Origin of the sequence: Streptomyces cadmiisoli, assembly GCF_003261055.1 — a bacterium.
Classification (GTDB): Bacteria; Actinomycetota; Actinomycetes; order Streptomycetales; family Streptomycetaceae; genus Streptomyces; species Streptomyces cadmiisoli.
On record NZ_CP030073.1, the window covers coordinates 4,247,357 to 4,361,468 of the forward strand.

102 protein-coding genes, 2 tRNA genes and 2 pseudogenes (2 of these 106 cut by a window edge) are annotated in these 114,112 nt (G+C 71.4%); 43 read left to right on the top strand and 63 right to left on the bottom strand.

What is annotated here, in order from left to right; all coding sequences use genetic code 11:
- The 11 genes from DN051_RS18205 to DN051_RS18255 form a co-directional block, all read right to left on the bottom strand.
- A protein-coding gene (locus DN051_RS18205; protein WP_112438359.1) for an IS630 family transposase crosses the window boundary here: on the bottom strand, nt 1–574 show its 5' portion. The gene continues 485 nt to the left of window position 1, outside the view; only the first 574 of its 1,059 coding nucleotides appear in the window; its start codon is at nt 572–574; the stop codon falls past the left edge of the window.
- 124 nt (nt 575–698) lie between these two features.
- Entirely contained in the window at nt 699–1,832 is a 1,134-nt protein-coding gene (locus tag DN051_RS18210; RefSeq protein WP_112439083.1) for a DedA family protein, read from the bottom strand.
- A gap of 222 nt (nt 1,833–2,054) precedes the next feature.
- The gene (locus DN051_RS18215) at nt 2,055–2,801 is read right to left on the bottom strand and encodes a YoaK family protein (protein WP_112439084.1); all 747 of its coding nucleotides are present in this window, start codon (nt 2,799–2,801) and stop codon (nt 2,055–2,057) included.
- Between the two features lie 101 nt (nt 2,802–2,902).
- Complete coding sequence (locus DN051_RS18220) at nt 2,903–3,664, bottom strand: MerR family transcriptional regulator (protein ID WP_053756476.1); 762 nt, start codon at nt 3,662–3,664, stop codon at nt 2,903–2,905.
- Between the two features lie 101 nt (nt 3,665–3,765).
- Entirely contained in the window at nt 3,766–4,998 is a 1,233-nt protein-coding gene (locus DN051_RS18225; RefSeq protein WP_053756477.1) for a WD40/YVTN/BNR-like repeat-containing protein, read from the bottom strand.
- A gap of 341 nt (nt 4,999–5,339) precedes the next feature.
- Nucleotides 5,340–6,101, bottom strand: coding sequence for an ABC transporter permease (locus DN051_RS18230; RefSeq protein WP_053756478.1), 762 nt, complete (start codon nt 6,099–6,101; stop codon nt 5,340–5,342).
- A complete protein-coding gene (locus DN051_RS18235; RefSeq protein WP_112439085.1) occupies nt 6,098–7,048 on the bottom strand; it encodes an ATP-binding cassette domain-containing protein in 951 nt (316 codons plus the stop codon). The genes DN051_RS18230 and DN051_RS18235 overlap by 4 nt, the downstream gene beginning before the upstream one ends.
- A 73-nt stretch (nt 7,049–7,121) precedes the next feature.
- Nucleotides 7,122–7,763: a PadR family transcriptional regulator gene (locus DN051_RS18240; protein ID WP_112439086.1), complete on the bottom strand. Its 642-nt coding sequence runs from the start codon at nt 7,761–7,763 to the stop codon at nt 7,122–7,124.
- Between the two features lie 18 nt (nt 7,764–7,781).
- A complete protein-coding gene (locus DN051_RS18245) occupies nt 7,782–8,315 on the bottom strand; it encodes a DinB family protein (RefSeq protein WP_053756481.1) in 534 nt (177 codons plus the stop codon).
- Between the two features lie 118 nt (nt 8,316–8,433).
- On the bottom strand, nt 8,434–9,894 hold the full coding sequence (locus DN051_RS18250) for an aldehyde dehydrogenase family protein (RefSeq protein WP_112439087.1): 1,461 nt from the start codon (nt 9,892–9,894) through the stop codon (nt 8,434–8,436).
- A 112-nt stretch (nt 9,895–10,006) separates the two neighbouring features.
- Nucleotides 10,007–10,831, bottom strand: coding sequence for a helix-turn-helix domain-containing protein (locus DN051_RS18255; RefSeq protein WP_053756663.1), 825 nt, complete (start codon nt 10,829–10,831; stop codon nt 10,007–10,009).
- A gap of 342 nt (nt 10,832–11,173) precedes the next feature.
- On the opposite strand from DN051_RS18255, the gene DN051_RS18265 reads away from it, so the two are divergent.
- Nucleotides 11,174–11,668: an ATP-binding protein gene (locus DN051_RS18265; protein ID WP_079000297.1), complete on the top strand. Its 495-nt coding sequence runs from the start codon at nt 11,174–11,176 to the stop codon at nt 11,666–11,668.
- A gap of 90 nt (nt 11,669–11,758) precedes the next feature.
- Here the strand turns inward: DN051_RS18265 and DN051_RS18270 are convergent, their stop codons facing one another.
- The 5 genes from DN051_RS18270 to rpmG all read right to left on the bottom strand — a co-directional run bounded on the left by DN051_RS18270 (nt 11,759) and on the right by rpmG (nt 14,475).
- Nucleotides 11,759–12,073, bottom strand: coding sequence for a DUF397 domain-containing protein (locus DN051_RS18270; protein WP_425471778.1), 315 nt, complete (start codon nt 12,071–12,073; stop codon nt 11,759–11,761).
- A 552-nt stretch (nt 12,074–12,625) separates the two neighbouring features.
- The gene (gene rpsR / locus DN051_RS18275; RefSeq protein WP_053756485.1) at nt 12,626–12,859 is read right to left on the bottom strand and encodes a 30S ribosomal protein S18; all 234 of its coding nucleotides are present in this window, start codon (nt 12,857–12,859) and stop codon (nt 12,626–12,628) included.
- Between the two features lie 6 nt (nt 12,860–12,865).
- Nucleotides 12,866–14,050: a CobW family GTP-binding protein gene (locus DN051_RS18280; protein WP_112439089.1), complete on the bottom strand. Its 1,185-nt coding sequence runs from the start codon at nt 14,048–14,050 to the stop codon at nt 12,866–12,868.
- 3 nt (nt 14,051–14,053) lie between these two features.
- Entirely contained in the window at nt 14,054–14,302 is a 249-nt protein-coding gene (locus DN051_RS18285) for a type B 50S ribosomal protein L31 (protein WP_053756487.1), read from the bottom strand.
- A gap of 8 nt (nt 14,303–14,310) precedes the next feature.
- The gene (gene rpmG, locus DN051_RS18290) at nt 14,311–14,475 is read right to left on the bottom strand and encodes a 50S ribosomal protein L33 (RefSeq protein WP_053756488.1); all 165 of its coding nucleotides are present in this window, start codon (nt 14,473–14,475) and stop codon (nt 14,311–14,313) included.
- 62 nt (nt 14,476–14,537) lie between these two features.
- Here rpmG and rpmB point away from each other — a divergent pair, with 62 nt between their 5' ends.
- The 4 genes from rpmB to DN051_RS18310 all read left to right on the top strand — a co-directional run bounded on the left by rpmB (nt 14,538) and on the right by DN051_RS18310 (nt 16,635).
- Nucleotides 14,538–14,774: a 50S ribosomal protein L28 gene (gene rpmB / locus DN051_RS18295; protein ID WP_053756489.1), complete on the top strand. Its 237-nt coding sequence runs from the start codon at nt 14,538–14,540 to the stop codon at nt 14,772–14,774.
- Nucleotides 14,774–15,076 carry a 30S ribosomal protein S14 gene (rpsN, locus tag DN051_RS18300; protein WP_112439090.1) on the top strand — a complete coding sequence of 101 codons (303 nt, stop codon included), beginning with the start codon at nt 14,774–14,776 and terminating at the stop codon, nt 15,074–15,076. The genes rpmB and rpsN overlap by 1 nt, the downstream gene beginning before the upstream one ends.
- Before the next feature lie 99 nt (nt 15,077–15,175).
- Nucleotides 15,176–15,673, top strand: coding sequence for a hypothetical protein (locus DN051_RS18305; RefSeq protein ID WP_234388610.1), 498 nt, complete (start codon nt 15,176–15,178; stop codon nt 15,671–15,673).
- 419 nt (nt 15,674–16,092) lie between these two features.
- Nucleotides 16,093–16,635, top strand: coding sequence for a DUF4232 domain-containing protein (locus DN051_RS18310; RefSeq protein ID WP_053756492.1), 543 nt, complete (start codon nt 16,093–16,095; stop codon nt 16,633–16,635).
- Nucleotides 16,636–16,726: 91 nt separating this feature from the next.
- On the opposite strand, the gene DN051_RS18315 is transcribed toward DN051_RS18310, so the two are convergent.
- Nucleotides 16,727–17,854 (bottom strand): DUF2786 domain-containing protein, encoded by a 1,128-nt coding sequence (locus DN051_RS18315; RefSeq protein ID WP_112439091.1) that lies wholly within the window; start codon nt 17,852–17,854, stop codon nt 16,727–16,729.
- 104 nt (nt 17,855–17,958) lie between these two features.
- On the opposite strand from DN051_RS18315, the gene DN051_RS18320 reads away from it, so the two are divergent.
- Nucleotides 17,959–18,702, top strand: coding sequence for a Clp protease N-terminal domain-containing protein (locus tag DN051_RS18320; protein WP_053756494.1), 744 nt, complete (start codon nt 17,959–17,961; stop codon nt 18,700–18,702).
- Nucleotides 18,703–18,886: 184 nt separating this feature from the next.
- The gene (locus DN051_RS18325; protein ID WP_112439092.1) at nt 18,887–20,578 is read left to right on the top strand and encodes a bifunctional 3'-5' exonuclease/DNA polymerase; all 1,692 of its coding nucleotides are present in this window, start codon (nt 18,887–18,889) and stop codon (nt 20,576–20,578) included.
- 41 nt (nt 20,579–20,619) lie between these two features.
- On the opposite strand, the gene DN051_RS18330 is transcribed toward DN051_RS18325, so the two are convergent.
- Nucleotides 20,620–24,270, bottom strand: a complete 3,651-nt coding sequence (locus DN051_RS18330; RefSeq protein WP_484420469.1) for an AfsR/SARP family transcriptional regulator — start codon at nt 24,268–24,270, stop codon at nt 20,620–20,622.
- 480 nt (nt 24,271–24,750) lie between these two features.
- Between DN051_RS18330 and DN051_RS18335 the strand changes: the two genes are divergently transcribed.
- From DN051_RS18335 to DN051_RS18370, 8 genes are all read left to right on the top strand, one after another.
- The gene (locus DN051_RS18335) at nt 24,751–25,710 is read left to right on the top strand and encodes a D-2-hydroxyacid dehydrogenase family protein (RefSeq protein WP_112439093.1); all 960 of its coding nucleotides are present in this window, start codon (nt 24,751–24,753) and stop codon (nt 25,708–25,710) included.
- A 393-nt stretch (nt 25,711–26,103) separates the two neighbouring features.
- A complete protein-coding gene (locus DN051_RS18340; RefSeq protein ID WP_162624950.1) occupies nt 26,104–27,015 on the top strand; it encodes a hypothetical protein in 912 nt (303 codons plus the stop codon).
- Nucleotides 27,012–28,469 (top strand): peptidoglycan-binding protein, encoded by a 1,458-nt coding sequence (locus DN051_RS18345; RefSeq protein WP_112439095.1) that lies wholly within the window; start codon nt 27,012–27,014, stop codon nt 28,467–28,469. The genes DN051_RS18340 and DN051_RS18345 overlap by 4 nt, the downstream gene beginning before the upstream one ends.
- Nucleotides 28,466–29,203 carry an ABC transporter ATP-binding protein gene (locus DN051_RS18350; protein WP_053756499.1) on the top strand — a complete coding sequence of 246 codons (738 nt, stop codon included), beginning with the start codon at nt 28,466–28,468 and terminating at the stop codon, nt 29,201–29,203. Before DN051_RS18345 ends, DN051_RS18350 begins: the two co-directional genes overlap by 4 nt.
- A gap of 10 nt (nt 29,204–29,213) precedes the next feature.
- On the top strand, nt 29,214–30,728 hold the full coding sequence (locus tag DN051_RS18355) for an ABC transporter permease (RefSeq protein ID WP_246041061.1): 1,515 nt from the start codon (nt 29,214–29,216) through the stop codon (nt 30,726–30,728).
- 207 nt (nt 30,729–30,935) lie between these two features.
- On the top strand, nt 30,936–31,436 hold the full coding sequence (locus DN051_RS18360) for a SigE family RNA polymerase sigma factor (protein ID WP_112439096.1): 501 nt from the start codon (nt 30,936–30,938) through the stop codon (nt 31,434–31,436).
- 4 nt (nt 31,437–31,440) lie between these two features.
- The gene (locus DN051_RS18365; RefSeq protein WP_053756501.1) at nt 31,441–32,166 is read left to right on the top strand and encodes a hypothetical protein; all 726 of its coding nucleotides are present in this window, start codon (nt 31,441–31,443) and stop codon (nt 32,164–32,166) included.
- Nucleotides 32,167–32,577: 411 nt separating this feature from the next.
- Entirely contained in the window at nt 32,578–33,441 is an 864-nt protein-coding gene (locus tag DN051_RS18370; RefSeq protein WP_053756502.1) for a DUF3152 domain-containing protein, read from the top strand.
- A 42-nt stretch (nt 33,442–33,483) separates the two neighbouring features.
- Here the strand turns inward: DN051_RS18370 and DN051_RS18375 are convergent, their stop codons facing one another.
- From DN051_RS18375 to bldG, 13 genes are all read right to left on the bottom strand, one after another.
- On the bottom strand, nt 33,484–33,834 hold the full coding sequence (locus tag DN051_RS18375) for a hypothetical protein (protein ID WP_053756503.1): 351 nt from the start codon (nt 33,832–33,834) through the stop codon (nt 33,484–33,486).
- Nucleotides 33,835–34,081: 247 nt separating this feature from the next.
- A tRNA-Thr gene (locus DN051_RS18380) sits at nt 34,082–34,155 on the bottom strand.
- 108 nt (nt 34,156–34,263) lie between these two features.
- Nucleotides 34,264–35,868 carry an alpha/beta hydrolase gene (locus tag DN051_RS18385; protein WP_112439097.1) on the bottom strand — a complete coding sequence of 535 codons (1,605 nt, stop codon included), beginning with the start codon at nt 35,866–35,868 and terminating at the stop codon, nt 34,264–34,266.
- Nucleotides 35,869–36,034: 166 nt separating this feature from the next.
- Nucleotides 36,035–37,240 carry a DNA polymerase III subunit delta' gene (locus tag DN051_RS18390; RefSeq protein WP_053756505.1) on the bottom strand — a complete coding sequence of 402 codons (1,206 nt, stop codon included), beginning with the start codon at nt 37,238–37,240 and terminating at the stop codon, nt 36,035–36,037.
- Between the two features lie 107 nt (nt 37,241–37,347).
- Nucleotides 37,348–40,674 carry a dTMP kinase gene (gene tmk / locus DN051_RS18395; RefSeq protein WP_112439098.1) on the bottom strand — a complete coding sequence of 1,109 codons (3,327 nt, stop codon included), beginning with the start codon at nt 40,672–40,674 and terminating at the stop codon, nt 37,348–37,350.
- Nucleotides 40,675–40,897: 223 nt separating this feature from the next.
- Nucleotides 40,898–43,729 (bottom strand): type I DNA topoisomerase, encoded by a 2,832-nt coding sequence (topA, locus tag DN051_RS18400; protein WP_112439099.1) that lies wholly within the window; start codon nt 43,727–43,729, stop codon nt 40,898–40,900.
- 245 nt (nt 43,730–43,974) lie between these two features.
- A complete protein-coding gene (locus DN051_RS18405) occupies nt 43,975–44,172 on the bottom strand; it encodes a hypothetical protein (protein WP_112439100.1) in 198 nt (65 codons plus the stop codon).
- 155 nt (nt 44,173–44,327) lie between these two features.
- Nucleotides 44,328–46,649: a serine/threonine-protein kinase gene (locus DN051_RS18410; RefSeq protein WP_112439101.1), complete on the bottom strand. Its 2,322-nt coding sequence runs from the start codon at nt 46,647–46,649 to the stop codon at nt 44,328–44,330.
- A 254-nt stretch (nt 46,650–46,903) separates the two neighbouring features.
- Nucleotides 46,904–48,445, bottom strand: a complete 1,542-nt coding sequence (locus tag DN051_RS18415; protein ID WP_234388612.1) for a DUF7059 domain-containing protein — start codon at nt 48,443–48,445, stop codon at nt 46,904–46,906.
- A gap of 65 nt (nt 48,446–48,510) precedes the next feature.
- Entirely contained in the window at nt 48,511–49,101 is a 591-nt protein-coding gene (locus DN051_RS18420) for a hypothetical protein (protein ID WP_053756510.1), read from the bottom strand.
- Nucleotides 49,102–49,294: 193 nt separating this feature from the next.
- Nucleotides 49,295–51,700 carry a sodium-translocating pyrophosphatase gene (locus tag DN051_RS18425; RefSeq protein ID WP_053756511.1) on the bottom strand — a complete coding sequence of 802 codons (2,406 nt, stop codon included), beginning with the start codon at nt 51,698–51,700 and terminating at the stop codon, nt 49,295–49,297.
- A 315-nt stretch (nt 51,701–52,015) separates the two neighbouring features.
- Entirely contained in the window at nt 52,016–52,456 is a 441-nt protein-coding gene (locus DN051_RS18430; RefSeq protein ID WP_053756512.1) for an ATP-binding protein, read from the bottom strand.
- A 105-nt stretch (nt 52,457–52,561) separates the two neighbouring features.
- Complete coding sequence (bldG, locus tag DN051_RS18435; protein ID WP_053756513.1) at nt 52,562–52,903, bottom strand: anti-sigma factor antagonist BldG; 342 nt, start codon at nt 52,901–52,903, stop codon at nt 52,562–52,564.
- Between the two features lie 81 nt (nt 52,904–52,984).
- Between bldG and DN051_RS18440 the strand changes: the two genes are divergently transcribed.
- Nucleotides 52,985–55,480 carry a DEAD/DEAH box helicase gene (locus DN051_RS18440; protein ID WP_162624951.1) on the top strand — a complete coding sequence of 832 codons (2,496 nt, stop codon included), beginning with the start codon at nt 52,985–52,987 and terminating at the stop codon, nt 55,478–55,480.
- Here the strand turns inward: DN051_RS18440 and DN051_RS18445 are convergent.
- The 6 genes and pseudogenes from DN051_RS18445 to DN051_RS18470 form a co-directional block, all read right to left on the bottom strand.
- The gene (locus DN051_RS18445; RefSeq protein ID WP_112439103.1) at nt 55,404–55,838 is read right to left on the bottom strand and encodes an Rv3654c family TadE-like protein; all 435 of its coding nucleotides are present in this window, start codon (nt 55,836–55,838) and stop codon (nt 55,404–55,406) included. The two genes, DN051_RS18440 and DN051_RS18445, sit on opposite strands and share 77 nt — an antisense overlap.
- Nucleotides 55,835–56,200, bottom strand: coding sequence for a TadE family type IV pilus minor pilin (locus tag DN051_RS18450; RefSeq protein ID WP_053756515.1), 366 nt, complete (start codon nt 56,198–56,200; stop codon nt 55,835–55,837). The genes DN051_RS18445 and DN051_RS18450 overlap by 4 nt, the downstream gene beginning before the upstream one ends.
- Complete coding sequence (locus DN051_RS18455; protein WP_053756516.1) at nt 56,187–56,441, bottom strand: DUF4244 domain-containing protein; 255 nt, start codon at nt 56,439–56,441, stop codon at nt 56,187–56,189. The genes DN051_RS18450 and DN051_RS18455 overlap by 14 nt, the downstream gene beginning before the upstream one ends.
- Before the next feature lie 71 nt (nt 56,442–56,512).
- Complete coding sequence (locus DN051_RS18460) at nt 56,513–57,301, bottom strand: type II secretion system F family protein (RefSeq protein ID WP_053756517.1); 789 nt, start codon at nt 57,299–57,301, stop codon at nt 56,513–56,515.
- Entirely contained in the window at nt 57,298–58,194 is an 897-nt protein-coding gene (locus DN051_RS18465) for a type II secretion system F family protein (RefSeq protein ID WP_425471784.1), read from the bottom strand. Before DN051_RS18465 ends, DN051_RS18460 begins: the two co-directional genes overlap by 4 nt.
- A gap of 210 nt (nt 58,195–58,404) precedes the next feature.
- A pseudogene (locus DN051_RS18470) lies at nt 58,405–58,788 on the bottom strand (TadA family conjugal transfer-associated ATPase); the annotation flags it as partial.
- A gap of 35 nt (nt 58,789–58,823) precedes the next feature.
- Here DN051_RS18470 and DN051_RS18475 point away from each other — a divergent pair.
- The 5 genes from DN051_RS18475 to DN051_RS45820 all read left to right on the top strand — a co-directional run bounded on the left by DN051_RS18475 (nt 58,824) and on the right by DN051_RS45820 (nt 65,885).
- On the top strand, nt 58,824–60,386 hold the full coding sequence (locus DN051_RS18475) for a recombinase family protein (protein WP_112439104.1): 1,563 nt from the start codon (nt 58,824–58,826) through the stop codon (nt 60,384–60,386).
- 846 nt (nt 60,387–61,232) lie between these two features.
- Nucleotides 61,233–62,873, top strand: a complete 1,641-nt coding sequence (locus tag DN051_RS18480) for a DNA primase family protein (protein ID WP_112439105.1) — start codon at nt 61,233–61,235, stop codon at nt 62,871–62,873.
- A 315-nt stretch (nt 62,874–63,188) separates the two neighbouring features.
- A complete protein-coding gene (locus tag DN051_RS18485; protein WP_162624952.1) occupies nt 63,189–63,917 on the top strand; it encodes a hypothetical protein in 729 nt (242 codons plus the stop codon).
- Nucleotides 63,918–64,736: 819 nt separating this feature from the next.
- A complete protein-coding gene (locus DN051_RS45095) occupies nt 64,737–65,090 on the top strand; it encodes a hypothetical protein (protein WP_162624953.1) in 354 nt (117 codons plus the stop codon).
- Nucleotides 65,091–65,327: 237 nt separating this feature from the next.
- A complete protein-coding gene (locus DN051_RS45820) occupies nt 65,328–65,885 on the top strand; it encodes a hypothetical protein (protein WP_199314950.1) in 558 nt (185 codons plus the stop codon).
- A gap of 78 nt (nt 65,886–65,963) precedes the next feature.
- Here the strand turns inward: DN051_RS45820 and DN051_RS18500 are convergent, their stop codons facing one another.
- Entirely contained in the window at nt 65,964–66,209 is a 246-nt protein-coding gene (locus DN051_RS18500; RefSeq protein ID WP_112439107.1) for a hypothetical protein, read from the bottom strand.
- Nucleotides 66,206–66,547 (bottom strand): hypothetical protein, encoded by a 342-nt coding sequence (locus tag DN051_RS18505; RefSeq protein ID WP_199314951.1) that lies wholly within the window; start codon nt 66,545–66,547, stop codon nt 66,206–66,208. Before DN051_RS18505 ends, DN051_RS18500 begins: the two co-directional genes overlap by 4 nt.
- 139 nt (nt 66,548–66,686) lie before the next feature.
- Between DN051_RS18505 and DN051_RS18510 the strand changes: the two genes are divergently transcribed.
- Entirely contained in the window at nt 66,687–66,908 is a 222-nt protein-coding gene (locus DN051_RS18510; RefSeq protein WP_112439108.1) for a helix-turn-helix domain-containing protein, read from the top strand.
- 25 nt (nt 66,909–66,933) lie between these two features.
- Here the strand turns inward: DN051_RS18510 and DN051_RS18515 are convergent.
- Nucleotides 66,934–67,776, bottom strand: a pseudogene (locus tag DN051_RS18515) (TadA family conjugal transfer-associated ATPase); the annotation flags it as partial.
- Nucleotides 67,777–67,793: 17 nt separating this feature from the next.
- The gene (gene ssd, locus DN051_RS18520; RefSeq protein ID WP_053756519.1) at nt 67,794–68,891 is read right to left on the bottom strand and encodes a septum site-determining protein Ssd; all 1,098 of its coding nucleotides are present in this window, start codon (nt 68,889–68,891) and stop codon (nt 67,794–67,796) included.
- A gap of 600 nt (nt 68,892–69,491) precedes the next feature.
- Between ssd and DN051_RS18525 the strand changes: the two genes are divergently transcribed.
- Nucleotides 69,492–70,325: an HAD family hydrolase gene (locus DN051_RS18525; protein WP_053756520.1), complete on the top strand. Its 834-nt coding sequence runs from the start codon at nt 69,492–69,494 to the stop codon at nt 70,323–70,325.
- 356 nt (nt 70,326–70,681) lie between these two features.
- Here the strand turns inward: DN051_RS18525 and DN051_RS18530 are convergent, their stop codons facing one another.
- Nucleotides 70,682–71,506 (bottom strand): Fic family protein, encoded by an 825-nt coding sequence (locus DN051_RS18530; protein WP_112439109.1) that lies wholly within the window; start codon nt 71,504–71,506, stop codon nt 70,682–70,684.
- Nucleotides 71,507–71,606: 100 nt separating this feature from the next.
- On the opposite strand from DN051_RS18530, the gene DN051_RS18535 reads away from it, so the two are divergent.
- The gene (locus DN051_RS18535) at nt 71,607–72,596 is read left to right on the top strand and encodes an ATP-binding protein (protein ID WP_162624954.1); all 990 of its coding nucleotides are present in this window, start codon (nt 71,607–71,609) and stop codon (nt 72,594–72,596) included.
- Between the two features lie 6 nt (nt 72,597–72,602).
- Here the strand turns inward: DN051_RS18535 and DN051_RS18540 are convergent, their stop codons facing one another.
- Entirely contained in the window at nt 72,603–73,868 is a 1,266-nt protein-coding gene (locus DN051_RS18540; protein ID WP_112439111.1) for a polysaccharide deacetylase family protein, read from the bottom strand.
- A 297-nt stretch (nt 73,869–74,165) separates the two neighbouring features.
- Here DN051_RS18540 and DN051_RS18545 point away from each other — a divergent pair, with 297 nt between their 5' ends.
- The 6 genes from DN051_RS18545 (at nt 74,166) to DN051_RS46535 (ending at nt 82,325) form a co-directional block, all read left to right on the top strand.
- Complete coding sequence (locus DN051_RS18545) at nt 74,166–76,628, top strand: bifunctional SulP family inorganic anion transporter/carbonic anhydrase (protein WP_053756523.1); 2,463 nt, start codon at nt 74,166–74,168, stop codon at nt 76,626–76,628.
- 266 nt (nt 76,629–76,894) lie between these two features.
- Complete coding sequence (acs, locus tag DN051_RS18550) at nt 76,895–78,850, top strand: acetate--CoA ligase (RefSeq protein WP_112439112.1); 1,956 nt, start codon at nt 76,895–76,897, stop codon at nt 78,848–78,850.
- 205 nt (nt 78,851–79,055) lie between these two features.
- Nucleotides 79,056–80,486: a Na+/H+ antiporter NhaA gene (gene nhaA / locus DN051_RS18555; protein ID WP_053756525.1), complete on the top strand. Its 1,431-nt coding sequence runs from the start codon at nt 79,056–79,058 to the stop codon at nt 80,484–80,486.
- Between the two features lie 78 nt (nt 80,487–80,564).
- Nucleotides 80,565–81,071, top strand: coding sequence for a phage holin family protein (locus DN051_RS18560; RefSeq protein WP_053756526.1), 507 nt, complete (start codon nt 80,565–80,567; stop codon nt 81,069–81,071).
- The gene (locus DN051_RS18565) at nt 81,068–82,018 is read left to right on the top strand and encodes an alpha/beta fold hydrolase (protein WP_053756527.1); all 951 of its coding nucleotides are present in this window, start codon (nt 81,068–81,070) and stop codon (nt 82,016–82,018) included. The genes DN051_RS18560 and DN051_RS18565 overlap by 4 nt, the downstream gene beginning before the upstream one ends.
- 127 nt (nt 82,019–82,145) lie before the next feature.
- Nucleotides 82,146–82,325, top strand: a complete 180-nt coding sequence (locus tag DN051_RS46535; RefSeq protein ID WP_079000301.1) for a hypothetical protein — start codon at nt 82,146–82,148, stop codon at nt 82,323–82,325.
- Between the two features lie 18 nt (nt 82,326–82,343).
- Here the strand turns inward: DN051_RS46535 and DN051_RS18575 are convergent, their stop codons facing one another.
- The 3 genes from DN051_RS18575 to nth form a co-directional block, all read right to left on the bottom strand.
- Nucleotides 82,344–83,543 (bottom strand): MarP family serine protease, encoded by a 1,200-nt coding sequence (locus tag DN051_RS18575; protein WP_053756528.1) that lies wholly within the window; start codon nt 83,541–83,543, stop codon nt 82,344–82,346.
- An 80-nt stretch (nt 83,544–83,623) separates the two neighbouring features.
- Nucleotides 83,624–84,319 carry an NUDIX hydrolase gene (locus tag DN051_RS18580; RefSeq protein WP_053756669.1) on the bottom strand — a complete coding sequence of 232 codons (696 nt, stop codon included), beginning with the start codon at nt 84,317–84,319 and terminating at the stop codon, nt 83,624–83,626.
- A 94-nt stretch (nt 84,320–84,413) separates the two neighbouring features.
- Nucleotides 84,414–85,487 (bottom strand): endonuclease III, encoded by a 1,074-nt coding sequence (gene nth, locus DN051_RS18585; RefSeq protein WP_246041063.1) that lies wholly within the window; start codon nt 85,485–85,487, stop codon nt 84,414–84,416.
- Between the two features lie 346 nt (nt 85,488–85,833).
- Here nth and DN051_RS18590 point away from each other — a divergent pair, with 346 nt between their 5' ends.
- On the top strand, nt 85,834–86,508 hold the full coding sequence (locus DN051_RS18590; RefSeq protein ID WP_053756529.1) for a Crp/Fnr family transcriptional regulator: 675 nt from the start codon (nt 85,834–85,836) through the stop codon (nt 86,506–86,508).
- Nucleotides 86,509–86,758: 250 nt separating this feature from the next.
- Nucleotides 86,759–87,589: a nucleotidyltransferase domain-containing protein gene (locus DN051_RS18595; RefSeq protein WP_112439113.1), complete on the top strand. Its 831-nt coding sequence runs from the start codon at nt 86,759–86,761 to the stop codon at nt 87,587–87,589.
- Between the two features lie 33 nt (nt 87,590–87,622).
- Here the strand turns inward: DN051_RS18595 and DN051_RS18600 are convergent, their stop codons facing one another.
- Genes DN051_RS18600 through sp36 form a run of 4 tightly spaced genes read right to left on the bottom strand, consistent with a single transcriptional unit; the run spans nt 87,623 to nt 90,004 of the window.
- The gene (locus tag DN051_RS18600; protein WP_053756531.1) at nt 87,623–88,453 is read right to left on the bottom strand and encodes an MBL fold metallo-hydrolase; all 831 of its coding nucleotides are present in this window, start codon (nt 88,451–88,453) and stop codon (nt 87,623–87,625) included.
- Nucleotides 88,450–89,319 (bottom strand): NUDIX hydrolase, encoded by an 870-nt coding sequence (locus tag DN051_RS18605; RefSeq protein WP_053756532.1) that lies wholly within the window; start codon nt 89,317–89,319, stop codon nt 88,450–88,452. Before DN051_RS18605 ends, DN051_RS18600 begins: the two co-directional genes overlap by 4 nt.
- 59 nt (nt 89,320–89,378) lie before the next feature.
- On the bottom strand, nt 89,379–89,846 hold the full coding sequence (locus DN051_RS18610) for a RidA family protein (protein WP_053756533.1): 468 nt from the start codon (nt 89,844–89,846) through the stop codon (nt 89,379–89,381).
- Nucleotides 89,843–90,004 (bottom strand): Sp36 family protein, encoded by a 162-nt coding sequence (sp36, locus tag DN051_RS18615; protein ID WP_003975360.1) that lies wholly within the window; start codon nt 90,002–90,004, stop codon nt 89,843–89,845. Before sp36 ends, DN051_RS18610 begins: the two co-directional genes overlap by 4 nt.
- Before the next feature lie 106 nt (nt 90,005–90,110).
- Here sp36 and bagA point away from each other — a divergent pair, with 106 nt between their 5' ends.
- Nucleotides 90,111–91,088, top strand: a complete 978-nt coding sequence (gene bagA / locus DN051_RS18620; protein WP_053756534.1) for an ATPase BagA — start codon at nt 90,111–90,113, stop codon at nt 91,086–91,088.
- Nucleotides 91,085–92,443, top strand: coding sequence for an ATPase BagB (gene bagB / locus DN051_RS18625; protein ID WP_112439114.1), 1,359 nt, complete (start codon nt 91,085–91,087; stop codon nt 92,441–92,443). Before bagA ends, bagB begins: the two co-directional genes overlap by 4 nt.
- A gap of 88 nt (nt 92,444–92,531) precedes the next feature.
- Here bagB and wblA read toward each other — a convergent pair whose 3' ends face one another.
- The gene (gene wblA, locus DN051_RS18630) at nt 92,532–92,870 is read right to left on the bottom strand and encodes a transcriptional regulator WblA (RefSeq protein WP_053756536.1); all 339 of its coding nucleotides are present in this window, start codon (nt 92,868–92,870) and stop codon (nt 92,532–92,534) included.
- A 418-nt stretch (nt 92,871–93,288) separates the two neighbouring features.
- Here wblA and DN051_RS18640 point away from each other — a divergent pair, with 418 nt between their 5' ends.
- Nucleotides 93,289–95,607: a transglycosylase domain-containing protein gene (locus DN051_RS18640; RefSeq protein WP_112439115.1), complete on the top strand. Its 2,319-nt coding sequence runs from the start codon at nt 93,289–93,291 to the stop codon at nt 95,605–95,607.
- A 124-nt stretch (nt 95,608–95,731) separates the two neighbouring features.
- On the opposite strand, the gene DN051_RS18645 is transcribed toward DN051_RS18640, so the two are convergent.
- Nucleotides 95,732–96,196: a GatB/YqeY domain-containing protein gene (locus DN051_RS18645; RefSeq protein ID WP_053756538.1), complete on the bottom strand. Its 465-nt coding sequence runs from the start codon at nt 96,194–96,196 to the stop codon at nt 95,732–95,734.
- A 94-nt stretch (nt 96,197–96,290) separates the two neighbouring features.
- Here DN051_RS18645 and DN051_RS18650 point away from each other — a divergent pair, with 94 nt between their 5' ends.
- The 3 genes from DN051_RS18650 (at nt 96,291) to DN051_RS18660 (ending at nt 98,337) form a co-directional block, all read left to right on the top strand.
- Nucleotides 96,291–97,217 carry a metallophosphoesterase gene (locus DN051_RS18650; RefSeq protein WP_053756539.1) on the top strand — a complete coding sequence of 309 codons (927 nt, stop codon included), beginning with the start codon at nt 96,291–96,293 and terminating at the stop codon, nt 97,215–97,217.
- Nucleotides 97,218–97,423: 206 nt separating this feature from the next.
- Nucleotides 97,424–98,230, top strand: a complete 807-nt coding sequence (locus DN051_RS18655) for a Pr6Pr family membrane protein (protein ID WP_053756540.1) — start codon at nt 97,424–97,426, stop codon at nt 98,228–98,230.
- Between the two features lie 33 nt (nt 98,231–98,263).
- Nucleotides 98,264–98,337 (top strand) — tRNA-Pro (locus DN051_RS18660).
- 225 nt (nt 98,338–98,562) lie between these two features.
- Here the strand turns inward: DN051_RS18660 and DN051_RS18665 are convergent.
- Both DN051_RS18665 and DN051_RS18670 read right to left on the bottom strand, forming a co-directional pair.
- Nucleotides 98,563–99,012 carry a peptidoglycan-binding domain-containing protein gene (locus tag DN051_RS18665; protein WP_053756541.1) on the bottom strand — a complete coding sequence of 150 codons (450 nt, stop codon included), beginning with the start codon at nt 99,010–99,012 and terminating at the stop codon, nt 98,563–98,565.
- Nucleotides 99,013–99,070: 58 nt separating this feature from the next.
- Nucleotides 99,071–99,538 (bottom strand): ATP-binding protein, encoded by a 468-nt coding sequence (locus DN051_RS18670; protein ID WP_324612305.1) that lies wholly within the window; start codon nt 99,536–99,538, stop codon nt 99,071–99,073.
- Between the two features lie 265 nt (nt 99,539–99,803).
- On the opposite strand from DN051_RS18670, the gene DN051_RS18675 reads away from it, so the two are divergent.
- The 3 genes from DN051_RS18675 (at nt 99,804) to DN051_RS18685 (ending at nt 102,299) form a co-directional block, all read left to right on the top strand.
- Nucleotides 99,804–100,718, top strand: coding sequence for a helix-turn-helix domain-containing protein (locus DN051_RS18675; RefSeq protein WP_053756543.1), 915 nt, complete (start codon nt 99,804–99,806; stop codon nt 100,716–100,718).
- Entirely contained in the window at nt 100,681–100,812 is a 132-nt protein-coding gene (locus DN051_RS46540; RefSeq protein ID WP_234388614.1) for a DUF397 domain-containing protein, read from the top strand. The genes DN051_RS18675 and DN051_RS46540 overlap by 38 nt, the downstream gene beginning before the upstream one ends.
- Before the next feature lie 206 nt (nt 100,813–101,018).
- On the top strand, nt 101,019–102,299 hold the full coding sequence (locus tag DN051_RS18685; RefSeq protein WP_112439116.1) for an FAD-dependent oxidoreductase: 1,281 nt from the start codon (nt 101,019–101,021) through the stop codon (nt 102,297–102,299).
- Nucleotides 102,300–102,377: 78 nt separating this feature from the next.
- Here DN051_RS18685 and DN051_RS18690 read toward each other — a convergent pair whose 3' ends face one another.
- The 5 genes from DN051_RS18690 to DN051_RS18710 form a co-directional block, all read right to left on the bottom strand.
- Nucleotides 102,378–103,652, bottom strand: a complete 1,275-nt coding sequence (locus DN051_RS18690; protein WP_053756545.1) for an APC family permease — start codon at nt 103,650–103,652, stop codon at nt 102,378–102,380.
- Between the two features lie 173 nt (nt 103,653–103,825).
- Entirely contained in the window at nt 103,826–104,845 is a 1,020-nt protein-coding gene (locus tag DN051_RS18695; protein ID WP_053756546.1) for a hemolysin family protein, read from the bottom strand.
- The gene (locus DN051_RS18700) at nt 104,842–106,179 is read right to left on the bottom strand and encodes a hemolysin family protein (RefSeq protein ID WP_112439117.1); all 1,338 of its coding nucleotides are present in this window, start codon (nt 106,177–106,179) and stop codon (nt 104,842–104,844) included. Before DN051_RS18700 ends, DN051_RS18695 begins: the two co-directional genes overlap by 4 nt.
- Before the next feature lie 230 nt (nt 106,180–106,409).
- Nucleotides 106,410–107,441, bottom strand: a complete 1,032-nt coding sequence (locus DN051_RS18705) for a hemolysin family protein (protein ID WP_053756548.1) — start codon at nt 107,439–107,441, stop codon at nt 106,410–106,412.
- The gene (locus tag DN051_RS18710; RefSeq protein ID WP_053756549.1) at nt 107,438–108,790 is read right to left on the bottom strand and encodes a hemolysin family protein; all 1,353 of its coding nucleotides are present in this window, start codon (nt 108,788–108,790) and stop codon (nt 107,438–107,440) included. The genes DN051_RS18705 and DN051_RS18710 overlap by 4 nt, the downstream gene beginning before the upstream one ends.
- 356 nt (nt 108,791–109,146) lie before the next feature.
- On the opposite strand from DN051_RS18710, the gene DN051_RS18715 reads away from it, so the two are divergent.
- Nucleotides 109,147–110,112, top strand: coding sequence for a sporulation protein (locus DN051_RS18715; protein WP_053756550.1), 966 nt, complete (start codon nt 109,147–109,149; stop codon nt 110,110–110,112).
- A gap of 119 nt (nt 110,113–110,231) precedes the next feature.
- Here DN051_RS18715 and DN051_RS18720 read toward each other — a convergent pair whose 3' ends face one another.
- The 4 genes from DN051_RS18720 to DN051_RS18735 all read right to left on the bottom strand — a co-directional run bounded on the left by DN051_RS18720 (nt 110,232) and on the right by DN051_RS18735 (nt 113,552).
- Nucleotides 110,232–111,164: a M56 family metallopeptidase gene (locus DN051_RS18720; protein ID WP_053756551.1), complete on the bottom strand. Its 933-nt coding sequence runs from the start codon at nt 111,162–111,164 to the stop codon at nt 110,232–110,234.
- Nucleotides 111,165–111,170: 6 nt separating this feature from the next.
- Nucleotides 111,171–111,557 carry a BlaI/MecI/CopY family transcriptional regulator gene (locus DN051_RS18725; protein WP_053756552.1) on the bottom strand — a complete coding sequence of 129 codons (387 nt, stop codon included), beginning with the start codon at nt 111,555–111,557 and terminating at the stop codon, nt 111,171–111,173.
- 178 nt (nt 111,558–111,735) lie between these two features.
- Entirely contained in the window at nt 111,736–112,539 is an 804-nt protein-coding gene (locus tag DN051_RS18730; RefSeq protein WP_112439118.1) for a TIGR03943 family putative permease subunit, read from the bottom strand.
- A complete protein-coding gene (locus tag DN051_RS18735) occupies nt 112,536–113,552 on the bottom strand; it encodes a permease (RefSeq protein ID WP_425471779.1) in 1,017 nt (338 codons plus the stop codon). The genes DN051_RS18730 and DN051_RS18735 overlap by 4 nt, the downstream gene beginning before the upstream one ends.
- 159 nt (nt 113,553–113,711) lie before the next feature.
- Here DN051_RS18735 and DN051_RS18740 point away from each other — a divergent pair, with 159 nt between their 5' ends.
- Nucleotides 113,712–114,112: the start of an NAD-binding protein gene (locus DN051_RS18740; RefSeq protein WP_053756672.1), read on the top strand. It continues 1,522 nt past the right edge of the window; only the first 401 of its 1,923 coding nucleotides appear in the window; it begins with the start codon at nt 113,712–113,714; the stop codon falls past the right edge of the window.

A 114,112-nucleotide genomic window follows, 5' to 3' on the forward strand; every position in this document is an offset into this window, starting at 1 on the left:
GGATTGGGGCGGTGCGGTCCAGTGCCTGGATCTGGGTCTTCTCGTCGACGCACACCACGACCGCCTTCTCCGGCGGGGCCAAGTACAGGCCGACCACGTCGCGGATCTTCGGCTCCAGCTCCGGATCGGTGGAGAACTTGAAGGTCTCCACCCGGTGCGGCTGGATGCCCCACTTCCGCCAGATCTTCGCGATCACGGAGAACGAAAGCCCGAGCTCCTTGCCCAGCAGTCGCGACGACCAGTGCGTCACCCCCAGCCTCGCCGGCGGCCTGCCGTCCTCGGCCAGCGTCGCGACCAGCACAGCCACCTCGTCCACCGTCCCCGGCCGACCCGGGCGCGGCAAATCCCCCAGCGACTCGATTCCCGAAGCCCCGTACCGGTCACGCCACTTCAAAACGGTCGGCCGGGACGTCCCCAACCGGGAAGCGATCTGCGCATTGGACACACCGTCGGCGGCCAGCAACACGATCCGCGCACGCTGAACCAGGCCCGCCGGCGCCGTCGACATGCGCGTCAGCGCCTCCAGACGAGACCGGTCACCCTCGCGGAGCTGCAGCGCAGCGGCCGTATGCATGACGCCATTGTCCCGAACCGACGACCGTAAAGCTACTTCAAACACACGACACTAGCGCCTGCCGCGGCACTGGCGCCGGACCGGCGGGCGGGTGGTCTCCGCGCCGCGCCGGCCGGTCGGCCGCTCAGCCCTGTCGGTAGGGGTCGTACGGGTACTGCTGCTCGTCCTGCGGCTGCCCCTGCTGCGCTCCGTACGGCTGCTGGGGCCGGCCCTGCGGGTGCTGCCCGCCGTAGGGCTGCTGGGGGTGACCCTGGGCGTAGGGCTGCTGGGGCTGCTGCGGGGCGTAGGGCTGCTGCGGGTGGCCCTGCGGGTGCTGTTGCGGGTGCTGCTGCGGGTGGCCCTGCGGGTACTGCTGCGGGTGCTGGGGCTGCTGCCCGCCGTACGGCTGCTGGGGCCGGCCCTGCGGGTGCTGCCCGCCGTACGGCTGCTGCGGGTTCTGGTGCTGTCCGTATCCGTACTGCTGCTGTCCCTGCGGGCCCTGCTGCCCCGGCCGGCCCTGCTGCGGGTGGTGGTGGTCGCCGTAGGGCTCGTCACGGTGGTCCGGCCGGATGGGGCGCAGCCGGGTCGTCGCGTCGTCCATCGGCGCCTGCTGCTGGGCGGCGGGCTCGTGCGACTGCGGCTCCTGGCCCGCGTTCTTCTTCTTGCTGGAACGGGCCCGCCAGAACTCGATGATGATCGGGAGCACGGAGACGAGGACGATCAGGATGAGGATCGCCTCGATGTTCTTCTTGACGAAGGCGACGTTGCCCAGCCACGCGCCGAGCGCGGTGACTCCCGCGCCCCACAGGATGCCGCCGAGGACGTTGAAGATCACGAAGGAGCGGTACCGCATGCCGCTGACGCCGGCGATGATCGGCGTGAACGTGCGCACGATCGGCACGAACCGGGCCAGGACCAGGGACTTGGGACCGTACTTCTCGAAGAACTCGTGCGCCTTGGTGACGTTCTCCTGCTTGAACAAGCGGGAGTCCGGGCGCGTGAACAGCGACGGACCGACCTTCTTGCCGAACATGTAGCCCGCTTGGTCGCCGAGGATCGCGGAGAGGCAGATCAGGGCGATGGCGGCCCACAGCGGGAAGTCCAGCTGGTCCGACGCGATCAGCAGACCGGCCGTGAACAGCAGCGAGTCGCCCGGCAGGAAGAACCCGATCAGCAGGCCCGACTCGGCGAACACGATGAGGAGCAGACCCCAGATACCGAAGGTGTCCAACAAATAGTTCGGATCCAGCCAGCTCGGTCCGAGGGCAAGCGTCGTCACGGTTCCGGGCTCCTGAGAGGTGAGGGAAGTACGGCGTTGGGTGCGGCCGGACAAAGCTATCAACGCAATGTGTCCGCCCCAGGTTCCACCTGGGTCCCGCGATGCACTGCCCAACGGCCCGGACGAGGTTGTGCGTCATGGGTATCGCCGACATCGGCACCGGGGTGCGCGCGCACGGAACGGCCGTCGTACCCGCCGGGGCCGGGGTGTCCTGGCTCGCCGTCAGCCGCCCGCCGGCTGGGTCCGGGGCGGGCGGGTGGGAGGCGGGCCGGGCCGAGGTGGGCGGGCCACGATGCCGTACACCGCCGTGGCCGCCAACTCCACCGCGGCCACCGCCAGCAGCATCGGTCCCGGTCCCACTTCCATATGGAGCAGCCACGCACCGAGCAGCCCGCCGGCGAACAGCAGGCAGACGCCCGCCACGCGCCGCACCTGGGCCCGGCCCCCGGCCGTGATCCTCGGGTCCGGCGAGACCATCGAACCGCTCAGGAACGCCGTCAGGGACCGGGTCGCCACGGTGGTCGACAGGTCCGGCACGGGCGCACGCAGCGTCGTGACGTTCCGCATGCCCATGGCCACGGCGAGGATCGCGACCGTCCCCTGCTGCTGCGCGTTCCGCGTTCCGGAACCGGCGTCGATGCCCCAGGCCACGCCCCCGGCGGCCGCCAGCAGCACGGCCTCGGCGAGCAGCCCGGCGACGAACCAGCGGTGACCACCCGTTTCCATACGTGACTCGAACCTGGACCCGACCACCGCGCCGACGGCGAACCCCGCCAGCGACACCGTCGGCGCCACCGCCGACAGCTCTCCCTCCCCGGCCAGCGCGAAGCCGAGGAGGAGGACGCTGCCGGTCTGTATCGCCGTGAACACCGGACCGAGCGCGAGGAAGCTGACCGCGTCGATCACCCCGGTCACCGCCGTCAGGGTCAGCATCAGCCCCGTGAGGGGCCGCCCCGGATCCGGTCTCACCGCACGGCTCCGCACCGCGTCGGGCACGACCGGGACGTATGGATCACACTCGGACCATACGATCACCGGGCCGCGGCGACCAGCGGAGCGTGACCTCCGCGCTACCCGGCGTGCCGGGCGGCGTTGGCGAGGATCGCGTCGCGCAGGTACACCGCGAGACCGGGGCGGATCTTCTCGTACGTCGCCGTGAACCGGGCGTCGGCCACGTACATCTCGCCGAGACCGCTGTGCATCTCGTGGGAGCAGTCGTAGTACGAGTCCGAGATGAAGCGGCGGTGTTCCTCCGCCGTGTCCATGGCCGCCTCCGAGTCGGCCGCGGTGCCGGCTGCCATCAGGTCGGCCATGCGCTGGTGGATGGCGCCGAACTCCTCCGCGCAGCGCTTCCAGTCCTCCTTGGTGTAGGCGGCGGTCCGCCGCTGCGACTCCCGGTAGGCGTCGGTCCCGCCCCACCGCTCCCGCACCTCGTCCTCGTGCTGGTCGGGGTCGAACTCCCCGAACACCTCGAACTTCTCCTCTGGCGTGAGGTTGATGCCCATCTTGCGTGCCTCCATGGCGTGTTCCACGGCCGCCGCCATCTTCTGGAGCTGGTCGATCCGGGCGGTCAGCAGTTCGTGCTGGCGGCGCAGATGTGCGCGCGGGTCCACGTCCGGGTCGTCGAGGAGGGCGGCGATCTCTTCGAGCGGGAAGCCGAGCTCGCGGTAGAAGAGGATCTGCTGCAACCGGTCGAGGTCGGCGTCGGTGTAGCGCCGGTGGCCCGCGTGGCTGCGCTCGCTGGGGACCAGCAGTCCGATGCCGTCGTAGTGGTGCAGGGTGCGCACCGTGACTCCGGCGAACCCGGAGACCTGTCCCACGGAGTAGCTCACTTCCGCTCCCTTCTCGGTACGCCCACCACCGTCCGCCCTCACGCCGCGTGAGGTGCAAGTCCTGGGTCCCGGACGGGCCCCGACCGGCCGAGGTCCCGGTGTCAATCCTCGCCGAGGTCGAACGGGTGCCAGGTGATGCCGTCCGCGGATATCCGGCAGGTGCCGTCGCCGAAGCTGCCGGTCCACAGCCAGCCGATCGGGGTCGTACGGACCGAGCCCGCGGGTCCGCGCGCGGCGCTCCCGGGCCGAAAGGTCCGCGCCCGGTCGGTGCTGCGCCACGCGCCCGTCTCGCCGTGGACCAGGACACTGCCGTCGTCGGCAGCCAGCAGGTCGCCTGTGATGGAGAGGGGCTCGGCTCCGGGCCGGTAGCGCCAGGTCCGGGTCCAGGTGGCGCCGCCGTCCGTACTGACGTGGATGGTCCGCAGACCGTTCTTCACTCCCTCCTCATCGGGCAGTTGGCCCGGCTGGACCGCGTACAGCGCGCCCCCGCCCCCGGACACGCGGATGCTCCACCCCTGCTCGGCGACACCGGCCAGGGGGGTGAGGTGCCAGGTGCGGCCCCGGTCCTTGCTGAGGGCCAGCGCGGGCAGGCCGGACCCCGGGTCCAGACCGGTCGCGAACAGCGCGTTCGCCGCTATGTCGCCGGAGGGCGCCAGGGGTCCCTTCAGCGGCGGCTGACGGGCCAGGACCCGGTGCTCTCCGCTGTCCGGCATCACCACGAGCAGTCTGTTGCGGGCGCACTCGTTGCCGTCCGGCGCCAGGTCCAGGCATTCGGTGACGAGCAAGGCGCCCTCGGGCACCGTCGCCGTACTGCCCGTGGGCTCGGTGGTGCCGGCCTTCCACGTCTCGCCGTTGTCATGGGTGAACCAGGTGCGGCCGGGCACATCGGCCCGCTCGGAGCCATCGGTGATCAGGGCGCGCCCCGGACCGAGCACCGTGATCCCGACGGTGAGGCCCCGGTCACCGGTGACGTCGGGCAGGGGGGATTCGGCGAGGCGCCAGAGGCCGGCGCCCGCCTCCAGCACGGCGACGTACTGACGGCAGCGGTCCTCACCGCAGTCGGCGCGGAGGGTGAAGCCGCTGCCGTCCGCGGCGAACGCGACGTCGAAGGACGCGCCCGGCAGATCGGTCGCCGACGGAATGGCCGGCGGAGCGCGGAAGCCGGAGCCCGACGGGGCGGGCGCGGGTGCGGGCGCGCTCCCGCCCGTTGATGCCGCCGCGCCTCTGTCGTCCGTGCCTCTGTCGTCCGCACTTCTGTCGTCCGCACTTCCGTCGTCCGCGCCCCATGGACCGGCGCCGCACGCGGCCAGAGCGAACAGACAGAGGCAAACCATCAACGCTCCCACCAGCGGCCCCCGACCCGGCGGCCTCCGCCCCACCAGCCACTGCCCCAGTCGCTCCCGCCCCAGCGGCCCCCGCCGACACACATCCATGAACCCCGCGATCACGGACCCAGTGATCACCCTCCCGCCGGTCACCGCCCTTCCGGTCTCACCCCCTCCGTCACGGACGGCGTCGGCCATAGCCCTTCTGCTCGCGGCCCTTCCACTCGTAGCCCCTCTGCTCTTGCCCCTATCAGCCATGCACCCTCCGATCCGCGGTGACCGTTTTTCTGCTTCTGGTACACCGCGGACCGGCCCGGGGTTCCACTCCCGGCGGATTTTTCCGCGCCGCCCTACTTGCTCAGTCGCGCGAACCGGCGCAGGGCCAGCGGGAAGAACACCGCGAGCAGGACGAGCGGCCAGACGACCGCGGGCCAGATGTGGCCCGTCTCCCCGCCCTGGTTGCCGAACAGGTCACGCACGGCCGTCGCCGTCTGCGACATCGGGTTCCACTGGACGACCGTGCCGAGCCAGCCCGGCATGGCCTCGGGGGTGGCGAAGGCGTTGGAGAGGAAGCCGACCGGCCAGACCAGGATCTGCACGGCCTGCACCAGCTCCGGCTTCCCGGCCACGAGAGCCAGCTGGATGCCGATCCACAGCATGGCGAAGCGGAACAGCAGCAGCAGACCGATGGCGCCCAGGAAGGCCGCTATTCCGCCGTGCGCGCGCCAGCCGAGTGCGAGGCCGACCATCACGAGAACGGCCAGCGCCAGCGCCGACTGGAGCATGTCGGCCACCGAACGGCCCACCAGGATGGCGCCGTTGGCCATGGGCATCGACCGGAAGCGGTCGATCACGCCCTTGTTCAGGTCCTGGGTGACGGCGATCATCGTGCCCTCCAGGCCGAAGGCCATGGTGAGCGCGAGCATGCCGGGGACCAGGTAGTCGACGTAGTCGCCGGCGACGCCGCGACCCCCGCCGACCAGGTAGCCGAACATCAGCATCAGCATCACGGGGAACACCAGGTTGACGGCGACCTGGACCGGTTGGCGCGCCCAGTGGGCGAGTTCGCGGCGGGTCATGGTCCAGGAGTCGGTCAGTGCGTACGTGCTCATGCGGCCTCCTTCGCACGGTCCGCGGTGAGGTGCAGGAACACCTCGTCCAGCGTGGGCCGGCGCAGGGCGATGTCCTCCGCGTCGATGCCGGCCTCCTCCAGGGCTCGTACGACGCCGGAGAGCGCCGCCATCCGGTCGGTGACCGGCGCGCTGAGCAGCCGCCGGTCGGTGTCGACGGTGATGTCGTCCTTGGCGACCGGGAGCACGGCCACGGCGGCGCCCAGGTGGCCGGCGTCGCGCAGGACGACGTCGATGCGGTCGCCGCCGGTCAGCGCCTTCAGGTCGTCGGCCGTGCCGTCGGCGACGACCCGGCCCCGGTCGACCACCGAGATGCGGTCGGCGAGTTGGTCGGCCTCCTCCAGGTACTGGGTGGTGAGCAGGACCGTCGTCCCGAGGCCGACCAGGGTGCGGACGGAGTTCCACACCTCGGTCCGGCCGCGCGGATCGAGGCCGGTCGTCGGTTCGTCCAGGAATAGCACCTCCGGTTCGGTGATCAGTGAGGCGGCGAGGTCGAGGCGGCGCCGCATCCCGCCGCTGTACTGCTTGACCGCCTTGCGGCCGGTGTCCGCGAGCCCGAACCGCTCCAGCAGCTCGCCGGCCCGCACACGCGCGTGGCGGGTCCCCAGGTGGTACAGGCGGCCGAACATCTCCAGGTTCTGCCAGCCGCTCAGCTCCTCGTCGACGGCGGCGTGCTGGCCGAGCAGACCGATGCGCAGCCGTACCTCGTAGGCCTCCCGTACGACGTCGTGGCCGGCGACCCGGACGTGGCCCGCGTCGGGACGCAGCAGCGTGGACAGAATGCGGACCAGGGTCGTCTTGCCCGCGCCGTTCGGGCCGAGCACTCCGTGCACCGCGCCGCGCGCGACCGTGAGGTCGAGCCCGTCGAGCGCGGGTTTGTCGCCGTACTTCTTGTGTGCCCCTTCGACGGTGATCGCCGTGTCGGCCAATGGAACTCCCTCGCTAGTCAAACTTGACTACCCGGCAGAGGGTAATACCCGCTCCACTCGTAGTCAAACTTGATTAGCGACTGTCCCCGGGATGCCGCTCCCCCGTCGCGTAGGGGTTCTCCTGACCCTCCTCCAGGACGCCGACGAAGGGCGCGCCCTCCCCGGCGAAGGTGTAGGAGCCGCCCTCGATGCGGCCGATCAGCCCGAGGGTCCACTCGGACTCGGCGTCCGCCGTACGGAGCCAGAAGTTCATGATCTCGCCGATGTGGCCGTACTGCCCGGGACCCTCCTCGGGCACGTAGTGCTCGGTGACGGCCCCGCGCCACTCCTCGATCCGCCGGATCCGCTCCTTCAGCAGCGCGACCGCTTCCGGCCTGGGCAGGTCGACGATGAAGCCGATGGCCGCCGACTTCACGTCCATCTTCTGGTCGTACGAGGTCAGCGCCTCACGCAGCAGCCGGAAGAACTCCTCGGTGCCACGGTCGGTGATCTCGTACTCGGTGCGCGGGGGCCCGCCCGCGGTGGACGGGGCGATCTCGTGCGCGTGCAGCAGGCCTTGCTTGGCCATCTGTTTGAGCGCGTGGTAGATCGAGCCCGGTTTGGCGTTGGACCACTCGTGCGCGCCCCAGTACTCCAGGTCGTTGCGCACCTGATAGCCGTGGGCCCGCCCGTGCTGGCGGACGGCGCCCAGCACGAGAAGACGGATCGCTGACATGCCGTCCAGGTTATGACCTCAGTTTTCCGCGAGGGCAACCAGTTCGAAGGCCGTCCTGCCGTCCAGCGACTCGCGGATGATGTCGGCATGGCCGGCGTGCCGGGCGGTCTCGCGGATCAGATGGAGCACCAGCCACCGCATCGACACCGACTCCGCCGGGAACCAGGGCTCGTCCGGGAGCGGGAAGGTGTCGTCGAGGCTGGGCACCGAACGGATGAACGCCTCCGTCTCGTCGGCGACCTTCTCCCAGTACGCCAGTCGGTCGTCTACGGTCTCGCCGTCGACCAGGACGAAGCACTCGTGCCAGTTCGACGCGTTCCGCTCGACCGCGGGCGCCTCGCGCCTGGCCCGCGCGATCCAACCCTGCTCGACCTCGGCGACGTGCTTCAGCAGCCCGGCCAGGGACAGTTCGCTGGCGCTGGGCCGGGACGCGGCCTGCTCCTCGGTCAGCCCGAGCAGGGCCCGCCGGATGCCGCCACGCTGTTCCGCCAGGAAGGAGAGCAGCGCTCCGCGTTCGTCGCCCTGCGCCTCGGGTCGCACGTGCGTGACCATGTCCGGCCGCCTTTCATCGGGTCCGCTTGCCTGACACCGATGACGCTACGGTCCCTTGCGGTCAGGTTCTGTCCGCAAGGGCCTGTGTCCCCACCGAAGGATCACCCGGCCCTCGGCCTCAGAAGGGGAACTCGCTCCGCCCGTGCTGCACCGAGATCCACTTGAGCGTGGTGAAGGCGTCCAGCGTCGTCTCGCCGTTCAGCCGGCCCACACCCGAGTTCTTCTCACCGCCGAAGGGGACGACCGGCTCGTCGTGGACGGTGCCGTCGTTGACGTGGAACATGCCGGTGTCGACGCGCTGGGCGAAGCGGACGCCGCGCCCGACGTCACCCGTGTGGACGGCGCCGCTGAGCCCGTAGGGAGTGTCGTTGACCAGGCGTACGGCCTCTTCCTCGCCGTCGAACGGGATGAGGAAGGCGACCGGGCCGAAGACCTCCTGGCGCAGCAGGTCGGAGTCGGCGGGTACGCCCGTGAGCACCGACGGCTCGACCAGGTTGCCGGTGGTCCTGCCGCGCAGCAGGGCCGTGGCACCCTGCGCCAGCGCCTGGTCGACGGTGCCGGAGATGGCCTCGGCCTGCGAGGAGTTGATCACCGGGCCGATGAGTGTCCGCGGGTCGCGCGGGTCGCCCGCCTTGAGGGACCGCACCTTGGCGACGAACTTCTCGGTGAACTCGTCGGCCACCGAACGGTCCACCAGTACACGATTGGCCGCCATGCAGACCTGGCCCTGGTGGACGTACCGGCTGAAGACGGCCGCGTCGACGGCGTAGTCGATGTCGGCGTCGTCGAGGACCACCAGGGCGCTGTTGCCGCCCAGTTCCAGCACCGTCCGCTTGAACTGCTGGGCGCAGATCGTGGCCACGTGGCGGCCGATCTTGTCCGAGCCGGTGAAGGAGATGACCTTGGGGACGGGGTGCTCCAGGAACGCGTCGCCGATCTCCGCGATGTCCGTGATGACGACGTTGAGCACACCGGCCGGCAGACCCGCGTCCTCGAACAGCTTCGCGATCGCTGAGCCGCCGGCGACGGGGGTGTCCTGGTGCGGCTTGAGGACCACGGCGTTGCCCAGGGCCAGGGCCGGGGCGGCCGACTTCAGCGACAGCAGGAAGGGGAAGTTGAAGGGGCTGATGACACCGACGACACCGACCGGGACGCGGTAGACGCGGTTCTCCTTGCCGGGGATCGGGGACGCCAGGATGCGGTCCTCGGCGCGCAGCGTCAGCGCGACGGCCTCCCGCAGGAACTCCTTGGCGAGGTGCAGCTCGAAGGCGGCCTTCAGATGGGTGCCGCCGAGTTCCGCGATGATCAGCTCGGTGAGCTCCTGCTCACGCTCCTCGACCAGGCGCAGCACCTTCTCCAGCACGGCGCGGCGGGCGAAGGGACCTGCCGCGGCCCACTCCTTCTGGGCACGGGCGGCGGCGCGGTAGGCCTGATCGATCTCGTCGACCGTGGCTATGGTGATCGCGGCCAGCTTCTCGCCGTCGTACGGGTTGAAGTCGATGATGTCCCAGGAACCGGTGCCCGGACGCCACTCGCCGTCGATGTACTGCTGTGCCAGGTCAGTGAAGTAGGACGACATGTGATCCCTCAATTCCCTGCCGCAGGAGCAGTCGAAGGCGGCCCGGAACGGTACGGCCGGCACGGACACCTGATCGACTCGTGATCTGATCTCACGTCATCGTACTGTCGTATTACGACAGTTGTAGGAGACCTCGGAGAAGATCCCGGCTCTCCGCCGGACCGGGGCTGTCCCGCTGCAACTCCTTGAGCGCCTTCTCGTACTGGGCGACGTCCTCGGCCTTGTCGAGGTACAGGGCGCTGGTGAGCTGCTCCAGATAGACGACGTCCGACAGATCGGACTCCGGGAAGCTGAGGATCGTGAAGGCGCCGGACTCGCCCGCGTGGCCGCCGAAGCTGAACGGCATGATCTGAAGCCGTACGTTCGGCCGCTCGGAGAACTCGATGAGGTGCTGGAGCTGTCCGCGCATCACCTCGCGGTCGCCGTAGGGGCGGCGCAGGGCGGCCTCGTCCAGGACGATGTGGAAGTCGGGGGCGCTCTCGGAGACGAGGTGCTTCTGCCGCTCCAGGCGCAGTGCCACGCGCTTCTCGACGTCCGCCTCGCTCGCGCCCTGCATACCGCGCCGCACCACCGCACGCGCGTACGCCTCGGTCTGCAGCAGTCCGTGCACGAACTGCACCTCGTACGCGCGGATCAGCGAGGCCGCGCCCTCCAGGCCCACATAGGTGGGGAACCAGCTCGGCAGGACGTCCGAGTAACTGTGCCACCAGCCCGCGACGTTGGCCTCCCGGGCCAGCGAGACCAGCGAGGTGCGCTCCGTCTCGTCCATGATCCCGTACAGCGTCAGCAGGTCCTCGACGTCCCTCGTCTTGAAGCTCACCCGGCCCAGCTCCATCCGGCTGATCTTCGACTCGGAGGCGCGGATGTGGTAACCCGCCGCCTCGCGCGTGATGCCGCGCGCCTCTCGCAGTCGCCTGAGTTGCGAGCCGAGCAGCATGCGCCGCACCACCGATCCGGGCTCTCCCGCGCTCACGTTCCAGCCTCCCCAACCGTCTTCAGGGCCCGCAGTCTGCCACTAAAACACTCCGAGCAGTACTCGTCCGATTACACAGACGGAAAGAAGCCAAAGATTCCGGCGATCGTTCGGCGAACGAGTGGGCAGGGTGGCGACAAAGGGGCGTATGAAGACGGCGGAAAAAATGACCACCAAGTGGTACGGGAGGGTCTAATTCGGTCACGTGCACGTGCATCTGCCCTTGCATCTGCTGTACGCATCCGAAACCATGGTCCCGCGCCACCGCTGCATCGCAACGACCGCGAATTCCCGGGAGTGCCTCGCATGGGGACGAATGGATCGACCATGCTCGAGCCGTTACGGCAGGGCCTTCCGCCGCTTGATCCCGCGGCAGTGTCCAGCGCCGCCTCCTGCGCTCTGCCCGCCCGCTACGAAGCGGTGCGCGAGGCACGGCAGTTCACCCGGCGAACGCTCGACCAGTGGGACGTCGGCGACCGTTTCGACGACATCTGCCTGGTGGTCTCCGAACTCGTCACCAACGCGCTGCGGCACGCCGTGCCGACCGCCGGCCCTCGCGTGCCCGAGGAGCCACCCGTGCGGCTGCACCTGATGCGGTGGACCGAGCGACTGGTGTGCGCGGTGCGCGACCCCAGCAACGACAGTCCGGTCACGCGCGAGGCGGACGACTTCTCCGCGGAGTCCGGGCGCGGACTGTTCCTCGTCGACTCCTTCTGCGACAGCTGGGGCTGGCACCCGCTCGCGGGCACGCTCAGCGGCAAGGTCGTCTGGGCGCTGTTCCGCCTCCCGCGCGACGCGTGACGAACCGCGGCACTTCCTGGTGCCGCGGTTCTACGCGCGTTACGCGGTACTTGGACACGATGCGTCCGAGTTATCCCGGAATACGGCACCTCACCCCGCGATCAGGTGGTCGAACTCCCCGTCCTTGATCCCGAGAAGCATCGCCTCGATCTCCGCTCGCGTGTAGACGAGGGCGGGCCCGTCCGGGAAGTTCGAGTTGCGCACGGCCACCCGCCCGCCCGGCAGCCGGGCGAACTCCACGCAGGAACCCTGCGAGTTGCTGTGCCGACTCTTCTGCCAGGCCACCCCGTTCAGCTGTGTGGCGGCCATGCCGTTGTACACGCCGGGCGCCGCGGCTCCTCGGCGCCCGTCACCGTCGTACACGTCACCGTCGTACACGTCACCGTCGTACACGTCGTGATCCACAGGTCGCTCCCCGGTGGTGCACTGGCTGGTGTGGCCATGGATGCAGTGGTCAACTGTGCCGGATCATAACCCTGTTCATGTGCAGATGCTTGAGCAGATGCACGTGCACGGGGGGTGTTCCTGTGGTTACAGCTCTGACGACCACATCACCGAAGCCGTTCCAACGCCTGCCCCCGGGATCGCATGCCATGCGACCGCCGGCCCTCGTCCATGATCTTCCGCGCCGTGGCCGCGCCGGATCGAACCCCTCGTGTATTAGGAACAGACGCGTGGCGCGCCCTTCCTGTTCCAGGATCCGGGTGCGGTGTTCCGAGAGGCCCGTGCGCCGCATGCCGAAGTCGGCGTCCCGAGAGCCTCTGGCGCCGCATGCCGAAGTGGCCGGCTTCCAGGGCTCGGACGGGCCGCGACCCCCGTCACGTGGGAGATTCCCCGCGCGGCGAACGCAGGGAATCTCCTACCCGCCCGGCCGTGTGGACGCCCAGCGGCTGGGACCGGGGATGTGCTCAGCGGCTGGGACCGGGGATGTGCTCAGCGGCTGGGACCGGGGATGGCTCAGCGGCTGGAGTACGGCAGCAGCGCCATCTCCCGGGCGTTCCTGATCGCGCGGGCCAGCAGTCGCTGCTGCTGGGCCGACACGCGCGTGACGCGACGGCTGCGGATCTTGCCCCGGTCGGAGACGAACTTCCGGAGCAGGTCGGTGTCCTTGTAGTCGATGTAGGCGATCCCGGCCTGGTCCAGCGGGTTGGGCCGGTTCCTGGCGGGCTTGCGGTCGGGCTTGCGGGGCATCGGGGATCAGACCTCCAGGAAGGTGTCGAAGGCGGAGGGCAGCCGCTGCCAGGCGTCCGGCCCGGCGGCGTACTCGGCATCGGTCAGCAGACAGGACTCCAGCAGCCGTTCCAGCCCGTCGCGGTCGAGGCCGGGCGAGGTGAAGACGAGGTGCTGGCAGCGGTCGCCGTGCTCGGGGTGCCAGTCGAGGGCCGCGGCGGCACGGCGCACCGGCGGCACCATTTCCCAGGCCGCGTCGGGCAGCGAGGACAGCCACGGACCGGCGCTCTCCACACACAGGGCGCCGCCGGCCGCGTCCCAGTGCAGCAGCGCGTCCGGCCGGTCGGCCAACCAGAAGCGGCCCCGGCTGCGGGCGGCGGCACAGGTCAGGTCCTCCAGCGCCGCGTAGAGCCGCTCCGGGTGGAAGGGGCGGCGGCGGTGCCAGACGAGCGTGGCCACGCCGTGCGCGTCCGCCTCTGCGGGCAGCCTGGCGCACGCCGGGTGCTGGGCCGCGGCGGCGGCCTCGACGTCGAAACCGGCGAGCGCCGCCTGCGCCAGCGTGGGCCGCGGCGGCCCCGCGCCGTGATCACCGGGATCACCGGGATCACCGGGATCACCGGGATCGATCGTGACCCGACGGGCGGTCGGGTGCAGTTGGTCGAGCAGCGCGTGGTCCTCGTCGTCGGCCTCCGGGGAGTCCAGGACGGCGAGCACGGGCGCGTACTCCAACTGCCGCGCGAAGGTGTCGGCGACGGTGCGCTGATCGGTGGCGGCCGCGGCGAGGCCGCGTTCGGCGAGGTCGTCGCCGTCGGCCAGACACGGCAGCAGCAGCGCCGGGTCGACAGCGGTGATCACACCGGTCACCGTCAGCCCGCCGGCCGTGACCACCTCCGCCATCGCCTTCGGCTCGACGGAGTCCCACAGCTCGACGACCGCGAGCGGGGTGCCGCCGCGGTCCGCGAGCCGCCGCAGCTCGGGCACCAGGTCCTCGCGCAGCGCGCAGCACGCGCAGTCGTTGACCAGGGGCGCCTCGCCGACGTCACGGACTCCGGTGGCGTCGCGAACGGTCCGGACGACCGTGCCGGCCGGCGCGGTCGCCAGGTCGTGATGGAGCACGACACTGCCGGGGACCTCGGTCAGCAGCCGCCGCACGGCCGCCCTGCGGGCGTCGGCGTGCAGCCCGCCGACGAGCACGACGGGGAGCTCGGGCATGGACTAGCCCTGCTTCCCGTACCGGCGCTCGAATCGCTCGACGCGTCCGGCGGTGTCGAGAACCCGGGCGGTACCCGTGCAGAAGGGGTGGCTGACGTTCGAGATCTCGACGTCGACGACCGGGTGGGTGCGGCCGTCCTCCCACTCGATCGTCCTCCCGCTCGTCATGGTCGAGCGGGTCAGGAAGGCGTGGCCCGCGGCGCGGTCGCGGAAGACGACCGGGCCGTAGTCCGGGTGGATTCCCTTGCGCATGGCGGTGGTCAGCGCTCCTCTCGGAAGTCGACGTGCCGGCCGGCGACCGGGTCGTACTTGCGCAGGGTCATGCGGTCGGGGTCGTTGCGGCGGTTCTTGCGGGTGACGTACGTGTAGCCCGTGCCGGCCAGGGACCGGAGCTTGACGACCGGGCGGAGTTCGTTGCGTGCCATGCTGCTATCTTACTGAAAATGAATTCCATTTACACAACCTGCCCCGAGAGGTACGTCACCCCATGTCCGCCCATTGCATGCTGACCGGCACCCGCCCGGGTTTCGGCAACCGCATCTCCCACTCCCACCGGCGCACCTCACGCCGCTTCGACCCCAACATCCAGACCAAGCGCTACTGGCTGCCGAGCGAGGGCCGGTACGTGCGCCTGCGGCTGAGCGCCAAGGGGATCAAGACGGTCGACGCGATCGGTGTCGAGGCGGCCGTCGCCCGTATCCGCGCCCGGGGAGTGAGGGTCTGATGGCGAAGAAGAGCAAGATCGCCAAGAACGAGCGGCGCCAGGAGACGGTCGCGCGGTACGCAGCGCGCCGCGCCGAACTGAAGGAGATCCTCCGGCGCCCGTCCTCGACGCCGGCCGAACGGCTCGCCGCGCAGCGCGAGTTGCGCAGGCAGCCGCGGGACGCCTCCGCCACGCGCGTGCGCAACCGGGACCAGGCGGACGGCCGTCCGCGCGGCTACTTCCGGGCCTTCGGACTGTCCCGGGTGGGTCTGCGGGAGCAGGCGCACGCCGGGTTCCTGCCGGGCGTGCGCAAGTCGTCCTGATAGGGACCGATCCCGTTACGGGCTGGTAGCTTGCTGCGATCGTACGGCGGACCCACTCACCCCTGGGGGCATGCAGTGAATTCGGCGACCTACGCGCGCGTGCCGGCTCGCCCACGGGTGCGGTTCGCGGCCGCGGCGGCGGCCCTGACGGGCCTGCTCGTGCTGACGGCATGCAGCGACGGGGACGGCGGTACGGACGACTCCGCGCCCAGTCCCCGCCCCAGCGCGTCGTCGGCCGGGACCGGCGGTGGCACCGGGGGCGGCGGTTCGTCGCCGACGGCCGGTGACCTGGAGGGCAGTTGGCTCGCCACGAGCGACGGGCAGGCGGTGGCGCTGGTCGTCACCGGCACCGACGCCGGGCTGTTCGCCACCGGCGGGACCGTGTGCAGCGGGCGCGTGGGCGAGGCGTCGGGAACACCGACGATCCGACTCGTCTGCGGCGACGGCAAGGACGAGCGCGGCACGGGGCGGGTCGTCTCCGTCGACGCGAAGACCCTCAAGGTCACCTGGGACGGCGGCCTCGGCGAGGAGATCTACACCAAGGCGGAGGGCGGCAGGCTGCCGTCGGGTCTGCCGTCGGCGGGGTTGGGGTCCTGACCGAGTCGTGACGGGGCGGAACGTGACGTGACGCCGGGCGCGCTTCAGCGGGATGTGGCGTCCGGCGCGTTTCGGCCGGTGGATTCCGGTTCGTTCTCGGATTACGTGAGGAAGCGGGCTTAGGTGAGGCCCGGGGTGCAGGCGAGGTCAGGGCCTGGTGCGGGCGCCGGTCAGGGCTTGGTGCGCGCGTACCGGATGGTCCAGGTGCGGCCGAAGCGTGCGAGATGATCGGAGGGCACCGCCACGACCGCGGCGGCAGCGCACGACCCCGGCCTCGTCAAGGCCGGGGCACGGCACGCTCCCGCGCCGTCACGGCCGGTGCAACCGCACGACCCCGGCGCCGCCACGACCGCGGCACGACCACTGCTCCAGCGCCTACCCAGCGCTGCCGCTCCAGCACTACTCCAGGGGATCCACTCATGCGCGCCTTTCCACTCACCGCCGGCACCGTCCTGGCCGCCGCCCTGCTTCTGACCTCCTGCGGCGGCGGCGCTGACGACGACGGGGCCGGCACCGGCGCCGGTCAGGACCGTGGCGGTGACACGTCCGCCTGCGCGAGCGAGAACGTCGCCGTCGAGATCGGTCCGGCCAACGCCGCGCCCGTCGCGGGCGACACGGGCAACATCCCCGTCACGCTCACCAACCAGGGCGCCGGGTGCACCCTGAAGGGCTTCCCCGCGGTCGGCCTGGCCGCCGGCGACACCTCCGTGACCGTGCCGTCGGACGAGGCCGCCCGGGCGCAGCCCCTGACGCTGGCGAAGGACACGGCCGCGTCCTTCACGATCACCTACGTACGCGGCGAGGCGGGCGGCGCCGACGCCATCGACGCGAAGTCCGTGACGATCGGCCTGCCCGGCGCGTCGGAGAGCGAGTCGTTCGACTGGACCTACGGGCCTGTCGCCCTCACCGGCGAGGACACGCCGGACGCCTCGGTCAGCCCCTTCCAGCAGGCGGGTGACTGAGCGAGCGGCGACTGCGGGGCGCGCTGGCGGTGACCGAGGCACGCGGCCGGTGGCTCACGCGCGCGGGTGACGCCTGAGGCGAGCGGGCGCCTCAGGCCAGGCGGTGGCGCGAGCGGACCTCGGCGCGGTCCGCGGCGCGCGCCCCCTCCGTCCAGCCCGCCGCGTCGCTGACGCCGCGCACGCGCGTGGTGGTCGTCTCCGGGAACAGACTCTCCGTGCGGTCGGTGACCGCGACCTCGCGGGAGGCGAGGACCGGAAGCAGATCGTCGGTCACCTGGGTCTCTGCGGCGGCCGCGAGGCGGGTTCCGATGCGGTGGGAGTAGGCGGCCAGGAACGACTGCCGGAACGTCTTCGTACGTCGGCGGCCGCCCGCCCGCTGCGCGGCCTCCGCCTTCGTCATCGCCGTGGTGGCCTGCACGAGCAGCGAGGTGTAGAGGAGTTCGACGACCTCCAGGTCCGGCTCGAAGCCGACGACGGTGGAGAAGCCGAACGGTTCGTTCCACACCGCGCGGCAGTGGTTGGCCGCCGCGACCGCGTCCAGCAGGACGGCCTTGGCCTGCTCGTACGGCGGGTCGACACCGATGCGGCACGCGCCGGGCCCCTCGGTGGCCGGCGCGCCCGCGGCGAGCAGCGCCTCGTCGATGCTGTGCCGCGCCATCAGCTCCTGCGCCTTGGCGCTGAGCGCCTCCGCCTCGTCCGGGTAGCCGGTGGCCTCGGCCTTGGCGAGCAGGGCGCGGATCCGGGTCAGCATGCGCGACTCGGGCCTGGCCCGCCGAGGCTCGTCGAGCACCTCCAGCGCGGGCAGCCGGAGCAGCAGCCGGTACAGCTCCAGGACGACGGTGGCGAACGTGAAGCGGTCCGGGCGCGATGGCGCGGCCGCGTCGGCGCCCCGGGCCTCCGGGTCGGTCAGCGCGGCCAGCTGGGCGGCCCAACGGGGTCCGCGCGGACGGTCGTGCGGCACCTGCTCGGTGATCAGTTCCGACACCAGACGCGCGTGTACGTCGTCCAGTTCGCGGCCCACGATCCGTACGACGTCGGCGGGCTGCCAGCCGCGCCGCCATGCCGACGCGACGAACTCCACCCCGCGCCGCCGCAGCTCGGGGTCCGCCGCAGGGTCGGCGGCGAGCAGTGACGCGCCCGTGTCGATCGCTGCGTGGTCGTCGGTACGCGCGTACAGGGCGGCCTCGAAAGCGCGGTCGACGGTGCTGGTCCTCTCCACGTGCCGATCGTGTCATGGGCTCCCGGCCGCCCGGTTCCGTCCCCCGTACCACCCATCGTCAACCCGCGGTTGACACCTCTGGACCGTCAACCTACGGTTGACGCATGGCGACGAACCCGAACATCACGTCATCCATCCGTCTCGACGACCTGATCGCGGCCATCAAGAAGGTCCACGACCAGCCCCTCGACCAGCTCCAGGACGCGGTCCTCGCCGGGGAGCACCTGGGCGACGTGGCCGATCACCTGATCGGCCACTTCGTCGACCAGGCCCGGCGTTCGGGCGCCTCCTGGACCGACATCGGCAGGAGCATGGGTGTCACCCGGCAGGCCGCGCAGAAGCGCTTCGTACCGAGGGAGTCCGCCGATCTGGACCCCAGCCAGGGCTTCAGCCGGTACACCCCACGCGCGCGGAAGGTGGTCCTGGAGTCGCACAACGCGGCCAGGACCGCGCGCAACGCCGAGGGTCTGCCCGCGCATCTGATTCTCGGCCTGCTCGCCGAGCCGGAAGGGCTGGGCGCGCTGGCCGTGACCGCGCAGGGCGTCTCCCTGGACGCCGTCCGCGAGGCGGCCACGGCGGTGCTCCCTCCGGCCGCCGACGAGGCCCCGGAGCTGGTCCCGTACGCCTCGGACTCCAAAAAGGTCCTGGAGCTCACCTTCCGCGAGGCCCTCCGCCTGGGCCACAACTACGTCGGCACCGAACACCTCCTGCTGGCCCTCCTGGAATTCGAGAACGGCGAGGGCGTCCTCTCCGGCCTCGGCATCACCAAGCCGGCCGCCGAGGAGTACGTCACCGAGAAGCTCGCGGCCCTGGTGAGCGAGCGGAAGGCGGACGCGGAAGGGGAGTAGCGCCGGACGGCTCCCTCGGGGGGCGTCACCGGCCCGCACCCGCCACCGGGCGCCCGCCGCCTCCGGTCCCGCGCCCTCCTCCCAGGCGGTGCGCGTCGGTGGTCCCGCGGTCCTCGCCGGGCCGGCGCCCGCCTCCGGTCCGGTCGGCCCGGCGTTGTCAGACCCGGCTGCGACACTCGCAGACATGACCGATCGCTGGGCGCTCGCTCCGGCCGAGGACGGCGGCGTGGAGCTCGCCCCCCTCGGTCCGGACGGGCTGCCCGCCGGACCGGTGCTGCGGGAGCCGGACCTGGTGGCGGCCGTGCGTGCCCGGCCGGACGTCACGCGGTGGGTGTGGCGGTCCACCGCCGAGGCCTATCCGCCCCTGCTCGCCGCCGGAGTACGGGTGGAGCGGTGCTACGACGTGGAGGACGCCGAGACCCTCCTCCTCGGCCACGAGGGGAGGTACGGCGAACCCCGCTCGGCCGCCGCGGCCCTGGCCCGTCTGCGCGGCGGCCCGGTACCGCCCGATCCGCCCCAGCGTGCCGCCGAACCGGGCGCGCAGTCCCCGTTGTTCGAACCGCAGAGCGTCCGGCTGCCGCTCGGAGAACTCCTCGCCGTGTACGCCGAGCAGCAGCGCCGGCACGAGCGGACCGCGCACCCCGACCGGATGCGCCTTCTGACGGCCGCCGAGTCGGCGGGCATGCTCGTGGCCGCCGAGATGAACCGTTCGGGGGTGCCCTGGAGCGCCCAGGTGCACCGAGAGGTCCTGCACGAACTGCTCGGCGAGCGGTACGCGGGCGGTGGCGAGCCCCGCCGGCTGGCCGAGCTGGCCGACGAGGTCTCCGCCGCCTTCGGCCGCCGGGTGCGCCCCGATCTGCCCGCCGATGTGATCAAGGCCTTCGCGCAGGCCGGGATCAAGGTCGCCTCCACCCGCCGCTGGGAGATCGAGTCCGTCGACCACCCGGCGGTGAAACCGCTGGTGGAGTACAAGAAGCTGTACCGCGTCTGGGTCGCCCACGGCTGGTCCTGGCTCCAGGACTGGGTGCGGGACGGCCGCTTCCGACCGGAGTTCCTCGCGGGCGGCACCGTCACCGGCCGCTGGGTCACCAACGGCGGCGGCGGACTCCAGATCCCCAAGATCATCCGGCGTGCCGTCGTCGCCGACCCGGGCTGGCGACTCGTGGTCGCGGACGCCGACCAGATGGAGCCCCGCGTCCTGGCGGCGATCTCGCGCGACCCGGGCCTGATGGAGGTGGCCGGCCGCGAGACCGACCTGTACCAGTCCGTCTCGGACCGCGCCTTCTCCGGCGACCGCGCCCAGGCCAAGCTCGCCGTGCTCGGCGCTATCTACGGCCAGACCTCCGGCGACGGCCTCAAGAACCTCGCCGCCCTCAGACGCCGCTTCCCCAAGGCGGTCGCCTACGTCGACGACGCGGCCCGCGCGGGCGAGGAGGGCCGGCTGGTGCGGACGTGGCTGGGCCGGACCTGCCCACCGGCCGCCGGGACCGCGGACGCGGCGGACGAAGCGGGCATCCCCCAGGACGATCCGGCCGAGACCGGTACCGGCGGCCAGGAGTGGGTGCCCGGCTACGCCTCGACCAACGCCCGCGCCCGCGGCCGGTTCGCCCGTAACTTCGTCGTCCAGGGCAGCGCCGCCGACTGGACCCTGCTGCTGCTCGCCGCGCTGCGCCGGACCTGTGCGGACCTCGCTGCCGAGCTGGTGTTCTTCCAGCACGACGAGGTGATCGTGCACTGTCCGCTGGAGGAGGCCGAGACGGTCGTGGCGGCGATCCGGGAGGCGGCGGAGCTGGCCGCGCGGCTCACCTTCGGCGAGACACCGGTGCGGTTCCCGTTCACCACGGCGGTGGTCGAGTGCTACGCGGACGCGAAATGACCCGCGCCGCCGGGGCCCGTCCCGCCGTGCGGGCGGCCGGGTCAGGTGCCGGGGCACGCCGGCCGGTCGGAGATCAGCTCCCGCAGCTCCGCGACCACCGCCCGCTCGTCCGTCCCGTCCAGGGCGGCGAGAGCGGAACGCCACTCCTCGTACGCGTCCTCGGGCCGCCCCTGATCACGCAGCAGCAGACCGTACTGGTGGCGCACGAGACCGCCGGTGTAGCGATCGGCGCGGGCGTCGGCGCGGCGCAGCAGCTCCACGCACTCCCGACCGGCGCGCTCGGTGCGGCCGAGGAGCCGCAGGGCCCGGACCAGTCCGAGCCGCGTCTGGGACTCGCCGTGCCAGTCGCCGTGGCCGCCGAGGATGCGCAGGCTCTCCTCGAAGTGCTCGGCGGCGGCGGCCGGTTCACCGAGCGTGAGGTGGGCGTACCCGATGTTGCAGTGCGCCGAGTGCTGCACGATCACGGCGCCGATCTCGACGCCGATCGCGAGCGAGCGCCGGTGCTGCTCGATGGCGGCACGGGGATCCGTGTGCTCGTACAGGTTGCTGAGATGGCTGTAGGTGACGGCCTCGCCGTGCGCGTCGCCCAGTTGCCGGGAGTACTCCAGGCTCTGCCGCAGCGCGTCCTCGGACTCGGCGTACCGGCCGAGCCCCTCCAGCAGCAGCCCGCGGTTGTTGAGGCAGCGCCGGATCCAGGAGACCTCGTCCAATCGCCGCCAGACCGCCAACGCCCGGTCGGTCAGCGCCAGCGCCTCGCTCTGGCGTCCGGTCAGGAAGTGCAGCCCGGCGAGGTCGCCCAGCGCGTACGCCTCGGCGGGCGCGTCCCTCAGCCGCCGCGCCAGCTCCAGCGCGGCCCGCCCGAGCAGCTCCATCTCGGCGAAACGACCGCTGCGACGGAGATACGGGAAGAACAGACGGAGCAGTGTGGACAGCCAGGCGGCCCGCAGCTCCCCCTGCGTCCACGCACCCCGCCCGGAACCGTCCGACTCCGCTTCTCCCGACTCCGGTTCCTCCGACTTCGGATCCCCCGAGACCGAGCCCAGGGAACCCACCGAGCCCAGGGAACCCACCGAGCCCACGGAACCCACCGGGTCGACCGAACCCACCGAACCCCCGTCCGCGGCAGCGCCCCCGTACCGCTCCACCAGCGCGACGACATTGGCGAGTTCCAGGTCCCCCCAGGCGAACGCCGCCTCCGGGCTGGGGAACGGTGGGACCGTCGTCACCTCGGTGGCGTGCCCGGTGGGCTGGGTCGCGGTCGGACGGCGGCGGTCGTCCTGGTCGAGGCCCGGTTCGACGATGGCGGTGAGGACGCGTTCGGCGACCGCGGCGTACCAGCGCAGTCCCGTCTCGGCCGCCGCGCCGCCCTCCTGGTCGGCCGCCGCCAGCTCACGGGCGAAGTCACGGACGAGGTCGTGGGGCGAGTAACGGCCGTACGCCGTCTCCTCCAGCAGCGCCACGTCGACCAGCCGGTCCAGCGCGGCCTCGGCGCGGCGCCCGTCGGTACCCGTGAGCCGGGCGAGCAGCGGCGCCCCGTAGACGGGCAGGTCCAGCGCGCCGATGCGGGCCAGCGCGAGGGCCGCGTCCCGGTCGGCCTCACGGTCGGAGGCGGCGAGCGCGTCGTGCGCGACGGCGAGGGACCTGCGCACGCTCAGGTCGTCGTACTCCAGATGGTGCAACCGGCCCTCCGTGGCGGCCAGTTGTCCGGCGAGGACATCCGGCGTGAGCGCCAGACGGGCGGCGAGCCGGGCCGCGACCACCCGCAGGGCGAGCGGCAGCCGGCCGGTGAGGTCGACGAGCGGGTGCGCGGCGTCGAGGCCGGTCCGTCCGGAGACCGTGCGCAGCAGCTCCGCGCTCTCCGCGTCGGTCAGGGGCATGAGCGGGAACCGGCGCGCACCGTCGAGAGCGGTCAGCGGCGAACGGCTGGTGACGATCACCGCGCAGCCGGCGCCGGCCGGCAGCAGAAGCCGTACCTGCGCGGCGCTCGCGGCGTCGTCCAGCACCATCAGCGTACGGGTCGGCGCGAGCAGCGAACGCAGCAACGCGGCGGCCGCGTCCGGGTGCTTCGGGATGAGGCAGGGCTCGACGCCGAGATCCCGGAGCAGCGCGCTGAGCGCCTGACCGGGGGTGAGGGGGGCCATGCCCGGGGTCGCGCCGTGCAGGTTGACGTAGAGCTGCCCATCGGAAAAACGTTCCGCCAGGCCATGCGCCACATGCAGTGCGAGCGCGCTCTTGCCGACCCCGGCCATACCGCTGACCACCGCCACGGCAGCCACGGCGGCCGGCTCGACGAGGCTTCGTCGCAGTTCGTCGCGCACGTCGGTGCGGCCGGTGAAGTGCGCGGGGGGCGGCGGAAGCTGGGACGGGCGGGGGGCCCGGGACCCGGTTTCGGGGGCGGAGCGGGCGTCGTCCGCGGAGGGGTCCTGGGCACAGGCGGGCCCACCGTCGCAGGGCGCGGCCCGGTCCGCGCCCTCACCATCGGCCTGCGCCGGCGCCTCACGTCCGGCCCGCGCGGACTCCTCACGACGGGTCTGCGCAGGCACCTCACCGGGCGCCCCCGACGAGGACGCGTGCGGGGACTCGGACGCAGACGGATGCTGGGGCGCGTACGAAGACGGATGCTGGGGCGCGTACGAAGACAGGTGCGGAGGCGCGTACGGGCCGCCGCCTCCCGCGGCCCCCCGCAACACCTCCACATGCGCCGCGCGCACGCCCTCCCCCGGTTCGACCCCCAGTTCCTCGATCAGGCGGGTGCGCAGATCGCGATGGACGGCCAGTGCCTCGGCGCGGCGGCCCGCGCGGTGCAGGGCGAGCATCAGCTGGCGGTGGTACCCCTCACGGAACGGGTACTCGGCGGCCAGCGCCGCCAACTCCGGTACGAGACCGGCCAGTCCCGTTCCGCCGAGAGCCAGCTCGGCGTCGTACCGCCACTCCAGCAGGAGCAGCCGCGCCTCGGCCAGCCGCCGCACGAACGCGTATCCGCCCACGTCGGACGGCAGCCCGCTCAACGGTGTACCCCGCCACAGCGCGAGCGCCCCCGCGCACTCGTGCACGGCGCGCTCCCAGTCCCCCACGGCGTGCGCGGCGCGCGCGGCGGCGACCCGTGCTTCGAAGACATGGATGTCCAGTTCGCCCGGCTCGACCGTCAGTACGTACCCCGGCGGCACCGCGCGCAGCCGTTCCGGATCGTCGAGCAGCCGGCGCAGCCGGGCCACGTGGTTGTGGAGCGAGGCATGCGCGGACGCGGGCGGCGAGCCGCCCCACAGCGCCTCCTTCAGCGACTCGACCGGAACGACCCGGCCCGCCTCCAGCAACAGGACGGCCAGCAGGACCCGCGCCATCGGACTGCCGACCGGACGCACCGACGGCACCGGGCACCCGGCACACGCACCCGCCGCACCGCGCGTACCTCCCGTACCCGACGACTCCGCGCACCCGGCACCGGCTCTCAGACCCAAATCCGCACTCGCACCCGAATCCGCACCCGTGCCCCCGCCGTCCTCGTCCCCGTCCCCGTCGCCATCCCCGTGAGACTCACCCGTCCCACAGACCGCGCAGCACTCCGACCCGCACGACCCCGGCCCGATGACGTCGCACGACCCCGGCTCGTAGAGCACGGGCGCTCCCAGCAAACCGAACCGCAAACCGAACCGCAGCCCGAACCGAGGCCCGCACCGCAGTCCGCCCCGCATCACACCGCCCACTGCCTTCCCACGCACCCGCGTCCGAGTGCGCTCCCACGCGCCCGCGTCCGGGCGCGCTCCACGACGGATACCACCACTCCTGGCGGGATTCCGCCTCGTCACGGCGGCTTTCCGTCACCTCGCACCATGACGGGCCGACGCCCGAATCCGCTACCGTTCCGGCCGTTTCCCGGCACCGGCCCCGTCACCGCCTGGCAGCTTCGCGCCATTTGGCCGACAACGACATGGAGATCCGTTGGCCACATGTTAGCGATCGGTTGGTGCGACCTGATGTGATCACTTCATCGGATCTGGCCCGACGGTGCGCGCGTGCAACGCGACGCTCGGGGGAGTGTCACCGCCGCGGCCGGATCCGGGGATGTCCGTGGGCTCCGGTCGGTGGAGGTGAACGACCGGGGCCCGCGAGCTCCCTCGCGGGATCACCCGCCACCCTTGGGTGAGACACCGATACCCGGGGAGAGAACCGACATGCCGTTCCGCTGCGCCGTGCTCGACGACTTCCAGAACGTCGCCACCTCCGTCGCCGACTGGTCACCGCTGGCCGACCGGGTCGAGGTCGTCACCTTCACCGAGCACCACGCCACCGAGGACGCACTCGCCGTGGCGCTGGCCGACTTCGACTTCGTGGTCACCCTTCGCGAACGCGTCGCCTTCCCGGCCTCGCTGCTGGACCGGCTCCCGCGTCTGAAGCTGCTGATCGCCTCGGGCATGCGCAACACGGTGATCGACTACGCCGCCGCACGCGCGAACGGCGTCACCGTGTGCGGTACGGAGAGTTCCTCCGTACCGCCGGTCGAACTCACCTGGGCCCTGCTGCTGGGCCTGGCCCGCGGGATCGTCCAGGAGAACAACGCCCTTCGCGCGGGCGGCCCCTGGCAGTCGACCGTCGGTGCCGATCTCCACGGCCGCACCCTGGGCCTGCTGGGCCTCGGCAAGATCGGCAGCCGTGTCGCCAGGGTCGGCCTCGCGTTCGGCATGGAGGTCACCGCCTGGAGCCCGAACCTGACCGAGGAGCGGGCGGACGAGGTCGGTGTGCGCCTGTCCCCCTCCTTGGCGGACCTGCTGACGACCAGCGACTTCGTCTCCGTGCACCTGGTCCTCGGTGAGCGCAGCCGCGGTCTGCTGGGTCCCGCCGAGCTGGCCCTGCTGAAGCCCACGGCGTATCTCATCAACACCTCGCGCGCAGCCATCGTCGACCAGGACGCGCTCCTGGCCGCGCTGCACGAAGGCCGGATCGCCGGCGCGGCGGTCGACGTCCACGACACCGAACCGCTGCCCGCCGCCCACCCGACGCGCACCGCCCCGCGACTGCTGGCCACCCCGCACCTCGGCTACGTCTCTCAGGCCAACTACGAGCGCTACTACGGCCAGGCCGTCGAGAACATCCAGGCCTACCTCGCCGGCACCCCGACCCGCCTCCTCGGCTGACCGCCCCACACACCAGAACCCGGGACGCGGGCCGAAGCGACTCGGAACCCGGCCGAAGCCAGCCCAGAACCCGGACCGAACCCCGAGGGAAGCACCTCGGACCCCCACCGAAGCAACCCAGCTCGCGGCCACCTCGGCATCGATCCGCGCGAGAACGACCGGCGGCCCCGCACCCGGGCCGCCGGTTCCTGCGAACTGCGCCCGCTGACCGCTGACCGCTGACCGCTGACCGCTGACCGCAACATAGACCCTTATTCGTGACGTGCGTCACATCCGACCCGGGGGCTCTGCCCTGATCGAGGGTCCACCGGGTTGAGGAAGTCGACGGGGTGTTTCACCCCGCACGACCCTGTCCGATCGACCCGATGGAACGATGTGACTCCCCTGTTCAAGATGCGTAGTGCCCTGCCGGTCGCCGCTGTCGCCGGTGTGCTGGCGCTCGCCGGGTGCTCCTCCCAGGCCGACAAGAACTCCGCCGGACCCGAGGCGGCCCCGTCCGCCGGAGCGTCGGCCACGACGGCCGGCAAGGACGGTCTGCTGACGGTTCCTCAGGACGCGAGCGAGGAGACCAAGAAGGAGTACGTGTACAAGAACGCCATCGCCGCCTGCATGCGCGCGAAGGGCTTCACCTACACCCCGCGCGTGGAGAGCGCCGAGACCACGCGGCTCCCGATCGACGGTCAGGACTACGCGGCGACGAAGGAGTACCGGGGCAAGTACGGGTTCGGCGTCGCCTACGCCCCGGCCGTCTACCCGAACGATCCAAACGTCACCGGCGAGCAGGACGACACGAATCCCGACCAGGCGTATCTGGACTCGCTCTCCCCGGCCCAGAAGCAGGCCTACGAGAAGGCGATGGGTGAGTGGCGGGTGGAGGACGGCAAGAAGCTGGAGTCCCCGGGCTGCCGCAAGAAGGCGGACCTGAAGGCTTACGGCCCGGAGAAGTCCCAGGCCGAACTCCGACGTGAAGCGGACGAAGCCAGGGCCGAGGACCGCGCGGCGCAGCAGGCCCTCGACGGGGACCCGCAGTTGGTCTCGCTGGCGCAGGACTTCGCGTCCTGCCTCCGCGACGAGGGGATCACCGTCACCACCACGCAGCCGACCTCCATCGGGGACATGGTGAAGTTCCAGGTGAACAACCCGGTGGCGTCGGGCGACTGGGACAGGGGGGACAAGGAGACCGCGAGGGCCAAGCTCGCCCAGGAGATCGGTATCGCCCTGAAGGACCTGGAGTGCGGCAAGAAGTTCCGGGCCGCGTACTTCCCGAAGCTGGCCAAGAACCCCTTCACGGGCGTGGCCGGATGAGCCCTCTCCGGAGCGGTCCGGCGGGCCGCAGCAAGCAGGTCGCCGTCATCGTCGGTGTGGTGGCCGCGGTCGGCGTGGGCGGCTGGTTCACCGGTCTGCAGATGCAGTCCCCCGCCGACGCCGCCGCCGCGCACCAGCCGCCGAAGGCCGGCCCGGTGACGGTCGCGGTGGCACGGCAGAAGCTGACCGCGACCGTGGTGGCCCAGGGGGCGGTGGAGTTCGGGGCACCGCAGAGCGTCTCGCTGTCGGGTCCCGTGGGCGCCCCCGGTGAGGAGGAGACCGCCCAGCGGGTCACCAAGCTGCCGACCGAGGGGGAAACTCTCCGGGAGGGCAGCGTCCTGATGCAGGTCAGCGGCCGTCCGGTGTTCGTGCTGCGCGGCTCGGTGCCGATGTACCGCTCCCTCGGTCCGGGCGGTTCGGGCGACGACGTCCGGCAGTTGCAGAGCGCGTTGCGCAGGATCGGCCACGACCCCGGCGCCGTGAGCGGGAACTACCGGGAGGGCACGGCGGCCGCGGTGGGCCGCTGGTACGAGAGCAAGGGCTACGAGCCGCGGAGCCCCGGCGCCGCCGACCAGCAGCAGCGCGCCGACCTGGAGGCGGCGGTGTCGCGGGCCCAACTGGAGCTGGTCCAGCTGCAGTCGGGCGGGGGCGGGAGCGCGAGCGCGGGCGACGACAAGGACGGCGGCACGGCGGCCGCGCCCGGGTCGGCCGAGACCGAGGCCCTCCAGCTGCGCTCCGCCCGGCAGCAGCTCGACCAGGCCAATGCGGCGCTGAACGCGTTCCGGGCCACGTACGGCACCAAGGTCCCGGCGGGTGAGGTGGTCTTCCTGCCCGACCTCCCGGTCCGGGTCGACAAGGTCAAGGTGAAGCTCGGCGACTCTCTCGACGGCGAGGTGGCCACCGTGACGAGTTCCGACGTCGTGGTGCAGGCCACCGTCCCCGGCGCGGACGGCGCCACCCTGCGCGAGGGCATGGAGGCCCGGATCGAGGCGCTGGACGGCCGCGAGGTCCGCGGTGTCGTGTCACGGGTCGGCGGCGCCGGGGCCGGCCCGGCCGATGACCCGGCCGGTGACGCCTCGGGCGACGGCGGGAAGGCCGGCACGGACGAGGAGCCCGCCGGGGACAGTGCGGCCGACGACGGATCGGCCCCGGCCGACCCGTCGGCACCGGTGGCGTTCGAGATCTCCGTACCCGACCCCGGGCCGCTGAGGAACCAGTCGGGCGGCACCGCCAAGGTGACCATCGAGGTGGGCGCCTCCAAGGGAACCGTCCTGGTGGTGCCCGTGGCGGCGCTCCGCACCTCCACCGACGGCAATGCCCGGGTGCATGTGCGGCGCGACGGCAGAACCGTCACCGTGCCCGTCACCGTCGGCCTCGCCGCGGCCGGTCTCGTCGAGGTGACCCCGGACAGCGGTTCGCTGGACGAGGGTGACCAGGTGGTGGTCGGCCAGTGAGGCGACGGCCCGCGGCGGCGGTCGCGACGGCGGAGCCGCCGGACCCGGACACCGTGATCGAACTGCGCGCGGTCGGCCGGTCCTTCGACTCCGACCCGCCCGTGCACGCGCTGCGCGACGTGGACCTGACGGTCCGCCGAGGGGAGCATCTGTCGATCGTCGGCCCTTCGGGGTCGGGGAAGTCCACGCTGCTCAACACGCTGGGCCTGCTCGACCGGCCGACGTCGGGCAGCTACTGGCTCGACGGCGTGCTGACCAACGCCCTCGGCGATCTGGAGCGCACGGCGCTGCGCGGCAGCCGGATCGGTTTCGTCTTCCAGTCCTTCCACCTGCTGCCGTACCGGACCGTGGACGAGAACGTCATGCTCGCGGAGACCTACCGCGCCCCCCGGCCCGGCCGCGGGCGCCGCACCCGGGCCGAGCGTGCCCGGGAGGCCCTGGCCCGGGTCGGCCTCGGGCACCGGTTCGGCTTCCTGCCGGGCCGGCTGTCCGGCGGTGAGCGGCAGCGGGTGGCCATCGCCCGTGCCCTGATGGGCGAACCGGCCCTGCTGCTGTGCGACGAGCCGACCGGCAACCTCGACAGCGAGAACACCGAATCGGTGCTGGGGCTTTTCGACGAACTTCAGTCGCAGGGCATGACGCTGCTGGTGATCACCCACGACGACTCCGTCAGCCGGCGCGCGAGCCGCCGGGTCCGGATTCATGACGGCCGGCTCAGTCAGGACAGCGCATGAGGAGTCGCTCATGAGGATTCGTACCCGTTCGGCCTCGGCCCCCGCCTCGAAGGCACAGCCGCCCGGACCCGGCGCCGAGCACTCCCCCCGTTCCGCGTCCACCCCGAAGGCGCAGCCGCCCCTGGGCACCCAGCACCCTCCCCGTGCCGCGCCCGCCCCGGGTGCACAGCCGCCCGGACCCGCCGCCGAGCACCCTCCCACCTGGCCCGGACACCCCGTCGACGGCACGGACCCGGACCGACCGCCGCAGGCACCGCCCACCGCGCGCCGCCGCGGCGGGCGCCGCCGGGCACGTCACCGTGACCAGCCGGGGCGCCCGCGGATCGACCCTCGCGACCTGTGGTCCGAAGCGCTGGCCGGAGTACTCGCCCGTCCGGTGCGCTCGGCCCTGACCACCCTGGGCACGGTGCTCGGTATCGGCACCCTGGTGATCACGATCGGCGTGGCGTCGACGGCGGCGAACCAGATCGTCGGACGGTTCGACGCCCTCACCGCCACCTCGGTGAGCGTCACGGTGCCGGCCCCGCGTCCCGGCTCGGACACTCCGCCGCTGGTGGACTGGTCGGGCGTCGACGCGGTCGAGCGCCTCGCCGGAGTCGTCTCCGCCGCGGCGCTCACCGACTCCGACGCGACCAGGAACGTACAGGTCAGGGCCAACGACGTGGTGGCGCCCGGCGAGCTGACCGCCCAGACCCTGGCGGTCGTCGCGGCCGGCCCGACCCTGCCCGAAGCGGTCCGCGGCAGGATGCTCACCGGCCGCTTCTACGACGCCGGCGACATCGAGCGCCATGACCGGGTGGTGGTCCTCGGCGACCAGGCGGCACAGCTCCTCGGCATCGACGACGTACGGGATTCGCCCGCCGTCTTCCTCCACGGCCAGTCGTTCACGGTGATCGGCGTGCTCGGTGAGCTGCGGCGCGAGCACCGCCTGTCCACGTCGGTGATCCTGCCGCCGACCACGGCGGCCGACCGGATGGGCCTGACGAACGTGACGCAGGTGCTGGTCAACACCTCCCTCGGCGCGGCCCGGCAGGTCGCGCGCCAGGCGCCGATCGCCCTGTCCCCGGGGCACGAGGACGCGCTGACCGTGGTCGCCCCGCCGGACCTGTCCAAGGCCAGGAAGGGCGTGCAGGGCGACGTCAACGGGCTGTTCCTGGTGCTCGGGCTCGTCTCCCTCGTCGTCGGCGCGATCGGCATCGCCAACGTCACCCTCGTCACGGTCATGGAGCGGACCGGTGAGATCGGGCTGCGGCGCGCCCTGGGCGCGTCCCGACGCCAGGTGGCGAGCCAGTTCCTCGCGGAGTCGACCATGATCGGCCTCCTCGGCGGAGTCATCGGAGCGGCCCTCGGCATCGTCGTCGTGGTCTGCGTGTCCGGCGTCAAGGAATGGACCCCCGTACTGGACCTGCGCCTCGCCCTCGGCGCCCCGGTGGTCGGCGCGCTCGTCGGACTCCTCGCGGGCCTGTACCCCTCCCTGCGCGCCGCCCGGATGGAACCCGTCGACGCGCTGCGGGCGCCCTCGTGACCCGGCACGTTCGAGGCCCGGTCCAGAGCCCTCCGCGGGGTTGGCCGGCGCGGCCTCCCGCACCACCGCGGAGGCCGGCCGCCGAAACCGGCGACGGGCTTCCCGCATCTGTGATGTGCGACACGTCGGGCAACGACTCCGGCGGGCGAACCGGTTCTGGATGCGTGAGAGCACCCGGCGCACATCGACGGACGGTACGAGGACGGCATGCGGAGCGGTTGGACGGAGTTCGAGGAGTTCGTGGACCAGTGCGGACCGCGACTGCTCCGTTCTGCCTGGCTGCTCACCGGCGACCGTCACCTCGCCGAGGACCTGCTCCAGACGGCCCTGGCCCGGAGCTGGCCCAAGTGGCGGCGCATCCGCGACGAGCAACCCGAGGCATATGTGCGCCGGGTGATGATGAACGTGCACGCCTCCTGGTGGCGGCGGCGCTGGCGCGGAGAGGTACCGCACGCGGCGCTTCCCGAGGTCGTCATGCCGGAGGACCGGTACGGGGACGTGGATCTGGAGCGTACGGTCGGGCAGGCACTGCGGCGCCTGCCGGCCCGGCAGCGGGCCGTGGTCGTGCTGCGGTACCTGGAGGACCGCAGCGTGGAGGAGACCGCCGCGCTGCTGAACTGCTCCGCCGGAACGGTCAAGAGCCAGGCCGCGAAAGCCCTGCGCACGCTGCGCGGCACACTGCCGAATCCCATCGGTCTGGGGAGGTGACCGGGTGAGCACGGATCAGGACGGGCACGGGCCGGAGGTCGAGCTGCTGCGAGCGGTGCTGCTGGACCGGCCGGTGAATCTCCCGGCACCGCCCGACCGGATGGCGGGGGTACGCGCCCGGTACCGCCGCACCCGGCGACGGCGGGTCGCGGCGACCGCCGTACCGCTGGCGCTGCTGGCGGCCGTCTTCGTGCCGCTCCAGCTGGGCCCGGGCTGGACGTCCGACCCGGCCGACCCACCGGCATCGGCAGCGTCGCAGGGGGGCACGAGCCTGGAGAACCTCTACGACCTTCAGGTGCCCGTTCCGCCCGACTGGAGCGAGCTGACCGTCCCGTCACAGCGCGACGGGGCGTCGTCGGTGCGGTTCATCTCCCCCGACCCGCTCACGCCGCCCGAGAAGTCCTGTCCCGGCTTCCGGGCCGACGACTGGACCGACCCGGCCTGTCTGCCCCTGTCCGGGGTCGACTCCGGAGCCCTCGTGGCCTTCCAGGTCGAAACCGACCCCGCGGCGGCAGCCGAGACCGGGCCCGTCCTCGAGGCGCGAGCGGTCGATGTCTCCGCCGGCTGCCGCTCCGTGTCCGGGACCAAGATGTACGAGGTGCAGCGGTCGGTGGGCCCCCGGCACCCGGACGCGGTGCTCACGGGGACGGCATGCATGGGCACGCTCGACGCCGAGGCACGAACGAACCTCATGGCCATACTGGACAAGGCGGTCTACCTCCAGCGCTGACCCGGACCGCGCACGAAGCGGCAGAGTGGCTCGCCGGCCGGCGACTGCCGGCCGGCGCCCGCCACGCGGACGCTCCCCTGCGTGTGCCGGCCGTCGTGGATCGGCGTCGGCCCGCACCCAGGGCCCGGCCGCCACGGGGACACCCACCCAGCCGCCGCGTCACACCGGGTCACACGGGTCACGCCATCCGACCGTGATCCCCCTGACGAATTCCACACATCGCTCGACCAGTGTTCGTACTTCATCCCCACCGAAAGGCAGTGAGGCTCCCCATGGTCGGACCGCACGGATCTCCGGCAGTCGCCGTCCCCATGGTGCGCGCCTCAGGACCGACCGGCGAGACCGCGGCGGCGCCGCCGTCCGACCGTGGCCGGGGCGTGGGCGAAGCCGTCGGGGCCGAGGAGAAATGCTGTGAGTAAGCCCACCGCACCTTGTGGGGGGCGCGGAAAGAGGCGCCGCAACGCCGGTCGCCGCTCCGTCGTCAGCCGGACCGCCCTCGCCGTGGTCCTGCTGAGCGCGATCGCCGGCGGAGCGGCCCTGGCCGGCCGGCACGCCACCGAGCCCGGCGCCAAGGCGGCGGCCGACAGCGCCGGGGCGCCGCCGTTGTCGGGCGTGACCGAGTCCCCGCCCGCCGACGCCAAGCGCGGCAGCCGCGTGTCCCGCGAGCCGTCGCCCCCGGCCAGAAGCCCACGGCCGAAGCCGACGCCCGAGGTCCCCGTCACCGGCCCCGGCACCTTCACCACGGCGCAGTCATCGGGCAGTCCGGTCGGTTCGGGCCCGCTGCGCCGCTACCGCGTACAGGTCGAGGACGGCATAGACATATCCGCCGAGGACGCCGCCGCGGAGATCCAGACGATCCTCGCCCACGAGCGAAGCTGGGCCGCCCACGGCCGTGGTTCGTTCCAGCTGGTGTCGTCCGAAGCCGACTTCGTCATCAAGATAGCCACGCCGGCCACCGCCGACCGCCTCTGTCTCGCCCAAGGCCTCGACACCCGCGGGGAGTTGAACTGCGAGACATCCGAAGGCGTGGTGGTGAACCTGCGCCGTTGGGTCCTGGGCTCGCCGCGGTTCGACGGGACACCGGCGGAGTACCGGCACCTGATCATCAACCACGAGGTCGGCCACGAGATAGGCATCCGCACACACCTGGGCTGCCCGGGCCCGGGCCGGCCGGCACCGGTGATGATGCAACAGATCAAGGGCCTGAACGGCTGCCTGTCCAACGCCTGGCCGTACGCCGAAAACGGCGACTACCTCACGGGCCCGACCGTGTAGACGGACGGACGGACGGCACGGCAGGACCGCCCCATGTTCATGTCAGGTCTGCCACAGCTGCCAGAGCCACCAGCCCCGCACGGCGCCATGGCGGGCGTAAGCCCCCACCTTGAACCCCAGGATCTGGCCGTAGGCCGCTGTTTCCCACGGGTCGAACGTCACACTCGGCCCAATACCCACCTTGGCCACCGAGATGATCCCTATCTCCGCGTGCTCAGCCTCGTGGCGGGTGAGCCCGACGTGGACACACACTTGCCAACCTTCGGGCGGCGGGGGGATCTGGAGGCCCTTGATCTGAACGTCCACAGTGGTCGTGGGATACGCCGTGTACGAGCCGTCATCAGGGTGGAACGCGTTGATGGGCCTTGACTCTTCCATGATGAGCGTGGACATACAGGCCTCCGTTCGAATCGTCCGATCCCAGACGTACGGATAAGCGTCGGGCGACTGGGCCGTTCGTGCCACTCCGTATCCGCCGAACGGGTGAATGCGTCGCGCGCCCGGGGCCGTTCGCCGGCCGCCGCGTTCTTGTCGCCGATACGCCGACCGCCGACACCGCACGGCCCGCGCGCAGCGTTTCCTCCGCATCCGCTGAACGCAAAAACCCAGCTCAGACAATGTCTGGGCTGGGTTTCAAAAGAGCCGCCTTCGGGATTCGAACCCGAGACCTACGCATTACGAGTGCGTTGCTCTGGCCATCTGAGCTAAGGCGGCGCGCTGTCCGCACTATGGTGCGATCAGCAACGTCGGTAAGTCTACACAGTTTCCGGGGGTGCTCCGCACCAGCCCCGAAGGCGCCGACTCCGGGGCTGGTGCCGTGCGCTATGAGCAGCGTGTTCCGTCCGCCGGGGCGGTACCGCGCAGCAGGTAGGCGTTGATCGTCCGGTCGATGCAGGTGCTGCCGCGGCCGTACGCCGTGTGTCCGTCGCCGTCGCGGGTGAGGAGGCGGCCGGAGGAGAGCTGGCCGGCCAGGGCCTTGGCCCAGTGGTAGGGAGTCGCCGGGTCGCGGGTGGTGCCGACCACGACGATCGGGGCGGCACCCTTCGCCTCGATGCGGTGCGGCTCACCGGCCGGGGCGACCGGCCAGTACGCGCAGTTCAGGGCGGCCCAGGCGAGGGTCTTGCCGAAGACCGGGGACGCCTTCTCGAACGCGGGCAGCGCCCTGCGCACCTCGTCCGGCGTCTCGAAGGCGGGCGGCAGGTCGAGGCAGTTCACCGCGGCGTTGGCGTACATCAGGTTCGAGTACTCGCCGGCCGCGTCCCGCTCGTAGTAGCTGTCGGACAGGAGCAGCAGGCCCGCTCCGTCGTTCTGCTGCATCGCCGAGGCCAGCGCGTCGCGCAACTGCTGCCAGGCCGCCTCGTCGTACATCGCCGCGATCACACCGGTCGTGGCGATGGACTCGGTGAGGTTGCGGCCGTCGGCGTCGCCGGTGGGCAGGGGCCGGGCGTCGAGGTTGTCGAGGAACGCCCGAAGGTTCTGGCCGACCTGCTCCGGCGTGGTCTTGGGCCCACCCAGCGGGCAGTCCGTCTGCTGGGCGCAGTCCTTCGCGAACGCCGTGATCGCCGTCTCGAAGCCCGCCGTCTGGTCGAGGTTCAGCCGGCGCGAGGACAGCGAGGGGTCGAGCGCGCCGTCCAGGACGAGCCGCCCCACCCGCTGCGGGAACAGCCCGGCGTACGTCGCGCCGAGGAACGTCCCGTACGACGCCCCCACATACGTCAGCTTCTTGTCGCCGAGCACTGCCCGCAGGACGTCCATGTCCCGGGCGGCCTCGACGGTCGACAGGTGCCGCAGCAGCTTGGGCGACTGCCGTCCGCATCCCTCGGCGAACTTCCTGTACTCGCCCGCCAGCCCGTCGACCTCCCGCTGGTCGTCGGGTGTGACATCGGTCAGCGTGTACTGGTCCATGGCCTTGCCGTCGAGGCACTTGACGGGCTCGCTCCGGGCGACGCCCCGGGGGTCGAACGCCACCATGTCGTAGCGCGCGCGGACTTCCGCTGGGTAGCCGATCCCGGCGTACGCCTGGAGGTAGCCGATCGCCGAGCCGCCCGGCCCGCCCGGGTTGACCAGCAGCGACCCGAGACGCTTGCCCGGCCCGGTGGCCTTCTTGCGGGCCACCGCCAGCTGCACGTCGCCCCCGCCGGGCTTGGTGTAGTCGAGCGGCGCGCGCAGGGTGGCGCACTCGAAGTCGGGGACACCGCAGGCCCGCCATTTCAGCCGCTGCCCGTAGTACGGAGCCAGGGCGGACGGGATCGCCCCGGGCAGCGCGGCCAGCTTCGGGGTCTCCGCCGCGGAACTGGTGGAGGTCGCCGGTCCGCCGGAGGAGCAGCCGGGTACGACCAGCGCCGTGACGGCGAGGAGGGTCGCTGCGATACGGGACCTGGCACTGAACATGCTTCGGGACCTGCGGTGGGTGCGCCTTGTGGTCATTCAGCGAGCGTAACGCTGTGCGACGTGATGGATGCCGAGCGTGCGCATCGTGCCACGGACGAGTGCGGGCTGTCCCACGGACGAGGTACCCGGTCAATACGGCGCCGCGCGTGGCCGCCTCCCGCCGCACGCAGGATCGCGCCGGATCGGCCGGGTGGGCGTCCGGTCAGCCCGATCTCAGGGCCATCGTCATCGCCTCCACGGCCAGCAGGGGTGCCACATTGCGGTCGAGGGCGTCGCGGCAGGCGGCGATGGCCTCGATCCGGCGCAGGGTGGACTCGGGGGAGCTGTCGCGGGCGAGGCGCTCCAGGGCCTCCCCGGCGTCCGTGTTGGCGAGCGCGATCCGGGAGCCGAGCTGGAGGGCGAGGACGTCGCGGTAGAAGCCGGTGAGGTCGGTGAGCGCGAGGTCGAGGCTGTCGCGCTGGGTCCGTGTGCGGCGGCGCTTCTGCTTGTCCTCCAGGTCCTTCATCACGCCCGCCGTACCCCGCGGCATCCGGCCGCCCTGGACCGCGCCCAGCGCCGTCTTCAGCTCCTCGGTCTCCTTGCCGTCGATCTCCTCGGCGAGCTGCTTGGCGTCCTCCGTCGCCGCGTCGACCAGCTCCTGGGCCGCCCGGAGGCAGCCGCCGACGTCCGCCACGCGCAGCGGCACCTTCAGCACGGTGGCCCGGCGCTCGCGGGCGGCGGGGTCGGTGGCGAGACGGCGGGCCCGCTCGATGTGCCCCTGCGTGGCGCGGGCCGCGGCGGCGGCGACGTCCGGCTCGACGCCCTCGCGCCGCACCAGCATGTCGGCGACGGCGGCCACGGTGGGCGTGCTCAGGTTCAGGTGCCGGCAGCGGGAGCGGATGGTGGGCAGGACGTCTTCCAGGGAGGGGGCGCACAGCAGCCACACCGTGCGGGGTGCCGGCTCCTCCACCGCCTTGAGGACGGCGTTGGCGGACTTCTCGTTCAGCCGCTCGGCGTCCTCGACGAGGATCACCTGCCAGCGGCCGTTCGCCGGGGAGGTGAACGACTTGCGGACCGTGTCCCGCATGTCGTCGACGAGGATCTGCGCACCGACGGCCGCCACGGTGCTGACGTCGGCGTGGGTGCCGACCAGCGCCGTGTGACAGCCGTCGCAGAAGCCGCAGCCGGGAGCGCCGCCCAGCGCGCGGTCGGGGCTGACGCACTGGAGCGCGGCGGCGAACGCCCGCGCCACCTGAGTCCGGCCCGCTCCGGGCGGTCCGGTGAACAGCCAGGCGTGGGTCATCCGGGACGCCTCGGGCGGCGGCTCGTGGGCCGTCGCCGCGGTGACCAGGGCATCGGCGTCCCGGGCAGCGGCGGCGAGCTGCTCGCTCACCCTCTCCTGCCCGACGAGGTCGTCCCACACGCTCATGGGTCACGCCGCCCTTCCGTCACACGTCGCGGTACGCCATCCATTGTGGAGGCGACCACTGACAACGGAGCCCGGGGGCGTCCGGCGCGGCCGGGCGCCCCCGCGGTTCAGCGGCCCGGGCCCCGCCCGCGGCGCTCCTGGCCCTCGTCATACCCGTCGTCGAGACGGCCGTCCTGCGGACCGAGCAGTTCGTCGGCCAGCGTGGGCAGGTCGTCCAGCGGTGTCTCCTCGGCCCAGTCCGGCCGCGGGCGCCGCTGCGGCCTGCCGCCTTCGTCGACCTGCGGCAGCTCCCGCGTACGGTCCACACCCGCATCCGGCCCGGCCTGCCGCTCGTCCCGGAAGAATCCCGGCGGAACCCGGTCCGCGGGGTCCTCACCCGGCACCGGCGGCAGCACGGCCGTCTCGTCAGCGGCCTCGGGCCTGACCGGCGGCAGTACGGCGGTCTCGTCCGCGTCGCCGGACCTGACCGGAGGCAGCACGGCCGTCTCGTCCACCGAACGCACCGGCGGCAGCACCGCCGTCTCGTCAGCGGCACCGGGCGGGACGGGCGGCAGTACCGCCGTCTCGTCCGCGGCCGGCCGGAACTCGGGCTGCTGCGGCAGTTCGGTCGTCACCTCGGAGTCGGCACCCCGGGCGAAGCGGGCGGAACCACCGGAGCTCTCGCCGTCGGTCCGCGGCGCCTCGCGCACGGGCCGCAGTACGGCGGTGTCCTCCACCGGTGCGCCGGCGGCGCCGGTCGGCTTCACCAGGGGCGTGGGCACGGTCGACGCCTCCGGCGGGACCGCCGGAGCAGCCGGGGCTTCCGGCTGCCGGGGGCCCGCAGCGGCGGCGGCAGCGGCCTGCTCGGCCGCCCGCCGGGCCTCCTCGGCCCGCACCAGGGCCTCCTCCGCCTTGCGCTGCTTCTCCATCCGCAGCGCCTCGGCCTCGGCCCGCAGCCGGGCCTCCTCCTCGGCCTGCCTGCGGCGCTGCTCCTCCTCGGCCCTGCGGCGGGCGTCCTCCTCGGCCCGCGCCTTCTCCTCGGCGAGGAGCCTCAGCCGCTCCTCCTCCGCGCGGCGGCGCGCCTCCTCGGCCCGCTGCCGGGCCTCCTCCGCCTGGCGTTCGGCCTCGCGGCGCTGTGCCTCCTCCAGCTCGCGCTGCTTGCGCTCCTCCTCCTCGGCGCGCAGCCGCTCCAGCTGCTCCTGGCGCTCACGCTCCAGGCGCTCCTCCTCGGCCTTGCGGGCGGCCGCTTCCTCGGCCTTGCGGCGGGCCTCCTCCTCGGCCTTCTTGCGGGCCTCTTCCTGGGCGCGCTCCTCGGCCTCGGACAGCGGCAGCATCTGGTCGAGCCGGTGCCGGATCACCGTCGTGACGGCCTCGGGTTCCTGCCCCGCGTCCACCACCAGGTACCGGCCGGGGTCGGCCGCGGCCAGCGTGAGGAAACCGGACCGTACACGCGCGTGGAACTCGGCCGGCTCCGACTCCAGCCGGTCCGGCGCCTCCGTGAACCGCTCGCGCGCGGCGTCCGGCGAGACGTCCAGCAGCACCGTCAGATGCGGCACGAGCCCGTTGGTCGCCCACCGGGAGATCCGGGCGATCTCGGTCGGGGAGAGGTCACGGCCCGCGCCCTGGTATGCCACCGACGAGTCGATGTAGCGGTCGGAGATGACCACCGCGCCGCGCTCCAGCGCCGGACGCACCACGGTGTCGACGTGTTCGGCGCGGTCCGCCGCGTACAGCAGGGCTTCCGCGCGGTGCGAGAGGCCGGCGCTGGAGACATCCAGCAGGATCGACCGCAGCCGCTTGCCGACCGGGGTCGCGCCCGGTTCGCGGGTCAGCACCACCTCGTGGCCCTTGGCCCTGATCCACTCGGCGACCGCCTCGGCCTGGGTGGACTTCCCGGCGCCGTCGCCGCCCTCCAGGGCGATGAAGAATCCGGACGTCGTCGGCGTCTGCACCGGGTCGTCGCCGCCGAGCAGCGCTTCGCGCACATCGTGCCGCAGCGGCACACCGGAGCGGTCGTCGAGCTTGGCCAGCACCAGCGCGGCCACCGGCAGCAGCAGGGCGCCGACCAACATCAGCGTGAACGCCGCGCCGCCGTGCGCGAACACGAACTTGCCGCTCTCCAGGCGGTGCGGCCCGATCAGCGCGGCCACCAGCGGCGCGATCACGGCGCCGAGCGCCACGCCGACCCGGACCACCGCGTGCAGGTGCTCGGTCGTGCGGGCCCGCCGGAAGTCCTCGGCCTCCTGGTCGAGCAGCGCGTGCCCGGTGTTGGCGGCCGCGCCCGCGCCGACGCCGGCCAGCGCGGCGATCAGCAGCATGGTGGTGACGTCCGGCACGAGCCCGGTGGCCAGCAGCGCGATACCGGTGAAGGCGATCGACAGCGCGAGCATCCGGCGCCGGGACAGCGACAGCAGCACCTTCGGCGCCGTACGGATGCCGACGACGACGCCGCCGGTCAGCGCGAGCACCAGCAGCCCGTACGTCACGGGGCCGCCGCCCAGGTCCTTGGCGTGCAGCACGGAGACGGCCACGGCGGACGCGATGGCACCGGCGACGGCGGCGCAGGCGAGCACCAGCAGCGGGATCGCACCGGTGCGGCCCTTGTCGGCGCCGGTGCCCGTCCTGGGGCGGCGCAGTCCTTCGAGCGGCGAGCGCGGACGCGGGGTGCGCGTGCCGGGCAGTTCCAGGAAGGTCACCACGGACAGGGACGCGGCGAAGAGTCCGGCCGCGACGTACGAGCCGAGGGCCGCCTGGTGCTGGGCGAACCATTCGATCCCGGCACCCAGCAGATTGTTGAACAGTCCGGCGACGACGAGCACGGCGCCCGCGAGCGGGACCGCCACGAAGGTGGTGCGCAGGGACAGCCGGCGCAGGGCGTCCATGTGATCGGGCAGCGGTCGCACGGTCGCGCCCTCGGGAGGCGGCGTCGGCAGCAGCGCCGGGGCGGCCCCCTCGCGGCAGATCGTCCAGAAGCGCTCGGCGATCCCGGTGACGAAGACGGTGACCAGGAGCACGGCCGGCGCGTCCTGCGGCATCCAGTCGATCCACAGCGGGGCGACGATCAGCAGCGCGGCGCGCACACCGTCGGCGCCGACCATGGTCCAGCGGCGGTCGAGCGGGCCGTCCTGGGAGGTGAGCGAGGTGAGCGGGCCCAGAAGCACGGCCCCGAACAGCAGTGTCGCGAGGATGCGCACCGCGAACACCGTCGCCACCGCAAACGCCACGCCGCGGTAGCCGCCGCCGAAGGAGCCCTCCACGACGGCCGCCTGGAGGACGAGGAGGATCAGGACCAGGAGTGCGAGGACGTCACCGACCCCGCTGACCAGCTGTGCGCCCCACAACCGCTTCAGCTGCGGCCGGCGCAGCAGCGCGCGGACGGCGCGCTCGCGGGAGTCCGCGACCAGCGCTGCGTCGGGGGCGGGGTGATGGGCCGTTGGCTGCTCGGCTCGCGTCATGCGTTCAGCCTATCGGGCCGGACCGACACTCCAGTGCCCATGCCCGAACGTCCGCACGCCCCGTCATCGTCCTGACACCGGCGCGCGGGTTCTGCGAACCCGCTGTGAAGGAACGCCCGTTACCCCGCCCGGAGGGGAGGCACAGGGCCCCCGCAGAAAGGGGGGCCCTGCCGGAAAGCCCGTCGCCCGCTGAGGGCGCGGGCCCGCCGAGGGCCCGCCCCGGTCAGTCCTCCGGCGTCGCCCTCGCGGCCGTCGCCTTCTTCGCGGTGGTCTTCTTCGCCGTCGTCGTCTTCTTCGCCGCCGTCTTGGCCGCCGTCTTCTTCGCGGCCGTCTTCTTTGCAGCCGTGGCCTTCTTCGCGGGGGCCTTCTTCGCCGGGGCCTTCTTCGCCGTCTTCTTGGCGGGCCCCTTCGCGCGCTTCTCGGCGAGCAGCTCGAAGCCGCGCTCCGGGGTGATCGTCTCGACACTGTCGCCGGAGCGCAGGGTCGCGTTCGTCTCACCGTCGGTGACATACGGCCCGAACCGGCCGTCCTTGACCACGACCGGCTTGGCGCTGACCGGGTCCTCGCCCAGCTCCTTCAGCGGCGGCTTGGCGGCGGCGCGGCCACGCTGCTTCGGCTGCGCGTAGATCGCGTGCGCCTCCTCCAGCGTGATCGTGAACAGCTGGTCCTCGGTCTGGAGCGACCGCGAGTCCGTGCCCTTCTTCAGGTACGGCCCGTAGCGCCCGTTCTGCGCGGTGATCTCCACGCCCTCGGCGTCCGTGCCGACGACCCGCGGCAGCGACATCAGCCTGAGCGCGTCCTCCAGGGTCACCGTGTCCAGCGACATCGTCTTGAACAGCGAGGCGGTGCGCGGCTTGACGGCGTTCTTGCCGGTCTTCGGCGTGCCCTCGGGCAGCACCTCGGTGACGTACGGACCGTAGCGGCCGTCCTTGGCGACGATCGCGTGGCCGGACTGCGGGTCCGTGCCCAGTTCGAAGTCGCCGCTCGGCTTGGCGAGCAGTTCCTCGGCGAGCTCGACCGTCAGCTCGTCCGGGGCGAGGTCGGTGGGGATGTCGGCGCGCTGGTGCTGCTCGGTGTCCTTCTCGCCGCGCTCGATGTACGGGCCGTAGCGTCCGACGCGCAGCACGATGTCGCTGCCCACCGGGAAGGACGACACCTCGCGCGCGTCGATCGCGCCCAGGTCGGTCACCAGCTCCTTGAGGCCACCGAGGTGGTCCCCGTCGCCGTTGCCGGCCTCGGCCGCGCCGCCGTTGCCCGTGCCCTCACCGAAGTAGAAACGCTTCAGCCACGGCACGGCCTTCGCCTCACCGCGCGCGATGCGGTCGAGGTCGTCCTCCATCTTGGCGGTGAAGTCGTAGTCGACGAGCCGCCCGAAGTGCTTCTCCAGGAGGTTGACCACGGCGAAGGAGAGGAACGACGGGACGAGCGCCGTGCCCTTCTTGAACACGTAGCCGCGGTCGAGGATCGTGCCGATGATCGACGCGTACGTCGACGGGCGGCCGATCTCGCGCTCCTCCAGCTCCTTGACCAGCGACGCCTCGGTGTAGCGGGCCGGGGGCTTGGTGGAGTGACCGTCGACCGTGATCTCCTCGGCGGTCAGCGGGTCGCCCTCGTTGACCTGCGGCAGCCGGCGCTCGCGGTCGTCCAGCTCGGCGTTCGGGTCGTCGGCGCCTTCGACGTACGCCTTCAGGAAGCCGTGGAAGGTGATCGTCTTGCCGGACGCGCTGAACTCGACGTCCCGTCCGTCGGCCGCGGTGCCGCCGATCTTCACGGTGACGGAGTTGCCCGTCGCGTCCTTCATCTGGGAGGCGACGGTCCGCTTCCAGATCAGCTCGTACAGCTTGAACTGGTCGCCGGTCAGACCCGTCTCCGCCGGGGTGCGGAAACGATCACCCGAGGGGCGGATCGCCTCGTGCGCCTCCTGCGCGTTCTTGACCTTTCCGGCGTACGTCCGCGGCTGCGGCGGCAGATAGTTGGCGCCGTACAGCTGCGTGACCTGGGCGCGGGCGGCGGAGATCGCCGTCTCGCTCAGCGTCGTGGAGTCCGTACGCATGTACGTGATGTAGCCGTTCTCGTACAGCTTCTGCGCGATCTGCATCGTGGCCTTCGCGCCGAAGCCGAGCTTGCGGCTGGCTTCCTGCTGCAGCGTCGTCGTACGGAACGGGGCGTACGGCGAGCGGCGGTACGGCTTGGACTCGACGGACCGGACGGCGAACCGCGTGTTCTCCAGCGCGGCGGCCAGCGCGCGGGCGTTCGCCTCGTCGAGGTGGAGGGTGTTCGCGCCCTTGAGCTGCCCCAGGGAGTCGAAGTCGCGGCCCTGCGCGACACGCCTGCCGTCGACGGTCTGGAGACGGGCGACCAGCGACGACGGGTCCGACGAGTCGCCGGGGCGACCGGTCGAGAAGGTGCCCGTCAGATCCCAGTACTCGGCCGAGCGGAACGCGATGCGCTCGCGTTCCCGCTCCACCACGAGACGGGTCGCCACCGACTGGACACGGCCGGCCGACAGCCGCGGCATGACCTTCTTCCAGAGCACCGGCGAGACCTCGTAGCCGTACAGGCGGTCGAGGATGCGGCGGGTCTCCTGGGCGTCGACCAGCTTCTGGTTGAGCTGGCGCGGGTTGGCCACGGCCTCCCGGATCGCGTCCTTGGTGATCTCGTGGAACACCATGCGCTTGACCGGGATCTTCGGCTTGAGGACTTCCTGGAGGTGCCAGGCGATGGCCTCGCCCTCGCGGTCCTCGTCCGTCGCGAGGAAGAGCTCGTCGGAGTCCTTCAGCAGGTCCCTGAGCTTCTTGACCTGCGCCTTCTTGTCCGCGTTGATCACATAGATCGGCTGGAAGTCGTGCTCGACGTCGACGCCGAGACGCCGGACCTCACCGGTGTACTTCTCCGGCACCTCCGCGGCGCCGTTGGGTAGGTCGCGGATGTGCCCGACGCTCGCTTCGACGACGTAGCCGGGGCCGAGGTAGCCCTTGATCGTCTTCGCCTTGGCAGGCGACTCGACGATGACGAGTCGGCGGCCGCCCTGTGCGGTCTCGCTGGTCGGGGACAACTTCGCTCTTCTCTCCGGTCGACGCTGGGGCCTCCCCAGGCCTTGTTCCCGGGGTCGGGTCATGGTGACGCTGCGGAGTGTGACGGTACATCCCGCCCCCGTGTCAAACGGGTAAAGCCCGCAACGGCCACTCGAACGGTAACCCGACTACCGCCATTCCTGCCGCCCGGAGTGTCCACGGACCGGATCGGGTTGATCCGGAGCGTGACCTCTCAATTACCTGGGGAGACACCCCACGTGTCGTCTCAGAGGCGGGTGAAGCACCATGCGCCGAGGGCCAGGGCGATCACCGCGAGGACGGTCGCGACGGTCGCCGATGCGACGGGACTCACACCGTGGGCGACGGGCTCACGACGGTGCACCCGTGTCGCCGTCCACACCAGCAGTCCCCCTCCGAACAGGGCGAACACCACTCCCGTGAAGATCGCCGGTCCGCTCTCCATGGCTCCCCGTGCCCCTTTTCTCCCGTTCGCGAGTGTGCAGTAACCGGGAGGTTGACACGCGCGGGCTGCGTCCAGGCGAACCTGACGTGAACGCGGGACCGACAGAGCAGTGCATCCGGTTCCGGCCGACCCCGGGGAACTCTTTTCGGCCGGTCTCAGACCTGGCCGGGCGTCGGTATCTTTCCTGTCGTCTTTTTGTCGTCGACCCGGCTCACGGTGCACACGACCTCCTTGAATCCGAGGTCCCAGTCCTCCTCGTCGGCCACCCACCCGTAGACGGTCCGCTCCGCGCCGGGCGCCCAGGTGGACTCGAACCGGTTCTCGCACAGCTTGGTCGCGTTGTCGCTGCCCTTGTCGTAGGTCATGCTCGCCGGGGCCCGGACCGTCCCGATGACCTGCTCCGTGTGCGGCTTGGCGCAGTCGGTGAGCGGCGCCTTGTAGCCGTCCTCGACTTCTTCGTAGGTCCAGCAGTCGCCGATGCTCATCTGACCGACCCACAGGTCCGTGCCGGTGTCGCGGAACCGGCCCACCTCGCCGCCTATCGCGGCATGGCGGCCCAGTACGAGACACGCCGTGCCGCCGCCCGCCGCGGAGAAGCCCCGCCGGGTCGGCAGCACGGCGTAGGAGCCGGCGTCCGGCAGCGCGTCGACCACCGCGCGGCTCTGTTCCGCGCACCGCCGCGCGCCGTTCGCGTGCGCGTCCGCGTGGTCGGTGGCCGTCTCGACGCTCAGGACCTGGCCGTCCGGCCAGTCCTCGGCGCAGTCGACGACACCGAGGTTCGGCGGTGACTTGAACGGCGTCCCCGTCCAGACCGCCTGCACGCAGTCCCCGGCCGCCAGCGCTTCGGTCAGGCCGACCGCGTCGCCGTACGGCAGCGCGGGTCCGGTCGGCGACGGCGACGCCTGCGCGCCGGACGACGGGGAGCTGCCCGCGGCGTCGCCCCGGTCGTCGTCCCCGCCGCTCAGCGAGACGGCCGCCCAGGTGCCGCCGGCGATCACGAGGACGGCGGCGACGACGAGTGCGACGAGCGCCCGGCGTTTCCGGTCGCCTCCGGGTGCCGGCGACGGTGCCCCGCCACCGGTGCCGGGACCGCCTCCTCCCCAGGGCCGGCCGGGAATGCCACCGGCATACGTCGGGGTGCCGCCGCCCGCCGCGTACGACGGCGGTGTCCCGCTTCCGGCGTAGGGCGACTGCGCATCGTTCGCGGCGTACGCCGACTGCGCGTAGGGGTTGTGCGGTGCGGGCGGTGGCCAGGCGCCGTACGCCTGACCACCGGGTGCGGCCGGTCCGCCGCCCGCCCCGGGTGTGTCCGGTCCCTCACCGGCGGAAGCGCCCACCTGGGTGTGCGGCGCGTCCGGCGTCCGGGGCCACCCCGGCGTCCGCGGGTTTCCGTGCCCGGGTGTCCGAGGGTGCTCCGACCCCGGCGTCTGCGGATTCCCGTGCCCCGGCGTGGGCGCGCCGGAGCCGGTGGGAACGCCGGTGAACGCTCCGGCGCCGGACCCGCCCGCCCCGGGCGGCGGCCCGAACCCACTCGGCGGCGGCCCGAACCCACCGGCCGGCCGGACCGCCCCGCCTTGCACGGCCGGTCCCGCGGGACCGGCCTCCGGCGTCCCCCGGGCCGCCCGCTCCAGACCGCGGGCGACCGGCTCCGGCGCGGACCGGCGCAACGGGTCCTTGACCAGCAACCCGTGCAGTACGGGCGCCAGTTCACCCGCGCGTACCGGTGGCGTCGGCTCCTCGCCGAGCAGGGCCGTCAGGGTCGCGAACTCGCCGTCCCGGTCGAAGGGCCCGCGGCCTTCGACGGCCGCGTACAGCGTGGCGCCCAGGGAGAACAGGTCGGCGGCCGGGGTGGGCGGCTCACCGCGCGCCCGCTCGGGTGCCAGGTAGCCCGGGGTGCCGAGGATGCCGGCGGTCGCGGTGATCCGGGGCTCGCGGGACCCGGGCTGGAGCGCGATGCCGTAGTCGGTGAGCAGCACGCGTGCGTACGGGTCGCCGGAGGCGTCGGCCGCCAGGAGGATGTTGGCCGGTTTCACATCCCTGTGCAGGATGCCGATGCGGTGCCCGGCGTTGAGCGCGTCCAGCACGGCGAGTCCGATCCGTGCCACCCGCGCGGGCGGCAGCGGGCCCGAGCCCCGGATCACCGCCTGGAGGTCGACCGAGTCGGGGACGTACTCCATGACGATCCACGGCAGCCCTTCGTGCACCACCACGTCGTGCACGGTCGCCACATGCGGATGGCCTCGCAGCCGTGCCGCGTGCCGGGCCTCGCTGCGGGCCCGCGCGATGCGCTGGGCGGGCTCGCCCGCGTCCATCGGCACATCCGGAAGCGCGATCTCCTTCATCGCGACTTCGCAGGCCAACTCCTCGTCGTACGCGAGCCAGACGCGGCCCATGCCGCCCGCGCCCAGTGTCCGCGACAACCGGTACCGGCCGTTGATGACCCGGCCCTCGCCCCGATCCGGCGTATCCCCCGCCATCACGCCTCCCCCGAGACAGCGCGCCTCCCCCGAGGACGCGTGGAGTCTGTCTCTCGAAGGTAGCTTCGCACGCCCCACTGACAGGAGACCTTTACCGGATCAATCCCACCAGAACAGCCCCAGCCGCCCCACCTGGCACTTACGCCTCAGACGCGGCGCACGCGCCGGCCCCGGACGCCGCCGCGCGCGGCACACGAGCCCCGTCGGCCGCGCCACGGCCCCGCAGTCGACCGCGGTACCGGTCCGGCCGGTCATCACCTCGCCGGCTCCAGGAACCCCTGTTCCACCAGCAACCGGATCTGCGCCGGCGTGCGGTCGCGCAGCAGCACCGGGTCCTCGCCGACCAGTTGGGCGATCGCGTCCAGGATCCGGCCCGCGGTCAGGGAGCCGTCGCACACCCCCGCGAAGCCCGCGCCCACGGTGTCCACCTTGGTGGCCCGGCGCATACCGCGGTTCTGACGCAGCACCACATGCTCCGGATCCTCGGCGCCCGGCAGCCCGACCTGCTCCTGGACGACCTCGGCGGCAAGCAGGAAGCGCTCCTCCAGCAGGGCCGCGTCGTCACGGGCGCGCAGGTAGTCGAGGCGCCGGAAGTGCTCGCGCACGGTCTCACCGAGCGGCTGTTCGACCGGATGCGGCCACTCCTCCACGGTGATCGAGGGCACGGCGGCCCCCGACTTGCGCAGGGTGATCCAGCCGAACCCCACGGCCTTCACCTTGCGCGCCTCGAACTCGTCCAGCCACGCGTCGTAGCGCGCCTCGTACTCGGCCACGTCGTCGCGGTGGTCGCCCGCGTCCCGCAGCCACAACTCCGCGTACTGGGTGACGTCCTGCACCTCGCGCTGCACGATCCAGGCGTCGCACCCGGCCGGCACCCACGACCGCAAGCGCTCCTGCCAGTCCTCGCCCTCCACGTGCTGCCAGTTGGCGAGGAACTGCGCGAAACCGCCGTCGTTCAGCCGCGGCCCGGACTGCTGGACGAGCGTGCGGCACAGGTCGTCCCCGCTCATTCCGCCGTCGCGGTACGTCAGCCGGGCGCCGGGAGAGATCACGAACGGCGGATTCGACACGATCAGGTCGTACGTCTCGTCGTCCCGCAGCGGCGCGAAGAGGGACCCCTCGCGCAGGTCCGCGGCGGGCGCGCCGGACAGTGCCAGCGTGAGCGCGGACATGTGCAGCGCGCGCGGATTGACGTCGGTCGCGGTCACGCGCGTGACGTGCTGGGCGGCGTGCAGCGCCTGAATGCCGGATCCGGTGCCCAGATCGAGGGCCGAGGCCACGGGCGTACGGACGGTGATGCCGGCGAGGGTGGTGGAGGCGCCGCCCACGCCCAGGACGACGCCTTCGTCGCGCCGCCCGATGCCCCCGGCGCCGCCGACCGCGCAACCGAGGTCGGAGACGATGAACCAGTCCTTGCCGTCCAGCCCTCCGTACGGCCGCACGTCCACCGTCGCGGCGACGTCGTCCCCGTCGCCGTTCGGCCCCACACGGACCAGCCAGCGGCTCTCCAGGCACTCCGCGACGGGCAGCACCCCCGCCACGCGCGCGTGCGGGACGGGCTGCTGGAGCAGGAACAGCCGGACGAGCATTTCCAGCGGCGTGTCGCCGCGCGTCGCCCGCAGCGCGGGCACGGTCTCACCGCGTGCCAGCGCCGCGTAGGCGGGGGCGCCGAGCAGGTCGAGCAGTCCGTCGGCGGTGAAGTCGGCCTCCCGCAGGGCGTCACGCAGCCGGGCGGCGACGTCGGGACGGTCGGCGGAGGGCAGGGCGAAGGCGCTGGCGTTGCTCACACCCCCCATTGTGACCGTGCCGGGGCGTCGCCGCGCACGGCCCACCGCGCGTTCCGGACGGCGCGGGGCGGACGTCAGCCCTGGGCCGCCGACGGAGAGGCGTTGACGTTCTGGCAGCTCTCCTGGCGGGACATGGCCTGTCCGACCTCGCCCTCCTCCAGCGTCTTGAGCGCGTCGTTGCCGCTCTGGCTGAGCTTGTCCAGCTCGGTGGCGATGCCCTTGAGCCCCTCGGCGAACTTGGCCTGGTCCTTGGTGTCGAGCTCGTCGACCTGCTTCTTCAGACCGGCGTAGGAGGACGAGATGCCGTTGAGCTCCTTGACCGCGTCCTGCTGCTTCTTCTCGCCGTTCTCGACGTCCGGCGGGCCGGCCTTGTCGACGGCGGCGCCGATCGCCTTGTAGGCGTCGGACATGTCCTGGAACGCCTGCGCGTCGGTCTTCTGGACCTCTGCCGGAGTGCTGCTGTCCGAGGTCTGCTTCTGGATCGCCGCGTTCGCCGCCTCGATCTTCTTCGCCTGCGGCTGCACCGCGTCGCAGACCTGCTTGGCCCAGCCGTCCAGCTTCTCGTTGCCGTCGTCGCTGCTGCATCCCGACAGCGCCAGTACCAGTACCGCACCGCCGGACAGTGCGGCCGCGAGCTTCTTGTTCACCGGATCGGTCCCTTCCATGGCCCTCGGCCCCGGAACATACACGCCAAGCGGGCGACAATCGCATGACAAGCGTCCGATATGATCCTTATTACAGCCATTCGCACCAGGAGAGAGAAGCCTCACGGAGAAATCGTGAACATGACGAGGCGGACGGGTGACGCGTCAATCCGCGCCCTCCGCCCGCCCCTTGACCGGATCTTCGCCCCGAGGCCTACGAAACCACCGCGGGGTCGGCCGACTTGGCGCTGTGGTCGGTCTCCTCGTCGTCTCCCATCGCGATACCGCGCCGCTTGGAGACGTACACCGCGCCGACGATCACGAGCAGCGAGAGCACCGCGACGGTGATCCGCACCGCGAGACTCGCGTCGTCGCCGTAGCTGAACTTGATGACCGCCGGCGCGATGAGCAGCGCCACCAGGTTCATCACCTTCAGCAGCGGGTTGATGGCGGGGCCCGCGGTGTCCTTGAACGGGTCGCCGACCGTGTCGCCGATCACCGTCGCGGCGTGCGCCTCGCTGCCCTTGCCGCCGTGGTGCCCGTCCTCGACGAGCTTCTTGGCGTTGTCCCAGGCGCCACCGGAGTTGGCAAGGAACACCGCCATCAGCGTGCCCGCCCCGATCGCGCCGGCCAGGTAGGCGCCGAGCGCGCCGACGCCGAGGGTGAAGCCGATGAAGATCGGCGCCATGACGGCGAGCAGACCCGGTGTGGCCAGCTCCCTGAGCGCGTCCCTCGTACAGATGTCGACGACTTTTCCGTACTCCGGCTTCTCGGTGTAGTCCATGATCCCGGGCCGCTCGCGGAACTGCCGCCGCACCTCGAAGACCACCGAACCCGCCGACCGCGACACGGCATTGATCGCGAGTCCGGAGAAGAGGAAGACGACCGCCGCGCCCGCGATGAGGCCGACGAGGTTGTTGGGCTGCGAGATGTCCATGGAGAGGGTCAGCGGCGCTCCCTCGCCGCTGAGTTTCTCGCCCACGTCGCGCACACCGGTGGTGATCGCGTCGCGGTACGACCCGAAGAGCGCCGCCGCCGCCAGGACGGCGGTGGCGATGGCGATGCCCTTGGTGATGGCCTTGGTGGTGTTGCCCACCGCGTCCAGGTTGGTGAGCACCTGCGCGCCCGCGCCCTCGACGTCGCCGGACATCTCGGCGATGCCCTGCGCGTTGTCCGAGACCGGGCCGAAGGTGTCCATGGCGACGATCACACCGACGGTGGTGAGCAGGCCGGTGCCGGCCAGCGCGACCGCGAACAGCGCCAGCATGATCGACGTACCGCCGAGCAGGAAGGCCCCGTAGACGCCGAGGCCGATCAACAGGGCGGTGTAGACGGCCGATTCGAGACCGACCGAGATACCGGCCAGGACGACCGTGGCGGGGCCGGTCAGCGAGGTCTTGCCGATGTCCCGCACCGGGCGCCGGTTGGTCTCGGTGAAGTAGCCGGTGAGCTGCTGGATCACGGCGGCGAGCAGGATTCCGATCGCCACCGCGACCAGGGCGAGGATCCTCGGGTCGCCGTCCTTGGCCAGGATGGCGGCGTCGGTGACCCCGTCGAGGTCGGCGTAGGACGACGGCAGGTAGACGTACACGGCGATCGCGACCAGGACGAGCGAGATCGCCGCGGAGATGAAGAACCCGCGGTTGATCGCGCTCATCCCGCTGCGGTCCGAGCGCCGCGGGGCGACCGCGAAGATGCCGATCATCGCGGTGATCACGCCGATCGCGGGGACGAGCAGCGGGAACGCGAGCCCGGCGTTGCCGAAGGCCGCCGTGCCCAGGATGAGTGCGGCCACCAGGGTGACGGCGTACGACTCGAAGAGGTCGGCCGCCATGCCCGCGCAGTCGCCGACGTTGTCGCCCACGTTGTCGGCGATGGTCGCGGCATTGCGCGGATCGTCCTCCGGAATGCCCTGTTCGACCTTTCCGACCAGGTCGGCGCCGACGTCGGCGGCCTTCGTGAAGATGCCGCCTCCGACACGCATGAACATCGCGATGAGCGCGGCGCCGAGACCGAAGCCCTCCAGGACCTTCGGCGCGTCGGCCGTGTACACCAGCACCACACACGAGGCGCCGAGCAGGCCCAGCCCCACCGTGAACATGCCGACGACACCGCCCGTACGGAAAGCGATCTTCATGGCTTTGTGCGACACGAGAGTGAGATCTTTTTCCGGCTCACCCTCCGCCGGAGTCGCTTCCCGGGCCGCCGCGGCGACCCGCACGTTGCTGCGCACGGCGAGCCACATGCCGATATAGCCGGTGGCCGCCGAGAACGCCGCGCCGATCAAGAAGAACACCGATCGTCCGGCGCGCTGATTCCAGTCGTCCGCGGGCAGAAGCAGGAGCAGGAAGAAAACGATCACGGCGAATATGCCGAGAGTGCGCAGCTGCCGGGCCAGATAGGCGTTCGCGCCTTCCTGGACCGCCGCAGCGATCTCCTTCATGCTGTCGGTGCCCTCGCCCGCCGCGAGCACCTGGCGCAGCAGCACGCCGGCGACCACGAGGGCCGCCAGCGCGACGACCGCGATGATCATCACCATGACCTGGTTGCCGTCGGTCAGCACTGCGGCTGCGAAGGTTGTGGAGTGGTCCAACCGATGAGGGGTAGAAAGCCCCGCCATTCGTCCTCCTTGACGCTTGGGCTGAGCTCAAGATGTGGACGGATTGTAGGGAGCCGGACCTGATCAAAACAGGGCGCGGCAAACGGAATTCGGCTTCACATGCTCTGGAGCAAATGATCGCAGCAGACCGCCGAACCCGAAAGTGGTAATGCCCCAGATGTATGAGAGGCATGATCAATACAGGTCTTCTTGATCAAAGATCTCGGACCCCATTGATCGTGAATTCCTTCACGAATTTCGCCGCCCCGGCGGCAAAAACACCCGGGGGCCCTGCTGAGCAGGGCCCCCGGGTGTGCGGCTGTTGGGTTGAGTGGGTCAGGGAAGCACCACGGCCGGCGGCGGAGTGGTCGGCCAGGTCATGCGGATCAGCCCGCCGTGCTCCCCGGCGGTGACCTCCACGTCGTCGACGAGCCCGCTGATGACCGCGAGGCCCATCTCGTCCTCCTCGGTCTCCGCGTCCGGATCGTCGGCGGCGTCGCCGGCTCTCCGGCTCCCCGGAACCGCGTGCGGGGCCTCGTCGCCGACCTCGATGGAGAACTGCTTCTCCTCCTCGATCAGCGCCACCTTCACCGGCGCCGTGATCCCGACGCTCTGGTGGAGCCCCACGGCACGTGAGCAGGCTTCACCGACAGCGAGCCTGACCTCGTCGAGGACGGCCTCGTCCACCCCGGCCCTGCGCGCCACCGCCGCCGCCACCAGTCGGGCGGTCCTGACGTGTTCGGGCAGCGCACTGAAGCGGAGTTCGACGGTGGCCATGCATCCCCCTCGGAGCTACGGGCGTGCTGTCAGGGGGCCGGGCCGCCGAAAGCCCAGCCCCCCACTGCAGATCTTCCGTCCGGGCCGAGGCCCGGACGGCGGTGATCAGTCGGTGGCCGCCACCGCTTCCTCGACCGAGGTGTGAATGGGGAACACCTTGGTCAGGCCGGTGATACGGAAGATCTTGAGAATGCGCTCCTGGTTGCAGACCAGGCGCAGGGAGCCCTCATGGGCTCGCACTCGCTTCAGGCCGCCGACCAGCACGCCGAGCCCGGTGGAGTCGAGGAAGTCCACGCCCTCCATGTCGACGACGAGGTGGAAATTGCCGTCGTTCACCAGCTCGACCAGCTGCTCGCGCAGCTTGGGCGCGGTATATACGTCGATTTCGCCACCGACCCTGACGATCGTGCGATCGCCGATGGTCTCGGTCGACAAGGACAGGTCCACGGATCCTCCAGCACCTTGCTATCGAGCGGTCGCCCCTCGGGACATCTCGGCTACGGCCCCCGGGACGGTTCGCCAGCCGCGATGGCATTCAATCACTTACCGGCAGGCGTGCACGACGCCTTGGCCCCATTGTCCGTCACGCCGGTGACACACTCGGTGCCGATGGCCAAGAATCACCGATCCGATCGAATCCCGACGGACACCGCATCCCGCCCCGCGCCGGGCACGGTCCTGGACCGGCTGGCCTCGGGGCCGAGCCGGTCTTCGCGCATCACTCATACGGAGCACTTGCCCCCGCGGGCGGGTCGCCATGCCGTCTGGCCGGACCGGATCCGACCCGAGGTCATCGCCGCTGTCCAGGCGGCGGGCATCGAGCACCCCTGGGCCCACCAGGCGCAAGCGGCCGAACACGCCCTGGACGGCGAATCGGTCGTCGTCGCCACCGGCACCGCCTCCGGGAAGTCCCTGGCGTACCTCGTACCGGTCCTCTCGACACTCCTGGACGGCTCCGAAGCCCCGAACGGCCGCGGCGCCACCGCCCTCTACCTGGCGCCCACGAAGGCGCTCGCGGCGGATCAGTGCCGGGCCGTGAAGGAACTTTCACATCCGCTCGGCCAGGCCGTGCGACCGGCCGTGTACGACGGCGACACCCCCTTCGAGGAACGCGAGTGGATCCGCCAGTACGCCGGATACGTCCTCACCAATCCCGACATGCTGCACCGGGGCATATTGCCCTCCCACCCCCGCTGGGCCTCCTTCCTGAAGTCCCTGAAGTACGTCGTGATCGACGAGTGCCACACCTATCGCGGCGTCTTCGGCTCGCACGTCGCACAGGTACTGCGCCGGCTGCGCCGGCTGTGCGCGCGCTACGGCGCGTCGCCGGTCTTCCTGCTGGCCTCCGCGACCGCCGCCGAGCCCGCCGTCGCCGCCCGGCGGCTCACCGGAGTGCCGGTCGTGGAGGTCGCCGACGACGCCTCCCCGCGCGGCGAGCTGGTGTTCGCCCTCTGGGAGCCGCCGCTGACCGAGATGCAGGGCGAGAAGGGCGCCCCGGTCCGCCGTACGGCCACCGCCGAGACGGCCGACCTGCTCACCGACCTCACCGTCCAGGGGGTGCGCTCGGTGGCCTTCGTGCGCTCCCGGCGCGGCGCCGAGCTGATCTCGGTGATCGCCCAGGAACGGCTCGCGGAGGTCGACCGCTCGCTGGCCCGGCGCGTGGCCGCCTACCGCGGCGGCTACCTGCCCGAAGAGCGCCGCGCCCTCGAGCGCGCCCTGCACTCCGGCGAGCTGCTCGGTCTCGCCGCGACCACCGCCCTCGAACTCGGCGTGGATGTCTCCGGCCTCGACGCGGTGCTCATCGCCGGATACCCGGGCACCCGCGCGTCCCTGTGGCAGCAGGCCGGCCGGGCCGGCCGCTCCGGCCAGGGCGCGCTGGCCGTCCTGATCGCCCGCGACGATCCGCTGGACACGTTCCTCGTCCACCATCCGGAGGCCCTGTTCGACCAACCGGTGGAATCCACGGTCCTCGACCCGGACAACCCGTACGTCCTGGCCCCCCATCTGTGCGCGGCCGCCGCCGAGCTTCCCCTCGTCGAGGAGGACCTGGAGCTGTTCGGGCCGGCCAGCGCGGACCTGCTGCCCCAGCTGGAGGCGGCGAAGCTCCTGCGGCGCCGGACGAAGGCCTGGCACTGGACCCGCCGCGAGCGGGCCGCCGACCTGGCCGACATCCGCGGCGAGGGCGGGCAACCGGTCCAGATCGTCGAGGAGGGGACCGGCCGGCTGCTGGGCACCGTGGACGCCGGCGCCGCGCACACGACCGTGCACGAGGGCGCGGTGCACCTGCACCAGGGCCGCACCTATCTGGTGCGCTCCCTCGACCTGGACGACTCGGTCGCCCTGGTGGAGGAGGCGAACCCGCCGTACTCCACGGTCGCCCGCGACACGACGTCGATCTCCGTGCTGGAGACGGACGTCGAGATCCCCTGGGGCGACGGCCGGCTCTGCTACGGCTCCGTCGAGGTGACCAACCAGGTCGTCTCCTTCCTCCGCCGCCGCCTGATCACCGGCGAGGTACTGGGCGAGACCAAACTCGACCTTCCGCCGCGTACGCTCCGCACGCGCGCGGTGTGGTGGACAGTCACCGAGGACCAGCTCGACGAGGCCCGCATCAACCCGGAGATCCTCGGCGGCGCCCTGCACGCCGCCGAGCACGCCTCCATCGGCATGCTGCCCCTCTTCGCGACCTGCGACCGCTGGGACATCGGCGGCGTGTCGGTGCCGCTGCACCCGGACACACTGCTGCCGACGGTCTTCGTGTACGACGGCCATCCGGGTGGCGCCGGCTTCGCGGAGCGCGCCTTCCACACCGCCCGCGACTGGCTCACCGCCACCCGGGAGGCCATCGCCTCCTGCGAGTGCGACGCCGGCTGCCCGTCCTGCATCCAGTCCCCCAAGTGCGGCAACGGCAACGATCCGCTGCACAAGCGGGGCGCCATACGGCTGCTCACGGTGCTGCTGCGCGGGGCGCCGGAGGAGAAGCCGACCGGAGCGGAGGGGGAGCCGACGGAGCTGGAGGCGTAGGGGCGCCGGACGCAGGCTCGGGCCCGGGTGGCCCCGCCCGTGCCCTGACCTCCGCCGTGAACGGCCCCCGTCCGGCCGCCGCCGTCACGTCCGACACCTCGCCCACGACCACGCACCTCACGAGCCGTGTGCGCTGCTCACGCGCCACCCGTTCGGCGCGGGCGCAGGCCGCCGCGGATCCCCGCGGCCAGTGGTCCGCCGCGGCGAGAGCGGCGAGGTCCGCGCCGCCGGCCGCGCGGTGCCGGGTCACGACCGCGTGTCCCAGCGCGAGGACGGCGCCGAAGACCACACACAGGACGGTGATCACCCCTACGCTCCACACGGACGCGGACCCGCGGTCTCCGTCACCGCGCCTCATCCGTTCGCCCCCGCCGTCCCCTCGGTGAGCGCGACGGCCTCCTCCCGCAGTTCGTAGGCCAGTCCGGCGAGGGCCGGCGCCTCGGCCACCACCACGACCCGGACCCGGCCGTCCTCCCGGCTGACCGTGACCCTCGCCCCCGGCGGAGCGGCTTCGCGGGCGACGTCGACCACCGCGTCGGGCGGGTCCTGGCGGGCCGCCGCCCGGGCACCCGTCCGGGCCGCGTCCACGCACTGGATCTGCGCGGCCACCACGAGCAGTCCCCACACCAGCCCCATCGCGAGCATCACCAGCACCGGCAGCACCACGGCCGTCTCCGCCGTCACGAAGCCCCGGTCCGCGCGCCGTTCACATCCGCGCATTGAGGGCCTCCTGCACGATCCGCTGGAGTTCGGCGCCGACCTGCCCGCCCGTCACGACCTTGTACAGGAGCACCGCGAAGGCGACCGCCGCCACGATTCCCACGGCGTATTCCGAGGTGACCATTCCGGCCTCCTTGCGCCTTCCGCGCAGCCCGCACAGACGAGCGCGCACGCCTGCCCGAACGGACTTGTCCGCCCCGCCGGCCTCGCTCAGCCTGTTGAAGTTGTTCGCCTTGTTCATCCCAACCCCCGTGAGGTTCCGTCTCGCTGATCAGTCGTCGTCCGCCGTGTGTCCCGCTCCCGCGCAGCGCCTCATCCCTCACCTCCCAGCACTCCGCCGGCCAGCCCGATGACCACGGGCAGTACGCCGATCGCGACGAACGAGGGGAGGAAGCACAGGCCCACCGGCGCGGTGACCATGACGGCCGCCCGCCGGGCGCGGGCCGTCGCGGCGCGCGACCACTCGGCGCGGGCGTCCGCCGCGATCCGCGCGGCCGGTCCCGCCGCGGGGAGCCCGGAGTCGCCGGCCCTCGCGAGCAGCCGCGCCAGACGCTCGGCACCCGGTGTGGCGGCCAGCCCCCGCCAGGCTTCGGCGGGTTCACCGCCGAGCCGTACCTCCGCCGCACCCCGGGCGAGCGCCGCGCCCACGGGCCCGCCCAGTGCCTCGCCCACGGCCCGCGCCGCGGCCACCGGGCCGGCGCCCGCCGCGATGCAGGCCGCCAGCAGGTCGGCGGCGAGCGGTAGTTGCCGGGCGGCCGCCAGGGCCTCGGCGTCGGACTCCCCGCCCCCGTCCGGAACGGGACGGTGCCGGCGCCACCACCACAGCCCGACCGCGCCCAGCAGCCCCACGACGACACCCTCGCCCCCACCGACCAGGACCCAGCCGGCGCCCACCACACCGGCCGTCGGCCACCACCGCCGCAGGACACCCGGCACCTCGAAGCGGGGGCCGGTCGCCGGCACCTCCAGGGCGAGCAGTCCGGCCAACCGACGCCGTACCCGGCGTTCACGCCGCACCGCCTCCATCCGGCGCGCCGACCACCACAGGAGCAGCACCGCCCCCAGCGCCACCCCCAGCCTGTGGACAACTTCCGCACTCATGTGGATTCCGCTCCCTTCACGATCCGCCGCGCCCACCACAGCCCGGCGCCCTCCAGCACGCCGCCGATCAGCAGGCAACCGAGTCCCGCACCGGTGTGCAGCAGGACGTGCAGCGGATCGGCCCCCAGCGCGGCGCCGAGGAGGAGCCCGAGGCCCGGCAGCGCGGCGAGCATCACCGCCGTCGAGCGAGTTCCCGCCAACTGGGCACGAAGTTCGGCACGTTGGTCCCGTTCGGCGCGCAGAGCGCCTTCCAGCCGGTCGATCCCGGCGGCCAGGCCCGCGCCCCGGTCGACGGCGACCCGCCAGCACGCCGCGAGGCCCAGCAGCCCGTCGGCTCCCGGCTGCCGCGCCGCGACCGCCAGCGCCCCCGGCACGTCCCCGCCGAATCTCGCCGCCGCCAGCACGGCCGCCCGCCCATCGCCCAGACCTCCGGTGTCGCGCGCGGCCCTCAGCAGGGCCTGCCCCGGCTGCCGTCCCGCCCGTACCTCCCCGGCGAGAGCCCCGCACAGCGCGATGACCTCGTCCGTCCGGCGCTCCCGGGCCCGCCGCGTCTCACCGGCCAGCTGCACCCGCCGCAGCAGAGGCACAGCGGCCGCCCCCGCGACGACCGGCAGCACCGAAGAACCGAGCACGGCGAGCACCGCCCCGACAGCCATCGCCCACCATTCGGCCCGCGGCCGCCCGCGCACCCGCCGCAGACCGCCGGCCGGTCGCGGCCACCGGGGAGGCCCGCTGTGCGCGCTGTGCCCGCTGTCCAGCGCTGCCCCGCCGGCCAGCAAGAGCCGCGCCCGCCGCGCCCCGGAGCGCCGATCGCCCATCAACCAGGCCGCCACCCCGGCACACACCACGGCCGCACCCATGGCAGCCCCGCCCATGCCCTCCGTCACACCCATGCCACCCGGCACACCCACGTCAACCGTCCCTCCCACGCCACCCAGCACACTCACGTCACCCGCCCCGCCGACCCTGCTGATCCCCTCGCCCTCACGCGTCCCTCCGGCCCCACCACCGACTCCACTCGTCCCTCCGACCCCACCCGTCACGCCCGCCACGCCCACCCCGCTCGCCCATCCCCCATGCCACCGGCCACGTCCATGTCCACGTCACGCGTCCCTCCGGCCCCCCTGGTCCCGCCCCTGCCACCCGCCACGCCCACTGCGCTCGTCCACCGGACCCCGCTCACCCGCCCCGTCGAGCAACTCGCTCAGTCGGGTCCACCCGCGCTCCCGTACGAACGCGTGCTCGCCCCACCGCAGCGCCGGTACCGTCCTGACCAGTCCGGACGAGTCCCGCTCCAGCACATGGACCTCGGCGATCCGCCGACGCCCCGTCCGGTCGCGGGCCAGATGCAGTACGACCGACAAGGCGGCCGCCAACTGGCTGTGCAGGGCGGCGCGGTCGAGCCCCGCGGCCGTGCCGAGCGCTTCGAGGCGGGCCGGCACATCGGCCGCCGCGTTGGCGTGGACGGTCCCGCAGCCGCCCGAGTGCAACACTTAGCAGTACATGCCTGGAGGGACACGCGATGAAGCGCCCAACCGTCGTCATCTACGACCGACTCAGCCGTCTTTTCGCAGATGAAGCCACTGATCACCGCGTAGACGAGTGCCGCCGCTACGCCGAACAGCGCGGGTGGGATGTGGTCCACGTGGCCACTGACCACAACGTCAGCGGCGCCGCCAAGCTGGAGGACCGTCCCGGCATGCGGGAGGTCCTGTCGTGGCTCCCCCGCTGTGACTATGTGCTGGCCGCTAAGCTCGACCGATTCGCCCGCAGCTCCCTGGAGTTTTACCGGCTGCTCGATGCCGCCAAGGCTATGCGAGCGGCAATCGTCACCGCCGACAATCTCGTGTCACCGGAGAACGCGGGATTGATTATCGGGGTTCTTGCTGCATTTGCCGAACACGAACGAAAAATGATCACGGACCGAATCACAGCCAGCAAAGAGCACCACCGCAAGCAAGGCAACCACCTTGGTGGACTGGCACCGTACGGATACAGCGTCAGCGGGCCCGTCAACGCCAAGCGCTGGGTTATCGACGAACCTGCGGCCGTGATCCTGCGCGAGTGTGCAGACAGACTCATCAACCACGGTGCCTCTTTGGTCGGACTGGCACGTGAACTCAACGAACGGGAAATCTTGCCGCCCGCCGATCACGCACGCCAGCGAGACGGAAGGGAGTTGCGTGGCCAGCAATGGCACACAACCACGCTCCGTGATGCGTTGTACACATACGCCGTGCGCGGTTGGCTGGTGCAGGCAACGCCAGGCAAGAAGCGCGGAGCACTGACCAATACGCCGGTGCGTGACGGTGAGGGCAACCCCGTGTCGGCTGGGGCACCGATTCTCGACGACGAGACCCATGCCGCCGTCCGTGCTGTCATCGACGGGAATTCCAAGGGTCGGGGTACTGAGCGCAGCGGTAAGGCGCTACTCCTGCACGTGGCCACCTGCGGTGAATGCTCCGGCCCGATGTACAAGCAACGGCGCGCCGTTAACGGCAAGGACTACTCCCCGTACGTGTGCCGGAACGGTGTTGGCAAGCAAGGAACTCACGCCCCGAATGTGGTCACCGGTCGATATGTCGAAGAAATGGTCAGCGCCGACTATTTGAAGCGATTCGGCGGAATGACGCTAATGCGCTGGGTCGAGCCAGACGGCAGTGCCGTTCTTCAACTCGCTGATGTGACGGCCCAATTGAACACGATGATGTCGAGCCTGTCTCACTTCGCCGACGGTAGCCGTGTCCACCTCATGGCCCTGAAGCAGATCGCCGCGCTTCAGGAACGCGAGAACGAATTGCGTGCAGCCGCCGAACAGGCCGTGGGCCGCTGGGAATCGATGGGCGAGACAATCGCCGACGAGTGGGCACGCCGGGACGATGAAGGCCGTAGAGCGCTGCTGAAAGACCTGGGCGCCCGCGTGGTGATCCACCCCGCTACACCTGGTGCTGCCCGCCGGTTTGATCCTGAGCGGGTGGCCGTCGACTTCAGCGGACCTGCCTGGTGGAGGGACGCTCATCCGGAAGACGCAGCGCACGACGCAATCGCCCTTGAAGAGGAACTGTGGGAACAAGCAGCACGCTGACGCAGACAAACGCAAGCGCGTAACGGATCGCCCTGTACGGCGCTGTGAGGGCCGGTGACGCCTGGCAGTGATAGGGCGGCTGGAAGCCTTGCAGGCGGCGCTACGGCGCGCTGAGCACCCCCCTAGCCCTGTCTGGCCCTGACGGCCGGACAGGGCTTTCCCATGCCCGCTAGCGCGTCGGCAGCAGCTCCCACATCTTCAGATGCCCGATGTGCGTTTCAGTTGACAGTATCTATATGGGGCGGCAAACAGCACCTCACACACTTCCCCTGGCGATGGGACATGGCATCAAACCTCGGTCACACCGACCGGGGTTTTTTTGCGGCCTTTCGCCATATGGAAATAGCTCAACACGAAGGGAGTAAACGTGAATGAGACAACCCAGCGCATACGCCAACTCGGTGCCAGGCGTACGCGGCTAAAGAGTGAGCTTGACGCCACCAATAAGGAACTCCGCGACCTCATGCCCGCTGCAAACGCCCTGCTGTCATTGGAAGCCATCCGGCAGCACACGGGCGTATCCATAGCGACTATCCGGCACTGGCTCCACTACAACCGCTGAGCACCAAGTCCCACGAAAAAGGAAACAGGCATGAGCCACCAAATCCCGGATGTTCCCGCGCGACTGGTTAGTCCAGCGAGCAAGGACGAACACTGGACCTTCCGTATCAAGTGCCCGTACTGCAACCGCACACACATTCACGGCGCTGGGCCCAGTGCTGCTGACGCGCACACGCAGTACGGCACCCGTGTCGCCCACTGCATTGACGTCTGGCGCAATGGCCGATTGGTGTTCGCGAAGCCTGAGACTACGCAGACGTACAACCTGGTCCCGGCGGTGCAGCGGTGAGCGAACTACGCGACCTGGGCGAGTTCTTCCTAAGCGATGACGGGAAACTGTTCTACCCCACGGAATCCGTCGCTGAAGCGCTGCCCGAGACTGAAAGGCCTGAACCTAGTGAAGGCTTCCGAGATAGCGACCTTTCCGAAATCCACCTGGGCGAGCGCATAGCGCGTGAGTACCTGAACGGCGAGTTCATCGCCTGGGGCCGTAGTGCGTGGTCCCGATGGGATGGCCGGCGCTGGGCACGCTGCTCTGACTCCGCCGTATTCGACGCTGTGAGGCGCGCCGTACTGCGCCTGTACGTCAGCGAGGTGGCGCGGGTAAACGAGCGGCACACGGCCGATATCACGTCCGCTGCCACACTGGAGGCAACCGACGCTGAAAAGGGAAGAGCGGCGCGGGAGGCCGCCGACAAGGCACGTGCACAGCGTATGAAGGAACTCAACGCCCTGCGCTTTGCTGGCAAGGTGGCGAGCCTTCAGCGAGTTGCGCGCGGTGTGCTGGAGCGGGACCAATCCGAATTCGACGCGCACCCTGATCTGCTGAACGTCGGTAACGGCGTGGTGAATCTCCGTACTGGTGAACTCGGCCCGCATGACCCAAGGCTGTTGTTCACCAAGGTGACTGAAGTCAACTACGTACCAGGCGCCACACACCCCGACTGGGAATCCGCTCTTACCGCGCTACCCGTAGAGGTGGCCGACTGGATGCAGATTCGCTTTGGGCAGGCAGCAACCGGACACGCCACTCAGGATGACGTAGTGCCCTTCCTGCGGGGTGGTGGCGCCAATGGCAAGTCCACCATGCTTGACGGAGTCACCCGCGCCCTGGGCGACTTCAGCGTGATGGTCCCGGACAAGGTGCTACTGGCTTCGCCCAGCGACCACCCAACGGAAATGATGACGATGAAGGGTGCGCGCTTCGCGTACATCGAGGAATTGCCCGAGGGTGATTACCTGAATGCCCAGCGACTCAAAAAGGCAGCGGGTACAGACACCATGACAGCCCGATACATCGGCCAGGACAATGTCACTTGGGACGCCACGCATTCGCTGTTCGTGACCACCAACTACGAAGTTCAGGTAGACGCCGTTGACTACGGAACATGGCGCCGCCTAGCGCTGGTGATGTTCCCGTACACGTTCGATGGCAGCGACCCTGAGCACCCAAGGGACCCAACGCTGCGGAAGCGGATTCTAGACGGAAACGACGGACAGCATGAGGCTGTTCTGTCCTGGCTCGTAGACGGCGCAATTGCCTGGTATGACAGCGGAGCAATAATCCCGCCTGCGCCCGACAGCGTGAAGGCAGACACCACCAAGTGGCGGTACGACGCCAACCATGCTGCGCGATTCCTGGATGAGCGATACGAACTTGATCCGGAAACGGCCGTGCGATCCGCTGACATCTACGCTGACTTTACCCAGTGGGCCGAACAGCGCGGTATCCGCAAGTGGGGCGAGAAGCTGTTTTGGACGCGCGCCCGACAGCACGAATGGTTCTTGACCGGAGAGGTTGAGAAGCCAGACAGCAGCGTGCGAACGAGCGGATGGGACGTGTGCGCTCTGGGGGGCGTACCCGCAGCGCATCAGGTGAAGACCCGAGAAAGACTTGTAACGGGCATTCGCCCAACGGCGGGATAGGTCGAAACTACATGGCGTTCGCGTGTCCCGGGGGGTTGAGGTCGCTCTAAGGATTTTTTTTCAATCCCTATAGGAACGGCCTAGTTAACCCGGGACACGCGAACGCCTTGCCCTGCCCGCTGACCTGCTGAAACCCCTCGGCCCGCCGCGCCATCCTGCCTGGTCAACGCGCTGGACCTGCTTGAGCGCCAGATAACGCGTGCAAGCGCCTACACCTAACCAAAGATTCCTGGGAACCATTCCCAGGGTTAACGCGGGGAGCCAAGCCCCGCAGAATGGAGACAGATAATGTCTACTATCCGCCCCGAGGACCTTATGGCCGAGGCGAACAACCTGAGCCCGGTCATTGCTGTGGCACTGCGCGCCGCCGAGGAGAACTCCAAGGGCATTGACTCCGATGGCGCCATTTCTGTGGCCACCAAGCTGACCACTGCTGCTCGTGATGCTCAGCGCACGCTCGCCGACGTTAGCAAATTCCCGGCAGGTCGCCGCGCTGAGGCTGACGAAATCCTCGCTAAGGCTGAGCGCAGCTTCAACGACTGGCGGCAGAACATTGAGACGCATGAGCTTGTGTTTCTCGCTGAGCTGCACACTTCGATTTTCAAGGCGCCGACGGGCACTGATGGGCTGATTGCTCGCCTGGATGCAGAGCAGGTTCTCCGTCGACGTGACATGTCGCTGCACGACGTTTTCCGAATGCTCGTTCGCGCCGGTGGTCAGGTGGCGCAGCTCGCCGTTTCTCCGTGGCTGGAGCTGGTCGCCTCTGGGCGCCCCAACTCCGACGCTAAGACGCTGCGAGTGATCGCTGAGACCGAGTTTCTTCAGAATGCGGCCGACACGGGCAACGAAACGGCGCGCAAGCTCCTGGATGCCCCCGCCAAGTACGCCAAGGTTCGCAGTTCGATGGACAAGATTGCATCTGAGTGCCTCGGCGTGAACCGCTCTGCTTTCGCTGAGCGTGCCCTTTCATGGGGGAGTGAGGCGCCGCAAAAGGATGCAGAGATTAGGGCGCTCAAGGCGCAGCTTCGGACGCTGAAGAAGTAGGCAACCGCCTGTAGTTGACTGGGGTCCCGGTGCACTGCGCTGGGACCCCTTTCAGTGAGAAGGGATCATGACCATGCGCCTGCGTGTCGGTGCTGCCCGTCGGCTCATATTTCAGGGCGTCACGTACTACGAGGGTGAGGAATTCGACGTGCCCGCCGAGAGTTCGGCTCAGTGGTTGCGCAGCGGCTTGGTGGTGCCTGCCGATGGAGTCTGGCCCGAGGATGTCTTTACGCCCGTTAGAAACGCACCAGCGCCCCCGCCGCGTGAGCCTGCAACGCCCGACGCACACCCCGAATGCGACCCTGGCCCAAAGCCTGAGGGCGCGCGCAGCATGCAGCGCTGTCCCGTGGAAAGCTGCCTCTGTTTCACGTGGCATGGAAAGTGCCGTGCCCATGCCCGCAGCAATAGCAAGGGTCAGCGGTACGCCTCGGGCCACGATGCCAGTGCAGCTCTGCGCCGTCGCTGGGAAAGCGTGAGACGCGCCTATATCCGCGAACACCCATACTGCGAATGCCCCGAGTGCACTGCCATTCCTGAGCCGCTTAGACCTGCGGCCAGCGAGGTAGACCACCAGGATGGCCTAGGCCTACTCGGCCCGCGTGCATTCGACTGGGATAACTTGCAGTCGCTGACTAAGGTCCATCATTCGCGGAAGACAGCGGGCGAATCATTCGGGCGCTAACGCTGATTGCACACTGAGTCACCCCCCCCACCCCCTATACCCCTCGACCCCTTGGAGCCCACGACGCCTCGGAGGGCTCTGGGGTGTGCGAGCACTCAAAGTGACTTTTTTAGACCTGAAATCACGGAGGGTCAGCCATGACCGATACGGCAGGATCACTATTCGTAACCAAAATGACGGAAGCCTATGAATTCGACCCGCACGAACACGCGCTTCTCGTTTCCGCCGCTTCCACTCTGGATGAGATCGAGGCAATGGAACTGGCACTAGCAGCATCCGGACCTGTCGTTAAGGGCTCCACTGGGCAGGACCGCGTCAATCCGCTCATTCCCGCGCTGGCGAATCATCGGCTCACACTGCTGCGAATTCTCCGCCAACTGGGCATTGAGGACGGGCCTGCGGTACAGCCGACGGCGGATCAGCGAGCGGCCAGTGCTAAGGCCAGTCATGCCGCCCGTATTCGCTGGGAAGGCGTAGCCCATGGCGCGTAGGAAGGTAGCCAAATCGGCCAACGATCCCACCAAAGATCGAGAAAAGGCGCGCGTTGCTGACCTTAATCGCCGATTGGAACTGGTCCGGTCGGGCCGGCCGTTCACTGACGCCGAATACTACGAGGGTGGGCATTTGTTTGCCCGTGACAGCGAGTAGCGCGACCACATACCAATTCCTATGGGTGCCCTGAAAACGGCGGAGCCGGGCGCCTTACGCATTCTCTGATGGAGTGTCAGGTGTCCTGGAAGAACAAAGACCTACTTGGCGCGCTCGCCCTACTCGCTGCGCTCATCGCCACTGCATCCGCCGAATACCAGCTAGCGCGTGCAGTTGGATTCGGCGAGTTCACAGCGGGATGCGTGCCTGCGGCCCTAGATGTGTACGCACTCAAAGCCTTTAGCGCCCGGCGCGACGTACCCGCTGTGGTGGTTGCGCTGATTGCGACGAATGCATTGGCGCACCTGGTGAGTTCGGGCCTGTTGCCGGTGGGTGTTCCGCTGGTCGTTGCAGTCAGCGCGATAGCGCCCCTGGTCCTCTGGCGCGTGAAGGCGCTGGGCGGCCCGCTGACACCTCAGCAGCCTGCGCCGGTAGCCGTAGAGCCTGAGTGCGCTGCACACCCCACAGAGCGCCGCACGGAGCTTCCAGCCCCTGAGGCGGATGCCGACCCGCTCATTGCAGCCGCGCGCCAGATGCAGCGGGATGCGGGCAAGGTGCCGACGCTGCGCGCACTTCAGTCAGAGCTACGGATCGGCCAATCACGTGCCCAACGCATCCGTGCTGCACTCGCGCCCTGAGCCTGCCTGGTGGCATAAGAGAACCCCCAACCTGACTGTTCATCAGGTTGGGGGTTTCGTGCTTTGGCAGGGTGGCGCCTATGCCCTCATGTCCCGTAGCGCTGCGCCGATGCCCCGCGCTGATTCGCCGTACTGCCGTAGATCAGAGGTGGGGTTGTCCGCGACGTTCCGCGCAGCGACGCTGATCACCTCGCTGAGGGATTCATAGAGCGCCGGGACGAACACGGCCAACTCGGCATCGCTGGCCTTACCCGCTTCCAGAATTTCGCCCACAAGCGCCGCCAGCACCGTTGCCGCTTGCAGCGCCTCAACATCCCGCGTCATGGCCTGAGCGCCGCTTGCAGCGCTTCCCCCAGAGCGCGAGCCACCGGCCCCAGCTCTCGCACGTTCAAGGACAGCGGGGAGTAGTGCTTGGTCGCCACGTCGACCATCTCGGCCAGCGCGCTGTACAACTCCGGCACAAGGTCGCTGACGTCGTCGCCGTTCTCCATGGCTGCGCCTGTCACGGTCACCAGCGCGGCGGCTGCCTTGATGGCGTATCCGTCCGCCATGGCGTCCAGGGCGCTGCCCGGTTCGGTCACTGCGAACTGTCGCTTACCGGTCGTGGGGTCGATGCCGATCGGGCGGAGTCGGTCAGGACCGGTCTCGGTAGGGTTCTGCATAGCCGAGGTTTCCTCTCGGTCAGGCCCCAAGGTTGAGTTCGCCGCTCACCTTGGGGCCGCTTTGTTTCGTCGACCGAGACTAGCTGACTAGTGGACTACTGCGATAGCCGAACAGTGGACTAACGCACACGCTGAATACATGAATCTTGACCGGTCAGTGCCGTTTGCTCCGCAGGTCGCCGCTGATCTTCGGCGCAGGCTCGATGCCGGTGAGTGGCAGCGCGGGGACAGGTTCCTTGGGACGGTCGCAATTTCGGCCGAGTACGACATCAGCCAAAGCACGGCCGTGCGCGCTGTGGCAGTCCTGGTCGGTGAGGGCCGTCTGCGCAAGGAACTCCCGCGCGGGTTCATCGTGGAGTGACGGCAGCCATGTACGCTTAGGGCGGGCACTCGCCTTCGTGGCCGGTGTTCAACGCCGCAAGCAGATGGACCACTTCCGGTCCGCGAACCTCGCCCACGACGAGCCGGTCCGGCCGCATCCGCAGGGCCTGCCGCACCAGGTCGTCGAGCGTGACGAGCCCGGCGCCCTCCTGGTTGGCGGGTCTGCCCTCCAGGCGTACGACGTGCGGATGATCGGGCCGCAGCTCTGTCGAGTCCTCGGCGAGAACCATCCGTTCGGCCGGCCCGACCAGCCCCAGCAGCGCGCTCAGCAGCGTCGTCTTGCCGCTGCCCGTGCCCCCGCTGATCAGGAAGGAGAGCCGCGCCCGGACCAGCGCGCGCAGCACGCGGTCGCCGTCCGGCGGCACCGTGCCCGCCGCGACCAGTTCGTCCAGCGTGAAGGCGCGGGGGCGGACGACCCGCAGGGACAGGCAGGTGCAGCCCACGGCGACCGGCGGCAGCACCGCGTGGAGCCGGGTCCCGTCGGGCAGCCGGGCGTCGGCCCACGGCCGGGCGTCGTCCAGGCGCCGCCCGGCCACCGCCGCCAGGCGCTGCGCGAGCCGCCGTACCGCCGCCGCGTCCGGAAAGGAGACGCCGGTCAGTTCGAGGCCGCCGCCGCGGTCCACCCAGACCCGGTCGGGGGCCGACACCAGGACGTCGGTCACCCGGGGATCGGCGAGCAGCGGTTCCAGCGGCCCGCTCCCGACCAGCTCGCACCGCAACTGCTCGGCCGCGCCGAGCACTTCCGCGTCGCCCAGCACCCTGCCCTGCTCGCGCAGTGCCTGCGCCACGCGCGCGGGGGTCGGTTCGGCTCCGCTCGCGGCCAGCCACTGGCGCACGCCGTCCAGCAGCGGCCCGGTGACGGTGTTCACGCGGCACCCGCCTCGGCCAGTGCCCGTTCCCAGAACCGCCGGCAGAAGCGCGCCAGCGGACCGCGGCCCGCGCCGGGCGGTGCCTTGCCCTCGTACGGCCGCAGCAGCCCAGCCTCCACGGGCACCTCGCCGGCCAGCGGCAGTCCGAGCAGCCGGGCCACTTCTCGGTCGTCGAGCCCGGGCGCGTACGGCCCGCGGACCGCCACGCGCAGGTCCCGCAGGACCATGCCGGCCGCCGACGCCACCCGGCCCGCCGCCGCGACCGCCCGTAGCTCGGCCGGGACGACCAGCAGTCCGACGTCGAGCTGGGCGAGGACCTCGGCCACCCCGTCGTCCACCCGGCGGGGCAGGTCGACCACGACCGTGCCGCCCCCGCGCCGGGCCGCGGCCAGCACCGCCCGTACGGCCTGCGGCGGGACGGCGACGTGGTCGCCGCGGTCCCAGCTGAGCACCCGCAGCGAGTGCAGCCGGGGCAGCGACTCCTCCAGGGCGCCGCCGCCGACCCGCCCGCGGGAGGCGGCGAAGGCGGGCCAGCGCAGCCCTTCGGCGGTCTCCCCGCCGAGGAGCACATCGAGTCCGCCGCCCAGCGGATCGGCGTCCACGAGCAGGGTGCGCAGTCCTTCGCGCGCGGAGGTCACAGCGAGCGCGCAGGCCAGCGTGGACGCTCCGGCGCCGCCGCGGCCGCCGATGACGCCGACGGTGAGCGCGGGCCGGCCGGCGCCCTCGGTCACGTCGGCGATGCGGTCGACCAGCCACTGCTCGCCGTCGGGCAGCATCAGGACGTGGTCGGCGCCGATCCTGACGGCGCGTTCCCACACGCCGGGATCGTCCTGGTCCCGGCCGACCAGCACCACCCCACGCGTGCGTGCCGCCCCGTGCACCCGCCGCGCGGCGTCGTCGCCGACCAGGACGAGTGGCGCCGCGTCCCAGCCGCCGCGCTCCGGCACACCGTGGTGGACCTCCGGTGTCGCACCGGCCGCCGCGCACAGACGCAGCAGGTCGTCGAGGAGTTCGGCGTCCTCGGTGATGATCAGTGGCCGCCGCTGCCGCCCTCCCGCGGGCGACGGCGGATCGTGCGTGGTGTTTTCGGTCATGGTGTTCTTCCCCCTCTGCTCCTGCTGCTCCTGGTCCGTGTGATCCGCACGGGCGCCTGCGCCGCTTCCTGATTCCCGACGTGTGAAGAACCGGCGAACGGCCGCCATATGAACGGCCGACAGAAACCGGCCATACACGCCGACAAACGGAACCGGTCATGAACTCGTCGCGAGCGACCGTGCGGGAATCACGGTGCAGCGATCCCGGAAATCGTGTGGATCTTGGTCGATAACTGTGGACAACTCGATGGTTGTGAATATCGCCGTCACCCATACCGGTGAGCCCTCGCCCGCCCCTGCACGGCCTTCGCAGAGCAGTCCCGCAACTACCCAGCGTGACGGATCACGGATATGCGAAAAGGGCGGCCGAAGCCGCCCCGAAGCGGCGCGAAGACCGCGGAGGAAGGACCGAAAACCCGCCCGGACATGCGACGACCCCCGCCGGGGGGGAGAGCGGGGGTCGTCCCCACGGCCGACTCGGGGGGGGAGGAGTCGGACCGGGTTAGCACGGTCGCGAACGATCCGTGACTTCCATGGTGTACCCGAGAGCCCTCTCAGGCAAACCCACGCGCCCCACCTTACGCCGAATGGGCTGCACCTATGCTCAGGGGCGTGGAAAACCACTCCTTGCCCCGCACAGCGGCCTTCTTTGATCTGGACAAGACGGTCATTGCGAAGTCGAGCACGCTCACCTTCAGCAAGTCGTTCTACCAAGGCGGACTGATCAACCGCCGGGCCGTCCTGCGCACCGCGTATACCCAGTTCGTCTTCCTCGCCGGCGGCGCCGACCACGACCAGATGGAGCGCATGCGCTCCTACCTGTCCGCGCTGTGCCGCGGCTGGAACGTGCAGCAGGTCAAGGAGATCGTCGCCGAGACCCTGCACGACATCATCGACCCGATCATCTACGACGAGGCCGCGTCGCTGATCGAGGAGCACCACAGCGCCGGACGCGACGTGGTGATCGTGTCCACGTCGGGTGCCGAGGTGGTCGAGCCGGTCGGCGAACTGCTCGGCGCCGACCGCGTGGTCGCGACGCGCATGGTCGTCGGGGACGACGGCTGCTACACGGGCGAGGTGGAGTACTACGCCTACGGTCCGACCAAGGCGGAGGCGGTCAGGGAACTGGCCGAGTCCGAGGGGTACGACCTTTCGCGCTGCTACGCCTACAGCGACTCGGTGACCGATCTGCCGATGCTGGAGGCCGTCGGCCGGCCGCACGCCGTCAACCCGGACCGCGCCCTGCGCCGCGAGGCACTCGCGCGCGGATGGCCGATTCTCGACTTCAACCGCCCGGTGCGGCTCAAGCAGCGGCTGCCCGCGCTCTCCGTGCCGCCGCGTCCCGCGCTCGTCGCGGTCGCGGCCATAGGCGCCGCGGCGGCCACCGCGGGCCTCGTCTGGTACGCGAATCGGCGCCGGGCGACGGCCCTGTGACCTGCCGATCCGCGACTCCGGAGCAAACGATGCCCGCTCAAAAGCCCTTTGGGGTCAAAAGTAAAGAAGTCCGGACACCACTTCCACTGACTCCTGAGCTGGAGTACAAAGGAAACAACGGCCCGCGAGACCAAGGCTATCCGGAAGGTAACCTTTAAGACCGCAAAAATGGCCCCACGGACCGAGCATGAACACTGGGCACCCACGCGACGTCGACCCGTCGATTACGGGCCAGCCACACCAGGTGACGGGCAAAGATCCCCACCTGATGGGCAAATATCGAGGACGCTTGGTAACCGGGTGTGAATGCCAGCGGCGGTACGAGAACTCGTACCGCCGCAACCCTTTTCAGGGGGTCACGCCGCGCCGCGCTGCAGCGCCTCGCACACCGCCGTCGACTCACGCGCACCGAGCTCCGCCGCCCTGCCGCAGTGCGCGATCCACGCGGCCATGCCCTCGGGGGTGCCGGACAGGTAGCCGTCGAACGCCGCCAGATAGGCCGCTCGGCCCAATTCGGCGTGCCCCACCTCGGCCGGGCAGACGGACTTCGGATCCAGGCCGCTGCCGATCAGGACGATCCGCTGCGCCACGCGCGCGACCAGGCCGTTGTGCGAGACGAACGGCCGCAGCGCCAGCAGCTCGCCGTGCACCACGGCCGCCGTGACCAGCGCGGGAGCCGAGCTGCCCGCGATGATCAGCTCGGCCAGGCCGTCCAGCCGGCCGGACACTTCGCCCGCGTCCGGCAGGGGTCGCTCGACCAGCGGCTCGTCGACCGCCTCCCCCCGCTGGCGGGGACGGCCGACCTGGTCGGACTCGTCCGCGGCGGCCACCAGGTGCAGCCGGGCCAGCACGCGCAGGGGCGACTGGCGCCACACGGACAGCAGCTGCCCGGCCTCGGCGGTCAGCCGGAGCGCCGCGCCCACGGTCCGCGCCTCGTCGTCCCCCCTGAAGTCGGTACGCCGGCGCACCTCTTCGAGCGCCCAGTCCGCGCCCGACAGCGCGGCGGAACCGCGGGCTCCGCGCAGCGCGGCCTCGGAGGTGATCACGTTGCTCCGCCGGCGCATGATCCGGTGCCCGTAGACCCGGTCCACGGCCTTGCGCACGGATTCCACCGACCCGGCCACGCCGGGCAGCGCGCCCAGGGCCACGAGGGGGTCGGCGGTCCCACCTGTCGTACTCATGAGTACGACCCTAGCCACCCAGGGCGCACACCCCACGATGGAGTGGTCTTCTTCACCACCCCCACCACCCACGGGCAGCGCACGACTACCCTTGGTGAACATGAAAATTGCTTTCGTCGGGAAGGGCGGCAGCGGCAAGACCACTCTGTCCTCCCTGTTCATCCGCCATCTGGCAGCCTCGGGCGCCCCGGTCGTCGCGATCGACGCGGACATCAACCAGCACCTCGGGGCCGCGCTGGGCCTCGACGAGGCGGAGGCCGCCGGGCTGCCCGCGATGGGCGACCGGCTCGCCCTGATCAAGGACTATCTGCGCGGCACCAACCCTCGGATCGGCGCGGCCGACTCGATGATCAAGACCACTCCGCCCGGCGAGGGCTCGCGGCTGCTGCGGGTGTGCGAGAAGAACCCGGTGTACGACGCCTGCGCCCGGCCGGTGGAACTCGACGGCGGGGACGTCCGTTTGATGGTCACCGGCCCCTTCACCGAAGCCGATCTGGGCGTCGCCTGCTACCACTCCAAGACCGGAGCGGTGGAGCTGTGCCTGAACCACCTCGTGGACGGCCCCGCCGAGTACGTGGTGGTGGACATGACGGCGGGTTCGGACTCCTTCGCCTCCGGCCTGTTCACCCGCTTCGACATCACGTTCCTCGTCGCCGAGCCGACCCGTAAGGGAGTCTCCGTCTACCGCCAGTACAAGGAGTACGCCCAGGACTTCGGCGTCGAGCTCAAGGTCGTCGGCAACAAGGTGCGCGGTGACGACGGCGGGGACGACCTCGACTTCCTGCGCGCCGAGGTCGGCGACGACCTGCTGGTGACCGTCGGGCACTCGGACTGGGTGCGCGCGATGGAGAAGGGCCGGCCGCCCCGGTTCGAGCGCCTGGAGGACGCCAACCACCGCGCCCTGCGCGCCTTGCGGACGGCCGCCGACGCGACGTACGAGCTGCGCGACTGGGAGCGCTACACCCGCCAGATGGTCCACTTCCATCTGAAGAACGCCCGGTCCTGGGGCAACGAGCGCCACGGGGTCGACCTCGCGGCGCAGGTCGACCCCGGGTTCGTGCTCGGTGAGGGTGTCGCCACTCTCGCCTGACGGCGCCTACGGCCGGACCGCCGGTGCCCCGGGGACACCCCTCGGGGCCGGGGCGGGCCGGGCGGACAGGAAGGACTCCCAGCCCTGCTTCGGCGCCTCGCCGACCTTCAGCGTGCGCAGCTTGGCGAGGATCTTCGGGTCCTGCGCGTCCAGCCAGTCCACGAGTTGCCGGAAGGACACGCACCGCACCTCGGGCTTGTTGCAGACCTGTTCGACGACCTCCTGGACGGCACGCATGTAGGTGCCGCCGTTCCAGGACTCGAAGTGGTTGCCGATGATCAGCGGTGCGCGGTTGCCGTCGTAGGCGCGCTGGAAGCCCTGGAGCAGGCCGTCGCGCATCTCGTCGCCCCAGCGTTCGTGCTTGCCGGGGTCGCCCTGGGTGGTGGTGCCCGACTGGTTGACCATGAAGTTGTAGTCCATGGTCAACTGCTCATAGGTGTGCCCCGGGAACGGCACGAGCTGCATCGACAGATCCCACAGGCCCTCCTTCTTTCCGGGCCAGACCTGGTTGTTGACGCCGCTGGTGTCGTAGCGGAAGCCCAACCCGCTCGCGGCCTTGATGAAGTTCTTCTGGCCCTCCAGGCAGGGCGTGCGCGCGCCGATCAGCTCCTTGTCGTAGTCGAAGGGCAGCGGCGAGGTGTCCTTCATCCCGGAGTTGGTCTTCCAGGACTTCACGAACTGCTTCGCCTGGGCGATCTCGTCCTTCCACTCCTCCACCGACCACTCGCCGACACCTCCGCTGCCGCAGAAGTGCCCGTTGAAGTGGGTGCCGATCTCGTTGCCCTCCAGCCACGCGAGGCGCAGCTGCTTCACGGTGTCGGCGATGCCGTCGCGGTCGTTGAAGCCGATGTCCGAGCGGCCCGGCGAGTGCTGCGGGGGCCGGTAGACGTCCCGCCTCTCCTCGGGCACCAGGTACACACCGCTGAGGAAGTACGTCATCGTGGCGTTGTTCTCCCGGGCGACCTTGCGGAAGTGGGAGAACAGCCGCTGGCTGTCCTCACCTGCTCCGTCCCAGGAGAACACCACGAACTGGGGTGGTCTCTCACCGGCCTTCAGGCGCTCGGGCCGGGGCAGATGCGGCTGCGCCCCGGTGAACGCGGTGGAGCCGTCGCCGATCAGACGGATGGCGCTCCTCGGCGCCTCGGCCGGCGCCTGCTGCGGGCCGGGGGCTCCTTCCTTCGAACCGCTGGAGCCGGTCGAGCAACCGGCGAGTGAAGCGACACAGGACGCGGCGACCACGGCGACCGTGGCGACCTTCTGGGTGGCGGCCATGTTCCACCCACCTTCCTTCCTCAGTCAGCGAGTTGGCGGCGCCGCCAAGTTCGCACGAGACGAAGAAGGAATTAGTACGACAAGCCGATGAAATGCCCACTTCACTCAGCGGAGTGATTCGCTCACCCATATGCCCGGAAAATCCATGCCTGACCTTTACTCTGCATTACGATCCGTTTACTGAAAGTAGCTGCATCCCGCCGCTGTACGCCGTGACCCACGGCCGCGACCCGACCCCGCCGCTGTGCAGGGACCACCTGTTCCGCGACCGCGCCGCCCCGGAAGAGACGGGAGAACATGTCAGCCTGTGTCCCCACTCGTGCCACCGATCCGCACGGGCCAGAGCCCGTACACCAGCCCCACAGCCCGCCACCGAAAGGGCCCCGGCGCTTCCGCGTCGCGGGCGCCGACCTGTCCGCGTCCATCGCCGTCTTCCTGATCGCCCTGCCGCTGTCCCTCGGCATCGCCCTCGCCACCGGCGCCCCCCTCCAGGCCGGCCTGGTGGCCGCCGCGGTGGGCGGGATCGTCGCCGGACGGCTCGGCGGTTCCCCGCTCCAGGTGAGCGGTCCCGCCGCCGGGCTCACCGTCGTCACCGCCGACCTCATCCACCGCTACGGATGGCGTACGACCTGCGCCATCACCGTTCTCGCGGGCCTCGCCCAACTCGCCCTGGGCTGTGTGCGCGTCGCCCGCTCCGCACTCGCCGTGAGCCCCGCGATCGTGCACGGCATGCTCGCCGGTATCGGCGTCACCATCGCCGTCGCGCAGCTGCACATCGTGCTGGGCGGCACCCCGCAGAGCGCCGTGCTCGACAACCTCCGCGCGCTGCCCGCGGAACTCGCCCACCTGCACCCCGCCGCCCTGTCCATGAGCGCGCTGACCCTGGTCCTGCTGCTGGCCTGGCCCCGTCTGCCCGGCCGGACGGGGGAACTGCTGCGCACCGTGCCGGCCCCCCTGGTCGCCGTCACCGGGGCCACCGCGACGGCAGCGCTCGCGGGACTCGCCCTGCCCAAGGTCGAGTTGCCGTCCTGGAGCAGCCATGCGCTGGCCGGGCTGCCCGAGGGGCCCGCGCTCGGCCTCGTCGCGGCGGTGCTCACCACCACGCTGGTGTGCAGTGTGCAGTCACTGCTCGGCGCCGTCGCCGTGGACAAACTCGCCGCCGCCCGCCCCGGCACGGCCGTCCGCGTGAACCGTTCCGACCTGGACCGCGAGCTGCTCGGCCAGGGCGCCGCCAACATCGTCTCCGGCGGACTGGGCGGGCTGCCGGTCGCGGGGGTGGCCGTGCGCAGCTCCGCCAATGTGCAGGCGGGAGCCGTCAGCCGGAACTCCACGATGCTGCACGGCGTTCTCGTAGTGATCGCCGCGCTGCTGATGGTCCCGATCCTGGAGTTCATCCCGCTCGCCTCGCTCGCCGCCCTGGTGATGGCCGTCGGCATCCAGATGGTGTCCCTGCACCACATCCGCACGGTGACCCGCCACCGAGAAGTGCTGGTGTACGCCGTGACCACGCTCGGCGTGGTGCTCCTCGGCGTCCTGGAGGGCGTCGTGCTGGGCATCGCCGTCGCCGTCGGGGTCGCCCTGCACCGCCTCACCCGCACCCGCATCACGCACGACGAGACGGAAGGAGTCCATCACGTACATGTGAGAGGACAGTTGACGTTCCTCGCGGTGCCGAGGCTCAGCCGGGCCCTGCACCTCGTGCCCCACGGCGCGAAGGTCGTCGTCGAACTCGACGGCTCCTTCATGGACCACGCGGCGTACGAGACGCTCCAGGACTGGCAGAAGACGCACACCGCGCAGGGCGGCTCCGTCGAGCTGACGGGCCGGCGCGCCGGGGTCCGGATCGCCGAGCCGGTGAGCCACCCCGGCCGCCGGGGAGGCGCGCGGGCCGCCGAGCCCGCCGACTGCCGCTGCCGGCCCTGGACACCGTGGCGCAACCACCAGTGCGATCGGGACGGGCCACCGGCCGCGGCGCCCGACGGTGACCACCCGGCCGGTTCCGACGGCGCCCGGACGCCCGAGAGCGCCTGCGGCGCGCCCGGCACGCCGGACGGACCGGGCGGCACCGACCGGCACGAGCCGAGCCGTCTGCGGCTGGTCCGCGGGATCAGCGCGTTCCAGCGCAACACCGCGCCGCTGGTGCGCGGCGAGCTGGCACGCCTCGCGCGCGAGGGTCAGCGGCCGTCGCAGCTGTTCCTCACCTGCGCCGACTCCCGCCTGGTCACCTCAATGATCACCTCCAGCGGTCCGGGGGACCTGTTCGTGGTGCGCAACGTGGGCAACCTCGTGCCGCTGCCGGGCGAGGAGAGCGGGGACGACTCGGTGGCCGCCGCGATCGAGTACGCCGTCGACGTGCTCAGGGTGCGGTCCATCACGGTGTGCGGGCACTCCGGGTGCGGGGCCATGCAGGCCCTGCTCAAGTCGGAGCCGGCCGGTTCGCGCACGCCGCTGAAGAGATGGCTGCGGCACGGGCTGCCCAGCCTGGAGCGCATGGCCGACAAGGGGCGGCCATGGGCCCGGCTCGCCGGGCGCTCGCCCGCCGACGCGGTCGAGCAGCTCGGCCTGACCAATGTCGTGCAGCAGCTGGAGCACCTGCGGGCCCACGATTCGGTGTCCCGCGCGCTGCGGGAGGGGGCGCTGGAGCTGCACGGCATGTACTTCCACGTCGGTGAGGCCCAGGCGTATCTGCTGATCGAGGACGGCGAGGAGGGCGGCACGCAGGTCTTCGACACCGTCCGGGCGGCGGAACTGCCCGCCTGACCCGCGACCGGGCCCGGTGCCGAAGGTGTGCGCACCGGGCCCGGTGCGGGATGTGAGGGGGGCAACAGGACTGAACCGGGTCCGCGCGCGGTCCGTGGGAAAGGATGACCGGCGACGGAAGTCGTGCGGGGCGAGCGCCCCGGCCACCCGCGACCACACCCCTCGACAGGTCTAAACCAATTTTCCGTCGACCCTTGTCATCCGACCACCAGGTCTGATGAGCTGTGGCCTGGGACACAACGGACACCCTTCGAGAGGGAGATGTCGTGAGCAACGAGAGCCTGGCCAACCTGCTCAAAGAAGAGCGCAGGTTCGCGCCCCCCGCCGACCTGGCCGCGGACGCCAACGTCACGGCGGAGGCGTACGAACAGGCCAAGGCTGACCGGCTCGGCTTCTGGGCCGAGCAGGCCCGCCGGCTGACCTGGGCCAAGGAGCCGAGCGAGACGCTGGACTGGTCGAACCCGCCGTTCGCGAAGTGGTTCAAGGACGGCACCCTCAACGTCGCGTACAACTGCGTCGACCGGCATGTCGAGGCGGGGCACGGCGACCGGGTGGCGATCCACTTCGAGGGCGAGCCCGGCGACAGCCGCGCCCTCACCTACGCCGAACTGAAGGACGAGGTCTCCAAGGCGGCCAACGCCCTGCTGGAGCTGGGCGTCCAGAAGGGCGACCGGGTCGCCGTCTACATGCCGATGATCCCCGAGACCGCCGTCGCGATGCTGGCCTGCGCCCGCATCGGCGCCGCGCACTCCGTGGTCTTCGGCGGCTTCTCGGCGGACGCGCTCGCCACCCGCATCCAGGACGCCGACGCCAAGGTCGTCATCACCGCCGACGGCGGCTACCGGCGCGGCAAGCCGTCCGCGCTGAAGCCGGCCGTGGACGAGGCCGTCGAGCGCGCGGGCACCGTCGAGCACGTGCTGGTCGTACGCCGCACCGGACAGGACGTCGCGTGGAACACCGAGCGGGACGTGTGGTGGCACGAGCTCGTCGACGGGCAGTCCGCCGAGCACACCCCCGAGGCGTTCGAGGCCGAGCACCCCCTGTTCATCCTCTACACGTCCGGTACGACGGGTAAGCCGAAGGGCATCCTGCACACTTCCGGCGGGTACCTCACCCAGACGTCGTACACCCACCACGCCGTCTTCGACCTCAAGCCGGAGACGGACGTGTACTGGTGCACCGCCGACGTCGGCTGGGTCACCGGGCACTCGTACATCGTGTACGGACCGCTGGCCAACGGCGCGACCCAGGTGATGTACGAGGGCACGCCGGACACCCCCCACCAGGGCCGGTTCTGGGAAATCGTGCAGAAGTACGGGGTGACGATCCTCTACACCGCCCCGACCGCGATCCGCACGTTCATGAAGTGGGGCGACGACATCCCCGCGAAGTTCGACCTGTCCTCCCTGCGGGTCCTCGGCTCGGTCGGCGAGCCGATCAACCCGGAGGCCTGGATCTGGTACCGCAAGCACATCGGCGGCGACCGGACGCCGATCGTGGACACCTGGTGGCAGACCGAGACCGGCGCGATGATGATCTCGCCGCTGCCGGGCGTCACCGAGACCAAGCCGGGCTCCGCGCAGCGCCCGCTGCCCGGCATCAGCGCGACCGTCGTCGACGACGAGGCCGGCGAGGTGCCCAACGGCGGTGGCGGCTATCTGGTGCTCACCGAGCCGTGGCCGTCGATGCTGCGCACGATCTGGGGCGACGACCAGCGGTTCCTCGACACGTACTGGTCCCGCTTCGAGGGCAAGTACTTCGCCGGTGACGGGGCGAAGAAGGACGACGACGGCGACATCTGGCTGCTGGGCCGGGTGGACGACGTGATGCTGGTGTCCGGGCACAACATCTCCACCACCGAGGTCGAGTCCGCGCTCGTGTCGCACCCGTCGGTCGCCGAGGCCGCCGTGGTCGGCGCCGCCGACGAGACGACCGGACAGGCGATCGTCGCCTTCGTGATCCTGCGGGGCACGGCCGCCGAGACCGAGAACCTGGTCTCCGAGCTGCGCAACCACGTCGGCACCACCCTCGGTCCGATCGCCAAGCCCAAGCGGATCCTGCCGGTCGCGGAGCTGCCCAAGACCCGCTCCGGCAAGATCATGCGCCGTCTGCTGCGCGATGTCGCGGAGAACCGGCAGCTCGGTGACGTCACCACGCTGACCGACTCCACGGTCATGGACCTCATCCAGGCGAAGCTCCCGGCGGCGCCCTCCGAGGACTGAGCGGTACGGCTTCCGGGCACCCGGCGAACGACGCCCCACAGGCGCGCCGGGTGCCCTTTTGGCGCCTAATGTGAAGGTCATCGGACCGGCCGCCGTACCTTAGGTAAGCTAAGGAGCGCGTCAAGAACACAACAAGGACGCAAGGTGCGCCGGGAAGTCTGGTCGGCATGTGATCCGTGCTGCCCAACGACCGGAGGTCTCCCCCGTGACCGCGCCCCTCAGCCCCCGCAAGCTTTTCGGACGCCTGTCACTGCCGGAGCGGACCTTCGTCGCGGACGCGCTGCGCACCGAGACGGTCGGCGGCGTCCTGCTGCTGCTCGCCGCCGTGATCGCGCTGGCCTGGGCGAACATACCCGGGCTGGGCGACAGTTACGACACCGTCAGCCATTTCCACCTGGGCCCGAAGGCCCTGGGCCTCGACCTGTCCGTCGCGCACTGGGCCGCCGACGGCCTGCTGGCGGTCTTCTTCTTCGTCGCCGGCATCGAACTCAAGCGGGAGCTGGTCGCCGGCGATCTGCGCGACCCGAAGGCGGCCGCCCTGCCGGTGGTCGCGGCCCTGTGCGGCATGGCCGTACCGGCACTCGTCTACCTCCTGACCAATATCGTCGGCGACGGCTCCGTCAAGGGCTGGGCCGTGCCCACCGCGACGGACATCGCCTTCGCCCTCGCCGTGCTCGCCGTGATCGGCACGTCCCTGCCGAGCGCGCTGCGGGCCTTCCTGCTCACCCTCGCCGTCGTCGACGACCTCATCGCGATCCTGATCATCGCCGTCTTCTTCACCGACACGATCGACTTCGCGGCGCTCGGCGGCGCCGTCGTCGGCCTCGGCCTGTTCTGGGTGCTGCTGCGCAAGGGAGTGCGCGGGTGGTACGTGTACGTGCCGCTGGCCCTGGTGATCTGGGGGCTGATGTCCAACAGCGGCGTCCACGCGACCATCGCCGGCGTCGCCATGGGCCTGATGCTGCGCTGCACCACCCGCGAGGGCGAGGAGCACTCCCCCGGCGAGCGCGTCGAGCACCGGGTGCGCCCGCTCTCCGCGGGCCTGGCCGTGCCGCTGTTCGCCCTGTTCAACGCGGGCGTCGCGATCTCCGGCGGTGCCCTGGGCGATGTGTTCACCCGGCCCGAGACGCTGGGCGTCGTGCTCGGTCTCGTGGTCGGCAAGACGGTCGGCATCTTCGGCGGCACCTGGCTCACCGCACGCTTCACCCGGGCCTCGCTCAGCGACGACCTCGAATGGGCGGACGTCTTCGCCGTCGCCTCGCTGGCCGGCATCGGCTTCACGGTCTCGCTGCTCATCGGCGAGCTGGCCTTCGAGGGCGACCCCGCGCTGACGAACGAGGTCAAGGCGGCCGTGCTGACGGGGTCACTCATCGCGGCGGTGTTCGCGACGGTCCTGCTGAAGATCCGCAACGTCAGATACCGCCGGATCTGCGAGGCCGAGGAGCGCGACGACGACCTCGACGGCATCCCGGACGTCTACGAGGAGCACGACCCGGCGTACCACCTGCGGATGGCGGAGATCTACGACCGCAAGGCCGCGGAGCACCGCAGACTCGCCGCGGAGCGGGAGGCCGAACGACGCGCCCTTGCCGAAGTGGCGGGCGGGGCAGGCGAGGAGAACGACCGTCCGGCATGATCTGACGGGACGGTACAAAAGACGGGACCGCACGCAATCCGGCAAAGACGGATCCGTTCGCAGGAGAGGGAGATCGCGATGAGCGCACCCGACGGCAGCCCGGTCGGCGCCGAACGCAGCATCGGCCAGTTGTTCGCCTCGGCGACGGCAGAGATGTCCGCGCTGGTGCACGACGAGATCGCGCTGGCGAAGGCGCAGCTCAGGCAGGACGTCAAACGCGGCGCGACCAGCGGCGGCGCGTTCATGGCGGCCGGCGGGCTGCTGGTGTTCTCCCTGCCGATGCTGAACTTCGCCCTCGCCTACGGCATCCGGACGTGGAGCAACTGGAACCTCGCGATCTGCTTCCTGCTCTCCTTCGCGGCGAACGTCCTCATCGCGCTCGTACTGGCACTGATCGGCCTCGTGTTCGCGAAGAAGGCCAAGAAGGGCCGGGGCCCGCAGAAGGTCGCCGCGTCGGTCAAGGAGACGGCCGGCGTCCTGCAGAAGGCCAAGCCGCACCCGAGGCCGCAGCTGCCCGAGCTGACGGAGCTGCCCGAGGGCCGCACGCCCGGCGCCGTCGAACCTGTGGCACGCTCGTCGTCATGACGGAACCCGGCACACCTTCGGCGCAGCCCGCCTCGGCCGTACGGCTCGACCTGCCCGGTGGGCGCGAGGTGACCCACCGGGACGTCGCCGCCAACGGCGCGCGGTTCCACATCGCGGAGCTGGGCGACGGCCCGCTGGTGCTGCTGCTGCACGGCTTCCCGCAGTTCTGGTGGGCGTGGCGGCACCAGCTGACCGCACTCGCCGACGCCGGGTTCCGGGCCGTGGCCATGGACCTGAGGGGGGTCGGCGGCAGCGACCGCACACCCCGCGGCTACGACCCCGCCAACCTGGCCCTGGACATCACCGGCGTGGTCCGCTCGCTCGGCGAACCGGACGCCGCCCTGGTCGGCCACGACCTGGGCGGCTATCTGGCGTGGACGGCGGCCGCGATGCGCCCGAAGCTCGTACGGCGGCTGGTGGTCGCCTCGATGCCGCATCCGCGGCGCTGGCGCTCGGCGATGCTCTCCGACGTCAAGCAGACCAGGGCGGGTTCCTACATCTGGGGTTTCCAGCGGCCGTGGCTCCCGGAGCGACAGCTCGTCGCGGACGACGCGGCGCTGGTCGGCCGGCTCATCCGGGACTGGTCCGGTCCGCGGCTGCCGGACGACGACGCCGTGGAGAACTACCGGCGCGCGATGTGCATCCCGTCGACGGCGCACTGCTCGGTCGAGCCGTACCGCTGGATGGTGCGGTCCATGGCCCGCCCCGACGGCATCCAGTTCAACCGGCGCATGAAGCGGCCCGTGCGGGTGCCGACGCTGCATCTGCACGGCTCCCTCGACCCGGTCATGCGGACCCGCAGCGCGGCCGGTTCCGGCGAGTACGTCGAAGCGCCGTACCGCTGGCGGCTGTTCGACGGTCTCGGCCATTTCCCGCACGAGGAGGACCCGGTGGCGTTCTCCTCGGAACTGATCAACTGGCTGAAAGACCCCGAACCCGACCGGTGACCGAGCCACTGCGCCCGGTATGCGGTTCTGAACGCCTGTACTACGAACAGCCAAATGCCTGGCGCATAGGCCAATTGAGGGCGCCCGAGGCGGTTATCGACCTTGGGGCGGGGGCAGACGTCCGGGTATGGGCTGGACGCACGACTACAGTGACGCAGCACGCACTCGCCGCTCGGGCAGTGGCCTGAGGTCCCACCAGCGGGGTACCCCGCAACTGCCGAGCGCAGACCCCAGGGTGGGCATTCCGCGCATTCTCCGCCGCCGGGCGCGCTGGGTCTCGGTGCGCTTGCGCCACCCGCGCGGCTGAGTCAGGGCGACTTGGCGGTCACAGCGCGCAGCTGTCGCTGTCCACCTGCTGGTTCGCCGTGCGACCCCGGTCGATGTCCTCGCGGATCTCGTCCACGGTGAGCGCGTATCCCGTCTCGGCGTCGTCCAAGGACTTCGCGAACACGACGCCGTAGACCTCGCCCTCGGGCGTGAGCAGCGGGCCGCCGGAGTTGCCCTGACGGACCATGGCGTACAGCGAGTAGACATCGCGCCGGACGGTGCCGCGGTGGTAGATGTCCGGGCCGTTGGCCGTTATGCGGCCGCGCACGCGCGCGGCGCGCACGTCGTACGCCCCGTTCTCCGGGAAGCCCGCGACGATCGCGCCGTCACCGCTGGAGGCGTCCTCCGAGGCGAACTTCAGCACGGGCGCGTCCAGGTCCGGTACGTCGAGCACGGCGATGTCCCGCTCCCAGTCGTACAGGACGACCGTCGCGTCGTAGCGCCTGCCCTCTCCGCCTATCTGGACGGTGGGCTCGTCGACACCGCCGACGACATGCGCGTTGGTCATGACGCGGCGCTCGCCGAACACGAAGCCGGTGCCCTCCAGGACCTTGCCGCAGCTCTCGGCGGTGCCCATCACCTTGACGATGGAGCGCTGCGCGCGCACGGCGACGGCGCTGCTCGCGAGGGCCTGGTCGGGCGGCTGGACATCGGTGATGGGCTCGTTGGAGAACGGGCTGAAGACCTGCGGGAAGCCGTTCTGCGCGAGGACCGAGGAGAAGTCTGCGAACCAGGTGTCGGCCTGCGCGGGCAGCGCCCGGGACACCCCGAGCAGCACCTTGGAGTTGCGCACCTCCTTGCCGAGGGTCGGCAGGGTGGTGCCGGCCAGCGCCGAGCCGATCAGCCAGGCGACCAGCAGCATGGCGACGACGTTGACCAGGGCGCCGCCGGTCGCGTCCAGGGCGCGCGCCGGCGACCAGGTGATGTACCGGCGCAGCTTGTTGCCGAGGTGGGTGGTCAGGGCCTGCCCGACCGAGGCGCACACGATCACGACGACGACCGCGACGACGGCGGCGGTCGTGCTCACCTCGGAGTTGTCGGTGAGCGCGTCCCAGATGACGGGCAGTGCGTAGACCGCGACGAGACCGCCCCCGAGGAAGCCGATCACCGACAGGATGCCGACGACGAAGCCCTGGCGGTAGCCCACGATCGCGAACCACACAGCGGCGACCAGCAACAGGATGTCCAGCACGTTCACCGCTTCAAGCCTCGCCTCGTCACTTCGCGATCACTCCTGGTCGGCCGGGGGACCGGCACACAGACACGAGGGCCACCCTGTCATGAGCGCCAGTCCAGCGGGACCTGCTTGTCGCGGTCCCAGGGCCGCTCCCAGCCCGCGAAGTGCAGAAGTCGGTCGATCACTCCGGCCGTGAAGCCCCACACGAGTGCCGATTCGACCAGAAACGCCGGACCTCGGTGGCCGCTCGGGTGCACGGTGGTGGCGCGGTTGACGGGGTCCGTGAGATCCGCCACGGGAACCGTGAAGACCCGCGCGGTCTCGTTGGGGTCGACGACCCCGACCGGACTCGGCTCCCGCCACCAGCCCAGCACGGGGGTGACGACAAAACTGCTGACCGGGATGTAGAGCCTCGGCAGCACGCCGAACAGCTGCACACCGGACGGGTCGAGACCGGTCTCCTCCTCGGCCTCGCGCAGCGCGGCACGCAGCGGCCCGTCGGCCGCCGGGTCGCCGTCCTCGGGGTCGAGCGCGCCGCCGGGGAAGGAGGGCTGGCCGGCGTGCGAGCGCAGCGAGCTGGCCCGCTCCATCAGCAGCAGCTCGGGGCCGCGGTCGCCGTCTCCGAAGAGGATGAGCACCGCGGACTGCCGGCCGCGGCCGTCGGCCGGCGGCAGGAAGCGGCTCAGCTGCAACGGCTCGACCGTCTCGGCCGCGCGCACCACCGGATCCAGCCAGTCGGGCAGCCCGTCCTTGCTGAGCGTCATCCCGCCGCCGCGTGTATGACTCGCACGTGTCATCGCCACCCCCGTCGTGTCGCTGAGTCCGACGCCGGACGGCATCGAGTTCGTTCCGCTCCGGCGGAGGGCATTACGGCGGACGCCGGTCGTCCCCTCATCCGGCCCCCAGCGGCGGCGCCGGCTTGCCGCCCGCGTCCAAGTAGGCCTGCGGGGGCTTCAGGCGCTGGCCCGGGTAGCCGCCCTTCTCGTACTTCAGGAGCTTCCTGGCCTTCTCCGGGTCCGTCTCGCCCTCGCCGTACGCGGGGCAGAGCGGGGCGATGGGGCAGGCACCGCACGCGGGCTTGCGGGCGTGGCAGATGCGGCGGCCGTGGAAGATCACATGGTGCGAGAGCATCGTCCACTCGCTCTTGGGGAACAGCGCCCCGACCGCGGCCTCGATCTTGTCCGGGTCGGTCTCCTCCGTCCACCGCCAGCGCCGCACCAGCCGTTGGAAGTGGGTGTCCACGGTGATGCCGGGGCGGCCGAAGGCGTTCCCGAGCACGACGAACGCGGTCTTGCGGCCCACTCCGGGGAGCTTGACGAGGTCTTCCAGCCTGCCGGGGACCTCCCCGCCGAACTCCTCCACGAGCGCCTTGGAAAGCCCCATGACCGACCTGGTCTTGGCCCGGAAGAAGCCGCACGGCCGCAGGATCACCTCGACCTCCTCGGGGTTGGCCTCGGCCAGGTCCTCCGGGGTCGGGTACTTGGCGAACAGGGTCGGGGTGGTCTGGTTGACGCGCAGGTCGGTGGTCTGCGCGGACAGGACCGTGGCGACGAGGAGCTGGAAGGGGTTCTCGAAGTCGAGTTCCGGGTGGGCGTACGGGTAGACCTCGGCGAGTTCGCGGTTGATCCGGCGGGCGCGGCGGACCAGAGCCGTACGCGACTCGTCGCGGGGCGGCTTCGGGGCGACGGTCTTCGCGGGCGAGGCCTTCTCGACGGCGGCGGAGGCTTTCGCGGGGGCGGCGACGGCCTTCTTCCGTCCGACGGTCGCCTTCTCGGCCGTCGCCTTCTTCGCGGTCGCCTTCTTCGCGGTCGCCTTCTTCGCCGTCACCTTCTCGGCCGTCGACTTCACCGTGGTCGCCTTCTTGGCCGTCGTCTTCTTCTCCGTCGCCTTCGTCGTCTTCTTCTCCGTCGGCTTCATCGGCGTCGTCGGCGTCGTCTTTCTCGCCGTCGCCCGCCGGGCGGCCATGGCACTCTCCACCGGAGCGTCTTTTGCCGCTTTCGCGGCTTTCTTTTCGCTACCGGGCTCCTGTTCGCCCACAGCGGAATCCCGACGTACAACCACCCGCGCAGCCCCCTAGGCCTGTGCTCTCACCGGCGATTTGGACACTCGGCCAGCCTAAGCCCCGGCACGGACATCCGCCCCGGACCCCGATGATCGGCGCCCAATTGGACCCCTGCCGCTTACCAGGCGACGGCCGTGCGGCATCCTTGTGACAGATCACACTGTTTGGACCGTCCGGCAAAATGGGCACCACGGTCCCCTGGTACACCGGGGGAAAGATCCTCTGAGCAGGTCGACAAGGAGAGAACTCGTGGACGACGTTCTGCGGCGCAATCCGCTCTTCGCGGCGCTCGACGACGAGCAGGCCGCGGAGCTGCGCGCCTCCATGAGTGAGGTGACCCTGGCAAGGGGTGACTCCCTGTTCCACGAGGGCGACCCGGGCGACCGGCTCTACGTGGTCACCGAGGGCAAGGTCAAGCTCCACCGCACGTCCCCGGACGGCCGCGAGAACATGCTCGCCGTCGTCGGACCGGGCGAGCTCATCGGCGAGCTGTCGCTTTTCGACCCGGGCCCGCGCACGGCGACCGCCACCGCGCTGACCGAGGTCAAGATGCTCGGCCTCGGCCACGGCGACCTCCAGCCCTGGCTGAACGCCCGCCCCGAGGTGGCCACCGCGCTGCTGCGCGCCGTCGCCCGCCGGCTGCGCAAGACCAACGACGCGATGTCCGACCTCGTCTTCTCGGACGTCCCGGGCCGTGTCGCACGCGCCCTGCTGGACCTCTCCCGCCGCTTCGGCGTGCAGTCCGAGGAGGGCATCCACGTCGTGCACGACCTGACGCAGGAGGAGTTGGCCCAGCTGGTCGGCGCGTCCCGCGAGACGGTCAACAAGGCCCTGGCGGACTTCGCCCAGCGCGGCTGGCTCCGGCTGGAGGCGCGCGCGGTGATCCTGCTGGACGTGGAGCGGCTCGCCAAGCGCTCCCGCTGACCCCGGCCGGGCCGACCGCATCGGCCCGGTTCCGGAAACGGAACGACGCGCGGGCGCCCGGCACCCGGCACCCGGCACCCGGCACCCGGCACCCGGCACCCGAAAACGGAACAGCGCAGCGCACAGGCGCCCGCCTCCGAGCTAGCGAACAGCGCACGGGCGCGGGGCTCCACGCGAGCGAACGGCGCACGGGCGCAGGCCTCCGGAAATACAACGGCGCGCGAGCGCCCGCCTCCGGCACAGTGGGCCGATGCCCGCACCGCATCGGCTTCCGCCTCCCAAGGGCGTCGACTCCCAGGGCCTCCTCGTCCGCGAGGGCTCCCTGGGACTCGTCCCCGCCGCCTTCCGTCCCGTCGTCGACGCCGCGCGGGAGAGGCTGCCGCGCGTGTTCGGCGAGCGGCTGGACAGCGCGTACCTCTACGGGTCGATTCCCCGCGGCACCGCGCGCGTGGGACGCAGCGACCTCGATCTGCTGGTCGCCCTGCGGGACGGGCCGCGGGCCGCCGACCGCGCCGCCGCCGATTCCCTCGGCGACGCGCTCGACCGGGAGTTCCCCGCCGTCGACGGCGTGGGGACGCTGCTGTACGGCCGGGCCCGGCTGCTGAGCGAGGCGGAGACGCACGACCTCGGCTGGTTCGTCGCCTGTCTGTGCACGCCGCTGCTGGGGGAGGATCTCGCCGAGCGTCTGCCGCGCCCCCGGCCCGACAGCCTGCTGGCCCGCGAGACCAACGGCGACCTCGCGCTCCTGCTGCCCCGCTGGCGTGCGCGGATCGCCGCCGCGGACGACAGGCCGAAGGCCCGCCGTCCGCTGGTGCGCTTCATGTCCCGGCACCTGGTCCGCACCGCGTTCACGCTCGTCATGCCGCGCTGGGGCGGCTGGACGAGCGATCTGGCGGAGATGGCCGAGGTGTTCGGCGCGTACTACCCGGAGCGCGCCGACGCGATCCGCCGGGCGGCCGTCCTCGGGTACGAGCCGGCGGGGGACCCGGGCACGCTCGCCTCGTACGTCGACGACCTCGGGCCGTGGCTCGCCGGGGAGTACGCGCGCGTACACGGCGTCAAGACACCGCGGGAGGACTGACGCGGAGGTCCGCGGCGGCCCGCCGGGACGGCGTCAGATGAGGCCGTGCTCCTCCAGGTAGTCCAGCTGCGCCCGTACCGACAGTTCGGCGGCCGGCCACAGGGAGCGGTCCACGTCCGCGTAGACGTGGGCGACGATCTCGGACGCGGTCGGGTAGCCGTTCTCGACGGCCGTCTCCACCTGGGCGAGCCGGTGGGCGCGATGGGCGAGGTAGTACTCCACGGCGCCCTGGGCGTCCTCCAGGACCGGTCCGTGGCCGGGGAGGACCGTGTGGACGCCGTCGTCGACCGTGAGCGACCTCAGCCGCCGCAGTGAGTCCAGATAGTCACCGAGGCGGCCGTCGGGGTGCGCCACGACCGTCGTACCGCGGCCCAGGATCGTGTCGCCGGTCAGGACGGCCCGGTCGGCCGGCAGGTGGAAGCTCAGCGAGTCCGTGGTGTGTCCCGGCGTCGGCACCACCCTCAGCTCCAGACCGCCGACCGTGACCACGTCCCCGGCGCCCAGCCCCTCGTCGCCCAGCCGCAGGGCCGGGTCCAGCGCCCGCACCTCGGTGCCGGTCAGCTCGGCGAACCGGGCGGCACCCTCCGCGTGGTCGGGGTGACCATGGGTCAGCAGGGTCAGGGCGACCCGCTTCCCCGCCCGCTCGGCGGTGTCGACGACATTGCGCAGGTGCGCCTCGTGCAGCGGACCCGGGTCGACCACGACGGCGAGCGAGGAGTCGGGTTCCGCCAGGATCCAGGTGTTCGTGCCGTCCAGGGTCATCGGCGAGGCGTTGGGCGCGAGGACGTTGACGGCCCGTGTGGTGGCGGGACCGGAGAGGACCACGCCGCGCGGCCGGCCGGGGAGGGCTGCTGCGTCCGTCATGCGGGCGCTCCACCGGTCGGGATGTGCTTGGTGAACTCGTCGTGCCCCGGCCAGGAGAGCACGATCTCGTCGCCCTCCAGACGGGCCCGCGCCAGAACGGGTGTCAGATCACGTGCCGGGGCCGCCGCGAGCGCCTCGGCGGCGCCGCCGTACTCGCTCAGCTGCCGCAGGGTGGCGATGGTGGGCGGCATCATCAGCAGCTCGCCCTTGTCGTACGAGGCCGCGGCCTGCGCGGGCCGGATCCACACCGTGCGGTCCGCCTCCGTGGAGGCGTTGCGGGTGCGCTGGCCCTCGGGGAGCGCGGCGACGAAGAACCACGTGTCGTAGCGGCGCTGCTCGAACTCCGGGGTGATCCAGCGCGTCCAGGCACCGAGGAGGTCGGAGCGCAGGACCAGACCGCGCCGGTCCAGGAACTCGGCGAAGGACAGCTCACGGGCGACGAGCGCGGCCCGGTCGGCCTCCCAGTCCGGGCCGGTGGTGTCGCCGACGACGGAGTCGGCGGTGGGACCGGCCAGCAGGACACCGGCCTCCTCGTAGGTCTCCCGCACGGCCGCGCAGACGATCGCCTGGGCGGCGTCCTCGTCGACGCCGAGCCGGTCGGCCCACCACGCGCGCGGGGGGCCCGCCCAGCCGACCTGGTGATCGTCGTCCCGCGGGTCGACACCGCCGCCCGGGTACGCGTACGCGCCCGCGGCGAAGGCCATGGACGCGCGTCTGCGCAGCATGTGGACGGCCGGTCCGGAGGCGGTGTCCTTCAGGAGCATCACCGTGGCCGCGCGCCTGGGGGTCACGGGCGTGAGCGTGCCCTCCGCCAGCGCGCGGATACGGACCGGCCACTCCGGGGGGTACCACTGACCGTTCGCCATGGGCGCGAGGCTATCCCGTGGTGAGCGGATGTTCGAGAGGCGGTGATCACCCCCGGCCGTCAGGCCTGGGTGAGCTCCACCTGGATCTCGACCTCCACGGGCGCGTCCAGCGGCAGCACCGCCACGCCCACCGCGCTGCGCGCGTGCACGCCCTTGTCGCCGAGCACCTGGCCGAGCAGCTCGCTCGCGCCGTTCAGGACGGCCGGCTGGCCCGTGAAGTCGGACGCCGAGGCCACGAAGCCGACGACCTTCACCACGCGCGCGATGCGGTCGAGATCGCCCGCGACGGACTTGACGGCCGCCAGGGCGTTCAGGGCGCAGGTGCGGGCAAGGTCCTTGGCCTCCTCGGGGGTGACCTCCGCGCCGACCTTGCCGGTGACCGGAAGCTTGCCGTCGACCATCGGGAGCTGCCCGGCGGTGTAGACGTACGGGCCGGTCCGCACCGCCGGCTGGTAGGCGGCCAGCGGCGGGACCACCTCGGGCAGGGTGAGGCCCAGCTCTGCGAGCCTCTCCTCGACAGCGCTCACGCCTGCTTCTCCCGCTTCAGGTAGGCCACCAGCTGCTCGGGGTTGTTCGGCCCGGGCACCACCTGGACGAGCTCCCAGCCGTCCTCGCCCCAGGTGTCCAGAATCTGCTTCGTGGCATGGACGAGCAGCGGCACGGTTGCGTATTCCCACTTGGTCATGGGGCCGACTGTATCCGCTGCGCCCGGAGGGTCACGCGGCCCTCCGGGGCACCGTTGTCCACAGGCATCAGATTGGTTCCGGCCCGAACTGGTTACGCTCGAAGACGTGAGCAGGCTCCAGGTCGTCAGCGGCAAGGGCGGGACCGGCAAGACCACGGTCGCCGCGGCCCTCGCGTTGGCTCTGGCCACCGAGGGGAAGCGGACGCTTCTCGTCGAGGTCGAGGGCCGACAGGGCATCGCACAACTCTTCGAAACGGAGGCGCTGCCCTACGCCGAGCGGAAGATCGCCGTGGCCCCGGGCGGCGGGGAGGTGCACGCCCTCGCCATCGACCCCGAACTGGCCCTTCTGGACTACCTCCAGATGTTCTACAAACTGGGGAGCGCCGGACGGGCCCTGAAGAAGCTCGGCGCCATCGACTTCGCGACCACCATCGCACCCGGTCTGCGCGACGTGCTGCTGACCGGCAAGGCCTGCGAGGCGGTCCGGCGCAAGGAGAAGTCGGGACGGTTCGTCTACGACCACGTCGTCATGGACGCCCCGCCCACCGGCCGCATCGCCCGCTTCCTCAACGTCAACGACGAGGTCGCCGGGCTCGCGAAGGTCGGACCGATACACAATCAGGCACAGGCCGTGATGCGGGTGCTGAAGTCCCCGGAGACGGCCGTCCACCTGGTGACGCTCCTGGAGGAGATGCCCGTCCAGGAGACCGCCGACGGGATCGCGGAGCTGCGCGCCGCGCGGCTGCCGGTCGGCCGGGTCATCGTGAACATGGTGCGGCCCGGACTGCTCGACTCCACCGACCTCGAACTGGTGCGGACGGTGCCGCGGACCGACATCGCCCGGTCGCTGTCGTCCGCCGGGCTGGGCGGCGCCCGCCGGGGGCAGAACGCCGAGCGGCTGGTGGACCCGCTGCTGGCGCAGGCGGAGGAGTACACCGAGCGGCACGTCCTGGAGCAGGAACAGCGCGCCGCCCTGGCCGAGCTGGGCCTGCCCCTGCACGAGCTGCCGCTGCTCGCCGAGGGCATGGACCTCGCGGGCCTGTACGAACTGGCCACGGAACTGCGGAAGCAGGGGATCGTATGAGTCCGGACCCGGCCGACGCCGCGCAGGGCGGCCGCCATCTCTCGCCCGTGCGCGTCCTCGACCTCGATCCGCTGCTCGACGATCCGACGACCCGCATCGTGGTGTGCTGCGGCTCGGGCGGCGTCGGCAAGACCACGACGGCGGCGGCGCTGGGCCTGCGGGCCGCGGAGCGGGGCCGCAAGGTGGTCGTGCTCACCATCGACCCGGCCCGCAGGCTCGCGCAGTCGATGGGCATCGACTCGCTGGACAACACCCCGCGCCGGGTCAAGGGCATCGACGGCGCCGGCGAACTGCACGCCATGATGCTCGACATGAAGCGCACCTTCGACGAGATCGTCGAGGCGCACGCGGACCCCGAGCGGGCCGCCGCGATCCTGGGCAACCCCTTCTACCAGTCGCTCTCGGCGGGCTTCGCGGGCACGCAGGAGTACATGGCGATGGAGAAGCTGGGCCAGCTGCGGGCCAGGGACGAGTGGGACCTGATCGTCGTCGACACCCCGCCGTCCCGCTCCGCGCTCGACTTCCTGGACGCGCCGAAGCGGCTCGGCTCGTTCCTCGACGGCAAGCTGATCCGGGTGCTGCTGGCCCCCGCGAAGGTCGGCGGCCGGGCGGGCATGAAGTTCCTGAACGTCGGCATGTCGATGATGACCGGCGCCCTCGGCAAGCTGCTCGGCGGTCAGTTGCTGAAGGACGTGCAGACGTTCGTGTCGGCGATGGACTCGATGTTCGGGGGCTTTCGCACGCGCGCGGACGCGACGTACAAGCTGCTCCAGGCCCCCGGCACGGCGTTCCTCGTGGTGGCCGCCCCGGAGCGGGACGCGCTGCGTGAGGCCGCCTACTTCGTGGAGCGCCTCGCGGCGGAGGACATGCCGCTCGCCGGTCTGGTCCTCAACCGTGTCCACGGCAGTGGCGCCCACCGGCTCTCGGCCGAGCGGGCGCTCGCCGCCGCGGAAAATCTTGAGGAGCCCCGCATTGTGGATCAGGGGGCAGGGAAAGCTGGACTTCGTAACTCTCCCGACACGTACGGCAGTTCAGAATCTTCCGCTTCCGACGCACCGGACGCTCCGGACGACGGCTCCCCCACCGTCACGGAGGACGGCGGCTCCCCCGCCGACCCGGACTCGGAGCGACCCGTCGACCGGCTCACCGCAGGCCTGCTGAGGCTGCACGCCGAGCGCATGCAGTTGCTGGCCCGTGAGCAGCGCACGCGTGACCGCTTCACGGCGCTCCACCCGGAGGTGGCCGTGGCCGAAGTGGCCGCGCTCCCCGGCGACGTGCACGACCTGGCGGGCCTGCGGGACATCGGTGAACGGCTCGCGGCCCACCGGCCGGAGCTGCCCGACAGCGGCACATGAGTGCCCGACAGCCGGCCTACGGTGCCCGACAGTCGGCGTACCAGTGCCCGACGGCGGCGCCCGAGGGGAGCCCCCCTCGGGGTCGCCCTCAGCTCACCGCCGCGTAGTCCTCGTACACCTCGTCGTCGTCGAGGGGCAGGAGACCGGCCCCCCGCTCGTACTCCGTACGCGCCGTCTCCAGCAGCCGGCGCCAGGAGGTCACGGTGGGCCGCCTGCGCAGCAGTGCGCGGCGCTCCCGCTCCGTCATTCCTCCCCACACGCCGAACTCGACGCGGTTGTCCAGCGCGTCGGCCAGGCACTCGGTCCGCACCGGGCATCCGGTGCACACCGCCTTGGCCCTGTTCTGCGCTGCTCCCTGAACGAACAGTTCATCCGGATCGGTAGTGCGGCAGGCCGCCTGCGCACTCCAGTCGGTTACCCAGCCCATACCGGCGCCGTCCTCTCCCGAATCGAGGCTCCCCCACGGCGGCAGCGGCATATTCACCGCCGCCAGTTGAGGACGTTACGGAAGGTGGGCACAGCGCAACACCCCCTTCGGGCCCAATCTTGAATGGCCCGAACGGACTATGCGTAAGCGGCAGATCACCCGGGGGAGTGAGCCTGCGACATGCGCGACAATCCCGACATTCCGGGATGGGTCACGTGAGTCACAACGGACGCCCTGTGACACACAAGGCGGATTCGGGCACGCGCCCAACACACCCCGACAAAAAAAGCCGAGAGATTCCGGAACGATTCGGGGTCGCCGGACGTATTGATACGTGGCCGCACTGCTGTGACAGTTGAGAGCAGCTTAGGCCAAGGCATATACGCGTGTCCGGCGAATGAGAACGTAGGCTTCCTCCATGCCAAAGAAGCGCTCGGGCGGTGGCCTGTCCTCCACGCAGCAGGCCGCCAAGTTCCTCGGTGTCAGTGTGCTCGCGGGAGCCGTCATGGCCGGCATCGCGGTGCCCGCGGTCGGCGCGCTGGGTCTGGCGGCGAAGGGCTCGGTGGAGAGCTTCGACGAGCTCCCGGCCAACATGAAGACGCCGCCGCTCAGCCAGCGCACCACGATCCTGGACGCCGACGGCGGCCACATCGCGACCGTCTACTCGCGTGACCGCACCGTCGTGGACCTCAAGCAGATCTCGCCGTACATGCAGAAGGCGATCGTCGCGATCGAGGACTCGCGCTTCTACCAGCACGGCGCCGTCGACATGAAGGGTGTCCTGCGCGCCCTCAACCGCAACGCGCAGAGCGGTCAGGTGGCCGAGGGCGCGTCCACCCTGACGCAGCAGTACGTGAAGAACGTCTTCGTGGAGGAGGCCGGTGACGACCCGACGAAGGTCGCCGAGGCCACCCAGCAGACCATCGGCCGCAAGATCCGCGAGCTGAAGTTCGCGATCCAGGTCGAGGAGGAGCTGGGCAAGAAGAAGATCCTCGAGAACTACCTGAACATCACCTTCTTCGGTCAGCAGGCCTACGGTGTCGAGGCCGCCGCCGAGCGATACTTCTCCAAGTCGGCCAAGGACCTGACCCTGCCCGAGGCGGCCATGCTCGCCGGCATCGTCCAGTCGCCCAGCCGCTACGACCCGGTCAACGACGAGGCCGAGGCCACCAAGCGGCGCAACGTCGTGCTCCAGCGGATGGCCGACGTCGGCGACATCTCCCAGGCGGACGCCGACGAGGCCAAGGAAGCGCCGCTCGAGCTCAAGGTCAGCCGCCCGCAGAACGGCTGCATCACCGCCGTCAAGGGCGCCAGCTTCTTCTGCAAGTACGTCGAGAAGGTCTTCCTGAACGACCCGGTCTTCGGCAAGACGAAGGAGAAGCGGGCGAAGATCTGGAACCAGGGCGGTCTGACCATCCGCACCACCCTGGACCCGCAGTCGCAGGAGTCCGTCCAGGCCTCCCTCAAGGACCACGTCAACAAGGACGACAGCGTCGCCGCCGCGACGACGCTGGTCGAACCGGGCACCGGCAAGATCCTCGGCATGGGCCAGTCGAAGCCGTTCGGCTACAACAAGAACGAGACCGAGTACAACTACTCGGTCGACGCCTCCATGGGCGGCTCGAACTACGGCTTCCCGACCGGTTCGACGTTCAAGCCGTTCGTCGCGGCGGCCGCGCTGGAGGAGGGCCGCCCGCCGACGCAGGAGTACGCGTCGCCGTACGACATGGCCTATCCGAGCCCCGTCCAGACCTGCTCCGGAAAGCAGTGGGTCAACACCGAGGGTGCCAAGGTCGAGAACGAGGACGAGTCGGAGGTCGGCCCGTACCGGCTGGAGGAGGCGATGGCCAAGTCGGTCAACACCTTCTTCGTGGAGATGATCTCCGACATCGGTCTGTGCCCGGTCATGAAGATGACCGAGAACCTGCACGTCGTGCAGGGCAACGGTGACAAGCTCCCCGAGGTGCCCGCGATCTCCCTGGGCTCCAAGGGCATCTCCCCGCTGACGATGGCGAGCGCCTACGCCGCCTTCGCCTCCCGCGGCATGTACTGCTCGCCGATCGCGATCGAGTCCATCACCCAGAAGATCGGCAACGAGCCGAAGTCGCTGCCGGTGCCGAAGTCGACCTGCTCCCGGGCCATGTCCGAGCAGACCGCCGACACCGTCAACACCCTGCTGCGCGGTGTGGTCGACTCCGGTACGGGCCAGGAGGCCGGCCTGAACGACCGCGAGAGCGCGGGCAAGACCGGTACGACGGACGAGCGCAAGAACGCCTGGTTCGTCGGCTACACGCCGAACCTCTCCGGCGCCGTCTGGGTAGGCAGCGCCACCCAGCAGGTCAAGATGGAGGGCATCTCCATCGGCGGCCAGTACCACGCCAAGGTCTACGGCGGTCAGGTGCCGGGCCCGATCTGGCGGGACGCCATGTCCGGCGCGCTCGTCGGCCGGGAAGCCGATTCCTTCAACATCATCGACATCCCCGACGCCCCTGACGAGGACGAGGAGCGGGGCCGCGGCGACGAGGACCAGGGCAACGGCCCCGGCAACGGCAACGGGAACGGCCCCGGCAACGGCAACGGCAACAACGGCGGCCTCGTCGACGGCGGCGCGGACGGCGGCTTCCCGGCGCCCTCCTTCTCCATCCCCGAGGGCTTCATCCGGGGCGGCGACACCGGCGGTACCGGCCCCGGTGGCAATGGTCCCGGCGACACCGGGGACGCGACGGGCGGACCGTGACGATCCGGCAGTGAGCCCTTGGTCCTCGTCGCCGCGGCGATGACCGGGAAACGACCGATGGGGCGCCCCTTCCGAGAGGGGGCGCCCCATCGACGTACCGGCGGGAGACGTTCCCGCCGCGGCCTCAGCCCGCCAGGAGCTTCTTCACGACGGCGGCGACCCGGCCGCCCTCGGCCTGCCCGGCGACCTTGGGGTTCACGATCTTCATGACGGCGCCCATGGCCCGCGGGCCCTCCGCGCCGGCCGCCTTGGCCTCCTCGACGGCCTGGGCGACGATCTGGTGCAGCTCCTCGTCCGACAGCGGCTTGGGCAGGTACGCGGCGAGCACCTCGCCCTCCGCCTTCTCCCGCTCGGACTGCTCGGGGCGACCGCCCTGCGCGAAGGCGTCGGCGGCCTCACGCCGCTTCTTCGCCTCGCGGGTGATCACCTTGGTGACCTCGTCGTCGGAGAGCTCGCGCTTCTCCTTGCCCGCGACCTCCTCCTTCGTGATCGCGGCCAGCGTCAGCCGGAGCGTCGAGGAGCGGAGCTCGTCGCGCGCCTTGATCGCGGAGTTGAGGTCTTCCTGAAGCTTGGACTTGAGCGTGGTCATGGTGCCGATTGTCGCAGGTGTGCACGACCGGACGCCCGTTGATTTCAGGGACGGCCGGGCGCGGCGCCCGGACGGGGTCTGACACGATGGGGGCATGCGCGCGCGATACGGAGTTCCTCTGGGCATCACGGCGGTCGCGGCCGCCGGTCTCGTCTACTCGGCCGGTTTCGAGGTGCGTTCCTTCCGCCTCCGCCGCGTCACCGTCCCCGTACTGCCCCCGGGCATGGGTCCGCTCCGCGTGCTGCACGTCTCCGACATCCACATGGTCGGCGGGCAGCGCAAGAAGCAGCGCTGGCTGCGCTCGCTGGCCGGACTGCGCCCGGACTTCGTGATCAACACCGGCGACAACCTGTCCGACCCGCAGGGCGTCCCGGAGGTCCTGGACGCCCTCGGCCCCCTGATGGAGTTCCCCGGCGCCTACGTCTTCGGCTCCAACGACTACTACGGCCCCAAGCTGCGCAACCCGGCCCGCTACCTGATCGAGAAGGCGCAGGGCCGCCACGGCCTGAACGGCAACGCGCCCGCCCAGGGCGTCGTCCACAACCCGTGGGAGGACCTGCGGGACGGCTTCGACGCGGCAGGCTGGCTGAACCTGACGAACACGCGCGGAGTGCTGAAGGTCGACGGCGTCGCGGTGGAGATGACGGGCGTGGACGACCCGCACATCAGGCGGGACCGCTACGCCCAGGTCGCCGGCGGCCCCTCGGACTCGGCGGACTTCTCGATGGGCGTGGTGCACGCGCCGTACCTGCGCAGCCTGGACTCCTTCACCGCCGACGGCTACCCGCTGGTCCTGGCCGGCCACACCCACGGCGGCCAGCTCTGCCTCCCCTTCTACGGCGCCTTCGTCACCAACTGCGACCTGGACACCGAGCGTGTGAAGGGCCTGTCGACGCACACGGCGGACGGCCGTACGTCATTCCTCCACGTCTCGGCGGGCTGCGGCACGAACCGCTACACCCCGGTCCGTTTCGCCTGCCCACCGGAGGCGACGCTGCTGACGCTGGTGGGGCGGCAGTAGTACAGGGCGCGGGGCGCTGCCGCCCCGTGGGTCAGGCGGCGTGCGGCGCGGGGGTGCGCCGCCGCGCGGTGGGGCAGGCGCAGGACGGCGCGAGGCGGCGCCGGGACAAGCCGCCGATAGGGCGCACGAGCGATGGACGTATCCGGGCATACCCCACACAGCCCACCCACATCGCCCGTTATGCGGCATTTGCTTAGCGTGAGGGCATGACAGCCCCGATACCCAGGGACATCCCGGATCTCCCCGCCATCCCGGGCATACCCGCGCTGCTGCACTCCCCCGTCCCCGCGACGGCCGTGATGTCGCCCGCGCCGCGCCCCCTGACCGCCGTGTTCCGCCTGCTCACCGCGCTGGCGGCGACGGCCGGCGTGGCGATCTGCCTGATGCTCGGCAGCCCGACCCGGGTCCTGAGCCACTTCACGATCCAGACCAGCATCCTGCTGGCGCTGGTCTTCGCCGTCTCCGCGCGCCGCGCCTGGACCGCACGCCGCCCGCTGCCGTCCGGCCTGATCGGCGCGGTCCTGCTCTACGCCACGATCACCGGGCTGGTCCACCACCTGCTCCTGGCGAACCAGGCGAGCCCCTTCGCGGCGACGGCCCCGGTGACGGCCCTGATCACCGGCGACGCCACGCCGTCGCTGTGGCAGGCGATCGCCGACCTCATCCTGCACACGGCGGTCCCCGTCGCGGCCCTGGTGGACTGGCTGTTCCTGACCGCTCCGGGCCGGCTGCACCTCCGCCAGGCGAGCGGCTGGCTGCTCTACCCCATGGCCTACCTGGCCTTCTCCCTCACCCGAGGCGCACTCCTGCCCCCCGGCGCCCCCGACCGCTACCTCTACCCCTTCCTCGACGTCGCCGGCCACGGCTACAAGGCCGTCCTCGGCAACGCCCTCCTCCTCGGCCTCGCGTTCTACGCCCTGGCCGTCCTCCTCGTCGCCGTCGACCACGCCCGCCCGAGCCTGATCCGCCATCGCGCGAAAACCGGATTTCGTCTCCAGCCACCGGTGGGCTAAAGTAAACGTCGTCGCCGCGACAGCAGCGACGATCGGGGTGTAGCGCAGCTTGGCAGCGCGCTTCGTTCGGGACGAAGAGGTCGTGGGTTCAAATCCCGCCACCCCGACAGCCGAAACACCAGGTGAGGCACCTACCAATTTTGGTAGGTGCCTCACCTGTTTCTGCGTGCGTGGCCTGTGGTCCGGATCCCGTTCGACGATGCCGTCCATGATCGCGGCGCCGGTCTGGATCTTGGGGCCTCGGGTTACCGGGGGATCCAGGGGGCGGGAACGGGGAAGCCCCCGACCGGAGGGAGCCGGTCGAGGGCTTCATGCGCTTCGGTGCGTGCGGACTACGTGACGTACCAGCAGCCGTCGCCCTGGGCCGTGCGGAAGTCCAGGAGGTCCCTGGTGATGGGGCCGTATTCCCCGTCGATGTCGGCGGGTTCAGAGGTGTGGTGGGCCTGTGCCCTGCGGAGCGCTTCCCTCGTCTTCGAACCGAAGTCGCCGTCCTCGGCGATCGGCCAGAAGTTCCCCGCCGGGATCCCGTAGTACCGGTAGTAGCACCTGTTCAGCGCCTTTTGCAGTTCCGTCACCGCGGCGTTGTTGTAGTTGCCCTGCTCGAGCCCACACGTGGTGGACCCGGTGCCCGAGTAGGCCGGCACCTTGATGTCGGGGTCGTTGTTGGTGAGCGTCTTCACGGTGTTGCAGGTCGGTACGGCCGCGGATGCGGGTGAGACGAACACGGTTGTACTGGCCAATGCTGCTGCCATGACCACGATCAGCTCGATCGCACGTTTCACAGATACCCCTTCACAGGCCTGAGCTTGCGGTGGACGTACTCGTGACGGGCGAGATCATTTACTGTCCCGTGCGGGCCGTCAATAGGTCTGCACTTTGCTCGTCCGGCCGGGTTGAGGACTCCAAGGCCAGTTCCGCCCAAACCGTCTTGCCCACCGGAGGCCGAGGCACCGACCCCCAGCGCACGGCCAGGGTGTCCACCAGGAGCAGCCCCCGGCCCGACTCACCTTCCGGATACGACGCGGGCGCGGCCGTGGGCAGCTGCCTCGCCGAGGCGGCGTCCGCGACCTCGACCCGTAACAGGCCCGCAGCCCGGTCGAGGACGAGTCGGAGTCCGAACTCCCTCCCGGCGACCCGGCCGTGCTGTACGGCGTTCGCCGCCAGCTCGCCGACGACCAGGGCGGCGGCGCAGGACACGTCCGATGCCGGCGCCCAGCCCCGTTCCTCCAGCCACCGCACGGCGTGACGCCGGGCGCGCTGCGCGCCTCGCGGGGAAGAGGGGAACTGCTCGGTGGATGCGTCAGGCACACGCTCTCCACCGTCGCCTCCCACAGCTGCCGCAGGCCGTGCGGCGTTCCATCGCGGCTTGTCCCCCGGAGTGGCGGTTTCTGTCAGCACGGCTTCTTCATCCCTTTCAGGCCGGGTCGAGGTGGCCCATGACGTACGAGTCGTCACGTTCCGTGCTCAAGAGTCGACCGATCGCCCTACGCTCGACAGGTGACACAGCCTTACTTTTCAGGCCGTAAGGAACGGAAGTGACGCCTTGGCCAACGGAATTGATCCCAGCGCGTCGATGGCCGCCCTGTTCGGCGCGCGGGTGCGGCGACTCCGGACAGCGGCGGGGCTCACCCAGGCTCAGCTCGGCGACCTCACGCATGTGGTGAGCACGCGGATCACGCAGATCGAGCGGGCATCCGGAGCGAAGCCGACTCTGGAGCTGGCCCGTGCGCTGGACGCGGCGCTGGGTGCGGACGATCTGCTGGTGGAGTTGTGGCCGTACGTGTATCGGGAGGCGTTTCCGGACTGGTCAAGGAGGTTCATGGGGTATTCGGAGCAGGCGGTAGCCGTACGGCAGTACGCGGCCCATGTCGTGCCGGGCCTGCTGCAGACAGAGGACTATGCACGGGCGGTACTCAGCCTGGACGCCCTCTTGGACAGTGAGGAACAGTTGGAGGAGCGGGTCGCAGCCCGTATGGGACGGCAGGCACGGCTGAGTTCGCCCGACCGGCCAGAGCTGTGGGTGGTCCTGGATGAGGCAGTACTGAGGCGCCCGATCGGCGGTCATACCGTGATGCGGAATCAGTTGGCGCGACTGCTCGACGCCGCGTCGGAGCGGCATATCACGCTGCAGGTGCTGCCTTTCGACCAAGGCGGACACGAGGCAATGGGCGGCTCACTGACAATCCTGGCTCTGCCGGACGGCTCGGAGATGGCGTACACCGAGGGCGCTGACTACGGTCAACTGATCGAGGAACCGGCCAATGTCAGTCGCTACAAGGTGATTTACGATCGGCTGCGGGCGGCAGCCCTGCCCCCGATCATGTCGCTTGACACGATCCGGTCCGCGATGGAGGGCGACTACCGTGGCTCGAATCTCCCGTCCCGATCTGAACGGCGCCGGCTGGCGCAAGAGCAGCTACAGCAATCAGGCCGGGGGCGACTGCGTGGAGGTGGCCGACCCGTTCCCGGCCGGCGTCCCCGTCCGTGACAGCAAGGCTTCGGCCGGGCCGGTGATCTGTTTCGGGGCCGTCTCCTGGGCCGCCTTCATAGGCGGGCTGAAGGCCGGGCGCGACCGGCCCTGAGGCACGCCGTCGCGGCACGGTGCAGGCGTTCGGTCTTCTGTTCGACCATGTTTTGGTCAATACGCGGCGATATCGTCGACCGAAATCGGCTGGTGGGCCACACTGAGCGGCGGAGGGGGGACGGGTGCGGCGGCTGTGTGGCGGCGTGCCATCCCGGAGTTCGTGCTGCCTTGGGGAAGGCGGCGCGGGGAGCAGCGGGGGGATGCATGACGCAGTCGCTTCCGGGGCAACGCCCGGTCCGTGACCGGGGGTTCGCCGGGCGGGCGGGGCTTCCGGTCGTGGTGGTCGGGGCCGGGCCGTACGGGCTGTCGGTGGCCGCGCATCTGCGTGCCGCCGGGGTGCCGGTTCGGATCTTCGGGCAGGTGATGGGCAGTTGGCGGCATGCCATGGCCACCGGGATGTTCCTGAAGTCGACGCCGGACGCGGTCGACCTCTCCACGCCGGAACCGGGCGGGCGCCTCGCGGACTTCCGTCGACTGCACGGTGAGCCGGAACTGACCGAGCTGACGCCGATCCCGTGCGAGGTGTTCGTCCGGTACGGGACGTGGTTCCAGAAGCGCCACGTCGGCGACGTGGACCCGGCCAGGGTCGTGGCCGTCGACCGGGCTCCGTCCGGCGGGGGTTTCCTCGTCCGGCTCGACGACGGGCGGGAGTTGCGGTCCGCCGCCGTAGTGGTGGCCACCGGCCTGAACGGTCTCGCCCATGTGCCGGGGGAGTTGGGGCGCCTCGCGCCCGAAGGGCCCGGCGCCGGGGCGCTCGTTTCGCACACCAGCCACCACACGGACCTGTCACCGTTCGCGGACCGGCGGGTCGCGGTGGTCGGCGGCGGTCAGTCCGCGCTGGAGAGCGCCGCGTTGCTGCACGAGGCCGGTGCCGATGTGCGGGTGCTGGTCAGGGCGCCGCGCGTGCGGTGGGGGATGCGGCCGCAGTCGGCGCGGTCGTGGGCGGAGCGCGTGGCCAGGCCCGCCTCTCCGCTCGGTACGGGCTGGGTGCTGGCCGCGGTGTGCACGGGGCCGGCGGCGGTGCGCAGGCTTCCCGCGCCCGCGCGCATGCTGCTGTTCCGGCGCGCGCTCGGCCCGTCCGGGGGATGGTGGCTGCGCGACCGGGTCGAGGGGGTCGTGCCGGTGCGCACCTCCTGCCGGGTCGTACGGGCGGACACGGACGGATCCGGGGTACGTCTGGAGCTGGCCGTCGCCGGTCGGTCCGCGGTCCTCGACGTCGACCATGTGCTGGCGGCCACGGGGTACCGGCTCGACCTGGACGCGATGACGTTCCTGACGCCGGGGGTGCGTGGCGCGCCGGCCCGTGTGCCGGGTTCGAACGCGCCCCGGCTGTCCGCGGGGTTCGAGTCGTCGGTGCCGGGGCTGCACTTCACCGGTTCGCTCGCCGCGCCGGCGTTCGGTCCGATATTGCGGTTCGTGGCGGGTACGGAGTTCGCCGCCGCACGCGTCGCGCGGCACCTCGCCCGTAGCCTCGCGGCGCGTTGAGGCGACCCGGACCCGCGGCGTCCGATGCGGGTCGGACCGTGGGACCGGGGGCGTCGCGAGGGGGCGCCTGCTCTGGCCCTAGGACCCCCGGCGGGCGGTCACGCCCCGGCGGGCCCAGTACGCCGCCGCTCCCAGCGCGAGCACGGCCACGCCCCAGGCCACCGACGCCGTCGGCAGGGTGAAGGCCAGCAGCAGGCAGCCGGCCAGCCCGGTCGCGGGCACGATCCGCGGCGGCCGGTTCTCCTCCGCGGTCAGGGTCCAGGCGGACGCGTTGGCCACGGCGTAGTAGGCGAGGACGCCGAAGGAGGAGAAGCCGATCGCGCCGCGTACGTCGGTGGTCGCGGCGAGGACCGCCACGACCGCGCCCACCACCAGCTCCGCACGGTGCGGCACCTTGTACCGGGGGTGCACCGCGGCCAGCGCGTGGGGCAGGTGGCGGTCCCGGGACATGGCCAGCGCGGTACGGGAGACGCCCAGGATCAGCGCGAGCAGCGAGCCGAGCGCGGCCAGTGCCGCCCCGGCCCGCACCACCGGAACCAGACCCGGCATCCCGGCCTGCCGTACCGCCTCGGCCAGCGGCGCGCTCTGTCCCGCCAGCCCGGCCGGGCCCAGCACCGCGAGCACGGCGACGGCGACGGCCGCGTACACGACGAGGGTGATGCCCAGGGCGAGCGGTACGGCGCGGGGGATCGTGCGTGCCGGATCCTTCACCTCCTCGCCCAGCGTGGCGATGCGGGCGTATCCGGCGAAGGCGAAGAACAGCAGCCCGGCCGCCTGGAGCACCCCCGCGACGGAGGCGTCCGAGCCGATGTCCAGCCGCCCGGCCCGCGCGTCGGCGGAGGTCAGACAGGCCACGACCACGGCGGCCAGCACCGCCAGCACCACGGCGACGATCGCCCGGGTCAGCCACGCCGCCTTCTGGACCCCCAGGTAGTTCACCGCCGTCAGTGCGACGACGGCGGCCACGGCGACTGCGTGCGACTGGTCCGGCCACACGTAGGAGCCCACGGTGAGCGCCATCGCCGCGCACGACGCGGTCTTGCCCACCACGAAGCCCCACCCGGCGAGGTAGCCCCAGAACTCGCCCAGCCGCTCACGGCCGTACACATACGTCCCGCCGGACTGTGGATGGCGGGCGGCCAGGCGCGCCGAGGAGGTGGCGTTGCAGTACGCCACCACGGCGGCGACGGCCAGGCCCACGAGCAGCCCCGAGCCCGCCGCCTCCGCGGCCGGCGCCAGCGCGGCGAAGATCCCCGCGCCGATCATCGCGCCCAGTCCGATGACGACGGCGTCGAAGACGCTCAACCGCCGTACCAGCGCGGCGGCTTCGCCGCGCCGCGACGCCTGCCCCATGCCGCACCGTCCCTCGTCCGTCGTACTTCCGCACCGCGTGTCCTACGGCGGCGGTCCGCCGCCGTACGCCGTCTCCTCGGCGCCGAGCGCTCGCGCACCCTCGCTCGGGCCGTCGCGCGACGATAAGCGGGCTCGGTGAACGCCGGGTGACACCGCCCGGCCGCCCGCGGGTCTCAGGCCGCCCGGGGCTGCAGGTAGCGCGCGAGCAGGTCGTCCAGGCTCACCATGCCGCAGAGGCCGCCGGCGGTGTCGCGTACGACCGCCAGCGAGGACCGGTTGCGGCGGAGCAGGTCGATGGCGTCGGCGACGGTGCTGTCCGAGGTCAGCTCGGGCACCGGGCGGGCCAGGTCGCGGGCGTCCGCGGCGCGGCCCTGGGAGCGGGCGACGAGGGCGTCGCGGGCGTGCACCGAGCCCACGACGGCGCCGTCGTGCCGGACCAGGAGGCGGGTGCGGTCGCTCTCCGCCGCCACGCGCAGGATCTCGGCGAGGTCGGCGTCGGCCGCCACCGAGGTGATGTCGGCGGGCGGGACGAGGAGCGTGCGGACGGGCGTCTCGGGCTCGGTCAGTGAGCGGGTGATCAGGTCCGAGTCGGACTCGCTGATCAGGCCGAGCCGCTCGGACTCCTCGACCAGGTGGGTGAGCTGCTCGCGGTTGTGGACCGAGGCCAGTTCGTCGCGCGGGGTGACCCGGCACAGCCGTACCAGCGCGTTGCTCACCTTGTTGAGCAGCGAGATCAGCGGGCGGACCGTCCTCACCACGGCCCGGAACGGCGGGGAGAGCAGCATCGCCGAGCGCTCCGGGTGGGCGATGGCCCACGACTTCGGGGCCATCTCGCCGACCACCATGTGCAGGAACACCACGACGATCATCGCCACGGCGAAGGCGACGCCGTAGCTGAGCGTGCTGGGCAGGCCCCAGGCGTGCAGGAGCGGGTCGAGCTCGTGCGAGATGGCGGGCTTGGAGACCGAGCCCAGGCCCAGGGTGCAGACGGTGATGCCGAGCTGGGCGCCGGCCAGCATCAGCGACAGTTCGCGCATGCCGGCCAGCGCCGCCCCGGCACCGCGCCGGCCGTCGGCGGCGGCCTTCTCCATGCGGTGGCGTTTGGCGGCGACCAGCGCGAACTCGGCCGCCACGAAGAATCCGCTGCCGATCAGCAGCAGGACGGTGACGAGGATCGCCGTCGGGAAGCTCATGCCTGTTCCTCCGCCGGTCGGGCGGTCCGCCGGACGCGCACCCGCTCGGGTACGTGGCGGTCCAGTGTGCGTACGTCGATCAGGGCGCGCGTGCCGTCCGGCAGGTCGACGCTCAGCCGGTCGCCGATCGCCGGGAAGCGGCCGAGGCGGTCCACGATCAGGCCCGCGAGGGTGTCGTAGTCGTCCTCCTCGGGCAGCTCGATGCCGGTGGCGCCGGCGATCTCGTCGATGCGCCGCCCGGCGTCCACCAGCCAGCCGTCCCCGTCGGCGACGGCCAGCTCGGTGACCGTGTCGGACTCGTCGGCGATGTCGCCCACCAGTTCCTCGGCGATGTCCTCGTAGGTGACGATGCCGGCCACGCCGCCGTGCTCGTCCAGGACGACCGCGAACTCGTCGTCCCGCTCCCGCATCCGGGTCACCGCGTCCGGCAGGGGCAGCGTGTCGGGCAGGTACAGCGGCCGGCGGGCGAGCGCACCCGAGGCGGTCGCGGCGAGATCCGCCGCGGGCAGGCGCATCAGCTCGCGTACGCCGAGGACGCCGGGGACGTCGTCGGGGTGGTCGCCGAGCACCGGGTAGGTGGAGTGGCCGTGCTTGCCGATCAGGTCGACCGCCTCGGCGGCCGTGGCGTCGGCGCGGACGAACACGGTGTCGACCCGCGGCACCATCACCTCGTGCAGGGTGCGCTCGGAGAACTCCAGGGCGTGGTCGATGAGGTCGGCGGTGTCCTTGGGCAGTTCGCCGCCCGCGTGGGACTCGCCGATGAGGTGGCCGAGCTCCTCCAGGGTGGCGCCGTGGTGCAGTTCCTCGACGGGCTCGATGCCCACCCGGCGCAGCAGCCGGTTGGCGGCGGAGTCGAAGATCCGCACCACCGGGCCGACGACCTTCAGATAGGCGAGGGTGGACGCGGCCAGGGACTTCGCCAGGCGCTCGGGCACCGCGATGGCGAGGTTCTTCGGGGCGAGCTCGCCGAGCACCATCTGGACGACCGTGGCGAGCACGAAGGCGAGGACGACGGAGATGCCGGTGACCGCGCCCGCGGGGATGCCGATACCGGTCAGGGCGGGTTCCAGCAGCGCGGAGACGGACGGCTCGGCGATGAAGCCGACCACCAGACCGGTGACGGTGATGCCGAGCTGGGCGCCGGACAGCATGAACGACAGCCGCTCCAGCACCTTCAGCGCGCGGGCCGCCCTCCGGTCGCCCGCCTCGGCCTCCCGGGCCAGGGCGAGCCGGTCGGCGGAGACGTAGGCGAACTCCTGGGCGACGAAGTAGCCGGTGCCGGCGGTGAGGACGAAGACGGCCAGCAGGCCGAGCAGGGCGTTCACGGCACTCATCGCACACCACCCCGCCGTGTGCCGCGACGAGAGCTGTCGTGGCGGGATGGTCCGGGACTGTGGCCCGGGGAGTCCGTCGGTCTGGCGGACAAGAGTCGCTCCTTTCCGGTGTGCACGTGCATGGTGCGTGCTTTATTCACAATTATTGATGATTGCGCCGTTCCGGCGATGCTGCCGGTGCGCGGCGGCGGTCCGGCGGTCAGGCCGCCACCGCCGCGCTCCGGAGGCGGTCAGGCGGGAACCGGTCGGCCCGGCGCCGGGCCGACCAGTTCGGACAGCACGTCGTCCATGGTCACGAAGCCCAGCACCGCACCCATCTCCCCGGTCACCGCGGCCAGGTGGCTGCCGTCGGCGCGCAGGGCGGTGAGCGTGTCGTCCAGCGGGGTGTCGATACGGACCCGGGTGACCCGGTGCAGGGTCTCGCGCGGGAACGGCCGTTCGCGGTCGGTGACCCCGAGGGTGTCCTTGATGTGCAGATAACCCAGCAGGGTGTCGCCGGGGCCGGTGACCGGGAAGCGGGAGAAGCCCGCCTCGGCGGCGGTGCGCTCCAGCTCGGCCGGGGTCACCGTGTGCCCGACGGTGCGCATCCGCTGCATCGGGACCAGGATCTCGCCCACCGGGCGGGTGCCCAGCTCCAGGGCGTCGCGCAGCCGCTCGCCGTCGGCGGGCGAGAGCAGCCCGGCCTCGCTGGAGTCGACCACCATGCGGGCGAGCTGGTCGTCGGTGAAGACCGACACGACCTCGTTCTTCGGCTCGACCCGCAGCAGCTTCAGCAGGACGTTGGCGAAGGCGTTGATGCCGAACACCACCGGGCGCAGCGCGCGGGTCAGCGCGGCGAGCGGCGGGCCGAGCAGCAGCGCGGTGGGCACCGGAGCCGCGAGGGCGATGTTCTTCGGGACCATCTCGCCGATCAGCATGTGCAGATACGTCGCCACGGTGAGCGCGATCACGAACGCGATCGGGTGGACCAGGCCCTCCGGGATGTGCGCGGCCTCGAAGGCGGGCTCCAGGAGGTGCGCGATGGCCGGTTCGGCGACCGCGCCCAGCACCAGCGACGAGGCCGTGATGCCGAGCTGGGCGGTGGCCATCATCGCGGAGAGGTGCTCCAGCGCCCACATGGTCATCTTGGCCCGTGTGTTGCCGTCCTTGGCGCGCGGCTCGATCTGGCTGCGGCGTACCGAGATCAGCGCGAACTCGGCGCCGACGAAGAACGCGTTGGTCACCAGGGTCAGGGCGCCGAGGGCCAGTTGCAGCACGGTCATCGGGACTCCTCCCCCGCCGTGCCCGCACCGGCCGGCACCTGGGTGCGGCCGGGCGCGGTGATGCGGACGCGGTCGGCGCGGTGGTGCTCGACGTCCAGGACGTCCAGGCGCCAGCCGTCGTCCAGGTCCAGCACGTCCCCCTTGGCGGGGATCCGCGCCAGGCGGGTGGCGAGCAGGCCCGCCACGGTCTCGTAGGGGCCCTCGGGGGCGGTCAGCCCTATGGCGACGAGCTGGTCGACGCGGACCGAACCGTCCGCGTCCCAGGCCGCGCGGCCGTCCGCGCCGGCCGGGGTGGGCAGCAGATCGGGCGCCTCGTCGGGGTCGTGCTCGTCGCGGACCTCGCCGACGACCTCCTCGACGATGTCCTCCATCGTCGCCACGCCCGCCGTACCGCCGTACTCGTCGATGATCACCGCCATGGTGCGGGTGGCCCGCAGCCGCTCCAGGAGCCGGTCGGCGGTGAGGCTGTCGGGGACCAGCAGGGGCTCGGTGGCCAGCTCGGTCACGGGGGTGGAGGTGCGCCGCTGCGGGGGCAGGGCGAGGACGTCGCGGATGTGCACGGTGCCGATGACCTCGTCGAGGCTGCGGCGGTACACCGGGAAGCGGGACAGGCCGGTGGCGTGCGTGAGGTTGGCGGCGTCGGCCGCCGTGGCGTGCGCTTCGAGCGCCTTGACGTCGACGCGCGGCGTCATGACGTTCTCGGCGGTGAGCTCGCCGAGGTGCAGGGTCCGTACGAAGAGTTCGGCGGAGTCGGCTTCGAGCGCGCCCTCGGCGGCGGAATGCTCAGCGAGCGCGACCAGTTCCTCGGGGCTGCGGGCGGAGGCCAGCTCCTCGGCGGGCTCCAGGCCGACGCGGCGCACGAAGCGGTTCGCGGTGTTGTTCAGATGCCGGATGAACGGGCCGAACGCGGCCGTGAAGCCGCGCTGCGGTCCCGCCACCACCTTGGCGACGGCCAGCGGGCGGGAGATCGCCCAGTTCTTGGGCACCAGCTCGCCCACCACCATCAGCACGACGGTGGAGACGACCACACCCAGCACCGTGGCCACCGGCGAGGCGGCCCCGCCCAGGCCGACGGCCTCCAGGGGGCCGCGCAGCAGCGCGGCGAGCGACGGTTCGGCCAGCATGCCGATCACCAGAGAGGTGACGGTGATGCCGAGCTGGGCGCCGGACAACTGCACGGTCAGCCGGCGTACGGCCCTCAGCGCGCCCTCGGCGCCGCGCTCGCCCGCCGTGGCCGCGCGCTCCAGGTCACCGCGCTCGACGGTGGTCAGGGAGAACTCGGCCGCGACGAAGACCGCGCAGGCCAGCGTGAGCAGGAGGGCCAGCAGGAGCAGCAGGACCTCGGTCACCGTGCCACCCCCGCTCCGTCACCTGTGTGGCGTGGGTGGGGCATGGCACGGCTGGTACTGGGAGGCTCACCCATTGCGGGACCGTGGCTCCTTCTTGATGTCGGTACGGCGGGCGTGAGGATGTCACGCCCTGCATTCCATGGTAAAGGGCAAGCAAAGCACGCTGGTCAAGTCCTCGACCGCCGCGAGTTCGCGGCGGTTTTCGGACTTTCCCCCGGCGGGGAGCGGGACGCCGCCCTCGACGGGTCCGGCCCACCCTATGCTTCTACTCGCTTGTAGAGAACGGCCGGACTCTCCCGGTTGTTCCGCGCGTCGGACACGGATAAACGAACGCACGTGAAGGAGTGGACGCCGCGATGGTGTTCAAACGGCTGCTCGGTTCGCTCGGTGTGGGCGGGCCCACGGTGGACACGGTTCTCGACCCGGGTTCCGCCCTGCCGGGCGGGAGCCTGGCGGGTGAGGTCCGCCTGCGCGGCGGCGACGCCGACTTCGATGTCGAGCACATCACCCTGGAGCTGGTGGCCCGGGTCGAGGCCGAGCACGACGGCGGGGAGAGCGAGGGCCTCGTCGCCTTCGACCGGTTCACCGTCGGCGGCGGCTTCCGGCTCGCGGCCGGCGAGGAGCGCGGCCTGCGGTTCGCCGTGACGCTGCCGTGGGAGACCCCGGTCACCGAGCTGTACGGCCAGCCGCTGGGCGTCGTCCTGGGCGTGCGCACCGAGCTGGCGGTGGCCGGCGCGAAGGACAAGGGCGACCTCGACCAGCTCACCGTCGGCCCGCTGCCGGTCCAGGAGGAGATCCTGGACGCCCTCGGCCGGCTCGGCTTCGGCTTCCGTTCCGCCGACCTGGAGTACGGCCGGATCGGCGGCACGGGGCAGCGGCTGCCGTTCTTCCAGGAGATCGAGCTCACCCCGGCCCCGCAGTACGCGCACCAGGTCAACGAGATCGAGCTGACGTTCCTCGCCTCGCCGGACGGCCTGGAGGTCGTCCTGGAGGCGGACAGGCGAGGGGGCCTGTTCACCCAGGGCCACGACGCGCTCACCCGCTTCACCGTCGGTCACCACGACGCCCGGGACTGGGGCGCGGAGGTCGACGGCCGGCTGCGGCAGCTCGTCGAGCGGCGCGCCGCGCACGGCGGCCACGGCTTCGGGCACGACGGCCACCAGGACCACCACGGTCACGGCCACGGCTCCGGCCCCGGGATCGGCACCGCCGTCGCGGCGGGCGCGGCCGGGCTCGCGGTCGGCGTCGTCGGCGGGATGGTCGCGGCGGAGATCGTGGACGAGGTCGGCGACTTCTTCGAGGGCGAGGAGGACGAGGGGTAGCCGCGGCACACCGTGCGGGCGGGCCGCGCCCGGGGGACCGGCCCGGCGTCCGTGGCGCGGGACGGGCCACACCCGGGCGGCGGCCCCGCGTCGGTTCCGCGGGGCGGGCCCCGCCCGGCTCACAGCGGTGTCGCGGCGTACAGGATCAGCACCATCGACACCGCCGAGTTGGCGGACGACATCGCGGAGACGGCCGTCCCCACCGCCGCCGTCCAGGTCGCCACGCCGACCGCGGTGAACACGGACGGCCAGCTGCGCGGCGCGGGCGCGGGCCCCAGCAGCGCCGCCACCCGGCGCGGCACCGGACCGGGCGAGGCGAACCCCGCGAGGGTCGGCAGTGGCGCCGCCCGGGAGATCAGCGCGGCGCGGCCGATCGCGCGGGCCACGGTGCGCCGGTCGCCGACGACCCGGGCCGCCTCCTCGTCCGCCCACCGCTCGGTCGTGTACGCCACCGCCGTGCGCAGCGGCCGCAGAAAGGGGTTGGCGCGCGCCGCCAACTGCGCGACCAGCAGGAACTGATGGTGACGGGCGGCCAGGTGGGCGCGTTCATGGGCGAACAGGGCCCGCCGCTCGGCGGAGTCGAGGCGCCGCAGCAGTGCGGTGGTCGCCACGATCCGGTCGCGGTCGCCGCCGGGCAGGGCGTACGCGTACGGGGTCTCGTCGGGCAGCACCGCGACCTGCGCGGCGGGCAGCCCGGCCAGCGCGCGGTGGGCGCGGCGGCGCACGCGGCCGTGCCGCCACAGGGTGCGTGCGCACACCGCGGCCACCACCAGCAGCGCGGGGATGGCCGCCTTGCCCGCCACCTCGTCGTACGGCACGGCCTCCCGCACCTCCGGGTCCGACCAGCCGTCCGGCAGCGGGTTGCCGGGCAGCTGCGCGGTGCCGACGACCATCAGCAGGCCCAGGCAGACCGTGCTGCACAGCGCCATCACGCCGGCCACGCACGTCAGCAGGCGGGTGGCGACACGCGGATGCAGGTGCTGCTCGGCCAGCCGTGCGATCGGCCACGCGGTGAGCGGCAGCACCAGCGGCAGAAAGACGAACACCCCCATCAGGCCTCAGTCTTCCCCTTCGTCCTTCGCCCGGCCCAGCAGTTCGCGCAGCAGCCGTTCGTCCTCGGGCTCCAGGGCGGTGACGAAGCTCGCGAGCACCGCCTCCCGGTCCTGCTCGCCGTCCAGCACCTTGCGCATCCTGCGGGCCGCCAGCCCCGCCTCGTCCGAGGAGGGCGTCCAGGCGAACGACCGCCCGGCACGCTCCCGGGTCACCGCACCTTTGGCCAGCAGCCGGGTCAGGATGGTGATCACCGTCGTATAGGCGAGATCGCCGCCGAGGCGCTCCTGCACCCAGCCCGCGGTGACCGGTCCGTCCGCCGCGCGCAGGGCCGCCAGGACCTGCCCCTCCAACTCGCCCTGACCCCGTCGCCGGGAACGCCGGTGATCCGTCACGCCCTGTCTCCCTTCCGCTGCCGCGCACTTCACGGGCGGTCCATCGTAAGGACACCGGTGCCGTTGCCCGGTGCCCTTCCATACTGCCGGGCCGGACGGTCCGGGTGGCGCGCGGTGCGCCCGGCACGTCTCGCGGTGCGCCCGGCACGTCTCGCGGCGGGGCCGGGGCGTCCTCGGGTCAGCCGGTCCCGCTCTCGTCGTAGGGATCGGCGGGCTCCGGCACCGGCCTCGCGGACACCACGCGGACGAAGGGGATCGGGCCTTTGTTGACGGGGTCCTTCGCCCGCCGCGCGGTGTAGGTGCCGGTGACCTCCAGCCAGGCGTCCGGCCGCAGCACCGGCGGGACCCGACCGGTCAGGCCGATCTTCACCGGCCGGCCGTCGGCGGCACAGCAGTTGAGCGACATGCGCACCAGGTACGGGGTGCCCGCGCGGTCCAGCGCCACGAACCCCGTGATCCGCACCCGGCGGTCGCGCAGCGAACGGCCGTCCTCGTACACGGCGCGTGCCGCGTAGTCGGTCACACCGACCCGGACCGGATCCCCGGCGGGCAGCGGCGCGAGGGCCGGGGGCCGCTGGAGGGCCGTACCGGTCCGCATCGCGCTGTACGAGCCGAGGGCCGGCGGCGCGATCAGGACGAGGGCGAGCACCGGCAGCAACAGCAGCCAGGAGACCCGGGGTTCGTGGTGCGGCGCCTCAGGGCGCCAGGGTTCCTGGTGCGACGGTTCCTGGTCCCGGAGTTCCTGGTCCCGGGGTTCCTGGTCCCGGAGTTCCTGGTCTCCGTGTTCCCGGTGCGGCGTCTGCGGATTCCGGCGTTCGTACCAGACCGTCGCCAGCGCCGCGGCGACCAGTACGACGCCGGAGAGCAGCAGCAGCGGGCGCAGCCCCGGCTTGACGTACCGCAGGGACAGGTCCGTGGCGCCGGCGTGCAGCAGACTGGCGCCGAGCAGGAACAGCACCGCCGCCTGCGCGTGCCGGTTCACAGCAGTACCGCCCCGGTCAGCGCGGCCACGGCGACGGCGACCGCGAAGGTGGCCGGCGCGAACCGCAGGGCGAAGCCGCGGCCGAAGGTGCCGGCCTGCATCGCGAACAGCTTCAGGTCCACCATCGGCCCGACCACCAGGAACGCCAGCCGGGCCGTCGGCGAGAACTGGGTCAGCGACGCCGCCACGAACGCGTCCGCCTCCGAGCAGATCGACAGCAGCACGGCGAGCACGGCCAGCGCGAGCACCGCCACCACCGGATGGTCCGCAGCCGCACGCAGCCACTGCTCGGGGACCACCGCCTTGAGGGTGGCCGCCGCCATCGCGCCGATCACCAGGAAGCCGCCGGCGTGCAGCACGTCGTGCCGCACCGACCCCCAGAAGGCCGCGCCCCTGCCCTGCCCCTCGTACGACGGACGGGCCGGCGGGCGCAGCCAGTCGGCGCGCCCGAGCCGGTGCCACAGCCAGCCCATCACACACGCCACGACCAGGCTCGCGACGAATCGGGCCAGCACCATCTCGGGCTGCCCGGGAAAGGCGACGGCCGTCGCGATCAGCACGATCGGATTGATGGCGGGCGCCGAGAGGAGGAACGTCAGCGCGGCGGCCGGGGTGACTCCGCGCCGCATCAGCGCCCCGGCCACCGGCACCGAGGCGCACTCGCAGCCGGGGACGACCGCCCCCGCCAGCCCCGCCACCGGTACGGCCGCCGCGGGCCGGGCCGGCAGCGCGCGGGCGAAGACCGACGGCGGCACGAACACGGCGACCGCCGCCGACAGCAGCACCCCGAGCACCAGGAACGGCAGGGCCTGCACGACCACCGCGACGAACACCGTCGTCCAGGTCTGCATCACGGGCGCGGACAGCGCGCCGCGGATGGGCGCCTGGGCGAGCAGCAGCACGAGCAGCGTGACGGTGAGGACCAGGGGGGAACTCACGTGCCAGCCGTCCGGGTCCGGCGGCCCGGCCAGCCGCTCGGGCCGGGGTGCTGCTTCGGTGACGGTGTCGGCCACGGATCCGGTCCTTTGTCGCGCGGGCTGCGTCCCCTTCCATACGGCCTGCGGGGAACGGCTGTTCAGACCGTTGCTGGAACCATCCGTCCCGGTGAGGCAGTCTTTTCCCTCGTGGGCAGCGTTCCGTACCAAGGCCAGCCGGGTGACCCGACCGCGCACATGGTGGTGTGCGGCGACGACGGCCTCGCGCACCGGCTGGCGGCCGAACTGCGAGGTGTGTACGAGGAGCAGGTGACGCTCGTCGTGCCGGACGCCGGACGCCGGGTGCGGCAGCCGGTCGTCGGACGCGCCCGCGCGGCGTCGGCGGCGCTCCTCGACCGGATGGTGAGCGCGGCCGGCCGTGCCGCCGGGAACGGCAACGGCGCCGCGGCCGGCGAGGGCGGCGGCGAACGGGTCCTGGAGGCCGCCGAACCCACCGAGGCGGTGCTCGCCGACGCGGGCGTGGAGCGGGCGACGGCGCTGGCCCTCGTGTACGACGACGACGAGACCAACATCCGCGCGGCCCTCACCGCCCGCCGGCTCAACCCGCGGCTGCGGCTCGTCCTGCGACTGTACAACCG

Excerpts from the sequence above, each read along its gene's own strand:
- DN051_RS18225 (WP_053756477.1), bottom strand. The coding sequence starts at position 4,998 with ATGGTTTGCCTCTGTCTGTTCGCTCTGGCCGCGTGCGGCGCCGGTCCA.
- DN051_RS18230 (WP_053756478.1), bottom strand. The coding sequence starts at position 6,101 with ATGAGCACGTACGCACTGACCGACTCCTGGACCATGACCCGCCGCGAA.
- DN051_RS18240 (WP_112439086.1), bottom strand. The coding sequence starts at position 7,763 with ATGTCAGCGATCCGTCTTCTCGTGCTGGGCGCCGTCCGCCAGCACGGG.
- DN051_RS18245 (WP_053756481.1), bottom strand. The coding sequence starts at position 8,315 with ATGGTCACGCACGTGCGACCCGAGGCGCAGGGCGACGAACGCGGAGCG.
- DN051_RS18250 (WP_112439087.1), bottom strand. The coding sequence starts at position 9,894 with ATGTCGTCCTACTTCACTGACCTGGCACAGCAGTACATCGACGGCGAG.
- DN051_RS18255 (WP_053756663.1), bottom strand. The coding sequence starts at position 10,831 with ATGCTGCTCGGCTCGCAACTCAGGCGACTGCGAGAGGCGCGCGGCATC.
- DN051_RS18265 (WP_079000297.1), top strand. The coding sequence starts at position 11,174 with ATGGGGACGAATGGATCGACCATGCTCGAGCCGTTACGGCAGGGCCTT.
- rpsR (WP_053756485.1), bottom strand. The coding sequence starts at position 12,859 with ATGCCCCGCAAGCCCGACCGCAAGCCCGCCAGGAACCGGCCCAACCCG.
- DN051_RS18280 (WP_112439089.1), bottom strand. The coding sequence starts at position 14,050 with ATGCCCGAGCTCCCCGTCGTGCTCGTCGGCGGGCTGCACGCCGACGCC.
- DN051_RS18285 (WP_053756487.1), bottom strand. The coding sequence starts at position 14,302 with ATGCGCAAGGGAATCCACCCGGACTACGGCCCGGTCGTCTTCCGCGAC.
- rpmG (WP_053756488.1), bottom strand. The coding sequence starts at position 14,475 with ATGGCACGCAACGAACTCCGCCCGGTCGTCAAGCTCCGGTCCCTGGCC.
- rpmB (WP_053756489.1), top strand. The coding sequence starts at position 14,538 with ATGTCCGCCCATTGCATGCTGACCGGCACCCGCCCGGGTTTCGGCAAC.
- rpsN (WP_112439090.1), top strand. The coding sequence starts at position 14,774 with ATGGCGAAGAAGAGCAAGATCGCCAAGAACGAGCGGCGCCAGGAGACG.
- DN051_RS18310 (WP_053756492.1), top strand. The coding sequence starts at position 16,093 with ATGCGCGCCTTTCCACTCACCGCCGGCACCGTCCTGGCCGCCGCCCTG.
- DN051_RS18320 (WP_053756494.1), top strand. The coding sequence starts at position 17,959 with ATGGCGACGAACCCGAACATCACGTCATCCATCCGTCTCGACGACCTG.
- DN051_RS18325 (WP_112439092.1), top strand. The coding sequence starts at position 18,887 with ATGACCGATCGCTGGGCGCTCGCTCCGGCCGAGGACGGCGGCGTGGAG.
- DN051_RS18330 (WP_484420469.1), bottom strand. The coding sequence starts at position 24,270 with ATGCGGGGCGGACTGCGGTGCGGGCCTCGGTTCGGGCTGCGGTTCGGT.
- DN051_RS18335 (WP_112439093.1), top strand. The coding sequence starts at position 24,751 with ATGCCGTTCCGCTGCGCCGTGCTCGACGACTTCCAGAACGTCGCCACC.
- DN051_RS18340 (WP_162624950.1), top strand. The coding sequence starts at position 26,104 with ATGCGTAGTGCCCTGCCGGTCGCCGCTGTCGCCGGTGTGCTGGCGCTC.
- DN051_RS18345 (WP_112439095.1), top strand. The coding sequence starts at position 27,012 with ATGAGCCCTCTCCGGAGCGGTCCGGCGGGCCGCAGCAAGCAGGTCGCC.
- DN051_RS18355 (WP_246041061.1), top strand. The coding sequence starts at position 29,214 with ATGAGGATTCGTACCCGTTCGGCCTCGGCCCCCGCCTCGAAGGCACAG.
- DN051_RS18360 (WP_112439096.1), top strand. The coding sequence starts at position 30,936 with ATGCGGAGCGGTTGGACGGAGTTCGAGGAGTTCGTGGACCAGTGCGGA.
- DN051_RS18375 (WP_053756503.1), bottom strand. The coding sequence starts at position 33,834 with ATGTCCACGCTCATCATGGAAGAGTCAAGGCCCATCAACGCGTTCCAC.
- DN051_RS18385 (WP_112439097.1), bottom strand. The coding sequence starts at position 35,868 with ATGACCACAAGGCGCACCCACCGCAGGTCCCGAAGCATGTTCAGTGCC.
- DN051_RS18390 (WP_053756505.1), bottom strand. The coding sequence starts at position 37,240 with ATGAGCGTGTGGGACGACCTCGTCGGGCAGGAGAGGGTGAGCGAGCAG.
- tmk (WP_112439098.1), bottom strand. The coding sequence starts at position 40,674 with ATGACGCGAGCCGAGCAGCCAACGGCCCATCACCCCGCCCCCGACGCA.
- DN051_RS18405 (WP_112439100.1), bottom strand. The coding sequence starts at position 44,172 with ATGGAGAGCGGACCGGCGATCTTCACGGGAGTGGTGTTCGCCCTGTTC.
- DN051_RS18410 (WP_112439101.1), bottom strand. The coding sequence starts at position 46,649 with ATGGCGGGGGATACGCCGGATCGGGGCGAGGGCCGGGTCATCAACGGC.
- DN051_RS18415 (WP_234388612.1), bottom strand. The coding sequence starts at position 48,445 with ATGGGGGGTGTGAGCAACGCCAGCGCCTTCGCCCTGCCCTCCGCCGAC.
- DN051_RS18420 (WP_053756510.1), bottom strand. The coding sequence starts at position 49,101 with ATGGAAGGGACCGATCCGGTGAACAAGAAGCTCGCGGCCGCACTGTCC.
- DN051_RS18425 (WP_053756511.1), bottom strand. The coding sequence starts at position 51,700 with ATGGCGGGGCTTTCTACCCCTCATCGGTTGGACCACTCCACAACCTTC.
- DN051_RS18430 (WP_053756512.1), bottom strand. The coding sequence starts at position 52,456 with ATGGCCACCGTCGAACTCCGCTTCAGTGCGCTGCCCGAACACGTCAGG.
- DN051_RS18440 (WP_162624951.1), top strand. The coding sequence starts at position 52,985 with ATGGCATTCAATCACTTACCGGCAGGCGTGCACGACGCCTTGGCCCCA.
- DN051_RS18445 (WP_112439103.1), bottom strand. The coding sequence starts at position 55,838 with ATGAGGCGCGGTGACGGAGACCGCGGGTCCGCGTCCGTGTGGAGCGTA.
- DN051_RS18450 (WP_053756515.1), bottom strand. The coding sequence starts at position 56,200 with ATGCGCGGATGTGAACGGCGCGCGGACCGGGGCTTCGTGACGGCGGAG.
- DN051_RS18455 (WP_053756516.1), bottom strand. The coding sequence starts at position 56,441 with ATGAACAAGGCGAACAACTTCAACAGGCTGAGCGAGGCCGGCGGGGCG.
- DN051_RS18460 (WP_053756517.1), bottom strand. The coding sequence starts at position 57,301 with ATGAGTGCGGAAGTTGTCCACAGGCTGGGGGTGGCGCTGGGGGCGGTG.
- DN051_RS18465 (WP_425471784.1), bottom strand. The coding sequence starts at position 58,194 with ATGGGTGTGACGGAGGGCATGGGCGGGGCTGCCATGGGTGCGGCCGTG.
- DN051_RS18475 (WP_112439104.1), top strand. The coding sequence starts at position 58,824 with ATGAAGCGCCCAACCGTCGTCATCTACGACCGACTCAGCCGTCTTTTC.
- DN051_RS18485 (WP_162624952.1), top strand. The coding sequence starts at position 63,189 with ATGGCCGAGGCGAACAACCTGAGCCCGGTCATTGCTGTGGCACTGCGC.
- DN051_RS45095 (WP_162624953.1), top strand. The coding sequence starts at position 64,737 with ATGACCGATACGGCAGGATCACTATTCGTAACCAAAATGACGGAAGCC.
- DN051_RS18500 (WP_112439107.1), bottom strand. The coding sequence starts at position 66,209 with ATGACGCGGGATGTTGAGGCGCTGCAAGCGGCAACGGTGCTGGCGGCG.
- DN051_RS18505 (WP_199314951.1), bottom strand. The coding sequence starts at position 66,547 with ATGCAGAACCCTACCGAGACCGGTCCTGACCGACTCCGCCCGATCGGC.
- DN051_RS18510 (WP_112439108.1), top strand. The coding sequence starts at position 66,687 with ATGAATCTTGACCGGTCAGTGCCGTTTGCTCCGCAGGTCGCCGCTGAT.
- ssd (WP_053756519.1), bottom strand. The coding sequence starts at position 68,891 with ATGACCGAAAACACCACGCACGATCCGCCGTCGCCCGCGGGAGGGCGG.
- DN051_RS18525 (WP_053756520.1), top strand. The coding sequence starts at position 69,492 with ATGCTCAGGGGCGTGGAAAACCACTCCTTGCCCCGCACAGCGGCCTTC.
- DN051_RS18530 (WP_112439109.1), bottom strand. The coding sequence starts at position 71,506 with ATGAGTACGACAGGTGGGACCGCCGACCCCCTCGTGGCCCTGGGCGCG.
- DN051_RS18535 (WP_162624954.1), top strand. The coding sequence starts at position 71,607 with ATGAAAATTGCTTTCGTCGGGAAGGGCGGCAGCGGCAAGACCACTCTG.
- DN051_RS18540 (WP_112439111.1), bottom strand. The coding sequence starts at position 73,868 with ATGGCCGCCACCCAGAAGGTCGCCACGGTCGCCGTGGTCGCCGCGTCC.
- DN051_RS18545 (WP_053756523.1), top strand. The coding sequence starts at position 74,166 with ATGTCAGCCTGTGTCCCCACTCGTGCCACCGATCCGCACGGGCCAGAG.
- DN051_RS18560 (WP_053756526.1), top strand. The coding sequence starts at position 80,565 with ATGAGCGCACCCGACGGCAGCCCGGTCGGCGCCGAACGCAGCATCGGC.
- DN051_RS18565 (WP_053756527.1), top strand. The coding sequence starts at position 81,068 with ATGACGGAACCCGGCACACCTTCGGCGCAGCCCGCCTCGGCCGTACGG.
- DN051_RS46535 (WP_079000301.1), top strand. The coding sequence starts at position 82,146 with ATGGGCTGGACGCACGACTACAGTGACGCAGCACGCACTCGCCGCTCG.
- DN051_RS18580 (WP_053756669.1), bottom strand. The coding sequence starts at position 84,319 with ATGACACGTGCGAGTCATACACGCGGCGGCGGGATGACGCTCAGCAAG.
- nth (WP_246041063.1), bottom strand. The coding sequence starts at position 85,487 with ATGGCCGCCCGGCGGGCGACGGCGAGAAAGACGACGCCGACGACGCCG.
- DN051_RS18595 (WP_112439113.1), top strand. The coding sequence starts at position 86,759 with ATGCCCGCACCGCATCGGCTTCCGCCTCCCAAGGGCGTCGACTCCCAG.
- DN051_RS18600 (WP_053756531.1), bottom strand. The coding sequence starts at position 88,453 with ATGACGGACGCAGCAGCCCTCCCCGGCCGGCCGCGCGGCGTGGTCCTC.
- DN051_RS18605 (WP_053756532.1), bottom strand. The coding sequence starts at position 89,319 with ATGGCGAACGGTCAGTGGTACCCCCCGGAGTGGCCGGTCCGTATCCGC.
- sp36 (WP_003975360.1), bottom strand. The coding sequence starts at position 90,004 with ATGACCAAGTGGGAATACGCAACCGTGCCGCTGCTCGTCCATGCCACG.
- bagB (WP_112439114.1), top strand. The coding sequence starts at position 91,085 with ATGAGTCCGGACCCGGCCGACGCCGCGCAGGGCGGCCGCCATCTCTCG.
- wblA (WP_053756536.1), bottom strand. The coding sequence starts at position 92,870 with ATGGGCTGGGTAACCGACTGGAGTGCGCAGGCGGCCTGCCGCACTACC.
- DN051_RS18640 (WP_112439115.1), top strand. The coding sequence starts at position 93,289 with ATGCCAAAGAAGCGCTCGGGCGGTGGCCTGTCCTCCACGCAGCAGGCC.
- DN051_RS18645 (WP_053756538.1), bottom strand. The coding sequence starts at position 96,196 with ATGACCACGCTCAAGTCCAAGCTTCAGGAAGACCTCAACTCCGCGATC.
- DN051_RS18650 (WP_053756539.1), top strand. The coding sequence starts at position 96,291 with ATGCGCGCGCGATACGGAGTTCCTCTGGGCATCACGGCGGTCGCGGCC.
- DN051_RS18655 (WP_053756540.1), top strand. The coding sequence starts at position 97,424 with ATGACAGCCCCGATACCCAGGGACATCCCGGATCTCCCCGCCATCCCG.
- DN051_RS18675 (WP_053756543.1), top strand. The coding sequence starts at position 99,804 with ATGGCCGCCCTGTTCGGCGCGCGGGTGCGGCGACTCCGGACAGCGGCG.
- DN051_RS18685 (WP_112439116.1), top strand. The coding sequence starts at position 101,019 with ATGACGCAGTCGCTTCCGGGGCAACGCCCGGTCCGTGACCGGGGGTTC.
- DN051_RS18690 (WP_053756545.1), bottom strand. The coding sequence starts at position 103,652 with ATGGGGCAGGCGTCGCGGCGCGGCGAAGCCGCCGCGCTGGTACGGCGG.
- DN051_RS18695 (WP_053756546.1), bottom strand. The coding sequence starts at position 104,845 with ATGAGCTTCCCGACGGCGATCCTCGTCACCGTCCTGCTGCTGATCGGC.
- DN051_RS18700 (WP_112439117.1), bottom strand. The coding sequence starts at position 106,179 with ATGAGTGCCGTGAACGCCCTGCTCGGCCTGCTGGCCGTCTTCGTCCTC.
- DN051_RS18705 (WP_053756548.1), bottom strand. The coding sequence starts at position 107,441 with ATGACCGTGCTGCAACTGGCCCTCGGCGCCCTGACCCTGGTGACCAAC.
- DN051_RS18715 (WP_053756550.1), top strand. The coding sequence starts at position 109,147 with ATGGTGTTCAAACGGCTGCTCGGTTCGCTCGGTGTGGGCGGGCCCACG.
- DN051_RS18720 (WP_053756551.1), bottom strand. The coding sequence starts at position 111,164 with ATGGGGGTGTTCGTCTTTCTGCCGCTGGTGCTGCCGCTCACCGCGTGG.